We start from the raw sequence: 115343 nt of genomic DNA, 5'->3' as shown, positions 1-115343 counted from the left end.
TCACCCGCCCCCATGTCATGGCTGCCACATGATGGGTTTCATCGATGATCAGGTGGCTGCAGAGCTCAGCCAAGGCTTGGAGGGATTCTGTGTCGAATCGCTGCAATGCTTGCGGGGTAGCGACAATTACATTCGCCTCGGCAAGCTGTTGGACATCTTCAGCCGACATTCCTGAGCCGATCGCCCTAACCACAGGGTTAAGTGCTATGGCAGAAACAGCACCGATCTCCCGAAGTTTTTTCAGCCCGAGGCATTTTTCGACAAGCTGGGAACGCAAGGCATCTGATGGGACGAGCACCAATGTCCTTGCCAACCGCCCTGCGATAAGCAGACCAAGCATGGTATCGGTCTTGCCGGTACCCGTTGGCATCACGATCGTTGCCGTCGTGGCCGGAGACATCACCAGGTGGCCCAGTGAAGCGTATAGGGCGGCAAGCTGAGGCTTACGCAAGCCCGGCGTATTGGTATCCCGGACTGCCAGGTTGAAGTTGAAGAGGTGTTGCTGCCAGCTTTGATATACGTCTAAGTACTTCCCTGTAGCATCGACCATTGCGTTCACCAAATTGAATGTGAAAATCAGCGCTGATTATTCAATGGCCACATGCTATCAGTGAACATCATTTCAGGTGTACCACGAAAAGCAGTGCTCAAACGCGCCGCTCCCTCTGCCTTCACCAACCGATGATCGATGCCAAACAGTCCAATCTGAGATGAAGGTACACTGAAAGCCATCCGAATCCATCTTGGTCTATGTAAGAAATCGCCATTCGCCATCACTCGCAAAACTGATGCAATTGGGGGCAAAACTGGGGGCATATTTGATGTTTTTCTGCCTGAAAATATCGTTCTAGAGCCTAGTCAAAATGTTTTTTGGCGACCCTGAGAGTCTTTAGGCGTCGTCGGGCAGGCTGTTCGGCTGATCATTTCTGCCTTTCCAAAACCATGAAGTTCCATTCACTTCCAGTGGATCGCTACACTGGGGGCACATCTGAGGGCATGCTTTGGATGGTTTGAAAAGGATGCCCCCAGCCTGAGGTCCAACAGTTCCCTTCTCGACTCATCATTTGCACGACAAAATAAAATCCATGCTGGCGTGACCTCACTTCAATTCAGGGCCGCCAAGCACTGTCGCACTTGAACTTATTTCCACCCCTTAAAATCCCTTCGATTACCCCCGCACAAACCGACTAATTCTTTCGAGCTCCTAGCGCGTTGGGATTTTACTGCTAGCTTCAAACGACATGTCCTACAAGAAATAGCGAATAAGGACAGCCTGTCAACCTGCAAAAGCGCGCTATCAGGTCCATCACCAGGGAGTTGGGGGAGTTGTCATGTTCAGGTCATTCTGTATTCCTACATTCGCGCTAGTGTCATCCGTAGTGCCGATGTTTGTGGCCTACGCCGATAACGCCGAGAAGGCCAACAAGAGCAACAACCCTCTTAACCTCGCGCCGGGCGCGAATTTGCAGGGTTACTACACCCCCAAACTTTTCGACAGCAACGCCCACACCAATCACCTGCTGCTGCGAGGCACAAGGATGTTTTATGCACGCTCTGATTCGTAGTACCGGTTTCTGCCTATTCACTCTGGCCGCCGGCATACAGGCTCAGACTCTGGATACGCGCATCGGCCCGATCAGCATGGACGGTGAGCTGCCCGCCCATAGCGACATCGCCAAACTGTATGGCGAGCTGGATTTCCAGCAGGCCACCCAGAGTTTTCTCTGGGCCTTGCCGCTGGTGTCCTACGCCCAATGGCAGGATGAATTCAGCACCAAGCTTGGCGCGCGCAGCGGTGACCTGATGGTGCTGACCACCTACGAAGACAAGCTCGGTGTTATCACTGCCAACGCCACCACGCCTTACATTCTCGGCTTTGTTGACCTCAACGAGACCGGCCCGCTAGTGATCGAGCTACCGCCGGGCCCAACAGCCGGCGGCATTGGCGACTTCTGGCAACGGGCGATCATCGATATGGGCCAGACCGGCCCCGACCAGGGCAAAGGCGGCAAGTACCTGGTACTGCCTCCAGGCCAGCAGCCACCCGCCGATGCCGGCAAGTATTACGTAGCCAAGTCAGAAACCATGAATGTGTTGGTGGGCTTTCGCGTACTGGATCCGGACCCGGCCAAGGGCAAGGCATTGGTTGAGCAATTCAAGATGTACCCCTACGCCCAACGCGCTAACCCGGCCAAAACCCGCTTGCTCTCCCCTGGCGGCAAACCCTGGTACGGCACCCAGCCACAGGGCATGGCCTATTGGGAGCGTCTGCACGGAATTATCCAGAAGGAGCCGGTCAACGAACGTGACCGCTTCTATATGGCGATGCTCTCCAGCCTGGGTATCGAAAAGGACAAACCGTTCAACCCCAATGATCAACAGCGCCAGGCGCTGGAGCAAGGTGCGCAGATGGGCGAGTTGATCGCCAAGGCCAACGCATTCGCCAAGCGTTTCCCCCAGGCCCAGTACTGGAAAGACCGGCAATGGGACACAGTGCTAAACATTACTGAGCCTTCCCAGCGAGTGGCTTACTACGATCAGCTCTGGGAACGCAGCGCCTGGTTCTATGAGGCGGTGACCAACACCAAGGGCATGGTCTCCAAGACCCCGGGCCTGGGCCAGACTTATCTGGGCGCCTATACCGACAACAAGGGCCAATGGCTCGACGGCGGCCAGTCCTACACGCTGCACGTGCCAGCCAACCCACCGGCCAAACAGTTCTGGTCATTGACCGTGTATGACATTGCTAGCCGGTGCCTGATCGACAACCCGCAGCGTAAAGCGGACCTGTCGTCACGCCAGGACCTGAAGAAAAATGCCGACGGATCGGTAGATCTCTACTTTGGCCCTCACGCGCCAAAAGACTTCGAGAGCAACTGGGTGCAAACCCTGCCCGGCAAACACTGGTTCAGCTATTTCCGACTGTATGCCCCCACCGAGGCCTACTTCGATAAAAGCTGGAAACTCGATGACATCAGCCTGATTCAGTAAGGACGCAACAACATGATTCGAACACCGACGCGACTGCTGTTGGCGAGCCTCTCGATTCTCATGAGTACCTGCACCTGGGCCGACTTCACCGCAACCCCGAGTGAAGCCCGGGCCATCGCCAAGGAAGCCTACCTCTATGGCTTCCCGGTGGTAGAGATGTACAAGACCCTCTACACCCAGGCCGTCGACAAGACCGGACCGAACTTCAAGGCGCCGTTCAACCATATCGGCAATACCGCGCAGGTGTTCACGCCGAAAGACACTGCATTCGTCACGCCGAACTCCGACACGCCCTACTCCTTCGTCTGGCTGGACCTGCGCGCCGAGCCGGTGGTGCTGACTCTGCCGAAGATTGAGGATAACCGCTACTACTCGGTGCAGTTGATCGACCTCTACACGCAGAACTTCGGCTACCTGGGTACCCGCAGCACTGGCAACAACGGTGGCCACTACCTGATCGCCGGTCCCAACTGGACAGGTCAGCAGCCCAGCGAGATAGACCGTGTGGTGCACAGCGAAAGCAACATCGCCTACGCGCTGTACCGCACGCAATTGTTCGATGACAAGGACCTGGGCAAGGTCAAGCTGGTCCAAAGCGGCTACAAAGTCCAGACCCTCAGCCACTATGTGAACCAACCAAAACCCACTAAGCCGCCGAGGATTGCCTGGCCCAGGCCAACACCCAATATGAGCGACAGCATCCACTTGTTCCGCTACCTGAACTTCATGCTGGGTTACGCAGCCCCTCAGGACAGTGAGAAAGACGTGCTGGCGCGTTTTGCCAAGATCGGCGTCAAGGCGGGCAAACCGTTTGACCTCAAGGCCCTGACGGTTGAGCAACGCAAAGCCCTGGAAGATGGGATTGCCGACGGCAAGGCCGAGTTTGCCGCGTTCAAGAAAGACAAGGTCGACACCCATCAGGTGCCGAGCGGTGAATTGTTCGGCAGCCGCGATCACCTGCAGAACAATTACCTATACCGCTACGCTGGCGCCAACATGGGCATTTTCGGCAACTCCACCGATGAAGCTGCCTACCTCGGTTATTTCGTCGACAGTGAAGGCAAACCGGTCAACGGTGCACGTCACAGTTACACCCTGCACTTCGCCAAGGATCAGTTGCCACCCGCCGACGCGTTCTGGTCACTGACCATGTACGACGCCAAGACCAAGCTGCTGGTGCCCAACCTGAAGAAACGCTACCTGCTCAATTCGCGGATGTTACCCAACTTCAAGCTCGACGCGGATGGCGGCCTCACGCTGCTGGTCGCGCACCACGAGCCACCGAAAGCCGAACAAAGCAATTGGCTGCCAGCACCACCCGGTCCGTTCTACGCCATATTGCGCATTTACCTGCCTAAGCCTGAAGTAGGTAGCGGGCAATGGAAGCTACCACCGCTCACACCGATCAAATAGCGCCTGATCACATAGCACACCTGACATCAGGTATTTACAAGGAGTAGAGCCATGGTTTCACGTCGTCAACTGAGTGCGATTACCGCTGCCACGCTGGCACTGATGCCTGGGATAGGGTCTGCCGACAATGCCAGGGATTGGCAAAACACCCCGACGGATCTGAACATGGTCTTCGGCTACTACAACCGGCTGGATACCAACACACCGATCGACACCTCGCTGCCGATCACCGGCCTGTCGTTGAATGCCGATCTCTATCTGTTTCGTTACGCCCGTTCATTTGGCATTGACGGGCGAAACAGCGCGATCCAGTTCATCCAACCCTACGCCGATATTTCGGCGTCGTTCGACAACGCGCAATTCTTCAGCGGCACCAAGCACAACGGCGGTATGGGTGATACCCAGGTCGTGTTTGCCCACAACTTCTTCGGCGGTCCCGCCTTGACCGCCGCGGAATTTGCCAACTGGACGCCCGAGACATTCCTCACCGGCGCCGTCTGGCTGACGATGCCTACCGGCGATTACGACAAGGACCGCATCATCAACATCGGCTCCAATCGCTGGGTGTTCAAGCCAGAAATCGGCTTTGGTACTCCCATTGGCCCAACCTGGCTGGAAATCAACACCTACGTGTCGTTGTTCGGCGACAACAAGGATTACCACGGCGACAGCAAGCTGGAACAAAAGCCCCTGTATGCCATTGAAGGCCACTACAGCTACACCATCAACCGCGCACTCTGGGTCTCGCTGGACGCTACCTACAATCGTGGCGGCGAAAGCAGGATCGACGGCGACTGGCAGGACAACAAGCAGGAAAACGGCCTGCTGGGCACCAGCCTTGGCTTTATGCTGACGCCGCAGTTCGGGGGGCTGCTTGCCTACTCCGACACTGTTTCCGAGCGCACCGGCTCACCCGACGTGAACACCTGGACCTTCCGCCTGCAGTACGTCTGGTGAACACGCGCGTTTGTGCGTCCCTGTGCGCCGGCTTGCTCGGCAGCGTTGGCGTGAGCCTTAACAATATCCTCATGCTTTGAACGAGGTGCGCCATGCGCAGTTTTCATTGCACACGCGTTTTGTTGATCGGACTGATATTCGGTGCCCATACTGCGGCCTGGGCCGACGAACTTGAACCCAAGGCCGTGACAGCCCTGGAGCAGATGGGCGGCTACCTGCGCAGCCTGCAGCAGTTTCGCATCGACGCCCACAGCCATACCGACCAGGTGCTGGATAACGGTCAGACCATCGAATTCAGCCACCAGACCCGTCTCGCGGCGATGCAGCCGGACAAACTGCAAGTCTCGGTGGAAAGCGACGGTTCGCGCCGCAGTCTGTTCTACAACGGCAAGAGTTTCACGCTGTACGACAGCCGCAGCGGCTATTTCGCCAACCAGGCGGCCCCAGCAAACATCGGCGCGCTGCTTGATCAGTTGAGCGAACGCTACGGCATCGAGTTGCCCCTGTCGGACCTATTCCGCTGGAATCCCGGCACCGCCAAGGAGGTGGGCATCAGCAACGCCGTGCTGATCGGCAGCGAAACCATCGACGGCCAGGCCTGCACTCATTACGCCTACCGCCAGCCGGACATCGACTGGCAGTTGTGGATTCGCCAAGGCTCGCAGCCGCTGCCGTGCCGACTGGTGATCAGCCGCCGCGACACCGCCGAACATCCGCGGCACACCGTCAATTACCAGTGGCAGCTCAACAGGCCGGCCAAGCCTGCCGACTTTGAATTCACCCCACCGGCCGGCGCCCGTGCGGTCCCCCTGCAACAGTTGGAGCCTCAGGGAGAACAGCCATGAAAAGCACAGCGGCGGTGCTGACCGCGAGTTTGCTGCTGACGCTGTTCGACCCGTTGGCCGCCCAAGCGTGGCAACTGCGGGGCGGTGGCGGCGCGAGGACGTTTGTGGTGCCCCATGGCGGCGGCGGTTACCGGCCGCCGATGCCTGCACCGCACCCGATGCCCGCGCCCCGGCCGATGCCCCCACACCCGGAGCCGCATCCGCAGCCCCATCCTCAGCCAGGTCCGCACCCCGAGCCAAGTCCACATCCGTATCCAGGACCGGGACCACATCCAGAACCTGGCCCACATCCCTATCCGGGACCCGGGCCACAACCGGGGCCGCATCCTTACCCGATGCCGCCACCACCGCCACCACCTCCGCCACCCCACGGGGATGACTGGTACCACCCGTGGGCCACCGCCGCCGTGATCGGCGCGACCACGGCGACCATCCTCGCCATCGGCACCCGCGTTGCCACGGTTCCGGTGGATTGCGTCTCGGTGATCGCCAATGGCGTGGCTTACCAGCACTGCGGGTCCACGTGGTACCAGCCGCAATACGTCGGCAGCTCCGTGCAGTACATCGTGGTCGCCGCGCCCTGGTGACCCACCGTTTCAAGGATGATTGTGATGACAGCGCTCGAAGATTTAACCGCCCTGCAAGCCAGCATCGCTGAAAGCGTACTCGGCCAGGACCAAGTGATCCGGCAGATCCTGATCGGCCTGCTGGCCAACGGTCACTTGCTGCTGGAAAGCCTGCCAGGGCTGGCCAAGACCCGCACCGTCAAGGCCCTGGCCCGGCACCTGGATGCGAAGATGAGCCGTATCCAGTTCACCCCCGACCTGTTGCCCTCAGACATCACCGGCGCCGAGGTGCTGCACCAAGTGGACGGCCAGAACCAGATCCGCTTCCAGCCGGGCCCCTTGTTCGGCAACCTGATTCTTGCCGATGAAATCAACCGTGCCCCGGCCAAAGTCCAGGCCGCCCTGCTCGAAGCCATGGAGGAACGCCAGATCACTGTGGCCGGCGCCAGCCATCCGCTGCCCGAGCTGTTTATCGTGGTCGCCACCCAAAACCCCATCGAACAGGAAGGCACCTACCCACTGCCCGAAGCACAGATGGATCGGTTCCTGATGAAGGTCCTGCTGGATTACCCCAGCGCCGAAAACGAAAGCCAGGTGCTGCGCCTGCTGCGCGAAGAAGAACAACACGTCGCCACGGCGACGACCCAGGGCTTCACCCTCTCGCCCGAGGTGATCTTCGCTGCCCGCAAGGAGGTCAGCGCGATCCAGGTGTCCCCCGCCATCGACCGCTACCTGATCGACCTGATCAACGCCACTCGCCATCCCGCCGATTACGACGCCGATCTGGCGCGCTGGATCAGCCTCGGCGCCAGCCCCCGTGGCGGCATCGGCCTGGACCGCGCCGCCCGCGCCGATGCCTGGCTGCAAGGCCAGGCCTTCGTCACCCCGGACAACGTGCGCACAGTGGCGCATCCGGTGCTGCGCCATCGCCTGCAATTGAGCTACGACGCGGTGGCAGATGGCGTAACCGTCGATCAGGTGCTGGACCGCGTGCTGGACAAAGTGGCGATTCCGGCATGAACGCCGACGGCCTGGTCTACGTGTCCCTCGGCCAGTTGATGGCCTTGCAGTTCCAGACCCGTGGCCTGAGTTTTGTCGCGCGCCAGCCCCAAGGCAGCATCCTTGCCGGCAACCATGCCTCGAGGTTGCGTGGGCGCGGCTTGAACTTCGACGAACTGCGTCGCTACCAGCCCGGCGATGATCTACGTCATCTGGACTGGCGCGCCTCGCTGCGCACCGGAAAACCGGTGGTCCGAACCTTTACGGAGGAGCGCGACCGACCGGCGCTTATCGTGGTCGACCAGCGCATGTCGATGTTTTTTGGCTCGGTGCGCAGCTTCAAATCAACCGTCGCAGCTGAGTTGGGTGCGTTGGCGGCGTGGATGGTGTTCAACGCCGGTGACCGGGTCGGCGGCCTGGTATTCAACGATGAGCGCATCGACAGTGTGGCACCGTTGCGCAGCCGCAAACGGGTCGAAACGCTGTGCAGCCGGATCGTCGAGCAGAACACCGCGCTGAGTGCCAGTAACTCGGACCATGAGGCCGACGGCAAACTCAACAAGGTGCTGCAACAATGCCTGACTCTGGCCGGGCATGATCACCTGATCTGCATCGTCAGTGACTTCGCCGGCGCCGATGACCGCACCCTGCAATTGATGCGGCAACTGTCGGCCCACAACGATGTGATCGCCCTGCAAGTCTACGACCCATTGGCGCTGAACGTGCCCGACACCGGGCACCTGATGGTCACCCAAGGCCAATTGCAGGTCGAGTTGGCCGTACAGAAACGCCAGGTACGCCAGCCCTTGGGCGACTTTCTCGGTGGTCGGCTCAAGGACGTCGCCAGCCTGCTGCGCCGCAGCCAGGTGCCGCTGTTGATGATCAGCACCGCGCTGCTTGCCATTGACCAACTGCGCGATGAATTGGGCCGACGCAATGGAGCCCGGCGATGAACCCCAATGTGCCAAGTATCGAACAACTCAAGGAGATGGGTTTGCCTGCGCCAGTCAGTTACTGGCCGCATACCTGGGGCTGGTGGATGCTGCTAGGGTTGCTCGCGATTGCCCTGCTGGTGCTGGGCATCCGCGCCTGGCTGCGCTGGCGGCGCAATGCCTATCGCCGTGAAGCACTGGCGCGTCTTAAAGTGATTGAAGACCTGCGGGAATTGCCGGAACTGCTCAAACGCGTGGCCCTGTCGATGCCGCTTGCGCCTGAAGAGCATCAACGTGTCCCGACCTTGAGTGGTACCGACTGGCAGGCGTTCCTGCAGCGCCATGGTGGTGCGCCTGTGCAGGAGGATTTCAGCCGTCAACTGGCGAGCCTGGCGTATGGCTCCGCTGATGTGTCCAGTGCACAGCGTGAAGAGCTGTTGGCCCAGTGCAAAGCCTGGGTGGAGCATCACCATGTGGCAGCTTGATTACCCCTGGCTGTTGCTCCTGCTGCCGCTGCCGTGGCTCGCCTTCCGTTACCTGCCGGAATACCGCGAAGCCCGCAGCGCCGTGCGCGTCCCCTTTTTTGCTAGCCTCAGTCGGGCCGTGGGCCAGACGCCGTCAGCCAGCGGCATTCGCAGCAATCGCCTGCAATTGCTGCTCAACCTGCTGGTCTGGACCTTGCTGGTGCTGGCCACGGCCCGTCCGGTATGGATCGAAAAACCCATCGAACGCCGACAGCCGGTACGTGACTTGATGCTGGCCATCGACATCTCGCAGTCCATGGAAACCCAAGACTTTACCGACGCCAACGGTCAGAAAATCGACCGGCTGGCGGCGGTCAAGCAAGTGGTGCACGGCTTCATCCAGCGCCGCATCGATGACCGCATCGGCCTGATCCTGTTTGGCAGCGGCGCCTACCCCCAGGCACCGCTGACCCTGGACCACGCCAGCCTGTCGCTGCTGCTGGATGACAGCGGCATCGGCATGGCCGGGCCCAACACCGCGATTGGCGATGCAATCGGCCTGAGCCTGAAGCTGCTGGACCAGGCCCATGAGCAAGAGAAAGTGCTGATCCTGCTCACCGACGGCAATGACACCAGTAGCGCGATCCCGCCCGACCACGCGGCGTCGATGGCGGCGGCCAAGGGTGTGGAAATTCATACGATCGGCATTGGCGATCCGGGCGCTTCAGGTGAGTCCAAGGTCAACCTGAGCGCCCTGCAACAGATTGCCGAAGCCACCGGCGGGCGGTATTTCCGTGCCGAAAACCGCGACACCCTGGACCAGGTCTACGCCACCCTGGACAAGATCACCCCTCACCAGGTGAAAACCCTGAGTCACCAGCCCAAACGTGACCTGTTCTGGATGCCACTGGCGGCGGCCATCGGGCTACTCTCGCTGTATCACCTGATCGCCGCGTTGTGGCCACACCTGGGACTGCGCCATCGGGAGGTCCGCGATGGCGTTCAACCTCAGTGACTTCCACTTCCTGCGCCCGGCCTGGCTGCTGCTGGCGTTGCTTGGCCTGTTGCTGCCGCTGCTGTGGCGCCGCAGCAAGGACCTGCAACGACGCCTGCGGGGCAATATCGCACCGCACCTGTTACCGCATTTACTGCTGACACCCACAGACCCTCATCGTCTGCGCCCAGTCCATCTGGTCAGCTCACTGCTGATTCTCGGCGCACTGGCCAGTGCCGGGCCTACTTGGGAACAGGACCGTCCCGACTTCCTGGAAAATCGCGCGCCGCTGATCATCGCCCTCGACCTTTCAACGTCCATGGACACCGCCGACGTGCCGCCCACCCGGCTACAAGCCGCAAAGCACAAGTTGCAAGACCTGGTGCAGCGCCGTCAGGGTGCACGAACCGCGTTGATCGTATACGCCGGCAGCGCGCATCTGGTATTGCCGCCGACTGACGACCCGGCGCTGCTGGATAGCTTTATCCAGGCGCTCGCTACGGACCTGATCAGCAAGCCCGGGCGGGATGTCGCCGGAGTGATCGATCAGGCCAAGCGTTTGCTGGCGGCCGAAAAGGCCCCGGGTAGCCTGTTGCTGATCACCGACGGCGCTGACTTGGCGCAATTGCCGCAGCTCAAACAACACCTGGCGGACAGCCCATTGCAGGTACTGGTACTGGCGGTTGGCGTGACCTTCGATGCCGGCGCCTTGAAGCAACTGGCCTCCGCCACCGATGCGCCGTTGGGCAGCCTTACCCTCAACGATGACGACTTGGACTGGGTCGAACTGCACGCCCAACAGCATTTCCAGAACGCCGATGAACAACAGCGCAACCTGCAATGGAAAGACGCTGGTTACTGGCTGTGTTGGCCGCTATTGCTGTTGGCGTTTTTCAGTGTGCGCCGGGGCTGGAGCCTGAACTGGATGGCAGTGCTAGTGCTGGGGGTGTTCCTGCAGCCTGCGCCCGCCGAAGCCAATGCCTTGACCGACGCGTTCTTCACCCGCGACCAACAAGGCCGCTGGGCCTTTGAACACCATCACTATCCCGACGCTGCAGCGCTGTTTGTCGACCCGTACTGGAAAGGTATCGCCGCCTACAACGCTGCTGACTACGACCTGGCCATGGCGACTTTTGCCCAACTCGACACCGCGCAAGCTGCGTTTTACCGGGGCAATATCCACGTACGCCGCTTCAAGTTCGACGACGCCATCGCAGCCTATCAACAGGCGCTGCAACAACAGCCGCAGTTCCCCGAAGCGAGTGCCAACTTGGCCCTGGCGTTGGCGCTGAAAAAGGACACCGAAAACGCCTCGGACAATGCCCCGGAGGTCAAGCCCGATGCGGTCAAGTTCGACAAGGCCGCCGGCAAGGGCAAGAGCAAGGCGGTCCAAACTGAACAGGCAAGCAACGATGCCTTGTGGTTGCAGAACCTGACGACTTCGCCGGCGAACTTCTTGCGGCGCAAATTCAGCCTGCAAGATCAGGGAGACCAGCCATGAACAGGCTTTGCTGGCTGTTGCTCGTTATCGCAGGCCCGTTGTGGGCTGCCGAACCGCAACTTAGGGTGCAAGCGCAACTGGTGCCCGGCAATAACGTGGTGGTGGGCGAGCAAGTGCAATTGCAGGTCGATGTGTTGACCGACAGCTGGTTCACCGCCGCCGCCAGCCTACCGCCGCTGCAACTGGCCGGCGCAAGGGTGCAGGCACCGGACAGTGAGTCGGAGCACGTGAACCAGGTGATTGAGGGCAAGACCTTCAATGGCATGCGTTACCGCTACCGCATCACGCCCGCCGTGGCCCAGGCCTTTAACATTCCGGCCCTGACTGTACAGTCCCAGCCCGGTCAGGCAAGCGCACTTTTGAGTGCGCAAACTGCACCGCTGTCATTCCAGGCCACTCAGCCGCCGGGGTTCGAACCCGGAGAAACTGTGTTGGTGGCCGATGGTTTGCGCCTGACCCAGGCGGTCTCCACAACACCGCTCAAGATCGGCGACACCTTCACCCGTACGCTCACCCTGCAAGCTGACAATACACCCGGTCTTTCCTTGCCACCGCCTGACCAGGCACAGGTAATAGGCCTGCGTTGTTACCCACAGTCACCGGTTATCAGCAATCTGGATGACGGACGCGGCAACATCAGCGGAGGCCAACGCATCGACCGGCATGTGTATCGCGTCGAGCAAGCCGGTCATTTCCAACTGCCCGCCATCAGCGTGAAATGGTGGGACAGCCGCAACCATCGCCTGCAAATAACGCGAGTGCCAGAGATCAACATCGAGGCACGAGCAGCTAACGCCTACACCCCGACGTTTTCCATCGCCGAAGACCTCAAGCAACTCGGCCAGCACAGCCGCTGGCAGTTGTCGCGGCACGGGCTGGCCTGGAGCGCAGGCTTCGTATTATTGGTGCTGGCGGCATACCTCGTACATGGCATTTGGCCACGCATTCTGCCGCTGTGGCGACGTGGCTGCGAGGCATTGCGTTGGCTGTTTCGTCGACTACGCTTGCTACCACTGAACCCCCGTCGCGAAAAGGATTTCCCATGACGTCCCTCCGTTCTGTCTTGCCACTTCTCCTGCTGTTCAGCCTGCCTGCCTTGGCGGCCGATCCGCTGCCCTCGTGGAACGAAGGCCCAAGCAAAAAGCACATCATTGAATTCGTCCAAGCGGTGACTACCGAAGGCTCCAAGGACTACGTAAAACCCGCTGAGCGCATCGCTGTATTCGATAACGACGGCACGCTATGGACCGAACAGCCAGCCTACTTTGAGGTGCTGTTTGCCTTCGACGAAATCAAGCGCCTGGCCCCCCAGCATCCCGAGTGGAAAACCACCCAGCCGTTCAAGGCCGTGATCGAAAACGATCATCAGGCTCTGGCCCAAAGCGGCATGGAAGGCCTGCTGAAAATCATCGGCGCAACCCACACCGGCATCACCACCGACGCGTTTATCGACAACGCCAAAACCTGGCTCACCCAGGCCCGTCACCCGAAAACCGGCAAGCCCTACACCGAGATGATCTACCAGCCGATGCTGGAGACGCTCGACTACCTGCGCAGCCAGCAATTCAAGACCTACATCGTCTCCGGAGGCGACACCGCCTTCATGCGCGCCTTCGCCGAGGTGGTCTACGGCGTGCCGCCGGAGCAGGTGATCGGCTCCAACTTTGTCACCGCGTTCCAGCTCAAGGACGGTGCTCCGCAGGTGCTACGCACCGCCAAGCTCGCCCATAACGACGATGGGCCGGGCAAACCGGAAAGCATCGACTCGATCATTGGTCGCCGGCCGATCCTGGCCTTCGGCAACTCCGACGGCGACCTGCAAATGCTCCAGTGGACGGCCGCAGGCACGGGCAAACGCTTCATGGGCCTGGTGCACCACACCGACGCCAAGCGCGAGTGGGCCTATGACCGCAATTCTCAGGTCGGGCGCCTGGACAAGGCGCTGGATGAAGCAAAGACAAAAGGCTGGAACGTGGTGGACATGGCAACCGAGTGGAACCGTATCTACCCTTTCGAGCCTGCTGTGCAAAAGCAGGTGCAATAAGAAAAGACGTCGCGATGGACTGTAATAAACGTTGGTCGCAGGCAATGCGACTCAAGCCGAGAAAGGAGCAAGTCAGATGACTCGCATACGCAAGTGGCTGCCGAAACTCGCCCTGGTGGCGGTATCGGTGATGGGGGTCTCGGCATCAGCCTGGGCCGCCGATAAGCCGAATATCCTGGTGATATTCGGCGATGACATTGGGCAAACCAACATCAGCGCCTATTCCATGGGCGTGGTGGGTTACAAGACGCCCAACATCGACCGTATTGCCAAAGAAGGCATGATGTTTACCGATTATTACGCGGAAAACAGCTGCACAGCCGGGCGCTCGTCCTTCATTACAGGCCAGACGCCGTTGCGCACTGGTTTGTCGAAGGTGGGCGCGCCAGGTGCCTCCGTTGGCTTGCAAAAACGTGATATCACCATTGCTCAGGCACTCAAATCACTTGGGTATGCGACTGGCCAGTTCGGCAAGAACCACCTCGGTGACAAAGACGAATACCTGCCGACCAATCATGGTTTTGACGAGTTTTTCGGCAACCTCTATCACCTCAATGCTGAAGAAGAGCCCGAGCGTCCGTATTGGCCTAAGGACGACGCTGAGTTCGTCAAGGCCAACTCACCACGCGGCGTGATCCACAGCTTTGCCGACGGCAAGATCGAAGACACCGGCGCCCTGACCACCAAACGCATGGAGACCATCGACGACGAAACCACCGCCGCCGCTCAGGCATTCATCAAAAAACAGGCCGAAGCCAACAAACCGTTCTTTGTGTGGATGAACACCACGCGGATGCACTTGTTCACGCACGTGCGCGAGTCGATGAAGGGCCAGAGCGGTATGCCTGGCAATGAGTATGCCGATGGCATGCTTGAGCACGACGGCGACGTCGGCAAATTGCTACAAACCCTCGACGACTTGAAAATTGCCGATAACACCATTGTGGTTTACACCACCGATAACGGGCCGAACCAGTTCTCCTGGCCGGACGCGGCAACTACGCCGTTCCGGAATGAGAAAAACTCCAACTGGGAAGGCGCCTATCGCGTGCCAGCGATGATCCGCTGGCCGGGTAAAATCAAGCCTGCCGAGGTTTCCAACGAAATGTTTTCAGGTATGGACTGGTTCCCGACCTTGTTGGCGGCTGCGGGCGACACGGGGGTCAAAGACAAGTTGCTCAAAGGATGGGCACCGGTTGCGGGTGGCAACAACTTCAAGGTGCATCTGGATGGTTTCAACCAGCTCCCTTACCTGACCGGCCAGCAACCGAAAGGAGCGCGCGACGAGTTCTATTACTTCAACGACGACGGGGTGCTGGTGTCCGCGCGCTTCGGTAATTGGAAAGCCGTGTACTGCGAACAACGCGCGCCCGGAGGTTTCAAGGTATGGAGCGAGCCATTCGTGTGTCTACGGGTACCGAAAATTCTGAACTTGCGCATGGACCCGTATGAACGCGCAGACATAGTCTCCGATCAGTATTACGACTGGACCACCAAAAACGTCTATCTCGTAGCAGTGGCGGTGACCAAGTCGGCGAAGTTCCTCGAGACCTTTATCGAGTACCCGCCGAGCCAGAAACCGGCCAGCTTCAGCATCGATCAAATCCGCGCAGGCGTGGATGCGAAGATTGCCGAGAAGATGAAGGCTAACCCGGCGCAATAAAGTCGGGATCTGTTGGGAGGGAGTCAGCTCCCCCCAACACTTTTATCTGTATTTACTACAAGGCTCTACGCAATGTCGTCACGCACCGTCAGCAAACCTGCTGCACTGGCTCACACCTCCACCACCCTGATCCCCACTTTGCTGCTCTTCATCTCCGGCATGGCCGCGCTGGTGTACCAGGTGCTGTGGATCAAGCAACTGTCGCTGGTCGTGGGTGTGGAGGTGTACGCCATCACCACCGGCATCAGCGCATTTTTTGCCGGGCTGGCGTTGGGTGGCTTGCTGTTCGGACGCTGGGCGGATCGCCTGTCACGACCGTTGCTGCTGTACGCAATCCTCGAAATTCTTGTCGCCGTGCTCGGCGTGGGCGCCACTGTCGCCCTGAGCATGGCTGCCAGCCCGTTTGCCTGGCTGGAACAACAGATCGGCCTGCTGGCCTGGGTACTGCCGTTCGTACTGGTAGGCATACCGGCACTGCTGATGGGCGGCACCTTACCGGTGCTGGTGCGCTCGCTGGACATCGACCCAAAGGCTCTGGGCCAAGCCGGTGGCCGCTTGTATGCCGCCAACACCGCAGGTGCGATTGCCGGTACTTTGCTCACCGCCTTTGTGCTGATCGCCACGTTTGGCGTACGCGGCAGTGCCCTGGTGGCTGCGATGCTCAACCTACTGGCCGCCGTAGGTGCGCTGTTGTATGTGCGGCATCACACACCTGCGCCGCTGCCCCACACCCACACCGCCAAACCGGCGCGCCTGGCGCTGGTGCTGTATGCCATCGCCGGTGGCGTGGCCCTGGGGTACGAGGTGGTGTGGTCGCAATCCATCGTGCAATTCATGAGCACCCGAACCTATGCATTCGCCGTCGTACTAGCCACCTATCTGGCCGGGCTGTTTATCGGCAGCCAGTGGATGGCGCGCCGGGTAGCACGCATTCGTGACCCATGGGGCGTGTTCGGCCTGCTGATAGCCGGTGCCGGGCTGGTGGCCTTGCTGGAAATCGCCCTGCTGGGCCGCTGGCTGGTACTACTGCAAACCCAGGCCGAAGCCCTGGTGTTGAGCTTGGGCGGCGCCGAACTGCCGGGCATGAGCGCGCGTTTTGCGGTGGCCGCTCTGTGCATCGTGTTTGTGCCAACCCTGTTGCTTGGCGCGGCCTTTCCCCTGGCCCTGCGATTGAGCGTGGGCGGCGAGCATGTGGGCAGGGACGTCGGCGCTGTGGTGGCGTTCAACACCCTGGGCGGGATTATCGGGGTGATACTGTGTGGTTTTGTGCTGATTCCCTGGCTCGGGCTGGTACGTACCCTGGGCCTGCTCGCGGTGATCGCCGGTGTCGTGGGCTATATGGCCGTGCGCCGTGGTCACGGGGTCAAGAAAGGCAGGCGTCAGGCAGTGGTTGCCCTCGGCTTGCTGTCACTGGCGGTGGCACTGCTGACCCCGGTGGATCGCCTGGCCAAGCTGCTGCCCGGGGCACGTAATGCGAGCCTAGCGTTTTACCAGGAAGGTCGTGGCGCCACTGTCGCCGTGGTCACCCAGGGCGAGGGCGCCCGCAGCTTTCAGCGCCTGTACATTCAGGGCGTATCCAACACTGGCGACGCGATGCCGTCCCTACGCTACATGCGGATCCAGGCGCTGTTGCCGCTGCTGATCCATAACGGCGAGCCCCGTTCGGCGCTGGTGATCGGCTTTGGCACCGGGATTACCGCCGGGGCTTTGCTGCGTTATCCCGGGCTGGAACACCGTGTGGTCGCCGAGTTGCTGCCGTCGGTGATCCAGGCGGCGCCGCTGTTCAAGGGCAACTTCAATGCCGCCACTGATCCGGGCGTCGACGTGCGCCTGCGGGACGGTCGCCAGGAGCTGCTGCGCAACCCGCAGGCGTACGACCTGATCACCCTAGAACCGCCACCACCGTCGGCGGCTGGGGTGGTCAATTTGTATTCCCGCGACTTCTACCAGCTGGCCGCCCGGCGCCTGGAGAAAAACGGCCTGGTGGCCCAATGGCTGCCGCTTCCGACACAAAACATCGAGGACTCGCGGTCGCTGGTACGCAGTTTCCTCGACGTGTTCCCGTACGCGACGCTGTGGACCAGCGAGTTCCACGAGATGCTGCTGGTGGGCTCCAAGGAGCCCATCGAACTGGATGCCACACGGATTCGCCAGCGTTTTGAGCAACCGACCGTCAGCAGTGCGTTAGGTGACGTGGGCATTGATTCGGCAGCAACCCTGCTGGCCACTTGGGTCACCGATCGCCAAGGCCTGGAGCGCTTTGCCGGGAATGCACTGCCGGTTACCGACGACCAGCCGCGCATCGAATACGCACCATGGGTACGCAGCAAGGAGATCGCCCGGGTGCTCCCGGCATTGCTGGATTTACGGGTGCCGGCGCCGTTACTAAATGCCGCCCCGGCGTTTTCCCGCACCCTGGCCAGCGAACAACAACGCCTGATGCAGTTCTATCGCGCCAGTTTGCATGCCTATGACGGCGACCGCACTGCCTGGGGCCGGGACATTCAGGCGGTGTTGCAACAAGACAATGCCAACCCTTACTACCGTTGGTTTATTGGCCAATAACCAAGCAACGTCGCAGCAACTGGGTGACGACGACTCCCTGCCACCCACCGCTACGACGTGTTTGAGGCTTAGCGCTTTTTAAGCTTCAGATATGACTGATGCAGGTCCGATGCCCAGCCGTCGATGACGCTTTTCACGTCGTCCGCTTTCATTACCTGGGAGTCATTTGCCAACGGCTTGCCGGTGCCTTTACGCACGACCTGGGCGATCACCTTGCCACTGTCGCCATCTAGGAATTGGGCTTCGGTGCCCAGGGTGGTTTCCTGGTCACGAATCCCGGTACCGGTGCTCACCGCAGCGGCCACCAGCGCGACAGGAATGTACTCATACGGCTTGAGGCTCTCGGTCTTGCTGCTGACCGCCGTGATAGCCGCCCGCACCACGATCACGCCCGGGCCAGGCCCGCTGGCCAGAGGCAGTGATTTTTCCAGCTCGCGCTTGAGCGCCTGGTTGTAGTAGGTGTTAATGCCATGCAAGGTGCTTTCAGGAATTTTGGTGGTGGCTTGCGGCTTGGGGTAGAACTGGGTGGGTTCTATATACACCGAGGTATAGCGGCTCAGGTTCAGTTTAGGGTCCACCCAACGCATCACTTCCGCACCCGATGGAGACTGGGCTTCCTTCAGGTGGCTGTAGTCGGAGAGAAACCCGGAGTATTCGTCCGGCTGCGTAACCTTGCTGGAACAACCCACAACCCCGATTGAGGCGATGCACGCCGTGCCGATCATTAGTCCTAGCTTCATCGTGGAACTCCCTAGCTGTCATCGAAGGAACGCTGAGCTGTAGGTATAGCCAACTCTGGAAAAATAACCCGCTGGGCGTTGCAAGTTATTGGGAATTTCACAGCATGGATTTGACAGGCAAGCGCCCACCGTCAAAGCTGCAAGGAGCTTAAGCGCGCCATCAGAGCGTCAATGCATCGGACATCGGAAGTCGTAATGCCCAAGCCTGAAAATAAAGCCGTACCTCGCCGTGATTCATCCAGCCGTTACCTGTACCCCGTCGTGATCGCTCTTTTGCTGTTGGCTATGGCCGGGATCTGGTTTTTCCTGCAGGCCAGTACGCCCAGGCTGCCGGTCTCGGCGCCTGCGCCCGTGGTCAAGCCGGTGGCGGTGGTGCCGCCTGCAAAAATGGTCGATGAGCAGCAGTGCCAAGGCTGCCACCAGGCCCAGGTCAAGGACTGGCAAGGCTCGCACCACCAACTGGCAATGCAGGCTGCCGCACCGGAGACTGTACCGGCTGACTTCAACGATGTGTCCTTCAGCAGCGAAGGCGAGACCACCCGATTCTCGCGCCGGGGCGACGAGTTCTGGGTCAACACACCTGGCGCCGATGGCAAGGCCGGAGACTTCAAGGTCGCCTATACCTTCGGCATCGCACCATTGCAGCAGTACCTGATTGAGGTCGGTGACGGGCGCTTGCAGGCCCTGGGCGTGGCCTGGGACACGCAAAAAAACCGCTGGTTTCACCTCTACCCCGGCCAGGGCGTGAACTTCAAGAACCCGCTGCACTGGAGCAAACCCAGCCAAAACGCCAACTTCATGTGCGTGGAGTGCCATACCACCGGTTACAAGCGCAATTTCGATGCGGCCAAGAACAGCTTCAACAGCCAATGGAACAGCCTGGGCGTCGGCTGCCAGGCGTGCCATGGCCCGGCGTCGAACCATGTGGCGTGGGCGGCGAAAAAAGGTGACCTGCTGCACGCAGGTTTCGCCGTGGACCTGAAAGACAAGGACGCCACGGCCGAGATCGAAACCTGCGCCCGCTGCCACGCCCGCCGTGCGCCGTTGGGTGACGGCTATACCGTCGGCAAACGCCTGATGGACGACTACCTGCCCAGCGTGCTGACCCGCGAGCTGTATGCACTGGATGGCAAGATCAAGGATGAAGTGTTCGAACACGGTTCGTTCGCGCAAAGCAAAATGGCCGACAAGGGCGTGCGCTGCAGCGACTGCCACAACCCCCACAGCGCCGAACTCAAGGCACCGGGCAATGGCGTGTGCCTGCAATGCCACAACACCGCGGGCAAAACTGCTGTGGCCACAGTGGACGGTCGCGGGCTGCAGGCCAAGAATTACGACTCCCCCGAACACACTCGCCACGCTGTCGGTGAGCCGGGTTCGTTCTGCGTCGATTGCCATATGCCCGGCAAGTTCTACATGGGCAACGACTTTCGCCATGACCACAGCTTCAGCATCCCCCGGCCCGGCGATAAGGTCAGTGAACAGTTCAAGCTTTGGAACAGCACTGTAGCCGAGCATGCACCGCGTTACGAAGAGAGCATGGCCTTGATCCGCGGTGGCCAGCCTGGCGCGGCGCAGGCGCTGTATGACCAGTTGGCACGCAACAACCTGCCGGCGATCCAGCGCGCGACATTGCTGGCTGAACTGTCCAACTACCCAAGTGAGCAAGCCCTGAAACTGGCCACCAGGGACCTCGCCAACCCGGCGTCGCAAGTGCGTGAGAGCGCGGTACGGGCGATCAGTGCGTTCCTGCCCCCGGCTGAACGGGTTGCGCTGTATGGGCCGCTGCTCCAGGACCCGGTGCTGGCGGTTCGAATCATCGCCGCGCGAGACCTGTTGAGTGTCTCTGCACAAGGCCTGGGGCCGGCCTGGGACAAGGCGATCGTGGAATACGAAAATGTGCAGTTGAGTTTGCTTGAGCGGGCCGAAGCCAATCTCAATCTGGCAATGCTGTATCAGGCCAGTGATCGGGGCGACAAGGTTGAAGCACAGTTGCGTGCGGCGTTGCTGCGCGACCCGGATTTCTTCCCGGCGCTGGTGACCCTGGCGCAATGGCTGGAGGCCAATGGACGTGCCCAGGAGGCGCGCACGCTGATATCGGACAACCTCAAGCAGCACCCAGAAGCGGCACTGTTGCAGCACACTCAAGGGCTGATGCTGATTCGGGCCGGGGACACGGCCAAAGCCATGCCGCATCTGCGTGAAGCGGTACGCCTGGAGCCGGCGAATCCTCAGTACAGCTATGTGCTGGCAGTCGCGCTGCATGACAGTGGGCGGGTGGATCAGGCCTGTGAGCAACTGGAAAAGCTGCTCACGCTGCAACCGTATAACCGCAATGCGCGGCTGTCGTTGATTCAGTATTACCTGGAGAACGGCAAAGAGCCCAAGGCGCAGGTGGTGATGCAGGCCTGGAAGAAACTTAACCCCGCAGATCCGGCATTGAAATGAACTTGGCACCTTATGCACGTGAATTCCGTACTCTTGGAACTGATTTTATTATCTCCAGAGTTCTGCGTTAGGGTCGGACGAATACTGGGCGATCTTTGTTCTGAATGCGTGTTTTGGCTGTCATCTTTGCCACGGCGTGCATAGCCGCTGGCGGCAGGACAGCTCCGGCACTGCTGTCCGACAGGGTAACCAAGCAACCCGGTAACGCCCTGCTGCAATTTACTCAGGGGCTCGCCTTAGTGCGGGGCAATCAGCCGGATACCGCTCACTTCACTGAAATGCATCGATGGCCATACTGGAGCGCAGTCAGAGGCTCCCATCTCGATTATCAGCACATCACCTGCGAATGGGGGCAAAAGTGGGGGCAAACTAAAACTCTAACGGCGCAAAAATACCGCCCTAGAGCCTAGTCAAAATGTTCTTCGGAAGCTCTGAAAACAGGTGACGTGGCGAGCTGCAGCTTTCGGACGATTCTGTTGAAAACAGTCGGATTTTCCGCCCTCCTGAACTCACTCAACCTATCCAGGTTTTTTTCGGACCTTCATTGACCTTTATTACTCAGTTAGGGGCTTAGCGTGAGGTTTTTTGTTTATTGCAGGCGCACCTATCCTACGACCGGTGGCCCCTGAGGGGTAAACTTGGCCAGCCAGCGCCGTTACACCGAAGCGGCCAGCGTGAATTCATTGGTCGCACCGCTCATGCCACGTGGTCACTTCGGTTGAGTCCTTAACTCACCTCATTCAGCGCCTTGATCAGTTCTATCTTACGCATAGTCGAACGCCCGGCTATTCGGTGTTTACGAGCTCGCTCCATAAGCTCATTTTTGCTCATATCCTCTAATCGCTGATCAGTTCGCGGGGCACCCTGTCGTGTTGCTGCAGCTCGCCGGGCTGATGATTCTCGGGCTTTAGCCTTTTTTGCTTCGGTGGTTTTCTGCCCAGACCCACCCTTCAGTTCGCCGCCACCTGACTGTTTATTAACTGTTCCCCAAGCACGACGTGCTGCTTCATCTTCGGGAACCCCTTTAGCCTCGTAGCTATCTTCGATATGTTTCGCTTTGCGTTTTTGGTTATCGGTGTACTTGTCTTTATCCCCGCGCGGCATGATCGCATCCTCTTAGTGGCTGAGCACATTGCCTACATTTGTGGAGCATCCAACCCAACATTTTATTGTCGTCAAAGGGTTTTGGCCCAGCGGTTCATAACGGCCTGGGCCATCAATTATCGCTTACTGTCGTCCGACTTTCCTTCCTGCATCTGTACAGAGGACTTGGTACCGCTGGAGTTGTCTTTGGTTGCATTATCGGCGCTGTCAAAGCATCCATGAAGCATGAATACGCTGCAAAAGCCCAAGCACATACTCAACTTTTTCATGATCGTTTACCTACTAGCGAATTTGGCTGTTCATTTTATGCTGCTGGCTTGAGTACGACCTTCGTCCAGCCATCGTCACGTGCGTCGAAGTGCTTATAGGCATTTGGGCCCTCGGCGAGCTTGAGGCGATGAGAAATAATCTGAGAAGGTTTTGCGCGACCATGATGGATGAGCTCGGCCAAGCGACGGTTGTAGACTTTGACGTTAGCCTGCCCAGTTCGAATCTGCTGCCCCTTGAACCAGAAAGCGCCGAAATCGAAGGCCATCTTGCCTTCTTTGGCGAGTTCATTTTTAGCGCCGGGATCCTGAGGTACGAACACACCAACGACTCCGATACCCCCCGTCGCTTTTGTCGAGGCAACAAGGTTATTCATAGTGAGGTGATTGGCTTCATGACCGTGGCGGTCGCAGCATTGATAACCAACACACTCACATCCTCGATCGGTGCCTTTGCCGTGAGTCAGATTTAAGATTTGGGCCACTGCCTCTTTCTCAAGCGAGTTGATGGGCGTAGCACCCATCTGAGCGGCGAGCTTTAAACGGTCGGGATGATTGTCGACCACGAACACCTGAGAGGCGCCCTTGATCATTGCTGAGTGGGCGGCCATTAAACCCACCGGGCCGGCGCCATAGATGGCAATGCTCTCCCCAGGAAGGAGGCCCGCCAGCTCGGTTGCATGCCAGCCCGTTGGGAAGATATCCGACAGCATGACGTAATCTTCTTCACGCTCTTGCGCGTCGTCGGGCAGCACCAGGCAATTGAAGTCGGCATACGGCACCCGTAGCAGCTCTGCCTGCCCGCCCTGATATGGCCCCATATCAGCAAATCCGTAGGCCGCGCCCGCACTACCTGGGTTAGCGGTCAGGCAGAATCCGGTCAGGCCTTTTTCACAGTTTTCGCAAAAACCGCAGCCGATGTTAAATGGCAGACATACGCGGTCTCCTACCTTGACTCGATCTACGCCGGCGCCTACTTCAACGACCTCGCCCAGATTCTCATGGCCAAAGACTCTGCCGGTTTCGAAAGAGGTTCGGCCTTCATACATATGCAGATCAGATCCGCAGATATTGGTGGCCGTCACCCGCACCAGAACGTCCGTAGGTTTTTCTATTTTGGCATCCGGCACATTTTGCACACTGACGTCACGGGGGCCGTTGTAAACGATGGCTTTCATTGCGTTCTCCCAGAGGCAAGACGAAAGGGATTTTTCGTCAGCACATGTTTAATCTGTCCGAGAGAGCAAATCGTATGTTCAAGAAATTCGAGGCATGTCTGACGAGCGGTACATTCTCAAAATCGCTCAAAAAATCTGAATTATTCGCCCTCGTATCCCTCTCTTTTTTATCGATAGAGATTGAGAGGTTGGCTTGAGTTATCTGGATTGGGTTCAGTGGCCCGCCATGGCAGTGACAGTGATCGCCGCGTGGCTTATCGGGTCTCAACGCCCCGCGAGAAGAATGGCCGGGTTCTTCTGTTTTATTTTGAGTAATGTCCTATGGGTCATTTGGGGGGCTTATGCGGAGGCCTACGCACTGATCGTGCTGCAGATCTGTCTTTGCTCGATGAACCTACGTGGGTTTAAAAAGAACTTTCAGAATCAGTAGGCGCGATTCATTCGGAGGCCTGGCGACCGCGCTGATTTTTCCTGAACCCACGAACATTCATGCCAAGCAAAATGCACTCGAGCACAATCAATCCGAAAGCATTTGTGTGCCATCCCCAGATAACCCATAGCGCGTTGCCGAGGATAAACCCCCAAAAGGCAATCATGCGCCGGCGCGGTTGTTGAGAACCGATATACCAAGCTGAAATGACAGTCACTATCATGGCGGGCCATTGCACCCAATCAATCAGATCCACAAGGTCACGCCCCACCCGAGGCCAGCGTGTGAACTCATGGACGGCTCGACACCCATGTCGGTATTGGGAGGCTGGTGGCTGTCCAGACAATACGTGCTCCAATCCTCTCAAGGTCTGCAACCAGTTGAACATCCTCGTGCGCCATCAAATGCTTGAACCCACCAGCGTTCTGATAAGCCTCGGCACTCAAGCCGAGATTGGCCCCATGGATATGGCGATGGTTCTCGATGAACGGGTACAACGCCAGGTATTGAGTGCGAACCGCCTCGCCGTATTCTCTCCAGCTGTCGACCTCAACTGTTCCACACACCGCGTCAGCGTCAAACTCAATCTGACGCGCTAGCCAATCGGGCGGTACAACGGTATCGGCATCCGTGAAAGCAAGCCACCGTGCACCAGCTTTCAGTAACTGCTCAGCACCTACAGCTCTCGTCTTACCCACGTTTTGAAAGGAGACACCAATCGACTGTACGCCCATCGCCGCGACCATTGCCTCCGTGCGATCTGAGCAGTCATCCACGACGACAAGTATCTCGACCAACTGATCTTTTAGCGACGGGTGTTCAACCGCGAGGAGTACGGACTCAAGGCATTGGCTGATATAGCGTTCGTCGTTATGAGCAGGTATCACGATCCCTATCATCTTCTCTCCCTTACCTCGCGAAGTGTGCCCAGCAATCGACACCGCCCTGATAAGGAAGGTTTAAAGAATCTATCGTAGCGAGAGCAGCTCCATCTAAAGGAACGTTTCGGAGCGCCATTATCCTGCCAGTATTTACGCCGCGGCATTCTGAACTAGCCTTGTCGTGTTTAGGATTTTTAATCCGGAGAACTGATGGACACGCTAACCAAAGTGGAGGTCGAAGCAGCCCTTTCCGCTCGACTTCCTAACTGCGCAGTTAACTGTGCATTCAATCCCGACGGCAGCCTTGCGGTGACCGTGACGGCGCACGATGCTGATCAGTTCACCATCGCCAATATCAATCGCGCCCACTATCACGGGGAATCAGGAATCAATAGGCTCATACGGGAAATACTGGAAGAAATGGTCATATCGAGACAATCTTCCAGGCGTTCATCTGTAGGGTAATAAACAGGAATTCATATGCCGGACTCTACTGAAGCGACGATGCATTCAATCAAAATTGAATACCTAGTGGACACGCTGTTCGGAGTGAATCCACTCGCGAGCGAATGCAGGGCGCGCATAATGCGCAAAGCGTCTGGATTTCAGCTGCAACTCGCACGGCCGTGGCCTAGCCAGCTACAACATGCCCACACACTTACCTTCGAATGGGAGGGCGGCTCCTACCGTGGGCTGGTGCACCACACTGAAAAACTGCCCAGTGGAGAGCTGCTGCTGGACGTTGCCCCTCAACCTTAGTGGTGATGGCGAAGAAGTTGGAAATTGCGCCAGTTGTTGTTACGCCGAGGGATAGCGCTGCACGCCACTCGTCGAGGGATATGCACAGCGTTTAAACTTTATTTCCTGTTGCCCTCTCCCACTCTTTGTGGAGAAAAGTATTTGCTCCTGGATGAATCGATTCAATTGAATCCGACAGTGTGAACGCTGCGTGGAGATGACAATCATGAACCTGCGTCTACCCATGTTTTTGATGTTGTGCTTTACCTTTTCAAACGCCTTGGCTGCGGCGTGTGATGTCTACACGCACCCTCAGAGCGATCAGGTACCCGTGGTTGAACAGCACACCTGCTACACGTACGAAGGCGTGCCTTCCGACGCTATCGATTGGTCGTGCAGCAACGAAAACAAGGACATGATGAACACAAAAAAAACCAAGATCGCTCAATGCGCCGGCGACTATGCGGCCAGTTGCAAGGCAACACTCACACAGGAGGCACTTGCGAATCCTCATGCAACCGCCAAAGTTCCTGGCCACGCAGGCGCGATGCTTCCCAGCAACGCTGGGGTGGTGACTTATCACTATGCCGCACAGGACCTTAAGCAAGCCAAAATCGATTGTGAGAAAGACGGCGGGCAGTGGACGTGGCAATCAGCTCAATAACCAGATTTCAAATGGCGCATCCCATATGAACGGCTTTGAGAATGGTACAGCTGCGCCAATACCGCTTATGTTTAAGCGCGGTGATACGGTGCCCAATAACCCGGACCTGCCCGTACTTTTTTATTCAGAGGCACTGCCCAAGCCCTTCGACGACCCTGCGGCACTCTTTGAAGCAATGTTCGCCAGCCAAGGTTGGCCCCCTCAGTGGCGTGATGGGATCTACAGCTATCATCATTACCATACACAAGGGCACGAAGTGCTGGGTGTCGCAAGCGGCGATGCTCAGCTGATGCTGGGTGGCGAGCACGGTCAGGTTCTGAACGTGAGTACAGGCGATGTGTTGCTGTTGCCGGCAGGCACCGGGCATTGCAGCCTGAGCGCCAGTAAAGACTTTCTCGTAGTAGGCGCCTATCCGCCAGGCCAGCATGGGGATATTTGCCGCGAGGCGCCCACCCCGGCACAGTTGAGGAATATCGAACAGCTACCATTTCCTGATGAGGGGCCAGTAACGGGCGATCAAGGTGCCTTTCGCAGGCTGTGGGTCAGAGATCGCTAAGCGCCCTCACCCGCCATCGCTAGCTGGTGAAAATGCGGCAATGATTTCAGGGCATGGAGGGATGCCGCCAATTGGACCTCTTGGCGCGAGCCCATGAACCGTTCCTTTCGACTGAACACGCTCAGACTCCGCCCTATTCGATAGGCCCAGGCAAAACAAACAGTTCCAGGAGGTATCCCATCGATCACATCCGGACCCAGTATGCCCGTGGTCGCGATGGCTACATTTGCCGGACTGTCGTCCAGTGCCCCGAGAACCATCTCCCGAGCAACCTCACAACTCGTGAGATTAAAGGTATTTATGGTGTATGCGCGTACTTTTAATAGCCGCTGTTTCGCTTCTGGCGAATAGACGACATAACCACTCTCAATACATGACCCACCTCCGTCGACCTCCGAAAGCAAAGTGATAATTTTTCCCGCGGTACAAGATTCGGCCGTCGTAATAACCAGTCGATTGCCTTTGAGGTACTCCACGATAGAAGCGGCGACAAACATGATAAGTGCTCCTGCGCGCGAGCGATTGCGCTATTACCCTGTTCCAAAAAACGACCTTTCAAATCAATCAATGTTCAAGCGAAAGTGTTTTGAACGTGCACGGCGTCAGGTTTTCCAACGTCTACAGAGTTGAACCTGACTTTCCCAAATTTCGCTTGAGAGAAGGCAAGAGGATGGAACCTACGACAATGATTACCAAAACAGCCAGAATGGCCAAGTCATGCTCCTTGGCGGCAACCTTTACCCTGTTAAGCGCCTGCGCTGGCAATGATTCTCCCTCGAACGTGGGGGCACCCGGTAAACCCACTGCTCCATCTACCCGAACACTGGAAGCCGGGGCAGCCCTGCTCCAATCTCGTCTGCCTGTTGATGCATTGAACGCCTATCTGGACGGTTTTCACTTTTATAACGGCCATCCTGAGGTGCAGATGGAAGCGCATCACTACTGCGCGATTCTCAATGAAGAGGTGATTCAATGCGTGATCTACGACGGCAATCGCAAGGATGCAAAGTTGATGGGCGTGGAATACATCATCAGCGAGCAGTTATTCACCACACTGCCTACCCCTGAAAAGGCGCTTTGGCACAGCCATGTGCATGAAGTGAAATCAGGACAACTGGTCGCGCCGGGAATCCCCGAAGGGGCTGAGCACGCGTTGATGGAAAAACTGGTACATACCTACGGTAAGACTTGGCATACCTGGCATACCGATCTCAACAAACGCCTGCCGCTGGGCGCGCCGCAACTGATGATGGGGTTTACCACCGATGGCCAGGCCGACCCTCGGATGGTCGCCGAGCGAGATAAGCGGATGGGTATCGACAGCACCGAAAAGAAGAAGACACGCATCGATATAGTTGCGCCACCCATCGCACCGGGTGCGGACGCATGGCAACAGGGCACCGTTATTCAGATCACCGATCCGACTGTAACGGCCCATCAGCACTGAAGGCACCACTCAGTCATTTGGATTGAACGATCATTTGCTGGCCCTTCTCTATCGCAAGACCAGCGATAGGAGGATGTCATGATGATTGATTCAGCAACCGGAATGAATCCTGGCGAACGATACGCAGTGGAGAGCCTGGAGCGAACAAGGAGCTTTTGCGGTTTTTTCCTGGATGGAAAATATTACCTGGGTCCCGAACTCTTGACGGCTGTCGGGTGGCTTGAGGGCCAGACATTTATTTACGACGAGCTCGACGCCTTAGGCGACCCGGTATTCCCCGACCGTGTCGCTGGCACGATTGAAAACCTTACCCTCGTGCTGGCCGACGGTGCCCGTTTGAAACTCCATCCGATACCTGTTCATGTGCCCGAGGATTTGCCTGCACGCGCGCCTGTAATGGGAAAAAACAATGGCCAGTTACACGGCAAAACGGTGGTGATCACCGGCGCCTCAAGCGGCATAGGTCGTGCTGCTGCTCACGCATTTGCAGAACAAAGTACCCGGTTAGTCTTGGCGGCTCGTGATGAAAAGGCGCTGGCAGAAGTGGTCGAGGAATGTGCTGTACGCGGCGCGCAGGCGATCGCCGTTAAGACCGATGTGACACATGGCGACCAAATGCGCGCGCTGGCGGAAAAGGCTGCAGCCTTCGGAAATGGCCGCATCGATATCTGGATCAATAACGCCGGTGTAGGGGCCGTCGGAAGCTTCGAAAACACGCCTTTGGAAGCACACGAACAAGTACTGCAAACAGACCTGCTCGGTTACCTGCGTGGCGCCCACGTGGCGTGGCCCTATTTCAAAGCCCAGAAAAGCGGGATTCTGATCAATACACTCTCGCTGGGAAGCTGGGTCGCCCAGCCTTTTGCCGCCGCGTATTCAGCCAGTAAATACGGTCTGCGTGGCTTGACCGAAGCACTGCGCGGCGAATTGGTCGGCTACCCGAATATTCATGTGTGCGACATCTATCCCGCCGTGATGGATACACCGGGCTTTCGCGATGGCGCAAATTTTACCGGCCATGCATTGACGCCGCCGCCACCGGTCTATGATCCGCGTCAGGTGGCGCGGGCGATGGTCGCTTGCGCGCTGCAACCGAGGAACAGCACCACTGTCGGTACCGCCGCAGCCATCGCTCGAGTCGCGCATTTTTTGCTGCCCGCCTTTCCCCAGGTATCCGGCTGGCTCACCCGCACCGCCCTGCAACGGGCACCCCACTCAGCGACTTCGTCGGGCAACCTGTTTGGACCCGCCAGCGGTGAGCGCCGCATTGAAGGCGGGTGGCGGCAAACACGCCGTACACCGTATTGGTTGGTTGCAGCAAGCGCAGCGTTGTTACTCGGCGGTGTGGTCATTGCGCGCAAGCATTCAACAAACAACAAGCCGCATAACTGAAATCGGGGGCAGCCGCCCCGTTTAAATGAGGTAAATCAGCATGTCTTACAACTTCCAAGGTAACGCGAGCGTAATGACTGCCTCTCGTCATTTGGGCACACCCTCGGATGAATGTTTGAATGAGTCAGCAGAGATCCATTTGAGCAGCAGTGGAAAACCAACGATTGCGCGTTTGGACTTCGACAAGCCACTGGATTGGCCGGGTAATCCTAACTTTGTCGCAGTCCATTTACCCGATGGTTCCACCGTGAGTGGCGTCATCGTCGATATAGATCGGCCCACGGATGCGCCCGGCTGGGTCACGTTTACAGTAGATGATTGAGGTGTGATAAGCGCCGAGGCTCATCCATAGCATTGTCGGACAATTTTTTTGAATTTTCTTTGACGTCAAATATCTGTAATTCATGAGCATAGGGAGGTCTCATGAAAGATAACAATCTATTTACCATCGAGTATCAGCTTCACGGTGAACCGAAGTCCTTCATCGTGCGCGCGTCGCAAATGAACAATGCCGAGGCTTGGCATTGGGCCAGCTGCGATGCAGGTGTCGCCGTCATACCCAAATTTGGCCAACACACCCTCAAGCGCGTCTCTAAACCCATGGCGGAAAAATACGGCATTACCCATGTAAGCTGGAGCGCCGCGACGCAGGTACAGTGGGCGGAGGGTCTCGCATGATGAACAGCCAGACGCTTGGTTATACGATGAGACAAGCACGCGATGATGAGGTCGCGCGAAATAACGAGATGTTTTCCGAAGCCGATCGACTGGATGCGCAAGCGTACAAAATCATCGAGTCCTACAGCGGCGACGCGCAGACATGGGCGCGCTTCATCGAAGCGAAGAAAGCTGCAGATGCGCACCGCACCGCCGCTTACCAAGAGTGGATGCGCATTCACCGCGCCAAGCGAAGGTAGCTGACAGCCCTGTCGAAAACAGGGCTGACGCCCGGCCAGGTATCACGCCCCTGACTCAGGGTCTTTTGAAGGCCCGCCAGGGGCGACGCCGCCTTGATCGACGTCCGCCTCCCAGGGGCGGTTGACTGTCGGGTTCTCCGACTTGTCGTTACGCTTTGCCGTATCGGGACGCACCTTTTGCCCGGCATGCCCCGAGGTGTGGGGTTTGGATGGTTGGTTCATGACGCCTCCTCAATCACTGATATGCAGCACGACCTTGCCATGTACATGCTCATTGGCCAGATAATCCAGCGCCTGCACCGCGGCCTCCAACTCGAAAACCTTGGCGATGTAGACCTGCACATTACCGGCCTCGATCAATCCGGCGATCTCTGTCAGCTCCTCGCCACGTGGCGCCGCGGTAAACCGTGCGCCGGTCTTGCCGGCTGCCTGCGGATGGCTGGCGTCGGGCATCGTCAAGGTCGACACCAGTCGGCCCCCCTCCCCCAGCACTTGCCACGAACGCGCCTGGGTGTCGCCGCCGATCAAATCAATCACCAGGTCAAACTCCTTGCAAATGTCCTCAAAACGCTCGGTCTTGTAGTCGATCGCGCGGTCTGCCCCCAGCTCGCGCAAGAACGGCAGGCTGTCCGTGGACGCGGTGGCGTATACCTCGGCACCCTTGACCTTGGCAAACTGCACGGCCAAGTGGCCCACTCCGCCGGTCCCGCCATGGATCAGGACCTTCTGCCCCTGCTCGATCTGTCCGTGCTCCACCAGGGCCTGCCAAGCGGTATGGCCCGCCAACGGTACGCCAGCCGCGACCGGCCAATCCAACGCATGAGGAATACGCGCCAGATGCACCGCCGGTACCCGCGAATACTCGGCATAGCCACCGTCGGCGCCAATCATCGCAAACACCCGATCGCCCTTCTTGAAATCGCTGACGCCCTGCCCGACTTTTTCTACCAGGCCGGCGACTTCACGGCCGAGGGTCAGCGGGAGTTTGTCCTGCTTGACCTCCGGGTATTGGCCTTCACGAATCTTGTAGTCCACAGGGTTGATGCCCACGAAAAAATTCTTGACCAGCACCTCGCCTGCCAGAGGCTCCGGCACCTCGACGTCACAAAACCGCATGACCTCGGGGCCGCCAAACTGCTCAATCCTGATTGCTTTCATGTTACGCACCTCGTTGTCTGTTCAAAGCACACAGGGGTGTGGAGGACCGTCGATGTCCAGGGGTTCACTTGATGTCGAGCAACACTGACAAACGGCAGCTTCCACCCACGAATCCACTCGAACCTTTGCGTCTACCGGCCCGTCCCAACTGTATTCAGCCAAGACCCGGGAGTGCCTGATGCTTATCTACCCCAAAAGCCATTTCCAGCCTTATACCAATGCCTGCGGCGGTTGGGGTTCGGCCAAGTCGGTGATGCAGATCCTGTGGCGCGAACAAGCGCTGGCCAAGGCGCCCGCCGCGCTGTTCAAACAGAACAAGCCCGACGGGTTTGCCTGCGTCAGTTGCGCCTGGGCCAAGCCCGGCCATCCCCATGCGCTGGAGTTCTGTGAGAACGGCGCCAAGGCCACCGCCTGGGAACTGACGTCCCTCAAGACAGACCCGGCGTTCTTTGCCGAGCACAGCCTCAGCGACCTGCGTACCTGGCCCGACTATGCGCTGGAGCAGCATGGCCGCCTGACCCACCCGCTACGCTACGACCCCGACACTGATCATTACCGGGAAACCTCCTGGGAAGAGGCCTACCGTGAAATCGGCGCCCAACTCAAGGCCATGGACCCTGACAGCGTTGTGTTCTATGCCTCCGGGCGGGCGTCGCTGGAAAGCTCGTTTATGTACCAGTTGTTCGCGCGCGCCTACGGCACCAACAACCTGCCCGACAGCTCCAACATGTGCCACGAAAGTACCTCGGTAGGGTTGCAGGAAAGCATCGGCGTGCCGGTAGGCACCGTGACCCTGGCAGACTTCGAGCACACCGATTGCCTGTTTTTCTTTGGCCAGAACGTTGGCAGCAATAGCCCGCGCATGCTGCATCAACTGCAGGACGTGCGTCGACGCGATGTGCCCATCATCACCTTCAACCCCCTGCGCGAGCGCGGCCTGGAGCGTTTCGTCAACCCGCAGTCCCCCACGGAAATGCTTACGCCCGACTCGACCTTGATCAGCACCCAGTACCATCAGGTGGCAATCGGCGGTGATACGGCAGCGATCACCGGTATTGCCAAGGCGTTGCTGGAAATGGATGACCTCGCCACCGAACAAGGCAGCCCGGCCGTAATCGATCATGACTTCATCGCCAGCCACACCGACGGCTTCGAAACCTTCACCACCTATGTCCGTGGCTGTGCCTGGCCACAGTTGGAGCACCAGAGCGGGCTGACGCGCGGCGCACTGGAAGCCGCCGCGACCGTGTATGCCCACAGCCAACGCGTGATGTTCGTCTACGGCATGGGGTTGACCCAGCATCGACACGGCGTGGCCAACGTGCAGATGCTGATCAACCTGATGCTGCTGCGCGGCAATATCGGCAAGGCCGGTGCCGGGATCTGTCCGGTACGCGGCCACTCCAACGTGCAAGGGCAGCGCACGGTGGGCATTACCGAAGACCCGAAAAAAGTACCGGCGGAGTTGATCGAGCAGCACTTCGGCTTCAAGGTGCCAGAGAAAATGGGCGTCTGCACGGTGGATGCGTGCGAAGGGATTCTCAGCGGCCAGGTGCGCGGTTTTGTCGGCCTGGGGGGCAACTTTCTACGGGCAATTCCGGACACCTCGCGCATGGAGCCCGCCTGGCAAGGGTTGCACCTGAACGTACAGGTCGCCACCAAACTCAACCGCACGCACTTGCTGCCAGCGCGTCACCAGTGGCTGCTGCCATGCCTGGGTCGCATCGAAATAGACCGGCAAAATGGCGTGGCGCAAACCTACACCACAGAAGACAGCACCGGCTGCATCCACAGCTGGCGTGGCAGCAGCGAGCCGGTCGGCCCTCATGTGCGCGCCGAAGCCAGCATCGTCGCCGGCCTGGCCATGGCCACCCTCTCCCACCCCTGCAACATCGATTGGCAGGCCTGGAGCACCGACTACGCCAAGGTCCGCACGGCCATCGGGCAGATCTACCCGCAGATATTTCACGACATGGAAAGCCGTATGACCGAGCCTGGCGGCTTCCATCGCCCGATTGCCGCCGCGCAGCGCAAGTGGCTGACCCCGAGCGGCAAGGCGCAGTTCGTCAAGCCCGTGACCCTGGCCGAAGATGACGACGTGAACCTTGCACAACCGGCACGGGATGTCCTGCAACTGATGACGCTGCGCAGCAACGATCAGTTCAACACCACCATTTACGGTTATGACGATCGCTTTCGCGGGGTCAGCGGCACGCGCGAGGTGATTTTCATGCACTGCAACGACATCGTGCGCCTGGGCTTCACGCCCGGCGCGCAGGTAATGTTGACCACTGCCATCGAACCGGAGGTCAAGCGCCAGGTCGGGCCATTCGAAATCATCGCCTACGACATTCCCGAAGGCTGCGCCGCCGCGTATTACCCCGAATGCAACCCGCTGGTGCCACTCTGGCACCACGCTGAACGCAGCAAGGTGCCGGCCGCCAAATCGGTGCCGGTGCGGCTCAGCGCGTCGCCGACTCACCCAGGATGAACACCACCAGTACCAGCAACCACAGCAGGTACACCCATCCAAACAGGCGTACCCAGCCGCGGTGCCGGTAAAGCCCTGAATAGAACAGCAACAACAGCAGGAACTGGCCGGCGGCGGCGAGCATGATCACGCCGCCGAACCTGGGCTGATAGCGAACGCACAATATTTGCACGGCCAGCAACAGCAGCAGCGCCCCATAGACTTTCAACGCGCCCGCCTTGCTCATCTCAACGCCCCACCAGGTAGAGAGTGGGAAACAACAGGATCCAGATCCCGTCCACCAGGTGCCAATACAGGCTGATCATTTCCAGGCGCATCGCGCGCTGGTGAGGCGTCAACCGGTCGCGCTTCAACGCGCTGTACAGCCACAGGGCCAGGCCAACGGCGATCAACACATGCAACCCGTGCAGCGCCGTGGCGATGAAGTACAGGTTCATGAACAGCTGCGCCGACGGCGCCCGCCAGGTTGAGTGATCGGTAAAGCCGGGCAGCACGCCTTCGTGGATCTCCAGGCCGTATTCAACACCCTTGCAGCCCAGGAACAACACGCCCAATCCGGCCGCACCCAGCAGACACCAGCGCACCCGGCGTGGCTCGCTGACGGCCAGGGTCATCAACAAGCTGCTGGTCAACAACAGGACTGTATTGCCCGTGGCCAACAGGTAATGCAGGCTCGCCACGGCCTCCGCTACCCCGCCCGGATGACGCAGCCGAAAGAACCACGCCACCATGATCAGGCTGCCGAACATCATCGCTTCGCTGGCCAGGAACAGCCACATGCCCAGGCGGGCGGCCTCGCTTTGCTGGGCCCAGGCCACGAACGGTTCGGCGGGCCTCTCGTCAGAGCGGATCACGGCGGGCCCCAGGGGAATAATCGTAGGCCTCGAAATCCACCGTCACCGGCGCTTCGAAGTTGTGCAGCGGCGGCGGCGAAGCCACGCGCCACTCCAGCCCGGCCGCCTCCCAGGGATTGATCGGCGCCCGCTCGCCCCAGCGCAGGGAGCCGAGCAGGTAGAAAAACGGCAACACGTAGGCCAGCGCCAGGATCGATGCGCCGGCCGACGACATCACGTTGAGGAACTGAAAGTCCGGGTCGTAACTGTGGTAGCGGCGCGGCATGCCCAGGTAACCCAAAAGGAATTGCGGGAAAAACGTCAGGTTGAAGCCGCAGAAAATCAGGATCGCGGTGATCTTGCCCCACAGTTGCGAGTAAAGCCGGCCGGTCATTTTCGGCCACCAGAAATGCAAGGCCCCGAAATACCCGGCCACGGCGGCGCCGACCATGATGTAGTGGAAGTGCGCGACCACAAAATAGGTGTCATGGGCATGCAAGTCGGCGGCCAGCAGCGCGAGGAACAGCCCGGTGACGCCGCCGACGATAAATAATCCGATAAACGTCAACGCAAACAGAAACGGCGCATGCAGGGTCAAGTCGCTCTTGTACAGCGTGGCACTCCAGTTATAGGCCTTGATCGCCGACGGAATCGCCACCAGAAAACTCAACAATGAGAACACCAGGCTGGCATACATCGACTGCCCGGCGACAAACATATGATGGCCCCACACTAGAAAGCCGATCACCGCAATCGCCACGCTGGACCAGGCGACAAAGCGGTAGCCGAAAATGCGCTTGTGCCCTGCCGCCGTGATCAACTCGCTGACCATCCCCATGGCCGGCAGAATCATGATGTACACCGCCGGGTGGCTGTAGAACCAGAACAGATGCTGGAACAACAGCGGGTCGCCGCCCAGTTTCGGGTCGAACACACCGATGTTGAACAAGTGTTCGGCGGCCACCAGCACCAAAGTGATCGCCAGCACGGGCGTGGCCAGCACCAGAATGATCGAGGTGGCGTACATCGACCAGATGAACAGCGGCAAGCGCATCCACGTCATGCCCGGCGCGCGCAGGGTATGCACGGTGGCGATGATATTGACGCCGGTGAAGATCGACGAAAACCCGGCAATGAATACGCCGCAGATCACCGCCACCACATGGCCGTTGCTGAACATCGTCGACAACGGCGTGTAGAAGGTCCAGCCGGTGTCCACCCCGCCGAGCAGCAGCGCCAGCAAGGTGAACAGGCCGCCACCCAGCAGCAAGTACCAACTGAACAGGTTCAGGCGCGGAAAGGCCATGTCTTTGGCGCCGATCATGATCGGTACCAGGAAGTTGCCGAACACGCTCGGAATCGACGGAATCAGGAAAAACCACACCATGATCACCCCGTGCAGGGTAAACGCGCGGTTGTAGCCATCGGCGGTGAGCAAATCCCCTTCCGGCGTGACCAGTTCAATGCGGATCAGGCTCGCCGCCAGCCCGCCGGCAAAGAAAAAGAAGGTCACGGTGAGCATGTACAGCACCGCAATACGTTTGTGATCGCGGGTCAGCAACCATGACCGCAGGCCCTGTGCATGCAAATAGCTGGGTTGGCTCATTGGTGTTTCTCCGCAAGTTCGCGCAGGTAAGCGACAAGCCGCTGCACGGCCTCTTCATCCAACAGATTGCTGTAGGTCGGCATGATCGGCAGGTAGCCGGCTACCAACTGTTTTTGCGGCAACAGGATGCTGTCGCGCAGGTAGGCTTCATCCGCTTTTACCTGGCTGCCGTCGGCCAGTTGCACCGAACGGTTGAACACACCGGCCAGCGGCGGCGCGTTGCCTGAGTCGTGGCAACTGGCGCAACCGTATTGGCGATACAGGGTCTCGCCCTGACGGGCAAGGTCGGCGCTGCTGCCGTTGTCTGCCAGCCAGAGCTCGTAATCGGCGGGGTTGAGCACCACCAGGCGCGCCAGCATTGCCGCGTGGTCGGTGCCGCAGTATTCGGCGCAATACACCTCGTAGGTGCCGCTGTGTTCGGCCTGGAACCACAGCATGCTGTAGCGCCCCGGCAACACGTCTTGCTTGATACGCAGGCTGGGGAAAAACAGGCTGTGGATCACGTCTTCGGAAATCATGGTCAACTTCACCGGGCGCCGGGCCGGCACGTGCAGGGTGTTGATCTCCCGCTGACCGCCCTGGTGCTGGAATTTCCACATCCATTGGCGCGCGGTGACCTGCACTTCCAGGGCATCCTCCGGCGGCGTGCGGGCGATGAAAAACAGCCGCGCCGACAACAGGAAGACCACCAGCGAACCTATGAACGGCAAGATGATCCAGGCCAGCTCGATAGGCAGATTACTTTGCGGGCGATGGTCGCGGTCGGCCGGACGGCCGCGCCGATAGCGCCAGATAAACACCCACAGCGCGACGAACACCGGCACCACGAACAGCGCCATCATGGCGGTGAAGCCGATCACCAGCCAGTCGACCGATACCGCGTAATCCGAGGCTTGCGCCGGCCACAGGCGCAGAAAATGTTCGTTCATCGCGCCTCCTGACGTTCGCGCCGCACCGCCCGCAAAATCAGCAGGCCGAGCACCAGCACCGTCGACACGCCTGCCACTTGTAGCATCAGAATGATCCGGCTGCTGTAGGTGCCGCTCTGCGGGTCGTAGTGGTAGCACAGCAATAACAGTTGTTCCTTGATGGCCCCCAACTTGCCCTGCCCAGCCTCGGTCAATGTCAGGCGCAGGTCGCTGGGCTGATAGCCCAGGCCGTAGAGCCAGCGCGACAGGCGCCCGTCACCCGTTACCACCGCGACTGCCGAGCTGTGGGCGTATTGCTGCTGTTGCGGGTCGAAGCGATAGCCGAAGCCGATCGAGTCCGCCAATGCCTGGCTGGCCGACGCATCGCCAGTCAGCAGATGCACGCCAGGTTCGTCAGCCAGTGCTGGCCAGTGCTGGCTGAGCTTGGCCAACTCTTCCCGGGCGGCGCCCACGTCTTCGCGGGGGTCGAAACTGAAGGCGATTACCTGGAAGTCACGGCCCAGGCGATAAGGCTGGTTGGCCAGTTGGCTAAACAAAGTCGAAAGCGCCGCTCCGCAGACGTTCGGGCAACGGTAGTACAACGGCACCAGCAATGTAGGCTGGCCCTTGAGCAGATCGCCAAGACGCACGAGGCGGCCCTGTTGGTCAGTGAAGCGACTGTCGAACGCCAAGGGTCGGCCGACGTGGGCCGTATCGATTCCGGCGGCGGTAAAGGGGTCGAATGGCTGCGCGGCGCCCGCTTGCGGCAGCCAACAGCACACCAATACGACGACCAGCAGCACGCGCTCAATGCTCATCAGGCCAGCCTCGCTCCAGCAGCAATTGCCGGGCCTGTGCCAAGGGCAGGTGCACGATGTGATGCTCACGGTCGACCCAGCCATAACTGTCCAAGTGCAAACGCTGGCGCGCGATTTGCTGCTCACCTGCGTGCCTGGGATCGCCTTGCAGGCGTGGCTCAGGGGGTAGCAAACGCTGACGTTCCAGTGGGCTCATCGGCGGTTGTTGCACCTGTTGACGGTAGGCGCTCAACAACCAGGCCACGCCGCCCAGGCTCAGAACTATGGCCACACCCAGCAGCACCATTACCCGGGCGGCTTTTTTACCGTCAAAATCGTTGGGTTGGTATTCAGCGGTCATGACGCCTCCTTTGCCACTGCCGCCGCCAGATGGCGAACAAGCCTGTGGCATACACGCCCTGGCACAGCACCGCAGTGAGGAATACGCCGAGGGTAGCCTCGGGAAAAATAGACGGCAGGCTGATCCACATCGACTCAACAGCCCCCAACAACAGGATCGCGGCGCAGCCCCACGTCAACACATTCATTCGCCCGCCCCATGGCGACGCGAGTACCTCCAGGCACACCAGTTGCCCGGCGACCAACAGCGCCGTCAGTGCGCCCCACCCACCCGTCTCGCGCACGCGGTACCAGGCTGTTTCATGCGCCAGGTCCACCGACCAGATAATCAGGTACTGCATGAACTGCACGTAGATCCAGAACGCCAAGGCGCTTACCAGCAGACCGCGCAACAGCACACACTGGCGTGCGGGCAGCAGCACCACGTTCCAGCACAACACACACAGCCCGGCGAAGGCCAGGCCGTCGAGCAGTTGCCGGGCAATCAACAACAGGCCGAACACGCTGGAGACAAACCCCGCCTGCAACGACATCAGCCAGTCCACGGCGGCCAGGCTCGCCACCAGCGCGTACAGGATCAACCCCGCCGCACTGCGCTTACCCACCCAGCCGTGCAACACCCAGGCAAGCCCGCCGTACACCAGAGTGCGTAACACAAAAAACCACGGCGATAACCACAGGCCACGAAACCCCGGAGCCGCCTGATCGAACCAGGGGTACACCCAGGGCATCGTGACCAGCACCGGCAACAGCATCGGGATGATCAACAACACGGCGCTTGCCCCCAAGCGGCTGCCGGGATCCAGCAAAGGCTGCCAGCGACCGCTGACCAGTGGCGTCAGCAACGCAAGCAGCAGGCAACCCAGCGTGACATTGCTGCCATTGACCGCTGCCGCCAGGGCGCCCGCACCGACCCAGGCAGGCTGCCAGACGCCAAGCACGCCAAGGCCGATAGCGGCAGCCAGTAGCCACCACCGGCTCATTGGCCAGACTCCTCGAAGGCCTGGCGCACAGTCGGCGGCAGCGTTTGCAGGTTGGCGTGCTGGCTCAACTGCAGCACACGCAAGTGGGCGACAATCGCCCAGCGCTCATCGGGCTGAATGCGCGACGCGTAGCCGTACATCAAGCCTCGTCCGTCGGCAATCACCTGCATCAATTGGTCATCGGAGGCGTTCAGCAAGCGCGGTTCGATAAACGACGGCGGTGCCGGAAAACCACGGCCCACCACCAGCCCATCGCCGAGCCCGCTCAGGCCATGGCACGGCGTGCAGAATGTTTGATAGCCCGCCTCGCCACGTGCCAGCAAGTCCGCACTCAGGGCCGGCCGTTGGCGCGCCAGCGCTTCACGTTGCAGTTGCCCGCGCGCCACACTGCCGGCGGGAGGCTGGCGACTGCTGAGGCCATTGCCAAACAACGCGCCGGCGCGCTGTTCGAGTACCTTGGCTTGGCGCGACATGTCATCGCAACCGCTGCACAGCAGCACCAGACTCAATGCCCATGGCCAGGCATTCATGGCGCCACTTCCTGCACGCTCTGCGCGCGTTCGGCCAGCCAGGCATGGGTCTGGTGTGCGTCAAACAGCGGGTCGCGCGCATCGATAAACAAGAAGAACCCATCATCGCTGGCCGCTTCAAACCCCTCGACGCCGAACAACGGATGATGCAAGCGCGGCAGGCGACTGCACAGCAACAACGTCAACACGGCCGCCATAGCTGCAAACACCACGGCAAACAGAAACGTCACCACGGCGAATGAAGGCAACGCCACCAAGGGTCGTCCGCCGATGTTCAAGGGATAGGCCCACACCGAACCGATCTGCATCACCAGCGCCAGGACGATGCCCAGCCCGGCCCCCAGGCTGGCCATGCGCCCTACTCGCTTGGCGTCGACTGCCAGTACCGGCTCCAAGGCTTCCAGCGCAAACGGCGCGAAGGCATCCAGCCGCCGATAACCCAGGCCCCACGCGCACACGGCGGCATCCACCAGGGGCTGGGGCGCCGGGAACCGCGCGAGTAAACCCAGGCACTCAGCCATCGCCGCGCTCCTGATGCAGCGCCTGCTTGACCTCGAACGCGGAAACCATCGGCACATAGCGCAGGAACAGGCTATAGGGCACCAGAAACACCCCGAAACTGCCGATAAACAGCGTCCAGTCCCACAGGGACGGCGTGTAATCGCCCCAGCGGGAAACCAGCAGATCACGCATCTGCGGCGGGATCAGCAGCATGAAACGCTCGGCCCACATCCCCACCAGTACGGCCAGCGCCACCAGTGCCAATCGCGGCGGGCTTTGGCGCACGTTTCGCCACCAGAGCGCCTGGAGCACCCCGACATTGCAGACGATCGCCAACCAGAAACTCCAGGCATGCGCGCCGCTGATGCGCGCAAGCAACACCTCGGTTTCATGAGCGTCACCGCTGTAGAACGGCATGAACAGATCGGCCAGGTACCCATAGGTGGTCATCCAGCCGGTGGCCAGCAACAGGCGCCCGAGCATGTCCAGATGGCGTGGGGTGATCAGGCTTTCGATACACAACATCCAGCGCACGGCAATCGCCAGCAGCGCCACCAGGGCGAACCCGGAAAACACCGCACCGGCCACGAAATACGCGGGAAACAGGGTTGAATGCCAACCGCTCTGGGTGCCCATGGTCAGCAAAAACGAATAGCCACTCGACACCGCAAACACCAGCGGTATCGCGAGGATCGCCAACACCCGTGTGGTGCGCCGCCACAGCGCCCAATGCCGCTGCGACCCACGCCAGCCGAGCGCCAGCAAGCCATAAACCACCTGGCGCAGCGGCGTCCGGGCCCGATCACGGGCGGTGGCGAAATCCGGAACGGCACCCACCATTAGGAACAGCACCGACACCGTGAGGTACGACAGGATCGCAAACATGTCCCAGGCCGTCGGGCTTTTGAATTGCGGCCACAGCCCCATTTCATTCGGGTAGGGCATGGTCCAGTAGAACAGCCAGGGTCGACCCAAGTGCAGGATCGGGTACAGCGCGGCGCAGATCACTGCCATCAGCGTCATCAGCTCCGCCAGCCGGTTGAGGGTATGGCGCCAGGGCCGCTCGATCAGCAACAGCAAGGCCGAGATAAAGGTGCCCGCGTGGCCGATCCCCAGCCACCAGATGTAATTGAGGATGCCAAAGCCCCAATGCACCGGCTGATTATTGCCCCACATGCCCACGCCATTGCCCAGCAGCACAGCGACCGAGCCCAGGTACACCAGCAACAACACCAGGCCGACACCGAAGATCCAGCGCCAGGCAACGCGCCGGGGGAACTGCTGCAATGGCCCGAACACCTGCCGCGACACCTGCTGGTCGCTCAAGTCCTTTGGCAGGAAATGCCCGGTGGCGTGCAGCAGCGGCTCAGCCTTCATCGCCGGCGCCCTCCTCCTCGATGCGTGCCAGGTAACTGGTACGCGGCCGTGTGCCGAGGGCTTCCAGCAAGCGGTAATGGCGGGGATCGCGGCGCGCGAGGCTGACAGCGCTGGCGGGGGCGTTGATGTCGCCAAACTGGATGGCCTGGCTGGGGCAGGTTTGCTGGCAAGCGGTGACCACCGCAGAGGGGTCGAAATCGTCGCCGTGTTGCTTGTCGTTCGTGCGGGCGTTGCTGATGCGTTGGATGCAGTACGTGCATTTCTCCATCACGCCGCGCGAGCGTACCGTCACCTCGGGGTTGCGTTGGGCCTGAATCGACGGCGCGGCGTCGGCGCTCCAGTCCAGCCAATTGAAGCGTCGCACTTTGTACGGGCAGTAAGAGGCGCACGTGCGTGTGCCTATGCAGCGGTTGTAGACCATCTGGTTCAAGCCATCGCGGCTATGCACGGTGGCGTTGACCGGGCAGCCGGTTTCGCAGGGCGCCTGCTCGCAGTGCATGCAGGGCAATGGCTGGAAGCGCGAACGCGGGGCCTCCAACGGCCCTTGGTAATAATGGTCGATGCGCAGCCAGTGCATGCTGCGCCCCTGGGCGACCTGCTCGGCGCCGACCACAGCAATATTGTTCTCGGCCTGACAGGCCACCACACAGGCATTGCAGCCGGTGCACAGGTCCAGATCAATGACCATGCCCCACTGCGGGCCGCTGTCGGCCACCGGGCTGTAGAGCGACGCGGGAATGGCCTGGGTCGCGAGTTGTGGTTTGGCGCGTGAGACCACACGGATGGGCGGTTCCCGCGCTTCAGGCAACCGGTGATGTGACTGGGTGGCCGCCAAGGGAAAGCGCTCGCCGGTGCTTCGTAGGGAGGCGCTGACGGAGAGTTGTTCAGTTGGCTTCACCGTGTAACCCAGGCCATTACCGACGCGCCCGGCGTGGCTGCGACCGTAGCCGGTGTATAAGGCAATGACGTGGTCGGCCTGCCCGGGTTCAACCCAGGCGGGTCCGCGCACGGTCTGATCGGCCAGCGTCACCTCCACGCCGTCACCGTTGCTCACGCCCAACTGTTCGGCCAGGTGTGGCGAAAGCCCGATCACATTGCTCCAGGTCAGTGTGCTGATGGGCTTGGGCAATTCCTGCAGCCAGCCAGAGTTGGCGAAGCGCCCGTCCCACACGGTCGGGTCGGGACGTATTACGGCCTCTAATTCTTCGCCTACATCCGCCGCCGAGGGGGCAATTGGCGTCATTTCCTCCACCTTGACTGGCGCTGAGGCCGGTTCAATCCAGCCATTGGCCAATGCCTCGCGCCATTGTTGCTGCGCGATATGCGCCCAGGTTGCGCGCACCAGCGCCAAGGCATCGGCCTCGGTTGAGTGCAGCAGCAATTCGAGGACCTGATGCAAGGTGCGCGTCGAATACATCGGTTCGATCAGCGGCTGGACGATGCACGCACTGCCGTCCGCCGCGCGGCCATCGCTCCAACCGTCCAGGGCGTGATTGAGCGGCAGGTGCCAATGGCACTGCGCGGCGCTTTCGTCGTAGTAAAGCCCGACATGCAAGCGAAATGGCACCTGGGGCAGCACATCTTGCAGGTAGGCATTTAGCACCGGATTGCAGTCGAGTATCAGCAAATGAGTCACCGCTTCCTGACTCAGTTGCTCAAGCGAACCCCACGATTGATTGGGCTCGTAACCCAATAACCTCGGCACCTGCCAGTCCAACGCTTGGCCTGCGTGCCCCAAGCGCTGGTTAAGCTGCATGACCTGCGCCTGCAACGCCTCGGATGCCTGCTGGCTGATACCGATCAGGCCGCGCCCCGGGTGGGCCTTGAGCGCAGCTGCGGCGTCCTGCACCCACTGCCGTTGCGCCGGGTTCAGGCGCGGCGTTCCGGGCAGGTCCTGGCCCAGCGCCTGACTCAGCGCAAGCAGCAGGCTGGGCAACTGCGATGGCGCCGTAGGCAAGCGCGCGGTGGCGGCAGCGCCGGTGAGGCTCGGAACACTTTCAGCCACGAATACCAACGCGGCGCCCTCACCCTTCGCTGCCTGGCGGCGACGTTCAGCCCAGCCGCGCTGGAGCACCGTTTGATACGGACCGCTGCCCAACGGGTCATACTCCAGGCACACCAGTACCTCGGTCTGTTCCAAGTGAACCTGCGTGGCCAATGGCTGACCGAACGCGCGTTCGCTGGCTCGCAGGGCGGCCGTCTCGGCAAAGGCTTCGCCATGGTACAGGCGCACCTCAGGCCAGCGTTGTTGCAGCTGGTCGAGCTGGCGCTTGAGGGTCGGTGAACTGCTGGCCCCACAGACGATGTGCAAGCCCTTGCCGCGAGCGCTGTCCAACACCTGCTGCTCATGGGCCAGCGCCGCGCGCACGTCCGGCCAACTGGCTTCGCGGCCTTTGAAACGCGGCGCCTGGGAACGGTCCGGGTCATAGAGTTGCAGGATCGCCGCTTGAGTAAAGGCATCGCAGGCGCCGCCCGACACGGGATGGTCCGGATTGCCTTCAAGCTTGATCGGTCTGCCTGCAACGGTCTTGCCCAAAACGGGCTGGGCAACACCGCCAAACGGGATGGCGGTGGCGTACCAAGCCGGCACGCCTGGCGTCAGGTTGACCGGCTGACGGACCGCCGTCACCGCCTGTTCCGGGGTTTTGCCACAGGCGGCCAACCCCGCCATGGCGATGGACGCCGCCATCAACTGCAGGAAACGCCGTCGATCCATCAGAGGCGCCACACCTGCAAATTCCGCCTCTATCAGTGCTTGAGCGTCAGGGGACTCGGCAAGCGCCTCAAGCCCGCGCCAATAAGCCTGTCCCTCAAGTCCGGCCAGTTGTTCACGCAAAACGGAGAAGTCCAGCGGCTTACTCATCGGTGGCACGTCCCGCAGTCGGTAAGGCCCCGGGTATCGATGTGCCGCGCGGTCATCAGGCGCTCACCCAATTGGCGACGGTCCTCGGAAGGTTTCCACTGCATATTGGTGACCTGCTCCAGGGGACGCAGATGGGGCGCCGGGTCACGGTGACAGGCCAGGCACTGGCCCATGTTCAACGGTTGCGCCTTGAACATCAGTTGCATGCGGTCGACCTGACCATGGCATTCACTGCAGCCGACGCCGGCGTTCACATGGACGCCGTGATGGAAATACACGTAGTCGGGCAGCTTGGCGACGCGTTGCCAGTGCAAGGGCTCAAGTTCACGCAGGCTCTTGCGCAACGGCTCCAGTACATCGGCATGTGTCCATACCTGGGAATGACAACTCATGCAGGTTTCAGTGGGCGGCAGGCTGGCCATCGCGGAGGACTGCACCGCGCTGTGGCAATAACGGCAGTCGATCTTGAGTTCGCCCGCATGGTGGGCATGGCTGAAGGGCAACGGCTGCTCGACCACCCAGTTACGGCCGGTGCGGTAGTCGGTGCTGTCCAGAGTCAACGCCACAAGCAAACCTCCCGAGAGCCCGGCGATCAGCAGCAACAGTCCTACGCGCAGCCAAGTATCGGCCGAGCGCCTGAAGATCTGCGTCATTGCCGGATTCTCATGTCCATGTCCTTAACGCTTTGGCTGCGCGGGTGCGCAGGCGTTCGTTATTTTTTTGCGCCTCCTGGCAGAACGCTGGTCAGCACTTGCTTGGCGGTTTGCACAATCACCCCGGCTTCATCCGGGTCGCCTTTGAGCAACGTGGTGGCGAACTTCCTGGCCTGTTCCAGTTTGATATGCGGGGGAAGTGGCGCCACGTCGGGGTCGGTCTTGAACTCGATCAGCACCGGTACATCCGAGGCCAACGCCTGTTCCCAGGCCGCAGCCACATCCTCCTCGCGCTCGACGAAAATCCCCTTCAGCCCCAGCGAAATCGCAAACAGGTGATACGGCACATCAGGAATGGTTTGTGAAGCCTCAAACTTGGGGTCGCCTTCCATCACGCGCTGCTCCCAAGTGACCTGGTTCAGGTCTTCATTGTTGAACACCGCACAGATCCATTTAGGGCTCTGCCACTGCCGCCAGTATTTGGCCACGGTGATCAGTTCGGCCATGTTGTTCATCTGCATCGCGCCGTCGCCCACCAGCGCGATCACGGTGTTCTGCGGGTGCGCAAACTTGGCGGCGATAGCATACGGCACGGCAGCCCCCATGGACGCCAAGCCACCGGACAGAGAACATTGCATGCCACGGCGGATCTTCAAGTCGCGGGCATACCAGTTGGCACAGGAGCCGGAATCGCTGGTGATGATTGCGTGGTCGGGCAAGCGTGGAGACAGCTCGTACACCACGCGTTGCGGGTTGATCGGTTTGGCTTTTGCCAGGGCGCGTTTCTCCAGGGTTTTCTCCCAGCCAGCACGCCACCCCTCGACCTTTTTGCGCCATTTACGCTGAGTCTTGTGGGTGAGCAACGGCAACAACGCAGCCAGGGTCTCGGCGGCATCGCCCACCAGATTCACCTCCATGGGATAACGCAGGCTTAACATGTCGGGTTGCAGGTCAATCTGCACCCCACGGGCCTGGCCTTCCTTGGGCAGGAACTCTGAGTAAGGAAAACCCGAGCCGATCATCAGCAAGGTGTCGCATTCGGTCATCAGCCTGTAGCTGGGCTCGGTGCCCAACAGGCCGATGCTGCCGGTAACCCAGGGCAAATCGTCAGGGACTGCAGCCTTGCCGAGTAGCGCCTTGGCCACCCCGGCGCCAAGCGCTTCGGCGACGGCGATGACTTCATCGGTGGCCGCCAGCGCCCCTGCGCCGACGAGAATCGCAACTTTCTCACCGGCATTCAGCACGTCTGCGGCGCGCTGTAGATCCGCCTCATACGGCACCACTCGCGGTTTTGAATAACCTACCCCCGAGTGCACTGTGCCGTGGGCCCTGGCGGGCGGTTCGTAGGTCGCCTCCTGCAAATCGTTGGGCAGGATGATCGCCGTCACTCGGCGTTCACCGACTGCCGTACGTACGGCCCGTTCCACCAAGTGACGCACCTGGGATGGCACCGTAGCCTGCTGCACGAATGCCCCTGCCACATCCTTGAACATCGACACCAGATCCAGCTCCTGCTGGTAATGCCCCCCAAGCGCCGCCCGTGCCTGCTGCCCGACAATCGCCAGCACCGGCATATGGTCCATTCGCGCGTCATAGAGCCCGGTGATCAGGTGCGAGGCTCCTGGCCCTGAAGTCGCGATACAAACGCCCAGCTCTCCCGTGAATTTGGAGTGGGCCGACGCCATGAACGCGGCCATTTCCTCATGACGGGCCTGAATGAATTCGATCTTGCCCTGCGCCCGGCTTAACGCGCCGAATACACCATTGATACCGTCACCCGGGTAACCAAACATTCGGGTAACGCCCCATTGGCTGAGTCGCTCAACCAGAAAGTCGCCTACTGTCGTCGTCATCGAATGCCTCGCTTCATTCAAAGAATGGGTTTGCCACCTGTTACGCCGTAGCGTTCACCGGAGATATAACTGCCCTCATCCGACGCCAACAGCACATAGATGGGCGAGACTTCGACTGGCTGGCCGGGGCGCCCCAGCGGTGTATTGCCACCAAAGTTCTTGACGGAGTCCTCGGTCATCGTCGACACGATCAATGGCGTCCAGATTGGCCCGGGCGCCACACTGTTAACGCGAATACCGCGTTTGCCGAGCATCTGCGCCAGGCCTGCAGTGAAGTTGGCGATCGCGCCTTTGCTCGCCGCATAGGGCAACAGCGTGGGGTTGGGCGCATCGGAATTGACCGAGCTGGTGTTGATGATCGAACTGCCCTCGGCCATGTGCGGCAGCGCGGCCTTGCAGATGCGAAACATCGCGGTGACGTTAACGTTAAAGGTCTTAAGCCAATCCTCGTCGGGAATGTCTTCCAGGCTTTCGTAGGTCATCTGGAACGCCGCGTTATTGACCAGTACATCAATGCGTCCGAACTTCTCCACGGTGTCACTGACCGTCGCCGTACACTGATCCGCGTTGCCCAGGTCACCGGGTAGCAACAGGCATTGACGACCCGCCGCCTCGACCCACCGCGCGGTTTCCTTGGCGTCTTCATGCTCATCCAGATAGGAGACCGCCACGTCCGCGCCTTCGCGTGCAAAGGCGATGGCCACCGCACGGCCAATGCCGCTGTCGGCCCCGGTGATCAAGGCTATTTTGTTGGCGAGGCGGCCCGAGCCTTTATAGGTCTGCTCACCGCAATCAGGCATCGGATCCATCTTGCGCTGTTGACCGGGTACGGGCTGCTGTTGCGCCTTGAATGGTGGTTTTGGATAACTGTTCATCGGTCTCCCTCCTGGCTGTGATTACTTTTGCGAGGGTTGGCCGGGAGGGTAAGTTCAGATGGATTTTAATAAAATCAGATAACCGTTCAGGCGCAGCCATGCCATTTGTCAGTCTGAATAAACCTTCTGAAGGTTGCGCGCCTCAACCGGGAGGTAAAGGTTTGTAGGGTCAGCGACATTCGAGATTCGAGGCATTCTTCTGCACGCAGGTTTTCAGCTATATTTCACTTCCTGTTCAGCCCTCGCCCTCGCTTAAGATTTTCCCTCCACGCTCTTCGCGTGCGCAGTTAACCAAGGTTGGTATTTATGAAGTCTGCCCCCCCGCGGTCCCCTAACGTTCCGCAACGCAAGGATCTGATTCCCAGCAACCTGGACTTTCCGGTGGTGGGTATTGGCGCGTCTGCGGGCGGGCTGCAAGCAGTCAAGGCGTTTTTTGAGCACATGCCCAAAGACTGCGGCATGGCGTTCGTGGTGATTCTGCACCTGTCCCCCGATCATCAGAGTGTGGCGGACAAGATCATCCAGGAATCGACCCGTATGCCGGTGTCACAGGTGAGTGGCACGACACCCATCGAAAAGAATCAGGTGTATGTCATCTCGCCAGCACACCTTTTGAACATGAACGATGGCTATCTAACAGTATCGCCAACGGTTCGCGAAGGTGGTTCGCATATCGCTATCGACCTGTTTTTTCGCGATCTGGCCGACACGCATAAAGAGCGGGCGTTTTGCCTGATCCTGTCGGGGACCGGATCAGACGGCGCGGTCGGCCTGTCTCGAATCAAGGAGCAGGGCGGGATCACTCTGGTACAAAGCCCGGAGGATGCAGAGTTCGATGGCATGCCGTTGGCTGCCATCGAAACGCAAATGGCCGATCTAGTGCTTCCGGTGGTGGAAATGCCGCAGAAATTGCTGGAGCTGTGGTGTAATGCTCAATCGATCATCCTGCCCACCGCTGGCGATCCCGAAATCAATACCACCCCGCCCGCAACCGAACGCGATGCCGCCGTTGCGGAGCAGTTATTGCTGGACATCCTGATTCAGCTACGAGCCAGTACTGGGCACGACTTCAAACACTACAAGCGCGCCACAGTGTTGCGCCGTATCGAGCGCCGCTTGCAAGTGACCGCCCAGCCGGACCTGGCGGCCTATTACAACTTCCTCCAGGGACACCCAGACGAAACCAAGGCGTTGCTCGGCGACATGCTGATCGGCGTGACCAACTTCTTCCGCGACCGCGAAGCCTTTGAAGCGATTGAACGTGACGTGATACCCAACCTGGTGAAGTCACTGGAAGACAGCGTGCCGCACCGTGAGGAGGTGCGCATCTGGTCGGCCGGCTGCTCCACCGGCGAAGAAGCCTACAGCCTCGCGATGCTGGTGGCCGAGCAACTGGCGCTGGATGCCGGCGGTGCCAAGATGCAGGTGTTTGCCACTGATATTGACGAGCGTGCAATCACCCACGGCCGCAACGGCGTATACCCCGAGGCGATCATCACCGACGTACCGCCACCGCGGCTGCGCCAGTACTTCGCCAAAGAGAAAAACCAGCACTACCGGGTACGCAAGGAAATTCGCGAGAAGGTCTTGTTCGCCAAACACAGCCTGCTGGCTGATCCGCCGTTCTCCCAGATCGACCTGATCGTGTGCCGCAACCTGTTGATCTACCTGGACCGCGAAGTGCAACGCGACATCCTGCAGATGTTCCACTTTGCGCTGCGCCCCGGTGGCTATCTGTTCCTCGGTTCCTCGGAATCGGCCGACGGTTGCCTGGACCTGTTTGTACCGGTGGACAAACGAAACCGCATTTTTCGGGTGCGTGCCGGCTCCTCCGCTATGCGCCGCGCCCCAACCATGCCGCGAGGCGGCTACCTGCGCCCAAGCACCGCGTCGATTGCGACTGAAATCAAGGCGCCCAGCAAAGTTTCGTTCGCGGATATCCACCTGCGAGCCTTGGAAAAAGCCGCGCCACCCAGCGTAATCGTCGATATCCACGCCGACATCCTGCACATGAGCGAAGGTGCCGGGCGGTTCTTGCGCTATGTCGCCGGGGAAGTTACCCACAATCTGTTGGCCCTGGTTCATCCCGACCTGCGCCTCGACATCCGCACCACACTCTTCCAGGTCCAGCAATCGAATATGCCTGTGACCTCCCGCAAAGTCCGCGTCCAGCGCGAGCAGGGCTCCTTCATGGTGGACATTACCGCCTGCCCTTATCGCGATGACGCGACCGAAAGCGACTATGTGCTGGTGATCTTCCAAGAAAGCGAAATCGATCCACAACAGGCAGATACCACGATTGTCAGCCACGCAGAGAACGCCATCCTGCGCAACCTTGAGCGGGAGCTGCAACGCACCAAGCTGCACTTACAGGACACCATCGAACAGTCGGAAGTCTCAAGCGAGGAGCTAAAGGCCTCGAACGAAGAAATGCAGGCGGTCAATGAAGAGTTGCGTTCGGCCACCGAAGAACTGGAAACCAGCAAGGAAGAACTGCAGTCGATCAATGAAGAGCTGTTGACCGTCAACTATGAACTCAAAACCAAGGTAGAAGAGACCGACAAGGTCAATGACTACCTGACCAACCTGATCGCCTCCACCGATATCGCCACCGTATTCGTCGACCGCAATATGCGCATCCGGTGGTTCACGCCACGTGCCACCGATATCTTCAGCATGCTCCCGGTGGACACCGGACGCTCGTTGATGGACATCACGCACCGCCTGGATTACCCGGAAATCACTGAAGACGCTGCGACTGTGTTTGAGTCGCTGAGCATCATCGAGCGGGAAATCAGCAGTAAGGACGATCGCTGGTACATCGCACGATTGTTGCCCTACCGTTCCAGCGAGGATCATATCGACGGCACGGTGCTGACCTTCATCGATATCACCAAACGACGCCAGGCAGAGGAGGAACTGCGCCTAGGGGAAGAGCGCATGCGCCTGGTGGCCGAGAGTACCCACGATTTTGCAATTATCATCCTTGATGACCACGGTGCCATCACCGATTGGAACACCGGTGCAGAGCTGATCTTCGGCTACAGTAAGGGCGAAGTGCTGGGCGCCTATTACGACTTGATTTTTTCACCGGAGGATCGCACCGCCGGCGTACCTGAGAGCGAGCTACGCGCGGCGCGCGAACATGGTCGGGGTGAAGACGAGCGCTGGCATGTGCGCAAGGATGGCAGCCGGTTCTACTGCAGCGGTGAGGTCACACAGCTCAAGAGCGACAGCTTGCAGGGCTACGTCAAAATCGCCCGCGACCTCACCGGCCACAAACGCACCCAGGATGAGCAAAGCCAGCGCCTGATGGAAACTCAGACAAAGAGCCATCTCAAGGACGAGTTCTTTGCGGTTATGTCGCACGAACTCAAGCATCCACTGAACCTGATCCAACTGAACGCGGAGTTGCTGCGTCGCTTGCCCGCCACCAAGGCCGCAGGCCCGGCGATCAAAGCCGTGAATACCATCTGCGAGGCGGTGTCCAGCCAGGCGCGGATCATTGATGACCTGCTGGATGTCGCCCGGGTTCGCACGGGCAAGCTCAAGCTGAAAAAGCAACAAATTGATCTGATTCGCACGCTGCAGGACATTTATGGCGTGGTGCTCGCCGATGGGCATCGACGCCAGGTGACACTGCAGACGCCTTCGGATTATGGACCACTGATCGTCGACGTCGACCCGACGCGCATTGAGCAAGTGATCTGGAACCTGGTCAACAACGCCCTGAAATTCACCCCGGAGGGTGGCCGGGTGCAGTTGGTGCTCAGCCGCGCGGACGGGCGCGCCCAGTTGGACGTGATCGACAGTGGCATCGGCCTGGCCGACGACAGCATGGAGAAGATCTTCGACCTGTTCGGGCAGGCGGAAAACCAGCACCAGACGCATCAACGCGAGGGCCTCGGAATAGGCTTGTCCCTGGTACGTCAGTTAGTTGAGGCTCACGAAGGCTCGGTCAGTGTCCATTCCAGAGGGCTGGGATTTGGCTGCACCTTCTCGATATGGCTGCCATTGTGCGAACAACAGAATCATCTGCCACCTGCTGACGGTGCGCGGGGCGACGATGAACGCCTTCATGGCGTCAAGGTATTGCTGGTGGATGACTCTGCCGAAGTGCTCGAAGTGCTGAATTTGTTGTTGGAGATGGAAGGCGCTCAGGTTAGCGCCTTCAATGACCCACAGACTGCGCTGGAAACAGCCCGCGATGCACAGTACGACTTGATCATATCTGATATTGGCATGCCGAAAATGAACGGCCATGAGCTGATGCAGAAGTTGCGCACGATAGGCCACCTGCACCAAGTGCCCGCCATTGCCCTCACAGGTTACGGTGCCGGCAGTGACCAGAAAAAGGCGGCTGAGTCGGGCTTCAGCACCCATGTGAACAAGCCGGTCGCGCACGACTCCTTGATTGATCTCATCGAAAAACTCTGTCGCTTACGGCGTTAGGTTGGGTCTATTCAGAAGGAATGACGGAAATTTTTCCGTTGCGTTCAAGGATCGCGAATTTGATCTGATTGATCTCCACGATGCCTTGAGCGGATCGGGCGGCTTCAAGAATATCGCTTTCATCCAATCGCGCACGCTTGAGGCGCTCATGGAGCACATTGCCATGCTCGACGACTATCGTCGGGCCGCCATCAAGCAGGCGGGAAAACCAGCGTGAACGCTGTTTGACCAGTGAGAAACCAATGTCTATTGCAATCAGCGTTGCGATCACCAGCACCGCATTGGTCAGCGAAAAGTCGTCGCCCAGCAACGCCTGCTGGGTCGCCTCGCCAATGACCATCAACAGCACCAAATCGAAAGTGGTCAGCTCCGCAAGCGAACGCCGGCCAGCGATCTTGAACAGGATCATCAACACCAAGTAGATAGCCGCTGCCCGTAACACCGAATCCATGATGCCCCCTAGGGATAGATGAATTGTGAGAATCCCAATGAGGCGCCGGTTGGCAGCGAAACGCGCGTCGTAAAACTGCCCACACCGTCGCTGCGCACCGTCAGGTGCACGATCGCCTGCCCTGCGTCGTCGCTGAGCACCCACAGCCTTACGCCCTCGCCTGCGGCACTTGCCTTGAGCGGCTGCGGTTGCAGCATTTCAACTTCAAAGCCGCGCAGCAATTCGCCGCTGATTTCCACTTCCAAGGGCTCGCGGGGTTTGCCCTCTAGATGGACGATCAACTTATCGGAAGAACCATTGCGCAGGAACCGCTGGTACTCGACCCGCAGCTGCCCATCGGCACTGCGTGCCTCTGCGCTGCTCAGCGGCCCTTTGGAGAATACCCCTGCCAAGGTGAGCCCGATCAGCGCTACCAAGCCGTACCAGCCCAATCGCTCGAAGCACCAGACCTTGCGTTGCAAGACCATGTCCTCATCGACCGGGTAATTGCGGCTGTGCAGATCCCGATGAACACGCTCCTTCATACGGTCCCTTGATCAACCCTTACTGTGTTCTGGAGAGGACGGACCTTTGGTGATGCCGCGCGGACCCGCAATCGCCCAAATAGCCAACCCCACAAACGGTAATACTGCGACCAACGCCGTCCAACCCGCCTTGCTGCCCGTGCTGTTATCGCTACGCCAGACGCTATTGAGGACCCATAAGTCCAGCAACAGCAGAATGACCATCAGGCCAATCCAGAAATAGGTAACTTGCATGACGTACCTCCCGGTTACTGGTTATAAGTCGTTAGGTTTGAGGCGCGGCGATGAGGTTCAGTTTTTTTGAGATGGCGAAGCGTCGATCTAAAAAGGCGATAATTTAGGCGCAGCTGAATCGCTGAATTAATCGATATTTCAGAGAAAACCAATTTGATACAAGGGCCTCGCAAGCGTGTCACACCACCATAGAGAGACCTGCTGATGAAGGATTGAAGCCATGCAACACAATAACAGCCACACAAAAATGATGGCCTGCCGGCAGTTGGCCATGGAGCAAAATCAAAAGCTTTTCAACCAGGCCAATGCCCTTAGCAACAGCGCGTTCGACTTGCTGGAGCACCCTGATTTCGATAGCAAAATGTTTGATGAATATCTGCGCCTTCGCGGCAAAGCCGAAGCGCTTTTCCATGAAGCGATTGATCATCTCGGCGTGCTCAATAAATATTTCCCAGCGCCCACAATAAGCGCGGCGGCAAAGGACGGAAAAGTTGCCAAGCGCGAGAAGGAGGTGGCGTGATGAAAGACTCTCAGCGCGCGTGGGACCTGGCAATGGTGCTAATCGCAAATGGTAAGATCCCTTTCGATCCCGCCAATTTGGACGGTTCGGTGAAAATACTCTCGCGACATTTGGAAGCGCTGGAAACGGCACTTCATGAGAAGGCGATTCTGGCAGATAAACCGCTTGCCCGAACGATGCACCACGAACACTTGCCCATGCTCGGTGGTCGCAAACCTGCGTTGGTGAGTTCCTCCACGCCAACGAGTGACGCTCGCCATATAAAGGATGCCACACTCCCATGATCGCGTGTACCTACGACCAACCGCGCACACGCTAAATCGACATTACAAAGCTGTGCCGCTAGGAAGAGCAGATTCGAACAAACTTTGCCGGTGTGCGATGAAGAAATGCTGCAAACCGCCTGAACGGGATGATCGCAGCACAATCGACCTGGCTTAATGTGGCTCGTCTGCGCGTAGATCCCCCATTCATGCCAAGAAGGTTAAAGCAAGCACTTGAAGGAAATTGTCCGGCGCATGAACGCCTTTGATTTATCTTTCGTCCCGTCGCGTATCTCTGGAGCCGCCAATACCCAAACAGCGACTTGTTATCCAGGTATTCTCAAATCCACACTTATAAAGTGTCGTCTGATCTCGATTTTACTAGGTTTTCAAAAATAACGGTTCGTGACAGGTTCACCGCAACATCGCCGTGGCCCTCATCTTCCAAGCGAGCTATCAGTTCGGCGAGAAGCTGAAGGAATAGGCGTATGCCAGAGATGCGGCTTATGGCACCGTATCTGTGTGTGACGTGATAGCTCATGTTTACCTCACGTATTAGTGGTCTAACCGCCTTAGTCTGTTTTAACCCTTAGAATTGCTCGCTAGAAATTAGCCAAAATTTCAAATGAGCTACCACTGGCTTGAGCATCAAAGTAATCAGATCATTCTGCCATAACGCAAATATTAGAAGTAAAGTCTTTGGCCGATAGCTGGCCATTTCATCTGACTGCTTTCGACCCAGAGCTGCCGGTGGCGATAGGCAGTCATCGGACAGGAGCTGCCGTTCAACCTCGAGTTGCTAGCGGCTGCGCAGCAAACTTCCGAGGTTGACGACTACGCAACTGAGCCCTTCTTCCTTCAGCACCACCATTGCCCTTTCAAGTGAAAGTTCAGATGAACTCATTCTCTTTTCAGACAAAACCTAGAAACGGACGCGACTCAGCCACGACGATAGTCCTGGCCAGGTGCGGCGCGTCGGGGACGCCCGGAATTTTGATTGATCTGACGTTGGGTAACTCCGCGATACGCCCATGTAACTCATCGGTAAAATCGAAATGGGTGGTACCCGGATTGTCATAGACACATAGCGGGACTGAGACGTTGGCCGACACCATTTCGCACATCGAAAAAACATCGTCCTGAGTCAGTTTTTGATACGACACGGGTGGCAGCAATAAGGCTTTGACTCCCACGGCTTGCGCATCCTCGGCCAGCAGCAAAACGTCGCGTGTACGCAGCGCTCCGATGCTCACCATCACAGGCACACCCTCCGCCGCCTCTACCGCCAACTGCGCAACTCGAGAACGTTCGGCGCGAGAAAGATACGCATAACTTCCGGTGGATCCGAGAGCCCCGATGGAATCTACTTTCGCCGCCACCAGTTGCTGCACAAGACGGGTAAACGCATTTTCGTCCACCCCTCGCTCATTCATAGGTGTCAGAGGAAATGCACTAAGGCCGGTAAACATCGTCATCACTCCTTGCAGTGGCTTGTCGACTATTTGACCCCAAGACCAATCAGTGAGCTTTCGATCTGGACGCCTGGCATCATTTGCTGCAACCCTTCGATCAGCTTGTCCCCCGCTTCCGTCAAGGCTTCAAGCGGCATCGCCGGCAAGCTCTCCAAAATGAACCACATGCTCTTCGCGTCAGCACCAAGACGGGTTCTGACACCTTGCCGCCAATTCCAGCGACGGCAGGTCACGCCTTTGTCATCGCGCCAGACAACCTCGCCGGGGTCTGGATACTCGAAAGCAGGAGCGCCCTCTTTCATGGTGTCAAAAGGCTCGGTGCCATCGGCGACTACCAGCCGTGGGGAGCCCACATAGGCTTCAATGTTTTCCCCGCCAACAGGGATGGCGTACTCAATACTGATTGCGTTGTAGAGATCGACGATGGGATCCAGGCTCGGCAAGCTTCCGTCACGTAGAACCCGTTTACGCAGCGCCTCAGCTGAACAAGGCGTCCGCTGCGGCTTTGCGCCGAACTTTCGGAATGTCTCCGCCCATGCGGCCAGGTGCGCTTCTCCCCAGCTTGGCCCACCTTCCTGCACGGCCTTGCAAGCGCGATCCAGCGCAGACTGAGCAACCTCAGGATGAATCAGCGGCGCAGCTCCCACCACAATGCTCAGGGCCCTGAACTCCGGAGCCAATTCTGCAACGGCTTGATCGATCAACGGCAGTACGGACAGCATCAAAAACCTCCAGGAACCTAAATGTCATTTCATGCTAGTCAGCGACGACCAATAAAGTCAGTATAATGACCAATAACATCTAATATAACGGCTGAGCCGATTGACGCAGCTACTGATAAAGGTCGAAAATCCCAGCAACTTTTTCTAATGACCCTCATCAATGACCACGAATACCAGCCTGTCGACTACCTCTGGTGCTGACGCTCAAGCCGTCAGCCTGGCCGTCGCGCGCACGCTCAAACAGGCGCGCAAAGCAAAGAAGATCACGTTGGATGAGCTTTCCCGCCGCTCAGGGGTGAGCAAAGGAATGGTCGTCGAAATAGAGAAATGTACGGCGAACCCCAGTATCGGCATCCTTTGCAAAATCGCCGCCGCGCTTGGACTGTCTGTTGCAGACATCGTCAATGTGACCGAAGCCCCATCCGCCCATATCATCGACAGCCAAGACATCCCCACGCTCTGGACCGGTGACCTGGGAGGAACGGCGCGCCTCCTGGCGGGAACATCCGGCCCTGATATGATCGAGCTGTGGCGTTGGGAAATGCATCCAGGCGAATCTTTCGCTTCACAGGGGCATCCTCAGGGCACGCTTGAACTGTTTCATGTGGAGAAAGGCACGCTGAAATGCGTGGTAGGGGAAACAGAGTTGGTCATCCCTGCGGGGAGTTCGGCAGTGGCGAAAACCGATGTACCTCATTCCTATTCCAACGCTGGCAGATCCAAGTTGGTGTTCACCATGTCCGTGACGGAGATGCATCAGTAGATACCGGCAGACTGGCAGCCAGTGAACATATACAAGGCGGGCGAACCAGCCAATTTCAAAGGGGCTGTGCCACCGAAAGCCATCAAGCCTCACGTAGCATCACCGCCAGGGCGCGCACTCGCAATTGCGAGTTCATCGCATGCAACCGGGGGCAAAACTGGGGGCATATTTGAAATTTTTCTGCCTGAAAACATTGTTCTAGAGCCAAGTCAAAATGTTTTTTGGGGACCCCGAGAGTTTGTAAAAAAACTCTACCAGGCTCTATAAACGGATATAAAACATTATGAACCCGACAAGCACGCTGCGACGTGGTCAACCACATCGCCCCGCTCAAGGCCAAGACCGCCAACTTCGAGGCACAATTGCTCAATGAAGAGCGCACCTTCGAGTATGTCGCCAAGCAATGGCTAGCATTTAAGTCTGCCGAACGGGTGACCAAATCCATTACAGGGTCTAGTGGTGCGCTGAGTAACCTTATCTTGCCTGCTATCGGCAATAAACTGCATCGACACCTTGAACTCGACATTTAATACCTGGCGCAGCAGCCCAAAACCCCTCCGGCCTGCGACCACATACGCTTTGGGCCAAAACTCGTCGATAGGCCCCCTGCATCACGCGGCTAGGCCGGGAAACATCTGACTAGCCAGTGCCCACGCAGCTGCTCCGGATCTGTCGACGTGCGCCCTGACTGATAAATTGAATCCCACGCAAGGGAGCAAGTTGGAAATACCAGTCAACTCGCCAGGCGTGGCCATTTTGCAGCAATGCAAACTAAGGCCAAGTACGTGCCACGATCGCGGTCATTCCACATAACGCAGCCAAAGATGGGTCCGACCGGAGATCGCCTGGGCGACTGCGAGGTGGCGTGCTTGCAGGTATTCATCGCTAGTGTTGTAGAGCGCACAAATGTCTTTGGCAACCAGATTAGCCAGGGCCAGGTCAGGCGGCTCAGCACGAATGAAGCCGATGTAAGAGGCACCTACTCCCATCAGTTCATAACCATGCGCCAGTAAAAAATGATGCGCCACCGCAAAGTTCTTTGCAGGATCAAGATCTGAAGTGAAATAGCCGTTCGGAAAAGCCGCCAGTGCCTCGCACGACTGCTGAACGGGTACCAAGAGCGCTGAAAGGGGCTGATCTAGAAGAGAGACAGGGTCGTTCTGGTAAGCGATCCACTCCTGTAGGGCCTGCTCATCAAGCGTCAAGCCATGGGCGCAAGCATATTCGAAAGAGGTGAATGCAACCAGGTTCATGAAATTGCGAAAGCACATTGCAAATTCCGCTTTCGTTGTCGGATAGCCAATGTATTCACCATTCTCAAAGCATTCCGGCGGTAACGCCGCGATGTCCTGCTCCGATGCATCGTCCATTCCTGAATTGTTGCGCGCATGCCCCGAGGTGTAGCGGGCTTGGTGCAAGTCATCGAGCGAGAACAGAGGTTTAAAGCCTGGGTGCAACTCAGCAATCCTACGATGGGCTTCAGCCAGATCGTCAAAGCGGGTAATCCCGCTTACGCCGTACTCATCGCATGTACCTACAGACGGGTTCTCACGCATGCCATTACCGCGAAATTCGATATCCATAAACAGTGGTCTGCTCCGTCTTGTTACTGAAATAAGTGGGTAATCCCAAGGACCTCTCTGCCTGCCCAATACTTCTTTTACTATTGATGAGAGTCCGCCTCCTCAGCGGGATAAAACTCGCCAGCCTTCCCACTCTTTTTCAGCCGTTCGCGCACCATTATCTCAACCCGGGCCACTGCGGCTTGATCATCAGGATTGACCAACTGCACGCACAGGCGTCGGACATTCTGATCGTGGGTGCCCTCGCTCATCATCTCGTGAGTGAAGACCTGCTCGCCACGCCATAGGCACAGTTGGGCATGAGTTGCGCCGAGCCATATCTCGTTGATTGATCCAAGGTCGGTAGTATCCAATTGATCCACGGTGATGGTCTTATCCATGGCGCTATACCTTACCAAATGAGTAGGTATAGATAGACTGACAGGCATTGACGGTCGTTCCAAACATCGGCAGGTCAACGGCGCCAACGGTGGTTAAGCACGCGGCGGACCTAGCTCTCAATAGTTACGTATTGCGCAAGAAACGCTCAAGCACATTTTTTGTGATCATCACCGTGTAAATGTCCGCCTGCATGAGCCCATGCACCCATTCGCACGTGGCGGCGGTAAACACCTCGCCTCGACCTTTGTGGAAGTGCACCACCATGCCGGCCCCGCGGCTATGCAAATCGATGCTGGCGTCGCTGAGGTCGGGCGCCAGGATGGAAGCACGAAACCGTGCATCGCCATCGCCGAGCATGAATGAATAGGCATCCTCGGACCGACCATGCTCGGCATTGGTCGCCCAGCCCATGGCGAGAATTTGCAATCCGCAGGGCGCCCCGTCTGTGTAGAGCGGTTCCGGGAGGCCGTCGACGAAGGTGTATTCCAGGCCATCCACCTCATAGCCGAAGATGTTGGCTTCGTCCGCGAACATATCCGCGTAACCCAGGCCCGTCCCCAGGAACGCCCAGTGCTTGGGCCTGAAGACTGTGTAGCCGCGCGGGCTGCGCGGCGCCATGCCTCCAAAGCTGGCGTAAATCCCTCGCAGAGCATTCACCCCGAACGTCGTTGCCCCGGGGTGATTCACCCTCGGATCTTCCCATGCCCCCGTTAGCCGATGAGGCTCGGTAGCGGCCACAGGATCGAGCGCACCGGCGTCGTACTTGTAGGCCACCTGCCGCCGGCCTTCATCCTCCAGGCGAATCTGCCACATGAAATTGCCGGCGAAGCGCGCGACCTTGCCGCCCTCCTCGACAAAGGCGTCGACATGGTCGCGCATTTCCCGCGTCCAGTACTCGTCGTGCCCGATGAAGACGGCGCAGGCATAGCCCTCGAGCGCGTGGGGGTCGTGATGCAAATCGTCCTGGGTCACGATATGCACCGTATAACCTTGCTGCTCGGCCCAGAGCACAAAAGGTCTCTCGTAGGAAGCCCACCCCGCCAGCGCGTAGTACTTGGCGTAGCCGTTAAGGGAGGCCCATTCGATGAACTCATAGCGCGCCGGCCCTGGCGTGCGGGGCCGGCTCGCGTTGACGCAACGTGGCGCGTCGGCCGGCAGCCACACCTGCCCTCGCGCCCAGGGGCGCTGTGCCGACAGCAACGGTGAGCGGCCACGTGGCGTGCCGGGATGAACGCCAAAGTAATGATTGGCTCCGCCCCAGTCGTTATAAGCAGCCCACGTCGAGGTGGCCGCAACGAGCACCAAGGCATCGGCACGCTTGCGCAGCGCCTTGACGATAAACAGATGATGCCCGAGGACGCTGTCGTCGCCGTCCCGCACTTCCACTATGTAGCCACCCTGCTCGGCATCCGCCGGAATTGACCATTGCATGAAGACAGGCCATTGGCAGCCATGCTCATAGGCACGTTCGGGTATGGGGTGGAATCGAGCCTCAAGGCTGTCGGTGGTATGCAGCGTGCGGGCGATGGCGCCATCACGATAGATCCGCAGCCGCACGTGCGGGCGGTTCGACGACAGATACAGGCAAACCGAATCACCCGGGCTATAGGCGCGGCGGTCCGAATAGCACCAGGCGGCCGCCGGGCCCGACTCGCAAGGGACTTCGACCCAGGTCTCGCGTGCGGCCTGACGTGGGCCCGAAGTCTGGCTGACGGTCACGTTGGCGCCCGGGCGTTCGCCTCGCGCAGCGGCGTTTTTGAGGTCTGTGGAATTCATTGAGTCGTACTCCTTTGATCGGCTGATTCTGCAGCTCGACCAGCCAATGTATTTACGCTGACTCGAGCGCCAGGCGCCTTGATGTGCGCAAGGTCGATGCCCGCTGTTTCGTCGATAAGAAACCCTGCCAGGACGGTGACAACGCCCAACCCGATCACATAGCTGACGTACAGATAGCCAAGGTCGGCGCCGCTGAGATAGTTGTGTAGATAAGGGGCGGTGCCGCCAAAGATCGCAACTGAAACCGACGAGACCAAACCGACGCCCTGGGCCCGTGCCTGGGTCGGCACCTGCTCGGACAGCACAGCAGGGAAAATCGCCGCGATCAGCGACCAGGCGCCCAGCCCCAGCACCTGGGCCAGGAACAGCGTCCAGGGTTCAGTGGTCACCATTATCGAAAGGGGATAGGTCAGCACGATCACGCCCAGACCCCAGGCAATAACCATGGGCCGGCGCCCTACCCGATCGGACACCATCCCGCAGACCGGCAACCAGCACACACAGAGGAGCTGCGCGAGCAGACTGGCCACATAGGCACCCGTGGCGTCCATGCCCTGGGCAATCGCCGTCGAAGCGCCAAACGTGACCCACGCGTAGTAAGTGACATTGGCGGCCGCAGCAAGCATGACGATGTTGCGCGCCACCCGTAGCATCTCCCCCCTGGACAGCTTGCGCGGCGGCCGCGCTTGCCCTTGCTGCTCTACGAACACATGAGATTCCTGCGCACCACGGCGCAAAAACAGCGCGTAAATACCGAGCACTCCACCAATGGCGAAGCCGACCCGCCAGCCGTAGTCACCCATGGCCTGGGCACCCAGCAGCCAGGTCAGCGTCGCCGCCACGGCCGTTGCCGCCATCACCCCGAGCGTCACCCCCACGTAGACGGAACTTGACCATAGGCCACGGTGCTTGCTTGGGGCGATCTCGGCGACATAGGTGTAGGACACCCCTGTCTCGCCACCATGGGCGAGCCCCTGCATCAGCCGGAAAAACAGCAGCGCGCCCGACGCATACAGGCCAATGCTCTGGTAGTCAGGGATAAGCGCGATGCCCAGGCTGCTGATCGCAAGCAGCAGCATGGTGAGCACCATGATGGTCCGGCGCCCCAGTCGGTCGCTCAGCCGGCCAAACAACCAGCCGCCGACAGGGCGTGCGACAAAGCCAACCGCAAACACCGCAAGGGTCGCGAGCATCGCCGAGCGCGCATCGGTCTTGTCGAACAGGTTGCTTGCCAGGTACACCGAAAAGGTGGCGTACAGGGTCCAGTCGAACCATTCGAGCGCATTGCCGATACCGGCTGCGCGCAACGATTTGAGGCGTCCTTGGTGAGACGTCGTATTGTTCATGGGGTATCTCCTGGTGACGAACGGGATCGAAGCGGTTTGGCAAACCGGATCAAAGGTGCAACGCGGGCTTGGGCTGACGTACGCCCTGGGCAGAAGGGACGCGGACACGCAGCGCAATCAGCAGCGCGGCCAGCAGCATCAGTACGGCCGCCGCTACGAATACGCCTGCGCTGCCACCGACGCTGAACACTGCACCGCCAGCGGCAGCGCCCGTGGCGATGGCCGACTGCACAGAGGCCACTACCATCCCTCCGGCACTTTCCGCCTGGTCAGGTACCGCGCTGGCGACCCAGTTCGACCACGCCACCGGCACACCACCAAAGGCCAAGCCCCAGACCGCCAGCAGTAGCGCCTGCCCCGGCACCGAGGCCGGCAACAGCACCAACGCCAGGGCTGCAACGCCGACCAGCGCCGGCATCAACACCAGCGTGGCCAGCGGGTGGCGCTCCAGCAGCCTGCCGGCCAACAGCGTGCCGGCGAAGTTCGCCACGCCAAAACCCAGCAACATCAACGACAGCCCCTGCGGGCCGATGCCAGTCGTCCCTTCAAGGAATGGCCGAACATAAGTGAACATCGCAAAGTGGCCGCTGTGCACCAGCACACAACCGAACATCCCCATGGCGATGCCCGGGCGCTGCAACACCTCGAGCACAGTGCGCAGACGTGCCGGCCGGCGCGGCGCCAGGCGCGGCAGCGTGAACGACTGGAAAGCCAGGGTCACCATGCCTACCGCCGCTGCGGCAAAGAACGCGCTGCGCCAGCCGTACAGCCCGCCAAGATAGCTGCCCAGCGGTACTGCAACGACCGTCCCGACGGCAATGCCACTGAAAATGATCGACAGCGCCCGGGGCAACAACGCACTCGGCACCAAGCGCATCGCCACCGCCGCCGCCATGCTCCAGAACCCGCCAAGGGCAATGCCCAGCAAGATGCGCATCACCAACAGCACCGCGAAGCTGGAGGAAACGGCGACCAACAGATTGGAGGCGACCATCAACGTGGAAAAACCCAGCAGCACCCAGCGTCGGTCGATGCCGCGGGTCAGGCCTGGCACCAGCAAGCCAGCGAACAGCGCAACCACCGCTGTCACCGTCACCGCCTGGCCAGCCAACGCTTCGGACACCCCCAGATCGTTAGCCATCAGCGTCAACAAACTGGCCGGAAGGTACTCAGCGGTCAGTAATCCGAATACGCCCATTGCCAACGAAAATACTGCCATCCACGCGGGCGTCGCAGGCTCTACGTCCGCACCGACGCCGGAATGGCGGTCGGATACGGTGTTACATACACAGTCAGTCATTGCACGGATCTCCCAATCTTCATGGCGAGCCGAAGTCTAGGCGCGGGAAGCTGGATGATCTATGATCAAAAATCTCTCCTTTTTGACTAAAACACCTGAATAATGCCAGCAGATCAATTTGCTCTTTCCTCGGACCTCATCAACGAGCTGTTGCGCGGCATGCGCCTGCGTGGCGTCGAATACCGGCGTATCCAGGCAGGTCCAACCTTTGGTTTGAGCTTCGCGGAAAAACCTGGGCACGCCTGGTTCCACTTCATTGCCGTGGGCAACGCAGTGCTGCGAATGGAGGACGGCAGCACCTACGCTTTATCTGCCGGCAACGCCGTGTTCATTTCCCACGGCGCGGCCCACCAACTGTTTTCCGATCCGGACGCACCTGTTCAAGACATCGACCGCCTGGACGGCGCGCCCTTAGGTGACACCGTCAGCGCGGTGGATACCGGAACCGATGCCAGCCCCACGCCGAGCACTATTTTGTTCAGTGGTTGCATGGAGTTCGAACTAGGCAGTATCCATGGCCTTGGCCGGCTGATGCCGGGACTGATGCTGATTGATGCCGGCGGCCAGCGTTACCCCGGACTGGTGCCGATCCTGACCACCATGGAGCGCGAGGTCAGCGCCGCGCGTATCGGCTTCGCCGGTATCCTCGCGCGGTTGGCCGACGTGGTGGCCGCCATGGTCGTTCGCGGGTGGGTGGAGTGCGCCTGCGGGAATGCCTCTGGCCTGGTCGCCGCCTTGCGCGATCCACGCTTGGCCGGTGCCCTGCTGGCGCTCCATCAACAACCGGGCCGCGACTGGACCGTTGCGCAGCTGGCCGAGCACTGCAATACCTCGCGTTCGGCCTTCGCGGACCGCTTTCAAGTGACGATTGGCATGACCCCGCTGCGCTACGTCACCGAACTGCGAATGCGGCTGGCAAGCCAGTGGCTGACGCTCGAAAGGCTGCCGATTGAAGAGGTGGCGCAGCGCTTGGGCTATACCTCCCAGGCCGCTTTCAGCCGCGCATTCAAGCGCATTACGGGCAAGACACCGGGTTTGAGTCGCAAGGTGAGGCCGCACGCTGTTACGTGAGGCCGAGCGCAGGTAGCCGATGATCCGAGCCTTTGACTCATTTACCCCCCGTTACGTCGAGGAATGTACCGGTAACGAAGGATGCCTCCGCGCTCGCCAGCCATAGAATCGCGCGCGCCACTTCCTCCGGCTGACCGCCCCGCCCCATGGGGATCGAGTCCTTGACACGATCCACCCGCCCCGGCTCACCGCCGCTGGCGTGCATGTCGGTATAGATATGTCCGGGGCGAATACAGTTAACGCGTATGCCTTCCCGGGCCACCTCCTTGGCAAACCCGATGGTGAAAGTCTCCAGCGCGCCCTTTGACGCCGCATAGTCGACGTACTCATTGGGGCTGCCGAGGCGTGCCGACGCCGAAGAGACATTGATCACCACCCCGCCTGGGCCGTTGTAGCGGTAAGACATGCGCTTAACCGCCTGCTGGGCACAGAGTATCGGCCCGATGGCATTGACCGCAAAGATGCGCTGCATCCGCTCGAAGCCAAGGTCCTCAAGGCGTGACTGAGGTGCGAGCATCCCGGCGTTATTGACCAGTACGTCGATGCGACCGAACGTGCGGTCGATGGCCGCGAACATATCGGCCACCTGTTGCGGGTCCGCACTGTCGGCCCGCATCGCCAACGCCCGGCGCCCCAATGCTTCTACATCCGCCACCACCGCCAGCGCTGCGGACTGGTTGGCAACGTAGCTGATCGCGACGTCATAACCTCTTTCGGCGGCCAGCCGGGCGGTTGCCGCCCCCACTCCACGACTTCCACCCGTGATTAGAATCAGCGGTGCCTGCGAGACATTGACCATTAAACATTGCTCCTGAGCCGTTGGCTGTATCAGCCGATGATGAGGGTGCCGCTGGCGATCACTACGCATGCCAGTATCCGGCGTGCGGTAAGCGTCTCGCCGAGGAACACATAGCCGATCAACGCCGCAAACAGCACGCTGGTTTCGCGCAATGCGGATACCGCGCCCAGTGGCGCTTCGTTCATGGCGTAAATGACCATTCCATAGGCGAGCAAAGAGACCAGCCCGCCGACCAACGCGGTCACTGTTCCAGGCCGGACGCGGAACAAGCTGCGGGTGTCGCGCAGGCCGATGTAGACCACCGGCATCAGCACGCCCCACAGCGCGCACATCCATACCGTGTAGGCAAGCGGCGCACCGGAGAGCCTGGCGCCGATGCCGTCGACCACGCTGTAGGCCGCGATAAAGCCGCCCGTTCCCAGCGCATAGGGCAGGCTGGGAACCGACAGGCTGCGCCCTCTGAAGGCCAGCGAAATAATCCCGCCGGACACCAGCGCAATACCGAGCAACTCGCCAGGCGTGATGCTTTCCCCGGCAAACACGGCGGCACCCAAGGTGATCAGCACCGGCGACGATCCACGTGAAATCGGATAGATCTGCCCCAGGTCGCCGACGCGGTAGCTGCGCACCAGAAACAGGTTGTAGCCCACATGCAGCAACCCCGACAGCACCGCGTAGCCCCAGCTTTCAATCGCGGGGGGCACCATGAACGCTGCGGCGACGACACTGGCGATGGCGATGGCAATGCACATCACCGTCATGGACCACAGCCGGTCGGCGCCGCTACGCAGCAGCGCATTCCAGCTGGCATGCAGCAGCGCGGCGAAAAGCACGAGGAGGATGAGATGAGTAGGCATGCCCCACTGTAGGCAATCCGGCGCCGGGGCTAAAGCGAAGTCTCCTCAGCGCAGCATGAGCGGAAACTCATGACTCACTCATCCGGTCGCTGGACTTTCAGTGCCTCGCTGACCAGCCATTGGCGAAAGCTGGCGATGTGCGGCTGGGATTCGATGCCCTTGGGGCAGACGAAGTAGTAAGCAAGCGGCGATGGAAGCGGTACGTCGAACAGCCGCACCAAACGGCCATCGCTGATTTCGTTCTCCACATGCCCGCTGCGCACCAATGCAACGCCCTGGCCGAGCAAAGCCGCCTCGACCGTCATGTTGGTATCGCCAAACCTGACGCTTTCCTGGAGCGGCAAATAGGCCAACCCGACGGCTTGAAACCACACCTCCCACTTTGGCACCAACTCGGCGCCATCCCGAGTCAGGAGCGGGAAATGCAACAAGTCTGCCGGGCTTTGCGGTGTGCCAACGCGCCGCAGCAGTTCGGGACTGGCCACGGGAAATACCTGCTCCCCAAACAGGAACTCCGAATACAGGCCTGGGTAATTGCCCTTGCCGAGCCTGATCGCAACATCAGCCTGGCCGTGCGAGAAGTGGATGATTTTATCCGTGGTGTCCAGCGAGACCAGCAGCTCGGGGTGCTGGCGAGACAGACGCGGCAAGCGTGGCAGCAGCCATTTGAGCGCAAAGGAATAGGTGGTGCTGACGCTGAGCCGAACCCGGCCCTTTTGCTCGCGCAGGTCACCCAAAGTCGCCTCCAGGCTGATGAAAAACTCCCGCACGATGGGCGCCAGCGCAGCCCCCGCTGCCGTGAGGCGTAACGCCTTGCCACGTTCAAACAGCGGCAGCCCCCAAAGCGCCTCAAGGTGCTTGAGCTGGTGGCTGACCGCGCTTTGAGTCACATGCAGTTCCTGTGCGGCTGCAGTAAACGTCGGGTGGCGGGTGGCAACTTCAAAGGCGCGCAAGGTCGCGGTAGGCGGCAGGTCTCTCATCGGGGCAGGATCCAGGGAGTTATAGGAAAAGCGCATGCATGAACGTTAGCTCATGCAGCAGCTTACTTCACTGTAACCATTTGAATCCTCGTCCTTGTTCAGTCCGCGCCTACAGAAGCAGCAGCTTTGGCGAATTGACCGACGAGAGGACACCGGCGCCCTCCCCTCGAACACCCCTTGCTCAGGCAGGTCGCACTGCTTGAGCCTTGCTCGCGTTGCCTGGGCGGATTTTGAACCAGATGGCGTACATCGCCGGCAGGAACACCAACGTCATGATGGTGCCGACCAAAGTACCGCCGATCAGTGTGTAGGCCAGCGTGCCCCAAAAAACAGAATGGGTCAGCGGGATGAATGCCAGGATGGCCGCCATCGCCGTCAGCAGTACCGGGCGGGCCCTCTGTACCGTGGCTTCGATGACGGCGTGAAAGGGATCCAGGCCTTCCTGGGCGTTGTGATGGATCTGCCCGATCAGAATCAGCGTGTTGCGCATCAGGATGCCCGACAGCGCGATCAACCCAACCAGGGCGTTGATACCAAACGGCTGATGAAACATCAGCAGCGTCGGCACCACGCCAATAAGTCCCAGCGGTGCGGTGAAAAACACCATGATCATTGCCGAGATCGAACGCACCTGGACGATGATGATCAGCAGCGTCAGTGCAATCATGATCGGAACCAGCGGCACTATCGCCTGGCCTGCCTTGCCCGACTCCTCGATTGCACCCGCTTGCTCGATCCGATAGCCGGCGGGGAGCGTGTCGATAATCGGCTGCAGTTGCTTGATGATCACACCCGATACATCAGGTGGTTGAAGGCCTTCGTCAATATCGCCACGCACGGTGATCGTCGGTGTACGGTCACGGCGCCTGAGGATCGGATCCTCCATACGCACATCCACCTCTCCGACCTGGGACAGCGGGATCCGCTGGCCCGCGGCGCCCACCAATGTAAACCCTTCAATCCGCGCAGGGTCCAGACGTATATCGCCTGCGGCGCGCCCAACCACCTGCACTGAACGAATGTCTTCACGAACCGACGTGATCGGCACGCCCGTCAGCAGGAATTGCAACTGCTGGGCGACGGCGCTGGAGGTCAGTCCAACCGCCTGCAAGCGATCCTGATCCAGGCTGAAATGCAGAGTCGGCGCCAGAGGGCCCCAGTCGCTGTTGACGGTCCTCATCAACGGACTCGCTTGCATGACCGCTTGTACACGACCCGCAATCTCGCGCAGCTTCGTCGGGTCAGGCCCCATTACCCTGTAGGCGACGGGATAGGGTGAATACGGACCAAACACAATTTGAGTCGCCCTGACACGGGCCTCTGGGGCGAGCCCGGCAGCGACCGCCTCGCGAAAACGCAGCTTGAGGGTTTCACGTGCCTCCTGGCTGGACGTCAGCACCACGATCTTGGCGAATGACGGATCCGGCAGTTCTGGCGCCATCGCCAGGAAGAAACGCGGCGCGCCCTGCCCGATATAGGCCGTGACGATTTTTGCCTCTTCCTGCTTTTGCAGCCAGGCCTCGACCTTTTTCGCAGTGGCACTGGTCTGCTCGATGGAGGTTCCGTAGGGCATTTGCACCTCGACCATCACCTCGGGACGGTCTGACGTCGGGAAGAACTGCTTCTTCACCAGGCCCATGCCCAGGACGGCCACGACAAACAGCGTGATAACCGTGCCAGCCACCAGCCACTTGAGTTCGATGACCCGGGTCAGGACCCGGCGGAAGCGGTTGTAGCGCGGGGTATTGTAGATAGCCGCATGCCCACCCTCTATCTGCTTGATGTCTGGCAGCAACTTCACGCCCAGGTAAGGGGTGAAAGCCACTGCGACAACCCAGGAAGCGATCAGAGCAATGCCCACGATCCAGAACATGTTGCTGGTGTACTCGCCGGCAGTGGACTGGGCGAAACCGTTTGGCATGAAGCCAACCGCTGTTACCAGTGTGCCAGAGAGCATCGGCGCGGCCGTATGACTCCAGGCATACGCGGAGGCTTTGATGCGGTCGTAGCCCTCCTCCATTTTCACGACCATCATTTCGATCGCGATGATCGCGTCATCTACCAGCAACCCGAGCGCCAGGATCAATGAACCGAGGGTAATACGGTCAAAGTTCTTTCCGGTGGCCGCCATCACCACAAACACGATCGCCAGTGTCAATGGCACGGCAGCTGCGACCACGACGCCTACACGCCAGCCCATGCTGAGAAAGCACACAAGCATCACCACGAGCAGCGCGACAAAAAACTTGACCATGAACTCGCCAACGGCCGAGTCGATGTTGACGGCTTGATCGGTCACCTTGGTCAGCGTCATGCCCAGTGGCATGCCTTCATTGATCTTGGTCGTCTCGGCGTCCAGCGCCTTGCCCAGGTCCAGGCCGTTCCAGCCTTCGCGCATGATGACCCCCAGCAGCAGGGCCTCTTCTCCGTTACTGCGCACCAGAAAGGTTGCCGGGTCTTCATAGCCACGTTCGACAGTGGCCACGTCGGAGAGCTTGAGCGTGCGCCCCTGAACCACAATCGGCGTGTCACGAATCTTCTCCAGCTTGTCCAAGGCGCCGTCCAGGCGGAGGAAGACTTGCGGCCCATTTGTTTCAATCGAACCGGCGGGCGTGAGCACGTTCTGATTATTCAGCGCGGCAAAGATGTCCTGAGGCGCAATGCCCAGGGTGGCCAACCGATCATGGGAGAACGAAACAAATATTCGCTCGGCCTGCTCACCGATGATGTTGACCTTCTTCACGCCCGGCACATGCAACAGTTGCTGGCGCAACGACTCAGCATCACGCACCAGCAGCCGCTGCGGCTCGCCTTTGGCTTTGAGGGCGAACAGCGCAAACGTCACGTCCGAATATTCGTCGTTGACCAAGGGCCCGATTACACCCGCCGGTAGCTTGGTGGCTTCGTCGTCGAGCTTTTTGCGTGCCTGATAAAACTCTTCCTGCACCTGTGAGGGTGGCGTGCGGTCCAACAACGACACCATGGTGAAAGCGAGACCGGGCCGCGTATAGGTTTCCGAGCGGTCGTACCATTTCAATTCCTGCAGGCGTTTTTCAAGTGGCTCTGCGACCTGGTCCTGCATTTCCTGCGCGGTAGCCCCCGGCCAGGCAGTAATGACCGTCAACTGCTTGACCGTAAACGGTGGATCCTCCGCACGCCCCAGCTGGAAGAACGCCAGGGTGCCCGCAACCGCGATCAGAAAGATCAGGAATACCGTAATGGATCGCTCACGAACGGCGATCGCAGAAATATTAAAGCGGCCTTCGCTCATGGATGACTCCCGGCAACATGGGCTTCATCCTGCCGGGGCACTCTCACGTCTTCTCCATCGCGCAGCAGATGGGCGCCTAACGCGACGATCTGCTCACCGACCTTGAGATCGCCTGCCACGCGTGCGGCATCGTCGCTCAATCCCAGCACCTGAACAGGACGCCAGCTCACCTTTGCCGGCGAGCCTGCGATCACCCACACACCGGTGCCATTGCCTGGGTCATAAAGGGCTGCGATGGGGACTTGCAGCACCTGCCCGTGCGCGGCGCCCTCTGCGATCCGCAGCGTGACCGTCGAGCCTATCGGGGCATTGGCCAGCGCGCCCTCAAGCACATACCGCGCCTCGAACGTGCGCGTCACTGGGTCGGCAGAATCAGAAAGCAGCCTGAGCTTCGCTGTAACAGCCCCTGCGGTACTGCCGTAAAGCGTCGCTTGCGCGGTGGATCCGGCTGCAGGACGCAACGTCTCGGGCAGATGCACGATGGCTTCGCGCTGGCCTGCGCGGGCCAGTCGAACCACGGGCTGCCCCGGGCTGACGACTTGCCCGGGCTCTGCGAGTGTTTCCACCACGACACCGTCGGAATCCGCAAATAACACCGCGTAGCCGGAAGCGTTACGGGCGACATCGGCCTGGGCTTGTGCGGCGCTGAGCTGCGCCTTTGCGCTATCCGCTGCGGCCTTGACCTGGTCGTAGGCCGATGCAGAAACAGCCCCTGCGGCGACGAGGTCGCGATATCGCGCCTCGTCATCGGCGGTCTGCCTGGCGCGGGCCCTGGCGGCGGTGACCGACTCTTGCTGTGCTCGCGCCTGCAACCCCAGGTCGATAGGGTCAAGGCGCATAAGCGGCTGACCGCGTTTAACGCTCTGGCCGGTATCGACCAGCCGCTCGAGGATCTTGCCGGAGACCCGAAAGCCAAGATCACCCTGCACGCGGGCCGCCACTACCCCCGTGAATGAACGTGACGTCTCTGAGGAACCCTCAACCGTTCCGGGCCTTACCAGAGGAGCCTGCGTGCGCGGATCGTCAATGTTGGATGAGTCACCACACGCCGTCAGGACGAGAGGCAGCAAGCAGGCTGCAAGGGGGATGGGTCGGAGCCGGAGCATAGGTTCCCTTATTGAATAGAAAGAACAGGGATCGTATATTCATACCGGTGACCATTATTGTCAATGGTCACACTCGAGATCTCAAATAACGCAGAGGGATGCGCTCCCCCGCAACGCAATCGCTCATGCCCCCCCTTGAAACAAGACCCGACGAATGCAGGACTGCATATTCCAAAGGAGCACATGACGGAGATGAACGATATTTTTCAGTCATGCCTGAATTTAGCCCAGAGGCCTCAATTGACAGAGAGTGACCATACAGTACTATGGTCACCAACAATGTTCGATTCAAGGAATCTCAATGCACGCCCTCCGCCCCGCTGCTTTTTTGATCAGCGCCAGCTTGATGACAGGTTGTGCGGTCGGTCCGGACTATCGCCGTCCGGACACCCCGCTCCCGGACCGTTACCTGGGCCAGCCTTCTGTCGAGCAGAGACCAGGGGCGACGCCTGCCAGCCTCGTCATCTGGTGGGAGGGCTTCGGTGATCCACTGCTCGCCGACTTCGTCGCCAAGGCGCTTGAACAGAACCTTGATCTGGCACAGGCCCAGGCACGAGTCGCGCAGGCGCGGGCAGGACTAGGCGCCGCCAATGCCGCTTTATGGCCCTCGGGAAACATCAGCGGTCAGGCCGCCCGCGCCTACCAATCAGTCGAGACGCCACTCGGCCAGGTGCTGAACTCAACCCCCGGCTATGATCGCTATGGCAGTTCCTACGAGGCCGACCTCAATGCCAGCTGGGAAGTGGATGTCTTTGGCGGCCTGCGACGCGGACGCGAGGCGGCACTGGCCGAGTACCAAGCGTCCGAGGCTGGCGCCGCAGCCACGCGATTGGCCATCGCTGCACAGACTGCGGATATCTACATCACTGTCCGCGGACTGCAGGCTCGGCTGGACATCGCGAATCGACAAGTCAAAACCCAGCAGGGGCTGCTGGAGAAAGTCCAATTGCTCTACAGCAAGGGACTTGCCGCCAGCCATGAGGTTCGTCAGACCGAGGGGGCTTTAGCACAGGTCCAAGCCACCGTACCGGTCCTGCAGACCGGTCTGGATGCGGCCATGAATTCACTCGATGTCATGCTCGGCACGCCACCCGGTACTCATCGCACGCAACTTGCCATGGTCGCAAGCATTCCGGCAGCGCCGCAGTTAAAGGCCATGGGAACGCCAGCCGACTTACTGCGCCGCAGGCCTGACCTCATAGTGGCCGAGCGCCGCCTTGCCGCCTCAAACGCACGCATCGGAGAGGCGATTGCCGAGTACTACCCGAAGTTCTCTCTGAGCGCATTACTGGGGAGTGCAACGGCTGTATCGGCAGGCAATCTTTTTTCCGGCGGCGCCAGTCAATCGTCGGGCGTACTGGGACTGCGCTGGCGACTCTTCGACTTTGGCCGCATCAACGCCCAAATCGACCAAGCCAAGGGACAGGAAGCCGAATCCCTGGCCGCTTACCGTCAGTCTGTGCTGCGCGCCACCGAGGATGTCGAGAACGCGCTCTCCTCACTGGTGAATCGGGACGCCCAAGCGACCACCCTCGTTGGAGGCGAGACGTCTCTGACGCAAGCGCGCCAATCGTCGTTCACTGCTTATGAGAAAGGCACGGCCAGCTTGATTGACGTTCTGCACGCTGACGAGACCCTGCTTCAGGCTTCCGACGCTCGGGCGCAGGCACAAACCGAATCGGCACGCGCGGCAGTCGCCGCGTTCAAGGCGCTGGGCGGCGGCTGGCAGCCCTCGGATGGCCGACTGACGAGCCGATGACACGGGTGGTTTTCGAGACTCAAACAAGGGGTATGCAAGATGACAGTGAGAGAAAATTCATGGGTGCTCATTACTGGAGCCTCCAGCGGATTCGGCAAGGAATTTGCCCGACAGTACGCCGCAAAAGGGAAATCGCTGATTCTGGTAGCCCGCAGGCTGAACGAGCTTGAAGCACTCGCGGACGAATTGCGTAGTCGTTTCGACGTCGACGTGATGGTGCAGCAAGCAGATCTTTCATCGATAAATGTGATTATCGATCTGCATCGGCGCCTGCGTGACAGCAATACGGTGGTCGATGTCCTGATCAACAATGCGGGTTACGGCTTGCAGGGAGCATTCCTGGATGAGCCCCTGGAAAGCTCCCTGGCGATGATCGACCTGGACGTCGCCAGCCTGACCGCCATCACTCGTCTGTTTGCAGAGGATATGCGGGCCAGGCGCAAGGGGCATATCTTGATGACTGCCAGCCTGCTGTCCTACCAGGGCGTGAAGAATTTTGCGGTTTACTCTGCCGCCAAGGCTTACGTACTCAGATTCTCCGACGCCCTGCATCGTGAACTCAAACAAGACGGTGTGGTGGTCACAGCGCTTTGTCCAGGCATGTCGGATACCGGGTTTGCAGCAAGTGCCAAACAAAAGATAACACCGGTCTTGAAGAGGGTCATGATGCAACCCGAGCCTGTAGTGCGAGCGGGGATACAAGCGTTGCACGCAGGCCGCATGAGCGTCGTGCCGGGCTTTGGCAACAAGGCTATTGCGGTCTTGACCTGGGCCACACCCCGTCGACTTCATCAGGGCCTGATGTCACGCGTAATGGGTGTTTGAGCGGGCCAGGCAATACCCCCGACGACGGACACCTGATCCAGTAGGTATCCGCTCTCAGGCCCCGCAGTGAGTCAGAATCGATAGCTGACAGAAGTCCCCAAACCGCTCGCGCTATTTTTATACTTCGAGCTATAGGCGCCTCTTGAGGCGGATACGTCATTGACCTGTACGCTTTCCTCCCATAGGTAGGAATACGCCACATCGATCGTGACATTCTCTGCCGGCGTCCACCCTGCCCCGACACTGATGACTTTCCGGTCACCGGTAGGGATTCGCGGCCCACGGTTGACGTTGTTGGCGGGGGACTGGTCAACCGATAAGCCGGCGCGAAGAACCCACTGATTGTTCAGCTTATACGCCGTGCCGATAGCGTGCGCCCACGTGTCGTGCCAGTTCTGCTCCTCGGTGATGCGACTCAGTGTTCCGCTCAACGCCGCAGGCAAACCACTGTTTTCGAACACCAACTCCTTGAAGCGACTCCAGCGCGTCCACGTACTGCCCAGGTAGAGCGTCCAGTCACTGTTGAGTTGATGAGTCACGGAAAAATCGACTGATTCCGGGGTGTCCACATCCAAGGAAGCGTCATAGCTCGTACCGCTTACACCCAGCACACTGAAGATGCCGTCGGTGAGCTTGGTCTTGGCATCCAACTGGTAGCTGACCTTGGAGTGATAGGTCAGACCCAACCGAGTTCGATCTGTCGCTTGCACTAGAATACCCGCGTTAAACCCAAGCGCCGTGTCATCGCCGGTGCTTTTGAGTTTTCCGTCATTGCGGCCCGGGCTGAGTGGATTGAGCACCATCCCGGAAAGCTCACCACTGATACGGTTGATGGTCGGTCCGAAACCGATCGAGACCTTGTCGTTGAACGCATAGCTGATGGTGGGCTGAAACGTAAGGGTCGTGACCTCACTTTTGTTGGCGTAGTAGCGGCCGGCGAACCCACTGCCATAATCGGTCATTAGCCCAAACGGCACATAGAAACCCACACCGAACGCCCAGTGCTCATCGATGGGTTTGACGTAGTAACCCATGGGCACTGTGGTGGTCGGCACCATGTCCCCGTCCTCCTGCCCCCCGAATGTGCTGCGCGTCTGGCTTATATGGGCCTTTGCGAAAAGCGTTGCCGCCCCGACGCTGGCCTGCTCTTTTTTCAAGCGAGACATACCGGCCGGATTACCGAAGACGGTACTCGCGTCTTCTGCAGATGAAGAACGGCCGGCAAATCCGGAGCCCATCCCACTGATGCTTTGTTCATTGAGAGCGAAACCGCTCGCGAACAATTGAGTCGACGAGAGGGCAACAGCAAGGCCAAGCGGGGTCCTGCGCAGTATTTTTTTCATTATTAGGACTCGATAGATCATCGGGATAAAGCGGTAGAGAGCGTCACGCTGAGCGCGGGCTACCGGGAGGGGCCGCAGCGCAGATTTACGAAGATCGTGCACGCCACAGCGATTCCTCCAGGATAGGTACAGCATATTTATTCATGTGACCATTTATGTCAATCGTCACAAATTCAGCAAATGAACATGCATGGCTACGCGGCAAATGCTGCGCGGATAATCCACTCAGTTACGTAGTGAAGGTTGATACATGGCTGTGAATGTGGGGATCAGGCCCCGGATTGGAATTAATACCGCGCCCCGGAAAATGGTGTCCACCTGGATCGGTGTTCACCATCATCCAAGCGTTGATATCAGAGCAAAGTGATAGAGATGATTAACGCAGGCTCACGGCATCAAGCTACGCAGAATGAGATTGGAGGTGAGGACCGGAGCCAGCTCGACGAAGTCAAGGTTGTATTGCAAAAGCAACGGATTGACGAAAGGGCGCAGCGCAAGGTGGATCGAATCGACTGTTTCGTCCAAGGGTGTTTTGCGTTCAAATTCGCCGATCTCTCGGCCTTCACGCACAATCTGCAACACGAAGCCCCTGACCAAGGCATCATATTGCTGAGCGCAGGGCCAGTTCTCAGACGCTGCAAATGCGGCGATGTCATAGAGCTTTCGATCACTGAAGAACAAATTCACCCCGGTAGCGATCAGCGTTTTCACCAAACGTCGAAAACGTTCGGTCGGCGAGATGTCCTCTACATTAATGGCCTGTTCTACGGCCGCGATGATTTCCGCCAGGCAATTGCCACAGATAGCCTCACCAATCGCCTGCTTGGAATCAAAAAACTTGTAGATGTACGCCTTGGAAAACCCGATCGCTTTCGCCAGGTCGGAAACCGTAGTTTTGCTATAGCCGTATTGACTGAAGTGCTGATTGGCCGCCGCGACGATCTGATTCCGGATCTCATGATCGGCAGGGCCACGGATGCTGGGGGAAGCTATGGATGTCTTGTTCATACGAGCTAGCTTACGCATCCGAAAAGCGCTTGACAACGAGTGACCAAATTATACTTTTGTCACAAGCTCGCAATGATCAGGGTTGGTTTCAGGTCAATTGTCTCTACGCGGAGGGTCAAACACATCCCCCAATCAGTTTTTTCGACGTGTTGTGCAAACGCCGTACCCCGCCATCGAACTCTCTAGCTCACTAACGGCGGCCTCCAAGCCAAGGGGCTTCAATCTGACCGGCCAAAAACACCCCGCTCCACCGAGCGTGGGCGTCTCCCCTGTCAATCCCTGTCAGCTGTTGCCGGACGCGTTTTTCGATGCGGGTGCGCTTCCGTCGTTGCACGATCGCTACGGTATTTCCACCCAGGCTGTGTGCACGCAGATCAAGGGTTGGCCTTTGCATAGCAGGTGTTTGAGATGGGGCCGCTCAGGACGCTACAAACGAAAAGCCGCGACTGGCCGCACTGCGCTCATATTCCAGGAGACACTCATAGTCAGCCTCACTGGCGGGCAGGACTTCCTTGATCGCCAGGTCACGGGACACCTCAGGGAGCTGCCCCAAGGCATCGTTCATTGCGTTCCTGATTGAGGCGGCGTCCTGGCCAATCGAGGTGATGTAAGGCAGGCAGGGACTGCGCACACTTCGTGTCAGGATCCTGAGGCCTTCGATCTCGGCACTGTGATCTCTCGCAAGATAGTCGTAGGTGATGCTATCGATGGAAGCCAAATCACCCTCGCCTTCTCTAAGCCTTCGCAGGCTCTCCCTGTGGGATCCGGTGAAGGTGAGTTTCGAGAAGAAACCTCGGTCGCTGATCCCGGCCAGCGTGTGGCGAAATAAATTCATTCCAGAGTTGGAATCCGGGGCGTTGATCAGGCCATGGCGGCCCTGGAAACCCGCCAGGTCAGTCACGGCCGAATCAGCCCTGCAGAGCAGCACACTGCAATGGTCCCCTCCAGAGCCATGGGTAAGCTCATAGCTCGGGCGCCCTACCAGCTTTACCTTTCCCCGCAGCGACGTAACGAATGGATAGCCGCAGGTCTGGGATAACAACAGATCCGGGGAAAGCCAGTGCGCCGCAAGATCAACGATCTGTTTATGCCCACGGCGCTCGCCGAGAATCGCCAGGATGCGCTCAAGCCAGGCATCCTGTGCGTGTAGAACCCTGGCGGGAGCGAGGTACATGGATAGATCGCTGGTCATATGACATCCATTCAGAGGGTGCGATTGATACTGCTCACAGCAGGAAACGGTTGGCCGGCGTCTTCAAGCCCAAGCGATCCCTCAGTGTCCCGGGCTCATATTCCTGGCGGAACACCCCTCTGGCTTGGAGCAGAGGCACCACGCCACGGGTGAAGGTTTCGAAGTCAGTGGGCAAAAACGGAAACATGAGGTTGTAGCCATCGACGGCATTCGACTCGTATAACGCTGAAAGCTTGTCGGCAATATGCTCCGCCGTTCCGATCAACAGCCAGGTGCTGGAGCTCTTGACCAACCGGCGCCCTATCTCGCGCATGGACAGGGAAGTGTCGTACTGCTTGAGCAGGGCCAGCTCGGTTCGAATGCCATCAAACTCGGACTCATCCGGCAACGCTGGCAACGGACCGTCCGGCGATAGTCCTGTCAGGTCCAGGCGGGTGTAGCTGGAGACCAGGTCAATCGCCACCGCATCGATAATTAGGCTGTCCTCCAGGTGCCGACGTCGTTCCTCCTCAGTCTCATCCCCGAGCACCACCGGCAGCACGCCGGTGATGATTTTCAGATCACTGGAATGCCTGCCCTTCAACTCGAGTCGGCGATTCAAATCGGCCCTGTACGCCAGTCCCTCCTCGACCGAATTGATAAAGCAGAAGTGTACGTCCCCATGGGCGGCGGCCAGGTTCTTGCCGGCTTCAGAAGAACCCGCCTGGGCAAGGACCGGGTGGCCCTGGGGTGGACGCGGCACGTTAAGCGGCCCACGTACGCTGAAATGCGCGCCTTTGTGATTAATCGGGTGAATTTTCGAGGGGTCGGCAAAGGCGCCGGTGCCCTTGTCAAATTCAAGCGCCCCCTCCTCCCAGGAGTCCCAAAGCTGCTTGACGACCTGGATGAATTCCTCGGCCCGCTGATAACGATCACCGTGTTTCGTCACGCCTGACAATCCGAAATTCGAAGCTTCTTCTTCCAGCCAGGACGTCACGATATTCCAGCTGGCTCGCCCTGCGCTGAGGTAGTCCAGCGAAGCAAAATAGCGCGCGAGGTTGAAGGGCTCGTTATAGGAAGTCGAAGCCGTGCCCATCAGCCCGATGTGCTCGGTAACCGCAGCCAGTGCGGACAACAGCGTAATCGGTTCCAGGCGGGCGTTGGCATAGTGCCTCAGCCCGCTGGCCACGGAATCCCAGACCGCAACGTGATCCGCAACAAAAACCGCATCAAACTTCGCCGCCTCCGCCGCTTGCACCAGTTTTACGTAGTAACCCAGGGTCAATATCTCTTGGGTCGGTGCCAGCGGGTGGCGCCAGGAAAAACGATGATCGCCCTGGGGGTTAAAAAAGAACAAATTCAAAATCATACTTTTATTCGACATAACGCCTCCGCGACCTTACCCACGTCGCATTGATTTTCACCGGGCCGTCTTGACGGTATGTTCGGCGACCCACTGCGCCGCGACTTTCGCGGGGTCCTTGTGATCGATATCAACCAGGCGATTGAGTTGCTTGAGGTCGTCATCGGTCAGTTTTGCAGAGACCTCGTTGAGCACCTGGGTGACTTCCGGGGTCAGCAACGCCTTGCGACCCAGTGGCGTGATGTTTTGCAGGGGCTGTTGGTGCTTGTCGTCCTCGAGGACAACCCAAGGCTCTTTCGCCAGGATGCCTTGCGTGGAGACCACCGTGGCCACGTCAATAGCACCGGAGTTCAACGCCAGCCGCGACAAGGGCCCGCCCATGTCCAGCGACTTGATGCTCTTGAAGTTGATGCCGTAGACCGCCTTCAACCCGGGCAGGCCTAACGCAGCCGTGGCAACTTCGGGAGGCCCGCCCAGGGTGAAATCTCGCGAGACGGGCGCCAGGTCGGACAAGGTACGCAGGTTGTACTTTTCTGCGGTCTTTTGGGTGACGGCCCAAGCGGTAATGGAGCCCGCGGACGAAGGTTCAAGCAACTGGAGGTCCGCCGGCAACTTCTGTTGCAAAGCGCTGAGGATCTCCTTTTGGGTGGTCAGGGCGGTCTTGTCGTCATAGAAACTCAACAGTGACCCCAGGTATTCGGGGACGACGTCTATATCGCCGTTTTCCAGGGCCTGGGCGATGATCTGGCGGTTGCCCAGATTGAGTCGGGGCTTGACGTCTATCCCTTGATTTTTCAAGGCTGACGCATAGATGTTGGCGAGAATCGTCTGCTCGGAAAAATTGGCCCCTCCAATGGTGATGGACTGAGCGCTGGCAAACGCGCTGCCCACCAGCAAGCCTAACCCCAGCAACAATGAAACCGCGTGCGCTGAGCGAACCTTCGAACGTTGTTTGTTTTTCATGTGGGTTTGCACCTCTGCAGAGTTAATACACACTTTCAAATGCCTCAGGTCATGTAGCGCTTAGTTCGATTTTTCCCGCCCGCCATTTTCTAACCATGAATGTTTCTATCATTGAACAAACCCACTCACTGACAATCGCCAGTGCCGACACCATCAGTGCGCCGCCAATGATTTGCGGCGTATCATTTCGGCCCAGTCCATCAATCAGAAACCTGCCCAGCCCGCCGAAGCCTGCATACGCGGCGATGGTGGCCGTGGCGATAAGTTGCACCAGGGCTGATCGGAACCCTGCAAAGATCAACTGAAAAGCCAGCGGCAACTCGAGCTGAAAAAACATCTGCCCTCTGCGCATGCCCATCGATCTGGCAGCCTGCTTCAGGGATGTATCCACCTGATCGATGCCAACATAGGTATTGGTTAATATCGGCGGGATACTCATGGTCACCAACGCGATAATCACCGTGCTGGTTTCATAGCCAATAAGCATGATTGCAAGTATCACAATACCCAGGGACGGTAATGCTCGCCCAATATTGAACAGCCCTATCGCCACCTGCGCGCCTTTTCGGTAGTTAGCCAACAGTACGCCGAGCGGCAACGCTATTGCACAAGCGATAACCAGGCTCAAGGACACATAATAAATATGCTCTGCCAGCCGAGTCAGTATGCCGTTTTCACCCAACCAATTATCAGGTAGAGAAAACCAAAGGTAGACACTTGCGATCATGTTCATCAGCGCACCCAAGGTACCAGCCATTTATTGATTGAATAAAACAGAAAATCAAAACATAACGCCAACATCACGGTCAGGACCAGGCTGACCGCCACAGGTGTGGTGAAACTTTGAGCCAGCCCGGTAATGAACAGCTGGCCCAGTCCACCTTGACCAATCAAGGCAGTAACCGTCACCAGTCCCACCAAAGTAACCGAGGTTGTTCGTAAGCCCGCCAATAACGCAGGCAGCGCCAGTGGAAGTTCAACCCCGAGGAATCTCTGCATGCGCGTATACCCGAGCGCACGGGCTTCCTCCAATACGTCCGCAGGGTTACTCGCAAGTCCCGCCAAGGTGTTCTGCAACACAATAAGCAAGGCATACAGGCTCAAACCAATGACCGCCGTGGTCTTGGATAACCCGGTAAAAGGCATTATCAAAATAAACAGTGCCAGCGACGGAATGGTAAAAAGTAGGCCGCAGACATAAATCATCGGCCGCGCCAGTCCTGGCTGCCACAACGTCAAGAGCACCATTGCACCCGCTAACAGCATCCCTATACACAGGCCCAGGGTCACCAGTTGAATATGATCGACTAACAGCTGGCCGATCTGCTGCCAGTTTTCAACGATCCAGGACCAGTCAATCATTGCGCACTTCCGAAGCGGCGTTCATTGAGTGCGCTGTGAAGGCTGGCAATCGACAGGCAACCTTCGTAACTGCCGGCCTCGTCCACGCGAACAACCACACCCATAGGCGCCGTTAGCATCTTAACCAGTGCGTGATGCAACGAGTCGTGACTCGACACTGTTGTCAGCTCCGGAACAGGCATGTCCGAGTCACTGACCCACTTCAACGGGTTGGACTTGTCATCCAGTAGAAGTTTGAATTCACAACTGACCTCATCCACCGGAAGATCAGAAACCTTCATCAGCGAAAGTCTTTTTAACAGCGGATCTTTGCCGATAAAGTTCCTCACAAACTCGCTGGCAGGATGGGCAAGGATGTTGTGAGGGGTATCGAACTGAACAAGTTTCCCTTCGCCCTCGAAGATCGCAATCCGATCACCAATCTTGATGGCCTCCTCCATATCATGGGTCACCAGGATAATGGTTTTATGCAAACGTCTCTGAAGCGCAACCAGTTCATCCTGCAGTCGCTCGCGTATCACCGGATCAAGCGCGGCAAAGGGTTCGTCCATCAATACAACCGGTGGGTCCGAGGCCAATGCCCTTGCCAGGGCGACACGACTTTGCTGCCCGCCCGAGAGCTGATTAGGGTAGCGGTCCAGAAATTCCGGCTGAAGCCCAACCAGGGAAATGAGCTCGCTCACGCGCTGGCGGATTTTATGTTGGCTCCAGCCCAGCAGCCGTGGGACTGCGCCAATATTTTCGGCAACCGTCTGGTGAGGAAATAAGGCGGCGCTCTGCATCATGAAACCAATGCCGCGGCGTAGCGTAACGACGTCAAGTTCATCGGTCGCCACGCCGTTGACACAGATGCGGCCACTATCCTGGGTATCCAGCCTGTTGATCATGCGCAAAATGGTGGTTTTGCCGCAGCCACTCGGCCCGACAAATACACAGATCTCACCCTCGCGGACATGAAGCGTTAAATCGCTCACGGCCATTCGCGGGCTGCCTTTATGAGTTTTCCTGATGGCTTCAAAACGTATCATTTTCCGACGCCCATATTAGCTTGCCTAGTGTTAGTGCTCAGCAGGATGGCGAGGACAATCCACGGGACTGACCAGATGTTTCTGCAATAACTGGAAGTAGCCATGAATGACATAGCCATTGTTTCGCGCGATCCATTGTTCACGCCTGGCTCTATACACCCTGGGTAAGTAAAACCAGGGCAAACCGGGAAGATCGTGATGAACCAGGTGAAGATTGAGGTTGAGAAACAGCCAACTCAACAGCCCCGACGATTCATTGATAACCGTGCGGTGTTCCGGATACGTTGACGGACGATGTTCGTAAAACGACCTGATCATGGCAATCGACAAAGCCGGCAACAAAACCAGGAATAAGTACTGTATGGCACTGATGGCGCTGTATTCCTCAACCAAAGCCAGCACTACGCCAACACTGAGTAGATGCGCGGCCCACATCCGCCAAGCGATTCGACCGGTATGAAACAGCCCTCTGATTTCGCTACCCGCAAGGGCCGTCACCGCCAATGGCGCGCCCATAAGCAAACGACCGCCCACGGTCTTGTTTACCCATAACAACGTTCTGATATATCGAGGCGAGCGCAACCAAAAAGCACCGCTGACATAACGACTTTCCGGATCTTGCCCGGGTACCGTCAGCACTTCGTCGTTGTGATGTGCCAAATGGGTGTCCCTGTAAATGTCGTAGGGGTACCACACGGCAAATGGCAGAAATCCCAAGGCCTTGTTTATGGCGGGCCAACGGGTTGGATGACCATGGATAAGCTCATGCTGAATCGACATCCACAGCACCACCAGTGGCACCAGCAGGACAAGGCTGAATACTTCGCCAAGTACTTGCCCATAAAAAACAATAAACGCCCAGGCCAGATAGAACCCGACTAACAAAAGCCAGGTGGGCCATTCGGTTCTACTGGTCAGGGTAGTGCTCAGCTTGACGATTTCCGCTCGATGAGCGTCATCCAAATAGTTTGGCATTGTTGTCAGTCGCGATAGAACGTGCTCGGAACGGGCGCCCAATCACTCACACTTCAAGCTGCAACCCATAAACCGGGATTACCTGAAGATGATTGGCTGGACTAACGGTATGGAAGTGCCCAACAACAACGATTCACATGGCGTAGAGAAGAAACGCCAAGCCTTCGCTGATTGCACTGCAGGCTTCGCTGTTGGCCTGACAAGGGAGAGGTTTGCCGGTAACGGATGGAACGGCAATGGAGGAAAAAGGACGGGTGCTGATATTGTCGGCGTGAGAAATCGCGACATGGGCGCCATCATGTGACAGAGCCTCAAGGCTGATTTGGAAGATTCGGGCGCCGGACATAGTCGTACCATAACAATAGGATTGAACATATCCGGCGGTCCGGTGACAGCAAGGTAGCATGATGACTAATACGATCAAGGACTATATTTTATTATGCTTATTCCTAAAATGAATAAATGATCCAGGCAAATGATGCTAGCCAGCTGCATCGGAACAGACCTCGAATAAAAACAACGGAGGGTTGCCTACCGACTATGAACATTCTCTACGATGAACGCGTCGACGGCGTCCTGCCTGACGTCGACAAACAGGCACTCCTGCACGCCCTGCAGACTCGCTTGCCTGACCTGGAAATCCTGCACCAGCGCGAAGCGCTCAAGCCGTACGAATGCGACGGACTCTCGGCTTATCGCACCACGCCCATGCTGGTAGTGCTGCCGCGCCACATCGATCAGGTCCAGGGCGTGCTTCGAGTCTGCCATGAGCGGCGTGTACCGGTGGTGGCTCGCGGCGCGGGCACCGGGTTGTCCGGCGGTGCGCTGCCGCTGGAAAAAGGCGTGCTGCTGGTGATGGCGCGCTTCAACAACATTCTGCACATCGACCCCGCCGCCCGCACCGCCCGGGTTCAGCCGGGGGTACGCAACCTGGCGATTTCCCAGGCGGCTGCGCCGTTTGGCTTGTATTACGCGCCGGACCCTTCCTCGCAGATCGCCTGTTCCATCGGCGGTAACGTGGCGGAAAACGCCGGTGGCGTGCATTGCCTGAAGTACGGGCTGACCGTGCACAACCTGCTCAAGGTCGACATCCTGACCGTCGACGGCGAACACGTGAGCCTGGGTTCCCAGGCTCTCGACTCTCCGGGTTTCGATCTGCTGGCATTGTTCACCGGCTCCGAAGGCATGCTCGGGGTGATCACCGAGGTCACGGTCAAGCTGCTGCCCAAACCACAAACCGCCAAAGTGTTGCTGGCCGCCTTCGATTGCGTCGAAAAGGCTGGCCGTGCGGTGGGCGACATCATTGCCGCCGGCATCATCCCGGGCGGCCTGGAGATGATGGACAACCTGGCCATTCGCGCCGCCGAAGACTTCATTCACGCCGGCTACCCGGTGGACGCCGAAGCGATTCTGTTGTGTGAACTCGATGGCGTGGAAGCCGACGTCCACGACGACTGCCACCGCGTGCGCCAGGTGCTGGAACAGGCCGGCGCCACCGAAGTGCGCCAGGCTCGGGATGAGGCCGAACGCGTGGGTTTCTGGGCCGGGCGCAAGAATGCGTTTCCGGCGGTGGGCCGCCTCTCACCGGATTATTACTGCATGGACGGGACGATCCCGCGTCGCGAACAGCCTGGGGTGCTGCACGCTATCGCGGCGTTATCCAGCGAGTACGGCCTGCGGGTGGCGAATGTTTTCCACGCCGGCGACGGCAACATGCACCCGCTGATCCTGTTCGATGCCAATCAACCGGGCGAACTCGACCGCGCCGAAGCCCTGGGCGGCAAGATCCTCGAATTGTGTGTGAAGGTCGGCGGCAGCATTACCGGTGAACACGGTGTGGGCCGCGAGAAGATCAATCAGATGTGTGCCCAGTTCAATAGCGATGAGCTGACCGTGTTCCACGCCGTCAAAGCCGCCTTCGACCCGGGCGGATTGCTCAACCCCGGCAAGAACATCCCGACGTTGCATCGATGCGCCGAGTTTGGCGCCATGCACGTTCATCTGGGTCAGATGCCCTTCCCCGACCTGGAGCGTTTCTGATGCGCAGCGAACACCCTATCGACGCCAGCGCAGCGCTGCTGGAGCAGGTCAACCAGGCGCTGAACGACGCCACGCCGCTGCGTATCCAGGGCTCCAACAGCAAGGCGTTCCTCGGCCGCGCAGTCACCGGGGAAGTCCTCGACACCCGCGCCCACCGGGGCATCGTCAGCTACGACCCGACGGAACTGGTGATCACCGCCCGTTGCGGCACGCCATTGGCGGAGTTGGCAGAAGTGCTGGACGCCGCGCAACAGATGCTGCCTTGCGAACCACCCTCCTTCGGTGAGCACGCCACCGTCGGCGGCATGATTGCCTGCGGACTCTCGGGGCCGCGGCGTCCCTGGTCAGGATCGGTCCGCGACTTTGTCCTCGGGACGCGGGTCATCACCGGACAGGGTAAGCATTTGCGCTTCGGCGGCGAGGTGATGAAGAACGTCGCCGGCTACGATCTGTCGCGCTTGATGGCCGGCAGTTACGGCGCGCTTGGGGTGGTGACCGAAGTGTCCCTCAAGGTCCTGCCCAAACCACGGCAAACCTTGAGTATCAGCCTGGAAATGGACACCGACCGTGCCTTGCTGCGCCTGGCGGAATGGGGGCAGCAACCGCTGCCGATCAGCGCCGCGTGTCACGATGGCCAGCGCCTGCACCTACGGCTCGAAGGGGGTGAAGGCTCGGTGGCGGCGGCCCATGAGCGCTTGGGCGGCGAGTTGCTGGACGCGACCTACTGGCAAGACCTGAACGAACACCGGTTGGTTTTTTTCGATGAGGATCAGCCCCTTTGGCGCCTGTCCTTGCCGCACAACACACCCCGATTGTCGCTGCCAGGTACCCAATTGATCGACTGGGGTGGCGCCCAGCGCTGGCTCAAATCCGACGCCGACGCGAGCGTCATTCGCGCGGTGGTCGAAAAAGCCGGCGGGCATGGGACCTGCTACCACCCGGGCCTGATCGACAGTCCCTTCCAACCGCTGCCCGACACGTTGATGCGCTACCACCGGAACCTGAAGCAGCAACTCGATCCACGGGGCATCTTCAACCCCGGTCGCCTGTACGCGGAGCTTTGAACCATGCAGACCACCTTGAGCGAAGACGCCCGCCGACTGCCTCGCGCCGAAGAAGCCGAAAGCATCCTGCGTAGTTGCGTGCACCGCGGTTTTTGCAATGCCACCTGCCCGACCTATCAACTGCTGGGCGATGAACTGGATGGCCCGAGGGGGCGTATCTACCTGATCAAGCAGGTGCTCGAAGGCAATGAAGTCACGCGCAAGACCCAGGAGCATCTGGACCGTTGCCTGTCTTGCCGTAACTGCGAAACCACCTGCCCCTCCGGCGTCGACTATCACAACTTGCTCGACATCGGCCGGGCGGTGGTCGACGCGGCAGTGCAACGCCCGCTCAGTCAGCGTTTGCTGCGCGAAGGGTTGCGCAGCGTCGTTCCGAATCCCGCGCTGTTCAACCTGCTGATCGGCAGTGGCCAGCTATTTCGAGCTTTATTGCCCAACACCTTGCAGGCCAAGTTGCCTCGCCGCGTCTACCCGCCCAAACCGCGCCCGACCACGCGCCACTCCCGCCGGGTATTGATGCTTGAGGGCTGCGTGCAACCGCACCTGTCACCCAATACCAACGCCGCCACGGCGCGGGTGCTGGATCGCCTGGGGATCAGCGTCATATCCACCCCCGAGGCAGGCTGCTGCGGTGCCGTGGACTATCACCTTGACGCTCAGGCGATGGGCCTTGAGCGCGCCCGGAGCAACATCGATGCATGGTGGCCGAGCATTGAAAACGGGGTCGAGGCGATTGTGCAAACCGCCAGCGGCTGCGGTGCCTTTATCAAGGATTACGGCCACCTGCTCAGCACCGACCTGGCGTATGCCGACAAGGCGCAAAGGGTCAGTGCCCTGGCCAGGGACCTGGTTGAAGTGCTGCGTGGCGAGCCGCTGGATAAGCTCGGCGTACACAGCGACCAGCGCCTGGCGTTCCACTGCCCCTGCACCTTGCAGCACGCGCAAAAACTCGGCGGCGCCGTTGAAACCCTGCTGACAAGCCTGGGCTTCAACCTGACCGCGGTTCCCGACGGCCACCTGTGCTGCGGCTCGGCGGGCACCTATTCGCTGACCCAGCCCGAATTGTCGCGGCAACTGCGCGATAACAAGCTGAATGCGTTGGAAAGCGGCCACCCCGACGTCATCGTCACCGCCAATATTGGCTGCCAGTCCCACCTCGACGGCGCAGGACGCACCCCGGTCAGGCACTGGATCGAACTGGTCGAGGCCGCGTTGCCCTCACCAGGTACTGCAGAATCCTTGCGGCTGCACGCACCGAAGCCCACAGCAATCTAGCCGGGGCGCAATGCCTGGATTGAATCGGCCTCCTGTGGCGAGCGGACTTGCCCCGCGTTGGGGTGCGAAGCAGCCCCTGATGAAGACGAATGCGGTGTATCAGGCACGCCTCTGCGCCTGGTTTTGGGGCTGCTGCGCAGCCCAACGCGGGGCAAGCCCGCTCGCCACAACAAGCCCGCTCGCCACAGGGTTCTTTGCGCGCTCTCGAACGGGTTCGAACACGGCGGCCTTAAGCAAGCGTGAGGAACAGCGCCGAGGTCCAGACCCGGGACTGGTCGCGTTGACGCGCGCAGATGAACAATGGATGCTCGCGACCCGCTTGCAGATTGAGTGGTGCCAGCTCGATCTGCCCCTGCAGTTCACGGGGCAGCGCTTCGGCGGTGGTCCTTTCCAGGGAGACTTTCAGTTCAGCCCCGGGCAGCTCTTCGATCACCTGGGATTGCGCCAGCAGTTCTTCGCCGGACAGTTCCATCAGCACCGTCGGTGCATGCACGTAGGGCTGCGGTTCGGATGGATCGCCGACCTTGATGTAGTTGTCGATGCGGCTGCGGACCTGCAACCTCGCGCCGGCCAATTGCGACAGGTCGATTTCGATGCTGTCGGTGTCGCCGTTGGTGTCGGTGCGAAAGGCCAGGGTCGTGGCGTCCTTGCGCCATACGGTTTGCTCCGGATGATCGAGGCCCAGGGCGCGAAAACCATTGATGACCGCGCCCGTCACCCGGATTTCGCCGGTCCAGTACGCGCCGCGATAACGGTCCTTGATGCGTGCGCCGCCCAGGCGCAGCCGGATGCGTTGGGCGGAAAACCCCAGCTCCTGATGCAGGTTGCGCGACCAGATCAGTTTATCGCCGTCGAACAGGTCCACCTGCTCCCAGCCCGCCTCACCCAGCAATCGATAGTCCAGGGTGGCATTCGAATCGGCCGTGAAGACCTCGCCCATGAAATGCTGGCCCTGGCGCAGGCTGGCAAACGCACGCTCGCCCGTCGTGGCAAAGGTGCGACGGGCGCGAAGGGCCTTGCCGACACTCGAACGATCGAAAGACTCGGCAATCACACCGGTCAGCCCGCCGCGAGAGCCAAACACCGCCGTGGCCGGAACCCCGCCGCCGCAACGGCCTTGATGCTCATCACTGTTCGCCGCGGCGCCGACCCGATAGCCACGCTGAAGGGCTTCGGCGTAGACCCAATGGAACTGCCCCCAGGCAGAGCCGACTTCGATCAAGCGTTCCAGCTCCGGATGGTGCCAGTCGAGGTTGCAACGGCGCCCGCCGACATGGGGCATCATCAGGTGACCTTCCGGGTCTTTTGCATAGGCCGCGTACAATTCGTCCACCGGCCAGGCCCCCGGTTTGATGGTGCCCGCAGTGAACTCGTTCCACTCGAACGAGCGCACCAGGCGCCCCTGGTTATCGAACGGAAACTCGGGCTTGCGATCATGCAGGAACACCACGTTGCGGTCGCCGCCCGCGCAGGAGTTGCCGCACCACTCGGTGCCGGGGTAGCAGACGAAGCGGCCGGGCTCGTTGAGTTCGTGAATCAGCTTCACCGCCTGATCCCAGCGTTGCTCGGTGATATTGAAGTCGTTGGCGGTGTAGCCGAGCACATCGAGGCCGGCGACATCGCGGCCATAGCTGAGGTTGTAGAGCGTGTCGTTGGTGCCCACGGTGTCATCGGAGTGCACATGCAGGTCGGCGTACAGCGGGCGCAATGCGCTGCCGGCCGGGTCAACCGTGACAAACGCCTGGGCGCCACGCACGCCGGGCGCCTGCACCTCGGCGGACAAACGCCACTCGCCCACCGCCCCGAGGTCAAACCCCTCGAGCCGCACCGTCGACCACCCTTCATTGGCCAGGGTAAACGCTTGCTGGCGCTCGCCGCCTTCCGGATCAACCAGGGTCAGCACCCCGTTGAGCGGCAGGTTGCGGCACGTGTTGCCCCAGGCATCGTCGACCCGCAGCAGCACATCGAACGCCTCACCGGCGCTGATCAGGCGCGGCACAATCAGCTGCACACGCTGCGCCGGTCCCGGCACGATGTTCAGCAACGGATCGCCTGGCACCTCGGCAAATTTCGAGCTGCCCAAGGGGTCGATAAACAGCCGGAAACGGAAGTCTTTCTCGACGAAACTCTGCACCCGCGTGCCCGCCCCGCCCTGGCGACGGTCGCCCAGGCGAATAGTGATCTTGTCGCCGGGATTCAGGTAGCCGTCGATGATGTCGATGATGATCGCTTTCTGGAACGGCCGTTCGTGGCCCTTCTGGTCGAAGCGCACTTTCAGGTGCTGCACGGTGGCCTGGCTCTGCCCGGGGACCAACTCGCCCGCCTGGTACTCGGCGCTGACGTAGTTGGGACCGGCCGGGTTCGAGGTCTGGAACAGTGCCCAATCGGAGTAGAACTTGAACGCCAGTTTCAACCAGGCGCCATCCGCCAGGCCGCTGCCGCCGACCTCGTAGACCAGGGTGATTTCATCCCATTGCCCGGCAATCAGCGTGTCTCGGTCACAGTCGATGCTACCGAGGAACGGGCGTTTCTTGTTGCGCTCGTAGAGGCCTTGGGGGGCGATGTAATGCCCGGCTTCGCGGGGATCGAATACGTTACTCACATGACACCTCGTGCAGTGGTCCACTGAAGGTTTGAAAGGGTTCGAAAGCAAAGGACGATGCTTACTGCACGCGCCATTTCTGGTAGTGGCGCTCGATGCGCCGGAACACAAAACTCTCCATCAGCCAGGCAATCAGGCCGATCAGCACGATGCCCAGCAGCACCTGGCTGCTGTTGCCGATCTGCCCGCCGGTGGAGACCATCCAACCGATGCCCTGGGAGGCGCCGATCATTTCTGCGGCGACCAGTGCCCGCCAGCCCTGGCTGAAACCGATGCGCAAGGCCGCCGTCACGAAGGGCAATGAGGCCGGCAGGTAAACGTGGGCCAGCAATTGCCAGGGGTTGGCGCCCAAGGTGCGCGCCGCGCGGACTTCGCCACCGCGAATGCTCTGTACGCCTTCCTGGATGGTCACCGCCATGGGGAACATCGCGGCAATGAAAATCACCAGCACAATGGAGACATAACCCAGGCCGAAAATGATCATGATCAGCGGCGCCCAGGCTATCGGCGGGATCGCCATGAACAGGCTGTTGAGCGGCGAGATGAAATCGCGAAAGCGCGAAGACAAGCCGCCGACCGTGCCCAGCACGATCGCGACAAGCACCGCCGCACAGAAGCCGCCGACTTCCTCCAGGACGCTCGCCCTGAGGTGCTGCCACAGCGAACTGTCGCTGAGCCAACGCAGCGCTTCGCGCGCCACATCCCAGGGCTGCGGCAGGATGTAGGTGGGAAAGCGGCTGGCCAGGGCCATCCAGATCAACAGCAGGAATGGCAGCGAAGCCCATCCCCAATTCGGTTTTGGCAAGGACATGACAGGCTCAGACTCAGCGCGAGGCTTTTTCCAGGTAGGCGGTATCCACGATCTGCTCGGTCTTGAGCGTGGTGTCGATAAAGCCCAGGTCGTGGGAGTAATTCATCAGGCGCTGGATGAATTGGATATCCGCAGGCTGCAAGTCCGCCGACCAGCCCAATCGCGTGCGCGCCTGGGCGACGATGGCCTCCGGGGCAATGGTCTTGCCGTCAGGACCCTGAACCGCTTCAAGCTTGAACGCCTCGGCGATGATGCGATTCGACTCGTCGGGATGCTCGTTGAGGAACGCGATGGCCTTGCGGTGCGCACGCAGCAGCTTGACCACGTCGTCCGGTCGTTCCTGCAAGGTTTTGGGCAGCGCGATCACCACATACCACGGGTAGTTCGGCAGTGCCTGGTTGACGTCGAGCAGAATCCGGCTCGACCCGCGCAGCAACGATTGGCTGACAAAGGGTTCCCAGGAAAACGCCGCGTCGACGATGCCGCGCTCCAGCGCCGCGTTCATGTTGCCGGGTGGCATGTCGATGATGTCCAGGTCCTTGTCCGGGTTGAGCCCGGCTTTTTCTTTCAGCACATAGCCGCGCAACAGCACGTCCATGCCACTGCCCTTCTTGACCCCGGCGAGCTTTTTGCCCTTGAGCTGCTCCAGGCTGTTGATCGGGCTTTTTGCATCGACAATCACCGCCGCCTGGCCGTAATTGACCTTGGCCAGAATCCGGCTTTGCAAACCTCGGGAAAACCATTGGTACACCGGCGGCGTGCCCACATAGGCCACGTCCAGCTCATTGGCGGCCAGCGCCTGCTGGATCACCGGGCCATCGCCCAAGGCCTTGAGGTCAACATTCAAGCCTTCCTCGCGGTAGTAACCCTGCTTGTCGGCGATCAGCGCCGGGGCGTTGGCCATGGCGAACACATACCCCACACGCAGGGGTTTCTCTTCAGCGGCCACGGCACCTGTGCTGCTTGCCAAGGCGGCAACAGACAAGGAAAGAGCAAGCAGCGAACGTTTGATCATGGGGTTAACTCGGGTTGGCGGGTGGGGTTAGCGATGGCTTCGGCCGCGCCCATGACCTGGGAAATGCGCTCCATCAGCTCATTGCGGTAATCGAGAAAGGCCGGCAGGCGACGGGTTTTCAGGTTGGAACGCGGGCGCGGCAAATGAATATCCAGTTCGCTATGGATACCGCCGGGGGCGATGTTGAGCACGATGACCCGGTCGGCCAGGAACACCGCTTCGTCGATGTCGTGGGTAATGAACAGCACCGTCTGACCCAGCTCGGCCCAGATCCGCAGCGTCTCTTCATTCATGCTGTTGCGGCTGATGGCGTCCAGCGCGGCGAAGGGTTCGTCCATCAGCAATACGCTGGGCTCCAATGCCAAGGTCCTGGCCAGGGAGACGCGCTGCTGCATGCCGCCCGACAACTGATGGGGCAAGCGCTGTGCCGCGTTCTCCAGGCCGACCAGGCGCAAATACTGCAACGCCTGGGCACGCTGTTGCGCCTCGCTGAGCTGCGCCGTCATTCGCAGGCCGAAACGCACGTTTTCCAGCGCGCTCAACCAGGGGAACAGCTGCGGCGCCTGAAACACATACCCCAACTCCGAGCGCTCAGGGCGCACGGCGGTCTGGTTGATGCTGATCCGGCCGCTCTGGGGTTGCTGAAAGCCCGACAACAGATTCAGCAGCGTGGTTTTCCCGCAGCCGGACGGCCCGAGGATCGCGACGAATTCGCCCGGTTTGGCGTTCAGGCTGAACGCGTTGAACACCCGATGGCCGTTGGGGTAGCTGAAACTGATGTGATCGACCGTCAGGGCGTCGGCTTGCGTTGGTGCGTAAGGCAAGGAGTCGGGCATGGCAAGTATCGTCAGGTCGTTTACAATGGGAATGCCTGACATAATACGTATTAATACAAGTTGTCCCAATAACCTATTTTTATAACCTTAGAAGTGAAGGCGCAACGCCCCACTCCGAGGCCCCTGGAAGCCGACCGTGTCCACGTCCATTCTGCGCGACAGCACCACCTCGCTCTACGAACAGATCGCCCATCGTTTGCTGGAAGAGATTCAGCGCGGCGATTTCGAACCCACCGGCAAACTGCCGTCAGAAGCCGAACTGGGCGAACGCTTTGGCGTGAGTCGCGTCACGGTGCGCCTGGCAGTGGGCAAGCTCAGCGACGACGGCGTGGTGGAGCGCAAGCAAGGCAAGGGCACGTTCGTCGCCGCGAAGCAGGTTCGGCATGGCCTGGATGCGTTGCGCAGTTTCCATGAAGCCTTGTTATTGCAAGGGCTCAAACCGAGCATGCAGGTGATCAGCCACACGCTGCAGCCCGTTCCGGAAGCCTTGAAGGAGTTGTTTGAAGGCGCCCACGATTGCCTGCTGCTGGAGCGCCTGCATTTCGTGGATGACGAACCTATCGCCCTGGGCCGCAGCCATCTACCGGCCGAGTTGGCCGGCGTGGTCTGGACGGACGTCGAGCATCAACCGATCTACTCGATCCTGGAGTCGATCACCGGCCAGGCCGTCACCCGTGCCGACCTGGCCATCCGTGCGCAAGCAGCCGATGCAAGCCTGGCCAGTGCCCTGCACGTCAAACGCGGTGCCGCATTGCTGGTGATGGAACGCAGCTCTTACTTTGCCGACGGCCGTTGCTGCGACCGCACCACCTTCTTTATCCGTCCGGAACGCTATGCGTTTGTCCTCAGCGGCGTATTCAAATCCAGCCCTGCCAAATAGCGATCTGTACAGGTCATTTGGAGGGATCGGCAGATACGCGGCGGTGGGTCTTCTAGCGATAGCCCCGCGCCTGAACGTCGAACAGCTCGGCATAACGTCCACCCGCAGCCATCAGCTGGTTATGGCTGCCCTCCTCCAGAATCTGCCCGCGTTCCAACACAATAATGTGATCCGCACTGCGCACACTGGAAAAACGGTGGGAAATCAGCAGGGTCATGCGGCCCCTGGCATGCTCACGGAAGTGCTCGAACACCGCCGCTTCAGCCCCGGCATCCAGCGCGGCAGTGGGTTCATCGAGGATCAGCAGATCGGCATCCTGACGCATGTACGCCCGCGACAAGGCCACTTTCTGCCACTGCCCCCCGGACAGTTCCTGGCCTCCAAACCAGCGTCCCAGCTGGGTTGAATAGGTATGGCTCAAGCGCTCGATAAATTCCGCCGCCACGCCTTGAGTGGCAGCGCTGCGCCAGCGTGCCTGGTCGTCCAGGGCCTCGACGTCCCCCACGCCGAGGTTTTCGCCGACACTCATCTGGTAGCGAATGTAGTCCTGGAAAATAACGCCGATGCGCTGGCGCAGGGTGTGTTCGTCCCACTCCTGCAGGTCGCTGCCATCCAGCAGGATGCGGCCTTCATCCGGGGTATACAGACGGGTCAGCAGTTTGATCAGGCTGGTCTTGCCGGAACCATTTTCACCCACCAGGGCCAGGCTTTTCCCCGGTGCCAGGTGCAGGCTGATATTGCGCAGCGCGGCGGATCCGGCGCCTGGGTAGGTGAACCCCACCTGCTCGCAGCGCAGGCCATCGCCAGGGCGCGCACCCTGGGTGAGCCGGCCATGTGGCGTGATCACGGGGGTTTCAAGGTATTCATACAGGTCCGAGAGGAACAGGCTGTCGTCGTACAGCCCGGCAATGGCGCTGAGGCTGGCGGTGATTGCGGCCTGCCCCTGCTTGAACAGCACGATGTACATGGTCATCTGGCCCAGGCTCGTCTGGCCACGCACGGTGTCGAGTACCACCCAGGCGTAGGCCAGGTAAAACGCTGCGGTGCCCAGCAGGCCCAATGCGAAGCCCCAGGCATCGCGGCGCAACGTCAATTGGCGGTCCTCGGTATACAAACGCTGGGCGTTGTCGCGATAGCGCTGGAGGAACAGCGGTGCCAGGCCAAACAGCTTGACCTCCTTGGCATGGGACTCGTGGGAGAGCAACGATTCCAGGTAGTTCTGCCGGCGCGTCTCCGGTGCACGCCGGTGGAACAGGCGGAACGCATTGCCGGAGAAATGCGTCTCGGCGAAGAACACCGGCAACGCACCGACCACCAGAATCAACAGGGCCCACGGCGAAAAGTGCACCAGCAGGACTGCAAAGCTGACCAGCGAAATGAGGTTCTGCACCAACCCCAGTCCTTTGGTCACCAGGCTCAGCGGGCGCGTCGAAGCCCCCTGGCGCACGCGCACCAGCTTGTCGTAGAACTCGGCGTCTTCAAATTGCAGCAGCGAAAGGGTCTGGGCTTTCTCCAGGACCATCAGGTTGACCTTCACGCCCAGTTTCACCCGCAACAGCGACTGCTGCATCGACAGCGCCCGTTGCGCCGCCGCCAACAAAGCCAGCACCCCGGCCTCGGCCAGCACGTAGCGCATCACCGGCCACACGGGGGCCTGGCTGCCGGCCGCATGAACCTGCATGGCGTGGACCACGCCATCAACGATGCGCTGTCCAATCCAGGCGGCCAGTGCAGGCAGCAGTCCGGCGACAATCGTCGCCAGCAACAGCCCCGTGAACAGTGGCCGCGAGGTTTCCCACACCAGTCCCAGTGCCCTGCGCGCCTGGGTCGAAAACGCGCTCAATCGATTGAACAGCACCATGAATGGCACGGACTCCTTGAGGGGGGTGAAATCAGGCCGGACGGCCGAAAGCCATGGAGATGGGCAGTTCACTGCGCCACTCGCTCCCGGATCCAGGCGCGCCCCGGATTATGACAGGCCGTGACGCCAGAACCACGCGCATTCATCGATGTTCTTCCCAGGCGCGTCGTCGCCAGTGGTTGGCGTGACGTCTTTTGACTCGATGGCGGTTGGGCGCCCGACCTTACATCACGTCCTGACGCCCCGCGCGGCCCAGCGACCAGCCAAAATTCATGCCCGCCGCCGCCAGCAGGATCGCGCCTGCGCCCATCACCTGCAGGGTGCTGAGGGGATGGGCGAAGGCTACCCAGTCGACCAGGATGGCAACAATCGGATAGATGAACGACAGCGCCCCGACCAGCGCCGTGGGGATTTTCTGGATGGCGCTGTACAGCAGGGTCGACATCAGCCCGGTATGGACCACGCCGATAATGATCAGGTAAGTCCAGGCGCCCTTGAGCGTTTCGCCCCCAGTGAAGTCCACGAACGGTGCCAGCACCAGCACGCCGACCACCATCTGGATCAGCACGATCAGGTGCGCGGGCAAATCCTTGAGACGCTTGGTGATCGCCGCCGCCACGGCATAGAAGAAGGCTGAAGCCAGGGCCAGGCAGACGCCCAGCACGTAGTCGGCACCGGTGGCCTGCCCACGGCCCTTGGCGGACACGATCAGCATCAGCCCGGCGAAGGCCAACAGCAGCCAGCCGACCTTGGCGATGCTGAGGCGTTCGGCAAAAAACAGCACACCCAGGCCGACCAGCATGAACGGCTGAACGTGGTAGACCACCGTGGCAATGGCAATAGAGGAATGGGTGTAGGCACCGAACAGCAGCACCCAGTTGAGGACCAGCGCCACCCCGCCCAGGTACACCAGAAGGAATTGCCGGGCAGTGATCCGGGAGCGACGCAGCACCCCAAGCGCCAGGCACGCGACCAGCATCGCCAGGGCGCCGAACAGGCAACGCCAGAACACCACCGCCTCCGGGCTCTGCCCCGACATGACGACGAACCAGCCGACTGTGCCGGAGATGACCATGGCCGAGATCATTTCGAGCGTCCCACGGGTTTGCGACTTCATCACTCACGGCTTCCTTGCTATCGACATCGCCATGGCCCAAGCCACCGTTCGCGGGGAAATAGGCTGGCAAATACAACTTTATAATGAACGTATGGCCGATATACTGAACATGGTGCCCAAGAGCGTCAACCCATTTAAGGATGGTTTATAAAACAAATGACCGATATAACGAACAATCTGCCGGAAAATAATCTGAGTCGAATCGATCTGCTGGCGCTGTCAATCAAGCGCGAGCGCCTGGCCGCCGGGCTTTCCTTGACCGAGCTGGCGAAGCGCGCCGGGGTAGCGAAGTCGACCTTGTCTCAATTGGAGTCGGGTATCGGTAACCCCAGCATCGAAACCTTGTGGTCGCTGGCGATGGCCATGGGCTTGCAAGTCACCCGGTTCTTCGAACAACCCCGGCAGGCCCTGCGGGTGATTCGCGCCAACGAGGGCATGACCGCCTATGCCGAGACGGCCCATTACGCAGCGACCCTGCTTGCCGATTGCCCGGCCGGCGTACAGCGCGACATCTACCGACTCAAGGTGCAGCCCGGCGAAGTTCGTTTGTCTCAGCCTCACCCGCAGGGCACCGTAGAGCATGTGGTGCTGTGCAGTGGCAGTGCACGTATCGGCCCGGCGAGTGGCCCGGTGTTGCTCAACGCCGGCGACTACATCAGCTACCTGGCGAATGTGCCGCATGTGTTCGAGGCACTTGAGGCGGACACCACGGCGGTGATGGTGATCGAGCATTCCTGAGGTGGGAGCACCCTGACGCCTGTCAATCCGTAGCTGCCGAGCCCTGGCGAGGCGGCGTCGGCCGCGACTCGGGCTTGAATCGGCAGCGCGCCCGACGCAGCCTCGCTTGCGCTCGGCAGCTGCTACGGGGGGCCTTGATGGGGGTTGGATAAGACGGTATCTACGGGGGGCAAGTCCGTGAGGTGGGCAGGGGGATCGCTAGCAACTTAACCCTTTTATCTCGTCAATTTTATCGAGCAGGACGCTAATAACCCCCGCCTTTTTTTGGGGCCCCGTCAGTTGCGCGTCAAGAGCGTGTGCGGCGCAACCCCAAACGCCTTGCGAAAAGCATGACTGAAGTGGGAGAAATCGGAAAAACCGAAGTCCAGTGCGGCTTGGGAAACGCTGCGCACCTGGCCGCACTCGATAGCCGCGCGACTGGCATTCAGCCGTTCTTTCCAGATCTCCGCGACCGGGCTTTTCTGATGACGGGCGAATGCACGGGTCACCGTGCGGGTGGACACGTGGTGGGCTTGGGCGATCAGTTCGATCGACAGTTCTCGCTCGCTCAGGTGGTGCTGGATGTAGGTCATTATCCGCGCATAAAGATCCAGCTCCTGATGGGTCGTCTTCAGGTCCTGGAGTTCCAGGCTGATCACGAGCAGGTCGATTATCGTGTTGGAGTAACGATTGCAAATGCCTCCATCCTCCAGAAGCACGGGAGTGTTCGCCATCTGGCGCAGCATCTCGCGCAGCGGCACCACGCCAGGGCGGCGGTCATCCAGCACCATTGCGGTGCATTCCGCCACACGCGGCAACCGCTCAGTCAGCAACTGTCGAGGGATGCGCATCAAGTGGTTTTCGCTCCCCCCCAGGCTGAATCGGAACGGCCGGGTTGCGTCATAAAGGAACAAATTACCCGCACCCAGTGTGGCCTTGCGCCCCTCTTGCTCAAGTTCGCCATACCCATTGAGGGTGAAGCCCAGCCATAGGTCGTCTGCGGGGCCACTGCGTAAATGCCGCTCGGAACGGACCCAATGGTGCAGCGGGGACGACAGCCTGGAGACATCCAACGCCCCTACGCCGGAGACCTGGAGCGTTCCGTTGAAATCGCTCTGGGTCGAGGGTTTGCTGTCAGCCATAAGACAATGGCGACACACCACTTCTTTCCAGTAATCGAAGCGACGCGGTTGCGAAACGGCAAGGGTGGAATAGTGATTGTTCTGAGCCATGGCACTCACCTTAATGCAACGACTTGAAGCAGCGACACGCTGCCGGTCGATCTTGGAAAGCAAAATTCAGACCACGCCCAGCCCCCTTATATCGCTCCTGAGCCCTGGCATCGGGCATCTGTCTTTTCCAACCAAACGGTTGTCCTGGCGAACAAAGCGAGGCGGTTCGTACCTGCCTGACTATGACCTCACAGCCTGTCCAGCCCGCTACGCCTGAACCTGAAAAAAACAAGGAGCCGCCCATGGAATCTGCGATCGACAAACACCTTAGATGCCCACGGACGTTGTCCCGCCGGGTGCCCGAGGACTACCAGCCGCCCTTCCCTATGTGGGTCGGCCGCGCTGGCGAACAATTGAAGCAGGTAGCGATGGCTTACCTGGGCGTGCAGTTTCGCGGTGAGGCGCAGCGTGAGCGTGCCCTTAAGGCCATGCGCGACATCGTCGGCAGCTTCAGCCTGCCCGACGGCCCGCAGACCCACGACTTGACCCATCACACGGACAACAGTGGCTACGACAACCTGATGATCGTCGGCTACTGGAAGGATGCGGCGGCCTATTGCCGCTGGTTGCGATCACCGCCCGTCAATGACTGGTGGGCATCGCCGGATCGCCTGAACGACGGCCTGGGTTATTTTCGCGAAATCACCGCGCCGCGTGCCGAGCAGTTCGAAACCCTCTATGCGTTCCAGACGCAGTTGCCGGGGGTGGGCGCGATCATGGACACCACCAGCGGCGAGATCGAAGAGCACGGTTACTGGGGCTCGATGCGCGATCGTTTCCCGGCGTCCCAGACCGACTGGATGAGCCCCACGGGCGAACTGAAGGTGGTGCAGGGAGACCCGGCCAAAGGTGGCCGTGTCATCGTCATGGGCCATGACAACATCGCGCTGATTCGCTCCGGCCAGGATTGGGCTGACGCCGAGGCTGACGAGCGTTCACTGTACCTCGACGAAATCTTGCCGACATTGCAGGACGGCATGGATTTCCTGCGCGATAACGGAGCCCCCCTGGGCTGCTACAGCAATCGATTCGTGCGCAATATCGACCTCGACGGCAACTTCCTCGACATGAGCTACAACATCGGCCACTGGCGCTCGGTCGAGAAACTGGAACGCTGGGCGGAATCCCATCCCACCCACCTGCGCATCTTTGTCACCTTCTTCCGCGTGGCGGCCGGCCTGGTGAAGTTGCGGCTGTACCACGAAGTGTCGGTCTCGGACGCCAGGAGCCAGCTGTTCGAGTACATCAACTGCCACCCGCAGACCGGCATGTTGCGTGATGCAGGTGTCGCGCAAAGCTGACACCCGGCACCGCCCCATTCGGCCCGATTATTTTTTGGCCCTCATCTCTAGCGCATGGGGTCGGGGCCACTTTTTGACAGGCATCTGACCATGAAGTGGCACCGGGCTGAGCTGTCCTGTTCAGCCAAGCGAGTGTCCTGTTCAACCAAGCCGCAGTGGCAAAAGAGGCCTAATTTGTTCTCCATTACGACCCGGAACGATCCGACCCCGAAAGTGCTGGAAGTGTTTGAACAGCCTCAAGTCTTCCCGCCGATCATCGATGAAATCAAGGAAAATCATGGCCATTATTCGACCCACGCTTGATCAACTGCAGGACCTCGCCACCCAGTTGCACATGCAGCTGACACCTGAGCAGGCTGCGCAGTACCTGGACCTGATGCAACCGAGTTTCGATGCCTACGACCTGGTCGACGAGCTGCCTGATTTCGTTCCGCCCGTACGCTACGAACGCAGTTCGGGCTATCGGCCCTCGGACAAGGAAAACCCGTTGAACGCCTGGTACTACCGGGCTGAAGTGAACGGGGCCCGGGAGGGCCTGCTGGCCGGAAAAACCGTCGCGCTGAAAGACAACATCGCCCTGGCAGGCGTGCCGCTGATGAATGGCGCTGCGCCGCTGGCCGGTTTCGTACCGTCATTCGACGCCACCGTGGTCACGCGCCTGCTGGATGCCGGGGCAACGATCCTGGGCAAGGCCACCTGTGAGCATTACTGTTTGTCCGGCGGCAGTCACACCTCAGACCCTGCCCCCGTGCACAACCCCCATCGTCACGGTTACGCCGCCGGTGGATCTTCCTCGGGCAGTGCGGCGTTGGTCGCGGCCGGAGAGGTGGACATGGCCGTTGGCGGTGATCAAGGCGGGTCCATCCGAATCCCGTCGTCCTTCTGCGGCACCTACGGCATGAAGCCGACCCACGGCCTGGTGCCCTACTCCGGGGTCATGGCGATTGAAGCCACGATCGATCATGTCGGCCCCATTACCGCCAACGTGCGCGACAACGCGCTGATGCTGCAAGCCATGGCCGGCGCGGATGGGCTTGACCCGCGCCAGGCTGCGCCGCAAGTCGACGACTATCACAGCTACCTGTCGAGGGGCGTGCGCGGGCTCAAAATCGGTGTGTTGCAAGAGGGCTTCGCACTGGCCAACCAGGACCCTCGCGTCGCCGAGAAAGTGCGTGACGCCATCGCCCGTCTCGAGGCGTTGGGCGCACAGGTCGAGGCGGTGTCCGTTCCCGAGCACAACCTGGCGGGCTCGTTGTGGCACCCCATCGGCTGCGAAGGCTTGACCATGCAGATGATGCATGGCAACGGCGCGGGCTTTAACTGGAAAGGCCTCTACGATGTCGGCCTGCTGGACAAACAGGTCGGCTGGCGCGAGCAGGCCGACCAATTGTCCGCGTCGCTCAAGCTGTGCATGTTCGTCGGCCAATACGGGCTGAACCACTACAACGGACGTTATTACGCCAAGGCGCAAAACCTCGCGCGCTTCGCCCGGCAGGGCTATGACAAGGCGCTGCAGACCTACGACCTGCTGGTGATGCCGACCACGCCGATCATTGCCCAACCTCACCCACCGGCGGATTGCTCGATCACTGAGTACGTGGCGCGCGCGCTGGAAATGATCGGCAACACCGCGCCACAGGACATCACCGGGCATCCCGCCCTGTCGATTCCGTGCGGGCGGGTAGACGGCCTGCCCGTCGGGCTGATGCTGGTCGCCAAACACTATGCCGAAGGCACCCTTTACCAGGCTGCGGCGGCGTTTGAAGCATCCGTGGACTGGCGCACGCTCTGAGCCGTCTACGGGCGCCGCCGGCGCCCGTAGAACAATAAGAAATCCAATGACTTTACCACCGTGTTGACTGATAGGAGTGACCCCATGAATACAGCGACTTCAACGCCCGGCGAAAGAGCCTGGGCATTGTTTCAAGTCCTCAAGAGCAAGGAACTCATCCCGGAGGGCTATGTCGAGCAGCTCACGCAATTGATGGAGCACGGCTGGAGCCCCGAGAACGGCGCCCGTGTGGTGGCCAAGGCATGGGTCGATCCGCAGTTCCGGGCACTGTTGCTCAAGGACGGCACCGCGGCCTGCGCCCAGTTCGGCTACACCGGCCCCCAGGGCGAATACATCGTCGCCCTGGAGGATACGCCGACGCTGAAGAACGTGATCGTCTGCAGCCTGTGCTCCTGCACCAACTGGCCGGTCCTCGGCCTGCCGCCGGAGTGGTACAAGGGTTTCGAGTTCCGCGCACGCCTGGTCCGGGAGGGGCGCACGGTACTGCGCGAGCTGGGGACGGAGTTGCCCCGGGACATGGTGGTCAAGGTCTGGGATACCAGCGCCGAAAGCCGCTACCTGGTGCTGCCGGTCAGGCCGGAAGGCTCAGAACACATGAGCGAAGAGCAGCTTCAAGCGCTGGTGACCAAAGACGTGCTGATCGGCGTCGCCCTGCCCCGCGTGGGCTGAAAACAACACCTCATCATCGTTCACTCCCGGAGTTTTGATTATGGATGGCTTTCACGATCTCGGCGGTTTCCAAGGCTTTGGAAAAGTCCCTCACACCATCAACAGCCTGAGCTACAAACAGGTGTTCAAGCAGGACTGGGAGCATCTGGCCTACAGCTTGATGTTCATCGGTGCCGACCACTTGAAAAAGTTCAGCGTGGACGAAGTGCGTCACGCCGTCGAACGCCTGGATGTGCGCCAGCATGTCGGCACCCAGTACTACGAACGCTACGTCATCGCGACCGCCACCCTGCTGGTCGAAACCGGCGTGATCACCCAGGCGGAGCTTGATCAGGCCTTGGGCTCCCACTTCAAGCTGGCGAATCCCGCCCATGCCGAGGGCCGCCCGGCGATCACGGGGCGGCCGCCCTTCGAGGTGGGGGATCGGGTGGTGGTGCGAGACGAATATGTGGCTGGGCACATCCGCATGCCCGCCTACGTGCGCGGCAAGGAAGGCGTGGTCCTGCACCGCACGTCAGAGAAATGGCCGTTCCCCGACGCGATTGGGCATGGCGATGTAAGCGCCGCCCATCAACCCACCTACCACGTCGAGTTTTCCGTGAAAGACCTGTGGGGGGATGCGGCCGATGAGGGTTTTGTGGTGGTCGACCTGTTCGAAAGCTACCTGGACAAGGCCGCCGGCGCGCACGCGGTGAACCCATGACAGACGGCGCCCAGGCAAGCCGACTGCCGGTGACGGTCCTTTCGGGCTTCCTCGGCGCCGGCAAAACCACCCTGCTCAACCACATCCTGCGCAATCGCGAAGGCCTGCGCGTGGCCGTCATCGTCAATGACATGAGCGAAGTCAATATCGATGCCGAAGAGGTGCAGCGCGATGTCGCGCTGCACCGTGGTCGCGATGAGTTGATCGAGATGAGCAACGGTTGTATCTGCTGCACCCTGCGCGCCGATTTGCTCGAGCAGATCAGTATGCTCGCACGCCAACAGCGTTTCGATTACCTGCTGATTGAATCCACGGGGATCTCCGAGCCGATGCCGGTCGCGGAGACGTTCGCCTTCCTTGACGCTGATGGCTTCGGCCTCAGCGAACTGGCGCGCCTGGACACCTTGGTGACGGTGGTCGATGGCAGTCGCTTCCAGGAACTGCTCGAATCGCCGGACACCGTTGATCGCGACGACGCCACGCCAGACGCACCCAAGCGCCACCTGGCCGATCTGCTGATCGAACAGGTGGAGTACGCCAACGTCATTCTCGTCAACAAGCTGGACCTCATCGATGCCGCGCAGTACCAGGCCGTGCAGGCGATCCTCACAGGGCTTAACCCGACGGCGCGGATCATGCCGATGGCCCACGGTAACATCCCATCAGCCAGCCTCCTCGGCACCCATCTGTTTGATTTACCCAGCCTCGCGGCGTCGCCGGGCTGGATGCGGAAAATGGAAGCGACCGACGCGCCGTTGTCCGAATCGGACACCTATGGCGTGACGTCCTGGGTGTACCGTGAGCGCGCGCCTTTCCACCCGCAACGGTTGCTCGACTTTCTCCAGCAGCCCTGGTGCAACGGGCGGTTGCTGCGCAGCAAAGGTTACTTCTGGCTCGCCAGCCGCCACCTGGAAACCGGCCTGCTGGTGCAAAGCGGCAAGCGGTTCCAGTGGGACTATGTCGGGCGCTGGTGGAACTTCATCGAGCCGTCGCAATGGCCCCGGGACGAATACCGGCTGCGGGGCATCAGGGCCAAATGGGACAGCGTGGTCGGCGACTGCCGGCAGGAGTTGGTGTTTATCGGCCAGGGACTCGACACCGACGCGTTACAGCGCGAGCTCGACCACTGCCTGCTGAGCGCGCCGGAAATCGCCGCCGGCCCACTGGCCTGGCAAGCGCTGCCAGGGGCGACAGCCTTTGACCAACAGGCCCTTGTCCGCATACCCACACAGCCCATGGCGATTGACCCCATTTGATCCGAGATAGAGGTGCCCCATGCTCTTTTTCAGCCGAACCAGCCGCTGGGTATTGGCTCCGCTTGCCGACAGACTGGATGAGCCTGACCAGGCGAGTACACCGCTGTCGTCGAGCAACCCGTTATTGCGTCGCATCCTGGCGGGCGTAGAGACATTGCTGCAAGAGCGGCGAGCCCTAAAAGCACAGACACACGCGCTGGCATTGGAAGCCACCCAACTGGCCGAGCACCTGGCCCGCCGCGACGCGCTTTTACAGGAGCAGGAGGCGCGCTGGGCACTTATCGCTCAAGGCGCAGGTGACCTGTTTTGGGAACTGCAACCGGCAGGTGTTGCTGCACCCGCACCGGAGTGGGCCATGAGGTGGACAGGGTCCGCGTCGATCCCGACCCAAGGTATTGATCAACTTGGCCGCTGGAACGAGCACCTGCACGCGACGGACCGGCAACGCCTTCTCGACGCGCTGGCCCGGCACCTGAGTGATCGCAGCGGGCGAACGCCCTTTGCGCTGGACGTACGCATGGCCCTTGCATCAGACGGTGACTATCGTTGGCGCAGGATCAGCGGTGTGGCGCGCCGGGATGCGCAAGGCGTACCGGTCGCCATCGGCGGAAGCCTGCGTGACATTCATGAACAGCGCCTGCACGAAGAGTCACTCGAACTGGCGGCCACACGCTTCGAGATTTCCCGTGAAATGCTCCATGACGGGCTCTGGGACATAGAGGTGGTGGCGGGTGATCCGGCGAACCCGAACAACACCATCTGGTGGTCTTCGCAAATGCGGCGACTGCTGGGGTACACCACGGTTGAGGAATTTCCCAACACATTGGAAAGCTGGACCTCACGCTTGCATCCAGACGACAGCGCACGGGCAATCGCGGCGTTTGTCGCCCACGTCGAAGACCGCAGCGGAAAAACACCCTTTGATGTCGATTATCGGCTCAAGCACAGCAGTGGCAATTACCGCTGGTTTCGCGGCCGTGGGCAAACGCGACGCGCAGAGGACGGTTCCCCGCAAAGAGTGGTGGGCGCCATCACCGATATCCATGCCCACCATGAAGAAAACAGCATGCGTGAGGCTCAGGAACACCAGCACCGAGTAATGCAGGAGACCCTGCGCAAGCTGACGCACATTGTCGCCACCATCCAGGGCATCGCCAGCCAGACTAACCTGTTGGCCTTGAACGCCGCCATTGAAGCCGCCCGCGCTGGCGAAGCCGGACGCGGGTTCGCGGTGGTCGCCGATGAAGTTCGCAAGCTGGCGACCCGCACCAGCCAGGCGACCCAGCAAGCGGCCGACATGATGGACAGCTAGCGCCACGGGCCGAGTCGTGAGCAGCGCAACTATTGGCCGTACAAACCCAACAATAAGAACCAGGTGTCGTTATGCGTGATTATCAAGCTGTGGCCACATCCTTCAATTACCAGCAGACCGCCGAACTGGCTTTGCAAGGCGACCTGACTGCCCTGAACGCCTGCGTCGAATGCTGCGACCGGCACGCCCACGACGACGCCGTGGCGTTGTATTGCGAAGCGCAGGATGGCAGCGCCGCCCAATACACATTCAGCCAATTGCAGGCCAGCGCCGCCCGCTTCGGCCATTTTTTGCGCGAGCAAGGGGTAAAACCGGGCGACCGCGTTGCCGGCCTGATGCCGCGCACGGTTGAACTGCTGATTGCCATCTTGGGGACCTGGCGGGTGGGCGCGGTCTATCAACCGCTCTTCACCGCATTCGGTCCCAAGGCGATCGAGCAACGATTGGGCTGCTCCAACGCGCGCTGGATCGTGACGGATGCGCAGAACCGTCCCAAGCTGGATGAGATCGGCAACTGCCCAAGCGTGATCGTAACCGGCGAGGGCCCGCAGAACCCCGGCGACTACCCGTTCTGGAGCATCCTGGACGGCCAAGACGTCGAGTGCGAACCGGTACTGCTGGACGCCAGCGCGCCATTCCTGCTGATGTGCACATCGGGTACCACGGGGCCGGCCAAGCCTCTGGAAGTGCCGTTGCGCGCCATTCTCGCCTTCAAGGGTTATATGCGCGACTCCATTGGCCTGCAGCAGGACGACCGGTTCTGGAACCTGGCCGATCCCGGCTGGGCCTATGGCCTGTATTACGCGGTGACCGGCCCGCTGGCCTGTGGTCATGCCACGCTGTTCTACAACGGCCCTTTCACGGTGGAAAGTACCTGCCGAGTCATTGCCAAGTACGCCATCAGCAATCTGGCCGGCTCCCCAACGGCCTATCGCCTGCTGATCGCCGAGGGGGCAGCGTTCGCCGACGCCGTGCGCGGTCGCCTGCGTGCCGTCAGCAGTGCCGGCGAGCCGCTCAACCCACACGTGATCCGCTGGTTTGCCGAGCAGCTCGGCGTGACCATTCACGATCATTACGGTCAGACGGAAATCGGCATGGTGTTGTGCAATCACCATGGTTTGCGTCACCCGGTCCGTGAGGGCTCGGCGGGTTATGCGGTGCCCGGCTACCGCATCGTCGTGCTGGACGAGGCGCATCGGGAATTGCCAGCGGGTCAGCCGGGCGTCCTGGCGGTGGATCGCGAGCGCTCGCCCCTGTGCTGGTTCGATGGCTACCTGGGTATGCCCACCCGGGCCTTTGTGGGGCGCTATTACCTGAGCGGCGACAGTGTGGAGCTGAATGACGACGGCAGTATCAGCTTCGTCGGCCGCAATGATGATGTGATCACGACGTCCGGCTACCGCGTCGGGCCGTTCGACGTCGAGAGCGCGCTGATCGAACACCCCGCGGTGATCGAAGCGGCGGTGATCGGCAAACCTGACCCGCAACGCACCGAGCTGATCAAAGCCTTTGTCGTGCTCGACAGCCAGTACCAGCCCAGCGCCGAGCTGGCCGAAGTACTGCGCCTGCATGTACGGCAGCGCCTGGCTGCCCATGCCTATCCCCGGGAAGTGGAGTTCGTCGAGCAACTCCCCAAGACCCCCAGCGGCAAGTTGCAGCGCTTTATCCTGCGCAATCAGGAAATTGCCCGGCAGCAGGCGCCCGGGACATGAACGCGTGGCCGGTGTGCCGGAGCGCCAGGCGTGTGCGCAATCCGAGGCACGGCGTGTGCTGAACCGATCAGACTTCCAGCGCAAAGCCTCGGAGTTATTCAAGGAGCGCAGTTTCAACCAGGTCAGCATGCGTGAACTCGCCGCGCATGTCGGTATAAGCCCGGGGGCGATCTATCACCATGTGGAAAGCAAAGAGGCGCTGCTTTACGAACTGCTGATGGAGCTGTATCAAACCCTGTTGTCCCAGGTGCACGGCATCAAGAATCGCGGATTGGCACCCGATCAACGCCTGGCCCAACTGATCGACTGTCACCTTCAATTGCATGAACACATGACCGGACACTTCAAGCTGGCGGTCATGGACGCCAATTGCCTGGGCGACTCGATGCAGGCAAGCGTCCAGCAACTGCGGCGTGCCTATGAGTCGGAAATAATGGATCTGATCGGCCAGGCAGGCCATCCACCGGGCGGGCCGTTGCGCGAGGGTGCGCTCACGGCCATTTTGCCCATGCTGAACAGTCTACCCACCTGGTTAAGCCCGATGCTCGATAACGCTTAACGTCGAACCATTACGAAGACCATTGCCTGTGCGGTGTTACAGGCTATTGATTCCCTGCCCTGAGCCCACCATGCCCCATACTGAAACGCCAGCCGGGCCCGGAACGGATTGCCGGAACGCCTCATCAATCAGCACAGAACCCCGAACCGTCAGCGGCGCTGATGCATGGAGTGCAGAATCGCCGCCGATATCTGCTCAAGGGGCAACTCACGCTCCACGGCCCCCAGTTTGAACGCCTCCTTGGGCATGCCATACACCACGCAGGACTCTTCGTCCTGGCCCAGGGTGCGGGCGCCGTTGTCGTGCATTTCCTTCAGGCCCCGGGCGCCGTCGTCGCCCATCCCCGTCATGATGATCCCCAGCGCGTTACTCCCGGCACTGCGGGCCACCGAACGAAACAGTACATCAACGGAAGGTCGATGCCGGCTGACCGGAGGTCCGTCGACAATTTCCACCTGGTATTGGGCACCGCTGCGCTTGAGCACCATGTGCCGACCACCAGGGGCAATCAGCGCACAACCGGGGATAACCCGATCACCATTCTTCGCCTCCCTGACCTCGATCTCGCACAATCGATTGAGGCGCTCGGCAAACGCGGCGGTGAAGTGTTCGGGCATGTGCTGCACGATGACGATGCCCGGGCAGACCCTGGGCAAGGCGGTCAATACCAATTCCAGGGCTTGGGTGCCGCCCGTGGACGTACCAATGGCGACAATGTTCTCGGTGGTGCGCGCCATTGCCTGGGCGCCCGCCGGCAATATGACGTCAGCCGTCAGCCTGGCGGGAGCGCGCTCGCTGGAAGGCACCATGCGTTTCATATTGGCCCGCGCGGCGGCCTTGACGGCCCCCGCCAATTCATCGGCACTGTCGGTCAGAAACTGGCGCAGGTTGAGTTGTGGCTTGGTCACAATGCTGACCGCGCCGGCCGCCAGCGCCTGCATGGTGGTGGCCGCACCCTTTTCGGTCAGCGTGGAGCAGATGACCACGGGCGTGGGATGTTCGGCCATCAACTTCTTGAGGAACGTGATGCCATCCATCCGTGGCATCTCCACGTCCAACACAATCACATCCGGCCATTGCTTGTTCATTTTGTCCATGGCGAACACCGGGTCTGCCGCCGCGCCGATAACCTCGATAGCGGGGTCTTGCCCCAGGGTCGCCGTCAGCACCTGACGCACCACGGCGGAATCATCAATGATCAGCACTTTGATAAGGCTCATGTCGCACGCTCTCCATGAGGGCTGCTGGGGGTTCACTTCAAGGCCAGGTAGTTGAGTTCGATTTCGCCGTTGGCCAGATCGAACACAATTGTCCGATAACCCACGCCTTCCACATGGAAGTGTTGACACCGCAACTGATGCAGGTCGAGCAGGCGCATGGCCTGTTCGACATTGCGCTGGCCGACGTAATCATTGTCCGAGCGCACAAGCCCGGGAAACATGTTCCCACCGCCGAATACGCTGATCCTGAACTCCGTCGGCAGGGCCTTGATCGACTGTATTCGAGCGAGCAACAGTTCAAAGGCTTCGTTGCCGTAGCGACCATCCAGGACGCCCTGTTTGGTCACGGCGCGCTGTGGCAGCAGGTAGTGACACATGCCCCCCAGCAAGCGCCGGGGATGCCAGAACACTAATGCAACACACGATCCCAGCACCGTACGCAGGCGAATCGCACCCGAGCCGAAAAACCAATCGCCGGGATTCAGAAACACCTCGTTGGGCGGTCGACTGTCAGGCATGCGGCCTCCGGTAGATGGAAGGCTTGACCAGCCGCAGCTGATCGGTGATGCCGTTGAGGCTCTCCGAATGGCTGACCAGAAAGTACCCGCCCGGCTTGAGGTGGCTGACCAGGCGCTTGACCACCTGCACTTTGGTGTCGTTGTCAAAATAGATCATCACATTGCGCAGGAAGATCACATCGAACATCCCCAGTTTCGGCAGCGGGTTATTCAGATTGATCGACTGGAAATCGATCTTCGCCGCCAGCGCCGGGTCGACCATGAAACAACCGTGGTTGGCGCCCACGCCCTTGAGGCAATACTTGTTCAACAGCGCCTCGGGGATGCCGCGTATGCCGTCGAGGGGATAACGCCCAAGGCGGGCTTTTTCCAATACCCGGCTGCTGATGTCCGACGCGACAATCTCCCAGGGCCGGCCGGCGAGGTTGTCTGCCAACACCATTGCCAGGGTGTAGGGTTCTTCGCCGGTCGAGCAGGCGCCACTCCATATGCGCAACGGCCCGCTGCCGCGCAGCTCGGGCAACGCGACATCGCGCAGGAAGTCAAAATGCTTGGGCTCACGAAAAAAGTAGGTTTCGTTGGTGGTCAGCATGTCCACCGCGACCTGCAACTCCACGCTGTCCTTCATCAACACCTTGTAGTACGCACCGTAGGTATTGAGCTTGAACACTTGCAGCCGCTTGGCCAGGCGAGCGCTCACCAACTGTTTCTTGGCGTCGGACAGGCTGATGCCGGCGATTTGATAAATGAGGTCACGAAACTGCACGAACTCGGCGTCAGAGAGGATCACGTTCATCAGGACATTCCCCAGCCTGTTCAGGCGATCGAAGGTAGCGAAGACTCAAGGTTGGCCAGCGCATCGACCTGTTCCAGGGACAACACGCGACCGATGTCCAGCAACAGCACGAAACCGCTCTCCAGTTTGCCGATGCCCAGTAAAAAGTCGGCCCTGACATCGGTGCCGAAATTCAACGAGGGTTCGATGTCCTGGTCGGCGATTTCCAGGACCTCGCTGACCGCATCGACAATGATGCCCACCGGCTTGCGCTGGGCATTGGCCTGTACCTCAAGGATCACAAAGCAGGTCCTTGGAGTCTGCACCGTGCGTTCGCCACGGAAGCGCACCCCCAGGTCGAGCACGGGCACCGCCGCGCCGCGCAGGTTAATCACCCCGCGTATGCTGGGAGGCAGCAACGGCACGCTGGTGATCGGCCCGTATTCGATGATTTCCCGAACGTTGAGCGTGCCCACGGCGAACATCTCCTCCCCCAGCACAAAGGTAAGGTACTGGCTCGGGCTCGAGACGCTGGCATTGCCTGGACTGTCGATGGGTGGGGCCATGATTCACCTCGGTTCAAATACGTTTTCGTCTTCATCAGGGGCGCTTCGCACCCCGGCGCGGGACAAGCCCGCTCACCACAACAGCCCTATCCGCCGGGGGTTCAGCGTTGAGATACCTATACAGAGATCAGGCCGGCTATCTCATCGACACACAGCACATGCTCGATCTGCAGGAGCGTGACGAACTCGCCTCGCACCTTGGTCATCCCCCCGATGAAGTCGGTGCGAATGTGATTGCCGAACGCCGGAGCGGGCTTGATATCGATCTCGAGTATCTCGATCACTTCGCTGACCGAGTCCACCACCACCCCCAAGACCTGGGATTCGCCCTCCTTCGCCGCCTCAAGGATGACGATGCAGGTGCGACTGCCCAGTACCGTCGTGCCCTTGCCGAAACGCGCCTTGAGGTCCACGACCGGCACTACCGAGCCGCGCAGGTTGATAACCCCCCGCAGGAATTCCGGCATCATCGGTACGCTGGTCACCTGGTTGTATTCGATGATTTCACGAACGCTCAGGGTATTGACCGCGTACATCTCCTCGGCCGCCAGGAAGGTCAGGTACTGCAAGGGTTCATCCACTGGCGACACAGGTTCGACAGCGCCCTGCATGACCGCTGAGGTGCCCATGGGTCAACTCCCGAAGCGGACGAAACCGCCGTCCGAGGAGCGACTGTCCAGGTCCTGGGTGGACATGGCTCGGCTGATCTGGGGCATCGAGACATTGCGCCCGGCACGTTTGCTTTGCACGGTGAAAAACCCCATGAGTTCCTGCAACTGCTCGGCCTGGCCACTCATTTCCTCGGCCGTCGCCGCCAGTTCCTCGGAGGCCGACGCGTTTTGCTGGGTCAGTTGGCTCATCTGCGACATCGCGCTGTTGATTTGTTCGGAACCGATGGATTGTTCTTCCGAGGCAGCCGCAATTTCCTGCACCAGGTCGGAGGTCTTGGCAATCGACGGCACAATCTCGTCCAGCAGGTTGCCCGCCCGTTCGGCCAGGGCCACGCTGTTCTTGGCCACTTCACTGATTTCCTGTGCGGCAATCTGGCTGCGTTCCGCCAGTTTGCGCACTTCGGCCGCGACCACCGCAAAGCCTTTGCCGTGCTCGCCGGCCCGTGCCGCTTCGATCGCCGCGTTGAGCGCCAGCAAGTTGGTCTGGTAGGCAATGGAATCGACGATGCCGATTTTTTCGGCGATGGTTTTCATCGCCGCCACGGTGTCCTTCACGGCTCGACCGCCTTCCGACGCTTCCTTGTTGGCTTTGCCCGCCATGCCGTCGGTGACCTTGGCATTTTCGGTGTTCTGGGAAATGGACGCTGACATTTGCTCCATCGACGCCGAGGTCTGTTCGACCGATGCCGCCTGCTCGGAAGCCGACTGGGCCATGCTTTGGGCGGTGGCGGAGATCTCTTCCGAAGCGCTCGACAGCGAGTCCGCCGAGCCGCGCACTTCGCCGATGATTTCCGAGAGTTTTTCCACGGTGCCATTGACCGAGTGCTTCAGCTCCAGGAACTTGCCCTGGTAGTCGCCGGTAATGCTGCGGGTCAGGTCGCCGGCGGCCATCGCCGACAGCACCTCCATGGCCTCGGTGATCGGTACGATGATCGCGTCCAGAGAACCGTTGATACCGAGGATGATGCGGCGGAAATCGCCCTGGTGCCGGGCGGCGTCAGGGCGGGTGTCCAGCTTGCCGATCAGCGCACTGTCGCTGATCTCGCTGGTATCTTCCACAAGGGCCAGGATATTGGCGCGCAGTTGCTCGACGTTTTCATTGATGAAGGCTTTCTTGCCGGGGAAACGCTCCAGAGGCGCGGACAAATCCCCTTCGCCGAACGCGCGAATACAGGCCATGGCCTTTTTCTTCACGTTGATATGGCCGTTGACCATGTCATTGATGCCCTGGCCGATATCCCGGTACGAACCCGAGAAGCCCTGGACGTCAATCATCACGTCAATGTCACCTTTTTCATGCTCGCTGGACATGTGCTGCATTTGATTGATCAGCGCCAGGATGTTGGTGCGCAACAGCTCAATGTTGTCGTTGATAAAGGCTTTTTTGCCGGGGAATTGTTCCAGGGGCGCAGACAGATCACCGTTACCGAAGGCGCGTATGCAGGCCATGGCTTTTTTCTTCACCGCGATGTGGCCGTTGACCATATCGTTGATGCCCTGGGCCATGGAGCGGTAACTGCCATGAAAACGGCCGGCATCGATCTGTGCATCGATCTCGCCCTTGTCGTGTTCACTGGACATACGGTCCATCTCCACGATCAATTCATGCAGGTTCGCGCCCAACTGCTGCATGCTCGCCATCAGGCTGGTGGTGTCTCCCGCCTTGAGCGTTGCCTTGGCATTCAACTCGCCAGCCGATAGACGTGCCGCATAGGCTTGCACCACGGTAGGTTCCGCCCCGAGCCGGCGCATCAGATTGCGCCCCAGCAAGACACCGATCAGCAGGGTAGCCACCAGGGTCAGGCCGCTCACCAGCAGGATGAGGGTGCGTGCGTTCTTCTCGGTGGTGGTGGCAAGCACCTGGCCCTTGCGCCCCAGTTCCAGGTTGTATTCACGCAGCTCGCCGATCGCCGTGAGCACGGCGGTCTGCAGGGGCTGGCTCGTCTCGATCAATGCACGGGCCGAGGCCTGGTCACCGTCATCGATGAGCTTGTCGAAGTGCGTCTGCAACGCCGCAAACTCAGCCAAGTGGCCGCGCAGTTGTTTCAACAACGCCGTATCGTGCTCGTCGGAGGTCAACTCGGCCTGATAGCGATCCAGGGCTTTGCCTACGGCACTGAAATCCTGCGCCACGCTGGCCGCGTAAGCCGGCACGCTGGTTTTGTCGGTCTCGTTCAAGCGTTGCCATTGCAAGGCGTGCAGGTCGGTGAAGGCCGCGGCGGCGCGGTCGATCTCCAGCAGGCTGGGCACCGTGTTGACGTTGGCATAGCTGGCGCTCGTATTGATTTCACCGGCCAGGTACAGGCTGGTGCCACCCAACACGCAGACACCCAGCATGGCTGTGAAAACCAGCAACATGATATTTCTAATAACAGTCATGGCGAGGCACTCCTGATGACGCTTCAATGAGTCGATAAAGGGCTTGGGATCGAACGATGTGGGGTTTCCTTGGCAACCTGTCCTAGCAAATTCGGGATATCCAGGATCAGCGCAACGGCTCCACTTCCGAGGATGGTGAACCCGCCCAGCCCATGGGCATCACCAAACACTTTGCCCAGTGGCTTGATCACGGTTTGGAACTCCCCCTGCAGGCGATCGACCACCAGGCCGGCACGCAAGCCTGCGTATTGCACGACGACCACGTTTTCCCGGTTGCCTCCAGGCTCTTGCACATCAAACATGTCGCGT

Annotated in this window: 105 protein-coding genes and 5 pseudogenes (2 of these 110 only partly in view); 48 read left to right on the top strand and 62 right to left on the bottom strand. The window is 59.8% G+C overall.

Features of this window, described 5'->3' with window-relative positions; all coding sequences use genetic code 11:
- Window positions 1-550 carry the beginning of a DEAD/DEAH box helicase gene (locus BLW22_RS13350; protein WP_074846749.1) on the bottom strand. Its footprint begins 2381 nt before the window's first position, so 550 of the gene's 2931 nt are visible here — the first part of the coding sequence; the start codon lies at window positions 548-550; its stop codon lies off the left edge, out of view.
- A gap of 995 nt (window positions 551-1545) precedes the next feature.
- On the opposite strand from BLW22_RS13350, the gene BLW22_RS13340 reads away from it, so the two are divergent.
- From BLW22_RS13340 to BLW22_RS13275, 14 genes are all read left to right on the top strand, one after another.
- Window positions 1546-2991, top strand: coding sequence for a DUF1254 domain-containing protein (locus BLW22_RS13340; RefSeq protein ID WP_074846745.1), 1446 nt, complete (start codon window positions 1546-1548; stop codon window positions 2989-2991).
- Between the two features lie 12 nt (window positions 2992-3003).
- Complete coding sequence (locus BLW22_RS13335; RefSeq protein ID WP_065946763.1) at window positions 3004-4404, top strand: DUF1254 domain-containing protein; 1401 nt, start codon at window positions 3004-3006, stop codon at window positions 4402-4404.
- Window positions 4405-4455: 51 nt separating this feature from the next.
- Window positions 4456-5361 (top strand): transporter, encoded by a 906-nt coding sequence (locus tag BLW22_RS13330; protein WP_065946764.1) that lies wholly within the window; start codon window positions 4456-4458, stop codon window positions 5359-5361.
- A 92-nt stretch (window positions 5362-5453) separates the two neighbouring features.
- A complete protein-coding gene (locus BLW22_RS13325) occupies window positions 5454-6206 on the top strand; it encodes a DUF2092 domain-containing protein (RefSeq protein ID WP_065946765.1) in 753 nt (250 codons plus the stop codon).
- The gene (locus tag BLW22_RS13320; protein WP_074846743.1) at window positions 6203-6793 is read left to right on the top strand and encodes a hypothetical protein; all 591 of its coding nucleotides are present in this window, start codon (window positions 6203-6205) and stop codon (window positions 6791-6793) included. Before BLW22_RS13325 ends, BLW22_RS13320 begins: the two co-directional genes overlap by 4 nt.
- A 24-nt stretch (window positions 6794-6817) precedes the next feature.
- The gene (locus BLW22_RS13315) at window positions 6818-7792 is read left to right on the top strand and encodes an AAA family ATPase (protein WP_074846741.1); all 975 of its coding nucleotides are present in this window, start codon (window positions 6818-6820) and stop codon (window positions 7790-7792) included.
- Window positions 7789-8724, top strand: a complete 936-nt coding sequence (locus BLW22_RS13310; RefSeq protein ID WP_074846739.1) for a DUF58 domain-containing protein — start codon at window positions 7789-7791, stop codon at window positions 8722-8724. Before BLW22_RS13315 ends, BLW22_RS13310 begins: the two co-directional genes overlap by 4 nt.
- Entirely contained in the window at window positions 8721-9188 is a 468-nt protein-coding gene (locus BLW22_RS13305) for a DUF4381 domain-containing protein (protein ID WP_074846736.1), read from the top strand. The genes BLW22_RS13310 and BLW22_RS13305 overlap by 4 nt, the downstream gene beginning before the upstream one ends.
- A complete protein-coding gene (locus BLW22_RS13300; RefSeq protein ID WP_074846734.1) occupies window positions 9175-10182 on the top strand; it encodes a vWA domain-containing protein in 1008 nt (335 codons plus the stop codon). Before BLW22_RS13305 ends, BLW22_RS13300 begins: the two co-directional genes overlap by 14 nt.
- Window positions 10163-11662 (top strand): vWA domain-containing protein, encoded by a 1500-nt coding sequence (locus BLW22_RS13295; protein WP_074846732.1) that lies wholly within the window; start codon window positions 10163-10165, stop codon window positions 11660-11662. The genes BLW22_RS13300 and BLW22_RS13295 overlap by 20 nt, the downstream gene beginning before the upstream one ends.
- Window positions 11659-12708, top strand: coding sequence for a BatD family protein (locus BLW22_RS13290; RefSeq protein WP_074846729.1), 1050 nt, complete (start codon window positions 11659-11661; stop codon window positions 12706-12708). The genes BLW22_RS13295 and BLW22_RS13290 overlap by 4 nt, the downstream gene beginning before the upstream one ends.
- On the top strand, window positions 12705-13706 hold the full coding sequence (locus BLW22_RS13285; RefSeq protein WP_074846727.1) for an HAD family hydrolase: 1002 nt from the start codon (window positions 12705-12707) through the stop codon (window positions 13704-13706). Before BLW22_RS13290 ends, BLW22_RS13285 begins: the two co-directional genes overlap by 4 nt.
- Window positions 13707-13782: 76 nt before the next feature.
- On the top strand, window positions 13783-15369 hold the full coding sequence (locus BLW22_RS13280) for an arylsulfatase (RefSeq protein ID WP_065946774.1): 1587 nt from the start codon (window positions 13783-13785) through the stop codon (window positions 15367-15369).
- A gap of 72 nt (window positions 15370-15441) precedes the next feature.
- Complete coding sequence (locus BLW22_RS13275) at window positions 15442-17934, top strand: fused MFS/spermidine synthase (protein WP_065946775.1); 2493 nt, start codon at window positions 15442-15444, stop codon at window positions 17932-17934.
- Window positions 17935-18002: 68 nt separating this feature from the next.
- Here the strand turns inward: BLW22_RS13275 and BLW22_RS13270 are convergent, their stop codons facing one another.
- A complete protein-coding gene (locus tag BLW22_RS13270) occupies window positions 18003-18674 on the bottom strand; it encodes a DUF3313 domain-containing protein (protein ID WP_074846725.1) in 672 nt (223 codons plus the stop codon).
- A gap of 195 nt (window positions 18675-18869) precedes the next feature.
- On the opposite strand from BLW22_RS13270, the gene BLW22_RS13265 reads away from it, so the two are divergent.
- Window positions 18870-21122, top strand: coding sequence for a tetratricopeptide repeat protein (locus tag BLW22_RS13265; RefSeq protein ID WP_074846723.1), 2253 nt, complete (start codon window positions 18870-18872; stop codon window positions 21120-21122).
- 726 nt (window positions 21123-21848) lie between these two features.
- On the opposite strand, the gene BLW22_RS13260 is transcribed toward BLW22_RS13265, so the two are convergent.
- Together BLW22_RS13260 and BLW22_RS13255 are read right to left on the bottom strand one after the other, a co-directional pair.
- Window positions 21849-22226: a termination factor Rho gene (locus BLW22_RS13260; protein WP_074846721.1), complete on the bottom strand. Its 378-nt coding sequence runs from the start codon at window positions 22224-22226 to the stop codon at window positions 21849-21851.
- 304 nt (window positions 22227-22530) lie between these two features.
- A complete protein-coding gene (locus BLW22_RS13255) occupies window positions 22531-23670 on the bottom strand; it encodes a glutathione-independent formaldehyde dehydrogenase (RefSeq protein WP_065946778.1) in 1140 nt (379 codons plus the stop codon).
- A 226-nt stretch (window positions 23671-23896) separates the two neighbouring features.
- Here BLW22_RS13255 and BLW22_RS35345 point away from each other — a divergent pair, with 226 nt between their 5' ends.
- Entirely contained in the window at window positions 23897-24100 is a 204-nt protein-coding gene (locus BLW22_RS35345; RefSeq protein ID WP_045792439.1) for a hypothetical protein, read from the top strand.
- Between the two features lie 7 nt (window positions 24101-24107).
- Here BLW22_RS35345 and BLW22_RS13245 read toward each other — a convergent pair whose 3' ends face one another.
- Both BLW22_RS13245 and BLW22_RS13240 read right to left on the bottom strand, forming a co-directional pair.
- Entirely contained in the window at window positions 24108-24356 is a 249-nt protein-coding gene (locus BLW22_RS13245; RefSeq protein ID WP_074848154.1) for a hypothetical protein, read from the bottom strand.
- A 34-nt stretch (window positions 24357-24390) separates the two neighbouring features.
- On the bottom strand, window positions 24391-24999 hold the full coding sequence (locus tag BLW22_RS13240; protein WP_074846719.1) for a glycosyltransferase family 2 protein: 609 nt from the start codon (window positions 24997-24999) through the stop codon (window positions 24391-24393).
- A 192-nt stretch (window positions 25000-25191) separates the two neighbouring features.
- On the opposite strand from BLW22_RS13240, the gene BLW22_RS13235 reads away from it, so the two are divergent.
- The 3 genes from BLW22_RS13235 (at window position 25192) to BLW22_RS13220 (ending at window position 26939) form a co-directional block, all read left to right on the top strand.
- Window positions 25192-25446: a hypothetical protein gene (locus BLW22_RS13235; RefSeq protein WP_074846717.1), complete on the top strand. Its 255-nt coding sequence runs from the start codon at window positions 25192-25194 to the stop codon at window positions 25444-25446.
- 499 nt (window positions 25447-25945) lie between these two features.
- Window positions 25946-26383, top strand: coding sequence for a hypothetical protein (locus BLW22_RS13225; protein WP_065946820.1), 438 nt, complete (start codon window positions 25946-25948; stop codon window positions 26381-26383).
- Window positions 26384-26408: 25 nt separating this feature from the next.
- Window positions 26409-26939 carry a cupin gene (locus BLW22_RS13220; protein WP_065946781.1) on the top strand — a complete coding sequence of 177 codons (531 nt, stop codon included), beginning with the start codon at window positions 26409-26411 and terminating at the stop codon, window positions 26937-26939.
- On the opposite strand, the gene BLW22_RS13215 is transcribed toward BLW22_RS13220, so the two are convergent.
- The gene (locus BLW22_RS13215; protein ID WP_074846715.1) at window positions 26936-27436 is read right to left on the bottom strand and encodes a CinA family protein; all 501 of its coding nucleotides are present in this window, start codon (window positions 27434-27436) and stop codon (window positions 26936-26938) included. The two genes, BLW22_RS13220 and BLW22_RS13215, sit on opposite strands and share 4 nt — an antisense overlap.
- Window positions 27437-27624: 188 nt before the next feature.
- Between BLW22_RS13215 and BLW22_RS13210 the strand changes: the two genes are divergently transcribed.
- The 5 genes from BLW22_RS13210 to BLW22_RS13190 all read left to right on the top strand — a co-directional run bounded on the left by BLW22_RS13210 (window position 27625) and on the right by BLW22_RS13190 (window position 30695).
- Window positions 27625-28386: an OBAP family protein gene (locus tag BLW22_RS13210; protein ID WP_074846713.1), complete on the top strand. Its 762-nt coding sequence runs from the start codon at window positions 27625-27627 to the stop codon at window positions 28384-28386.
- Window positions 28387-28467: 81 nt separating this feature from the next.
- Window positions 28468-29778 carry an SDR family oxidoreductase gene (locus tag BLW22_RS13205; protein ID WP_074848152.1) on the top strand — a complete coding sequence of 437 codons (1311 nt, stop codon included), beginning with the start codon at window positions 28468-28470 and terminating at the stop codon, window positions 29776-29778.
- Window positions 29779-29818: 40 nt separating this feature from the next.
- Window positions 29819-30100, top strand: a complete 282-nt coding sequence (locus BLW22_RS13200; protein WP_074846711.1) for a hypothetical protein — start codon at window positions 29819-29821, stop codon at window positions 30098-30100.
- A gap of 101 nt (window positions 30101-30201) precedes the next feature.
- Window positions 30202-30456 carry a DUF6555 family protein gene (locus BLW22_RS13195; protein ID WP_065946784.1) on the top strand — a complete coding sequence of 85 codons (255 nt, stop codon included), beginning with the start codon at window positions 30202-30204 and terminating at the stop codon, window positions 30454-30456.
- A complete protein-coding gene (locus BLW22_RS13190) occupies window positions 30456-30695 on the top strand; it encodes a hypothetical protein (protein ID WP_074848150.1) in 240 nt (79 codons plus the stop codon). Before BLW22_RS13195 ends, BLW22_RS13190 begins: the two co-directional genes overlap by 1 nt.
- Before the next feature lie 42 nt (window positions 30696-30737).
- Here BLW22_RS13190 and BLW22_RS34445 read toward each other — a convergent pair whose 3' ends face one another.
- Both BLW22_RS34445 and BLW22_RS13185 read right to left on the bottom strand, forming a co-directional pair.
- Window positions 30738-30917 (bottom strand): hypothetical protein, encoded by a 180-nt coding sequence (locus BLW22_RS34445; protein ID WP_141690753.1) that lies wholly within the window; start codon window positions 30915-30917, stop codon window positions 30738-30740.
- Between the two features lie 9 nt (window positions 30918-30926).
- Window positions 30927-31853, bottom strand: coding sequence for an NADP-dependent oxidoreductase (locus BLW22_RS13185; protein ID WP_065946785.1), 927 nt, complete (start codon window positions 31851-31853; stop codon window positions 30927-30929).
- 178 nt (window positions 31854-32031) lie between these two features.
- Here BLW22_RS13185 and BLW22_RS13180 point away from each other — a divergent pair, with 178 nt between their 5' ends.
- Window positions 32032-34344, top strand: coding sequence for an FdhF/YdeP family oxidoreductase (locus BLW22_RS13180; RefSeq protein ID WP_074846709.1), 2313 nt, complete (start codon window positions 32032-32034; stop codon window positions 34342-34344).
- Here BLW22_RS13180 and BLW22_RS13175 read toward each other — a convergent pair.
- The 14 genes from BLW22_RS13175 to BLW22_RS13110 are packed head-to-tail and all read right to left on the bottom strand — an operon-like array spanning window position 34316 to window position 48483.
- Complete coding sequence (locus BLW22_RS13175; RefSeq protein WP_074846707.1) at window positions 34316-34570, bottom strand: hypothetical protein; 255 nt, start codon at window positions 34568-34570, stop codon at window positions 34316-34318. The genes BLW22_RS13180 and BLW22_RS13175 overlap by 29 nt on opposite strands.
- A gap of 1 nt (window position 34571) precedes the next feature.
- Window positions 34572-35198 (bottom strand): cytochrome c oxidase subunit 3, encoded by a 627-nt coding sequence (locus BLW22_RS13170; RefSeq protein WP_074846705.1) that lies wholly within the window; start codon window positions 35196-35198, stop codon window positions 34572-34574.
- The gene (locus BLW22_RS13165; protein ID WP_074846704.1) at window positions 35185-36783 is read right to left on the bottom strand and encodes a cytochrome c oxidase subunit I; all 1599 of its coding nucleotides are present in this window, start codon (window positions 36781-36783) and stop codon (window positions 35185-35187) included. Before BLW22_RS13165 ends, BLW22_RS13170 begins: the two co-directional genes overlap by 14 nt.
- A complete protein-coding gene (coxB, locus tag BLW22_RS13160; RefSeq protein WP_074846702.1) occupies window positions 36780-37712 on the bottom strand; it encodes a cytochrome c oxidase subunit II in 933 nt (310 codons plus the stop codon). The genes BLW22_RS13165 and coxB overlap by 4 nt, the downstream gene beginning before the upstream one ends.
- The gene (locus BLW22_RS13155) at window positions 37709-38509 is read right to left on the bottom strand and encodes an SCO family protein (RefSeq protein WP_074846700.1); all 801 of its coding nucleotides are present in this window, start codon (window positions 38507-38509) and stop codon (window positions 37709-37711) included. Before BLW22_RS13155 ends, coxB begins: the two co-directional genes overlap by 4 nt.
- The gene (locus tag BLW22_RS13150; RefSeq protein ID WP_065946792.1) at window positions 38499-38849 is read right to left on the bottom strand and encodes a hypothetical protein; all 351 of its coding nucleotides are present in this window, start codon (window positions 38847-38849) and stop codon (window positions 38499-38501) included. Before BLW22_RS13150 ends, BLW22_RS13155 begins: the two co-directional genes overlap by 11 nt.
- Entirely contained in the window at window positions 38839-39831 is a 993-nt protein-coding gene (locus BLW22_RS13145; RefSeq protein ID WP_074846698.1) for a hypothetical protein, read from the bottom strand. The genes BLW22_RS13150 and BLW22_RS13145 overlap by 11 nt, the downstream gene beginning before the upstream one ends.
- Window positions 39828-40361, bottom strand: a complete 534-nt coding sequence (locus BLW22_RS13140) for a c-type cytochrome (RefSeq protein ID WP_074846696.1) — start codon at window positions 40359-40361, stop codon at window positions 39828-39830. The genes BLW22_RS13145 and BLW22_RS13140 overlap by 4 nt, the downstream gene beginning before the upstream one ends.
- Entirely contained in the window at window positions 40358-40882 is a 525-nt protein-coding gene (locus BLW22_RS13135; protein ID WP_074846694.1) for a DUF3341 domain-containing protein, read from the bottom strand. Before BLW22_RS13135 ends, BLW22_RS13140 begins: the two co-directional genes overlap by 4 nt.
- Window positions 40875-42239: an NrfD/PsrC family molybdoenzyme membrane anchor subunit gene (gene nrfD, locus BLW22_RS13130; protein WP_074846692.1), complete on the bottom strand. Its 1365-nt coding sequence runs from the start codon at window positions 42237-42239 to the stop codon at window positions 40875-40877. Before nrfD ends, BLW22_RS13135 begins: the two co-directional genes overlap by 8 nt.
- Complete coding sequence (locus BLW22_RS13125; RefSeq protein WP_074846690.1) at window positions 42229-45102, bottom strand: TAT-variant-translocated molybdopterin oxidoreductase; 2874 nt, start codon at window positions 45100-45102, stop codon at window positions 42229-42231. The genes nrfD and BLW22_RS13125 overlap by 11 nt, the downstream gene beginning before the upstream one ends.
- Entirely contained in the window at window positions 45099-45755 is a 657-nt protein-coding gene (locus tag BLW22_RS13120) for a cytochrome c3 family protein (protein ID WP_065946798.1), read from the bottom strand. The genes BLW22_RS13125 and BLW22_RS13120 overlap by 4 nt, the downstream gene beginning before the upstream one ends.
- A gap of 59 nt (window positions 45756-45814) precedes the next feature.
- Window positions 45815-47608 (bottom strand): thiamine pyrophosphate-requiring protein, encoded by a 1794-nt coding sequence (locus BLW22_RS13115; protein ID WP_074846688.1) that lies wholly within the window; start codon window positions 47606-47608, stop codon window positions 45815-45817.
- Between the two features lie 17 nt (window positions 47609-47625).
- Entirely contained in the window at window positions 47626-48483 is an 858-nt protein-coding gene (locus BLW22_RS13110) for an SDR family oxidoreductase (RefSeq protein ID WP_065946800.1), read from the bottom strand.
- 306 nt (window positions 48484-48789) lie between these two features.
- Here BLW22_RS13110 and BLW22_RS13105 point away from each other — a divergent pair, with 306 nt between their 5' ends.
- A complete protein-coding gene (locus tag BLW22_RS13105; RefSeq protein WP_074846686.1) occupies window positions 48790-52935 on the top strand; it encodes a CheR family methyltransferase in 4146 nt (1381 codons plus the stop codon).
- A gap of 7 nt (window positions 52936-52942) precedes the next feature.
- Here the strand turns inward: BLW22_RS13105 and BLW22_RS13100 are convergent, their stop codons facing one another.
- From BLW22_RS13100 to BLW22_RS13090, 3 genes are read right to left on the bottom strand one after another with little or no spacing between them, the layout of a single operon-like run.
- Window positions 52943-53386 carry a DUF421 domain-containing protein gene (locus BLW22_RS13100; protein WP_065946802.1) on the bottom strand — a complete coding sequence of 148 codons (444 nt, stop codon included), beginning with the start codon at window positions 53384-53386 and terminating at the stop codon, window positions 52943-52945.
- A gap of 8 nt (window positions 53387-53394) precedes the next feature.
- The gene (locus BLW22_RS13095; protein WP_065946803.1) at window positions 53395-53910 is read right to left on the bottom strand and encodes a hypothetical protein; all 516 of its coding nucleotides are present in this window, start codon (window positions 53908-53910) and stop codon (window positions 53395-53397) included.
- Between the two features lie 12 nt (window positions 53911-53922).
- On the bottom strand, window positions 53923-54144 hold the full coding sequence (locus BLW22_RS13090; protein ID WP_065946804.1) for a PLDc N-terminal domain-containing protein: 222 nt from the start codon (window positions 54142-54144) through the stop codon (window positions 53923-53925).
- 220 nt (window positions 54145-54364) lie between these two features.
- Here BLW22_RS13090 and BLW22_RS13085 point away from each other — a divergent pair, with 220 nt between their 5' ends.
- Window positions 54365-54664: a hypothetical protein gene (locus tag BLW22_RS13085; protein WP_065946805.1), complete on the top strand. Its 300-nt coding sequence runs from the start codon at window positions 54365-54367 to the stop codon at window positions 54662-54664.
- On the top strand, window positions 54664-54948 hold the full coding sequence (locus tag BLW22_RS13080; protein ID WP_065946806.1) for a hypothetical protein: 285 nt from the start codon (window positions 54664-54666) through the stop codon (window positions 54946-54948). The genes BLW22_RS13085 and BLW22_RS13080 overlap by 1 nt, the downstream gene beginning before the upstream one ends.
- A gap of 890 nt (window positions 54949-55838) precedes the next feature.
- Here the strand turns inward: BLW22_RS13080 and BLW22_RS13075 are convergent.
- Together BLW22_RS13075 and BLW22_RS13070 are read right to left on the bottom strand one after the other, a co-directional pair.
- Complete coding sequence (locus tag BLW22_RS13075; protein ID WP_235865586.1) at window positions 55839-56396, bottom strand: dihydrodipicolinate synthase family protein; 558 nt, start codon at window positions 56394-56396, stop codon at window positions 55839-55841.
- 29 nt (window positions 56397-56425) lie between these two features.
- Entirely contained in the window at window positions 56426-57121 is a 696-nt protein-coding gene (locus tag BLW22_RS13070; RefSeq protein ID WP_065946807.1) for a B3/B4 domain-containing protein, read from the bottom strand.
- Window positions 57122-57281: 160 nt separating this feature from the next.
- Between BLW22_RS13070 and BLW22_RS13065 the strand changes: the two genes are divergently transcribed.
- A complete protein-coding gene (locus tag BLW22_RS13065) occupies window positions 57282-57884 on the top strand; it encodes a helix-turn-helix domain-containing protein (RefSeq protein ID WP_065946808.1) in 603 nt (200 codons plus the stop codon).
- 308 nt (window positions 57885-58192) lie between these two features.
- Window positions 58193-58414 (top strand): hypothetical protein, encoded by a 222-nt coding sequence (locus tag BLW22_RS13060; protein WP_235865585.1) that lies wholly within the window; start codon window positions 58193-58195, stop codon window positions 58412-58414.
- A 270-nt stretch (window positions 58415-58684) separates the two neighbouring features.
- Here BLW22_RS13060 and BLW22_RS13055 read toward each other — a convergent pair whose 3' ends face one another.
- From BLW22_RS13055 to BLW22_RS13035, 5 genes are all read right to left on the bottom strand, one after another.
- Window positions 58685-59467, bottom strand: a complete 783-nt coding sequence (locus tag BLW22_RS13055) for a hypothetical protein (RefSeq protein ID WP_074846684.1) — start codon at window positions 59465-59467, stop codon at window positions 58685-58687.
- A gap of 80 nt (window positions 59468-59547) precedes the next feature.
- Window positions 59548-59847: a hypothetical protein gene (locus BLW22_RS13050; RefSeq protein WP_065927670.1), complete on the bottom strand. Its 300-nt coding sequence runs from the start codon at window positions 59845-59847 to the stop codon at window positions 59548-59550.
- A 124-nt stretch (window positions 59848-59971) separates the two neighbouring features.
- Entirely contained in the window at window positions 59972-61624 is a 1653-nt protein-coding gene (locus BLW22_RS13045) for a N,N-dimethylformamidase beta subunit family domain-containing protein (protein WP_074846682.1), read from the bottom strand.
- Entirely contained in the window at window positions 61621-62970 is a 1350-nt protein-coding gene (locus BLW22_RS13040; RefSeq protein ID WP_065927671.1) for an MFS transporter, read from the bottom strand. The genes BLW22_RS13045 and BLW22_RS13040 overlap by 4 nt, the downstream gene beginning before the upstream one ends.
- A 49-nt stretch (window positions 62971-63019) precedes the next feature.
- Entirely contained in the window at window positions 63020-64270 is a 1251-nt protein-coding gene (locus tag BLW22_RS13035) for an MFS transporter (protein WP_065927672.1), read from the bottom strand.
- 102 nt (window positions 64271-64372) lie between these two features.
- Here BLW22_RS13035 and BLW22_RS13030 point away from each other — a divergent pair, with 102 nt between their 5' ends.
- Complete coding sequence (locus BLW22_RS13030) at window positions 64373-65341, top strand: AraC family transcriptional regulator (protein WP_065927673.1); 969 nt, start codon at window positions 64373-64375, stop codon at window positions 65339-65341.
- 37 nt (window positions 65342-65378) lie between these two features.
- Here the strand turns inward: BLW22_RS13030 and BLW22_RS13025 are convergent, their stop codons facing one another.
- The 5 genes from BLW22_RS13025 to BLW22_RS13005 form a co-directional block, all read right to left on the bottom strand.
- Complete coding sequence (locus tag BLW22_RS13025) at window positions 65379-66140, bottom strand: SDR family oxidoreductase (protein ID WP_065927674.1); 762 nt, start codon at window positions 66138-66140, stop codon at window positions 65379-65381.
- Between the two features lie 29 nt (window positions 66141-66169).
- A complete protein-coding gene (locus BLW22_RS13020) occupies window positions 66170-66997 on the bottom strand; it encodes a DMT family transporter (protein ID WP_065927675.1) in 828 nt (275 codons plus the stop codon).
- 74 nt (window positions 66998-67071) lie between these two features.
- Window positions 67072-67977 (bottom strand): transcriptional regulator GcvA, encoded by a 906-nt coding sequence (gene gcvA, locus BLW22_RS13015; protein WP_065927676.1) that lies wholly within the window; start codon window positions 67975-67977, stop codon window positions 67072-67074.
- 181 nt (window positions 67978-68158) lie between these two features.
- Window positions 68159-71248, bottom strand: a complete 3090-nt coding sequence (locus BLW22_RS13010; RefSeq protein ID WP_074846681.1) for an efflux RND transporter permease subunit — start codon at window positions 71246-71248, stop codon at window positions 68159-68161.
- The gene (locus BLW22_RS13005) at window positions 71245-72354 is read right to left on the bottom strand and encodes an efflux RND transporter periplasmic adaptor subunit (protein WP_065927678.1); all 1110 of its coding nucleotides are present in this window, start codon (window positions 72352-72354) and stop codon (window positions 71245-71247) included. Before BLW22_RS13005 ends, BLW22_RS13010 begins: the two co-directional genes overlap by 4 nt.
- A gap of 301 nt (window positions 72355-72655) precedes the next feature.
- On the opposite strand from BLW22_RS13005, the gene BLW22_RS13000 reads away from it, so the two are divergent.
- A complete protein-coding gene (locus tag BLW22_RS13000) occupies window positions 72656-74113 on the top strand; it encodes an efflux transporter outer membrane subunit (protein ID WP_065948720.1) in 1458 nt (485 codons plus the stop codon).
- A 39-nt stretch (window positions 74114-74152) separates the two neighbouring features.
- Window positions 74153-74938 carry an SDR family NAD(P)-dependent oxidoreductase gene (locus BLW22_RS12995; RefSeq protein WP_074846679.1) on the top strand — a complete coding sequence of 262 codons (786 nt, stop codon included), beginning with the start codon at window positions 74153-74155 and terminating at the stop codon, window positions 74936-74938.
- A gap of 71 nt (window positions 74939-75009) precedes the next feature.
- Here BLW22_RS12995 and BLW22_RS12990 read toward each other — a convergent pair whose 3' ends face one another.
- From BLW22_RS12990 to BLW22_RS12950, 9 genes are all read right to left on the bottom strand, one after another.
- On the bottom strand, window positions 75010-76281 hold the full coding sequence (locus tag BLW22_RS12990; RefSeq protein WP_065927796.1) for an OmpP1/FadL family transporter: 1272 nt from the start codon (window positions 76279-76281) through the stop codon (window positions 75010-75012).
- Between the two features lie 387 nt (window positions 76282-76668).
- Complete coding sequence (locus tag BLW22_RS12985; protein ID WP_074846677.1) at window positions 76669-77289, bottom strand: TetR/AcrR family transcriptional regulator; 621 nt, start codon at window positions 77287-77289, stop codon at window positions 76669-76671.
- A 418-nt stretch (window positions 77290-77707) separates the two neighbouring features.
- Window positions 77708-78481: a phosphate/phosphite/phosphonate ABC transporter substrate-binding protein gene (locus BLW22_RS12980; protein WP_074846675.1), complete on the bottom strand. Its 774-nt coding sequence runs from the start codon at window positions 78479-78481 to the stop codon at window positions 77708-77710.
- 34 nt (window positions 78482-78515) lie between these two features.
- A complete protein-coding gene (locus tag BLW22_RS12975) occupies window positions 78516-79844 on the bottom strand; it encodes an LLM class flavin-dependent oxidoreductase (RefSeq protein WP_074846673.1) in 1329 nt (442 codons plus the stop codon).
- A gap of 36 nt (window positions 79845-79880) precedes the next feature.
- Window positions 79881-80786: an ABC transporter substrate-binding protein gene (locus BLW22_RS12970; protein WP_074846671.1), complete on the bottom strand. Its 906-nt coding sequence runs from the start codon at window positions 80784-80786 to the stop codon at window positions 79881-79883.
- A gap of 49 nt (window positions 80787-80835) precedes the next feature.
- Entirely contained in the window at window positions 80836-81519 is a 684-nt protein-coding gene (locus BLW22_RS12965; RefSeq protein WP_074846669.1) for an ABC transporter permease, read from the bottom strand.
- Window positions 81519-82148, bottom strand: a complete 630-nt coding sequence (locus BLW22_RS12960; protein WP_074846667.1) for an ABC transporter permease — start codon at window positions 82146-82148, stop codon at window positions 81519-81521. The genes BLW22_RS12965 and BLW22_RS12960 overlap by 1 nt, the downstream gene beginning before the upstream one ends.
- On the bottom strand, window positions 82145-83176 hold the full coding sequence (locus tag BLW22_RS12955) for an ABC transporter ATP-binding protein (RefSeq protein ID WP_074846665.1): 1032 nt from the start codon (window positions 83174-83176) through the stop codon (window positions 82145-82147). Before BLW22_RS12955 ends, BLW22_RS12960 begins: the two co-directional genes overlap by 4 nt.
- A gap of 30 nt (window positions 83177-83206) precedes the next feature.
- Complete coding sequence (locus tag BLW22_RS12950) at window positions 83207-84151, bottom strand: fatty acid desaturase (RefSeq protein ID WP_074846663.1); 945 nt, start codon at window positions 84149-84151, stop codon at window positions 83207-83209.
- Window positions 84152-84260: 109 nt separating this feature from the next.
- Here BLW22_RS12950 and BLW22_RS12945 point away from each other — a divergent pair, with 109 nt between their 5' ends.
- From BLW22_RS12945 to glcF, 4 genes are all read left to right on the top strand, one after another.
- Window positions 84261-84455, top strand: coding sequence for a hypothetical protein (locus BLW22_RS12945; protein ID WP_143045128.1), 195 nt, complete (start codon window positions 84261-84263; stop codon window positions 84453-84455).
- A gap of 236 nt (window positions 84456-84691) precedes the next feature.
- Window positions 84692-86191 (top strand): glycolate oxidase subunit GlcD, encoded by a 1500-nt coding sequence (gene glcD / locus BLW22_RS12940; RefSeq protein ID WP_074846659.1) that lies wholly within the window; start codon window positions 84692-84694, stop codon window positions 86189-86191.
- Window positions 86191-87255: a glycolate oxidase subunit GlcE gene (gene glcE, locus BLW22_RS12935; protein ID WP_065927689.1), complete on the top strand. Its 1065-nt coding sequence runs from the start codon at window positions 86191-86193 to the stop codon at window positions 87253-87255. Before glcD ends, glcE begins: the two co-directional genes overlap by 1 nt.
- Window positions 87256-87258: 3 nt before the next feature.
- On the top strand, window positions 87259-88530 hold the full coding sequence (gene glcF, locus BLW22_RS12930; RefSeq protein ID WP_074846657.1) for a glycolate oxidase subunit GlcF: 1272 nt from the start codon (window positions 87259-87261) through the stop codon (window positions 88528-88530).
- Window positions 88531-88759: 229 nt separating this feature from the next.
- Here glcF and BLW22_RS12925 read toward each other — a convergent pair whose 3' ends face one another.
- The 4 genes from BLW22_RS12925 to BLW22_RS12910 all read right to left on the bottom strand — a co-directional run bounded on the left by BLW22_RS12925 (window position 88760) and on the right by BLW22_RS12910 (window position 93794).
- Window positions 88760-91132, bottom strand: a complete 2373-nt coding sequence (locus tag BLW22_RS12925) for a CehA/McbA family metallohydrolase domain-containing protein (RefSeq protein WP_074846655.1) — start codon at window positions 91130-91132, stop codon at window positions 88760-88762.
- 61 nt (window positions 91133-91193) lie between these two features.
- A complete protein-coding gene (locus tag BLW22_RS12920; RefSeq protein WP_065948709.1) occupies window positions 91194-91943 on the bottom strand; it encodes an ABC transporter permease in 750 nt (249 codons plus the stop codon).
- Between the two features lie 13 nt (window positions 91944-91956).
- Window positions 91957-92958 (bottom strand): ABC transporter substrate-binding protein, encoded by a 1002-nt coding sequence (locus BLW22_RS12915; protein WP_065927693.1) that lies wholly within the window; start codon window positions 92956-92958, stop codon window positions 91957-91959.
- Window positions 92955-93794: an ABC transporter ATP-binding protein gene (locus BLW22_RS12910; protein ID WP_065927694.1), complete on the bottom strand. Its 840-nt coding sequence runs from the start codon at window positions 93792-93794 to the stop codon at window positions 92955-92957. Before BLW22_RS12910 ends, BLW22_RS12915 begins: the two co-directional genes overlap by 4 nt.
- A 136-nt stretch (window positions 93795-93930) precedes the next feature.
- On the opposite strand from BLW22_RS12910, the gene BLW22_RS12905 reads away from it, so the two are divergent.
- A complete protein-coding gene (locus BLW22_RS12905; protein ID WP_065927695.1) occupies window positions 93931-94674 on the top strand; it encodes a GntR family transcriptional regulator in 744 nt (247 codons plus the stop codon).
- Between the two features lie 52 nt (window positions 94675-94726).
- Here BLW22_RS12905 and BLW22_RS12900 read toward each other — a convergent pair whose 3' ends face one another.
- Together BLW22_RS12900 and BLW22_RS12895 are read right to left on the bottom strand one after the other, a co-directional pair.
- Entirely contained in the window at window positions 94727-96535 is a 1809-nt protein-coding gene (locus BLW22_RS12900; RefSeq protein WP_065948708.1) for an ABC transporter ATP-binding protein, read from the bottom strand.
- 223 nt (window positions 96536-96758) lie between these two features.
- On the bottom strand, window positions 96759-97652 hold the full coding sequence (locus tag BLW22_RS12895; RefSeq protein WP_074846653.1) for a DMT family transporter: 894 nt from the start codon (window positions 97650-97652) through the stop codon (window positions 96759-96761).
- 156 nt (window positions 97653-97808) lie between these two features.
- Here BLW22_RS12895 and BLW22_RS12890 point away from each other — a divergent pair, with 156 nt between their 5' ends.
- Window positions 97809-98390 carry a helix-turn-helix domain-containing protein gene (locus BLW22_RS12890; RefSeq protein WP_074846652.1) on the top strand — a complete coding sequence of 194 codons (582 nt, stop codon included), beginning with the start codon at window positions 97809-97811 and terminating at the stop codon, window positions 98388-98390.
- Window positions 98391-98665: 275 nt separating this feature from the next.
- On the opposite strand, the gene BLW22_RS12885 is transcribed toward BLW22_RS12890, so the two are convergent.
- Window positions 98666-99601 carry an AraC-like ligand-binding domain-containing protein gene (locus tag BLW22_RS12885; protein ID WP_065927700.1) on the bottom strand — a complete coding sequence of 312 codons (936 nt, stop codon included), beginning with the start codon at window positions 99599-99601 and terminating at the stop codon, window positions 98666-98668.
- Window positions 99602-99843: 242 nt separating this feature from the next.
- Between BLW22_RS12885 and oxdA the strand changes: the two genes are divergently transcribed.
- The 9 genes and pseudogenes from oxdA to BLW22_RS12845 all read left to right on the top strand — a co-directional run bounded on the left by oxdA (window position 99844) and on the right by BLW22_RS12845 (window position 108968).
- A complete protein-coding gene (oxdA, locus tag BLW22_RS12880) occupies window positions 99844-100902 on the top strand; it encodes an aliphatic aldoxime dehydratase (protein WP_074846650.1) in 1059 nt (352 codons plus the stop codon).
- Window positions 100903-101179: 277 nt separating this feature from the next.
- Entirely contained in the window at window positions 101180-102694 is a 1515-nt protein-coding gene (locus BLW22_RS12875) for an amidase (protein ID WP_074846648.1), read from the top strand.
- Between the two features lie 84 nt (window positions 102695-102778).
- Window positions 102779-103363 carry a nitrile hydratase subunit alpha gene (gene nthA, locus BLW22_RS12870; RefSeq protein WP_074846646.1) on the top strand — a complete coding sequence of 195 codons (585 nt, stop codon included), beginning with the start codon at window positions 102779-102781 and terminating at the stop codon, window positions 103361-103363.
- A gap of 40 nt (window positions 103364-103403) precedes the next feature.
- Window positions 103404-104066: a nitrile hydratase subunit beta gene (gene nthB, locus BLW22_RS12865; protein ID WP_074846644.1), complete on the top strand. Its 663-nt coding sequence runs from the start codon at window positions 103404-103406 to the stop codon at window positions 104064-104066.
- Window positions 104063-105322 (top strand): GTP-binding protein, encoded by a 1260-nt coding sequence (locus BLW22_RS12860; RefSeq protein WP_074846642.1) that lies wholly within the window; start codon window positions 104063-104065, stop codon window positions 105320-105322. Before nthB ends, BLW22_RS12860 begins: the two co-directional genes overlap by 4 nt.
- Window positions 105323-105341: 19 nt before the next feature.
- Window positions 105342-106340: pseudogene (locus BLW22_RS35695) on the top strand (PAS domain-containing protein); the annotation flags it as partial.
- A pseudogene (locus tag BLW22_RS35960) lies at window positions 106341-106610 on the top strand (methyl-accepting chemotaxis protein); the annotation flags it as partial. It abuts the pseudogene before it with no gap.
- A gap of 95 nt (window positions 106611-106705) precedes the next feature.
- Window positions 106706-108346: an AMP-binding protein gene (locus BLW22_RS12850; protein WP_065927707.1), complete on the top strand. Its 1641-nt coding sequence runs from the start codon at window positions 106706-106708 to the stop codon at window positions 108344-108346.
- A 58-nt stretch (window positions 108347-108404) separates the two neighbouring features.
- Window positions 108405-108968: pseudogene (locus BLW22_RS12845) on the top strand (TetR/AcrR family transcriptional regulator).
- 86 nt (window positions 108969-109054) lie between these two features.
- Here BLW22_RS12845 and BLW22_RS12840 read toward each other — a convergent pair.
- From BLW22_RS12840 to BLW22_RS12810, 8 genes and pseudogenes are all read right to left on the bottom strand, one after another.
- Window positions 109055-110125 (bottom strand): protein-glutamate methylesterase/protein-glutamine glutaminase, encoded by a 1071-nt coding sequence (locus tag BLW22_RS12840; RefSeq protein ID WP_065948701.1) that lies wholly within the window; start codon window positions 110123-110125, stop codon window positions 109055-109057.
- Window positions 110126-110157: 32 nt separating this feature from the next.
- A complete protein-coding gene (locus BLW22_RS12835; RefSeq protein ID WP_065948700.1) occupies window positions 110158-110643 on the bottom strand; it encodes a chemotaxis protein CheD in 486 nt (161 codons plus the stop codon).
- On the bottom strand, window positions 110636-111439 hold the full coding sequence (locus BLW22_RS12830) for a CheR family methyltransferase (RefSeq protein WP_027605691.1): 804 nt from the start codon (window positions 111437-111439) through the stop codon (window positions 110636-110638). The genes BLW22_RS12835 and BLW22_RS12830 overlap by 8 nt, the downstream gene beginning before the upstream one ends.
- Window positions 111440-111459: 20 nt before the next feature.
- Complete coding sequence (locus BLW22_RS12825) at window positions 111460-111984, bottom strand: chemotaxis protein CheW (protein ID WP_065927710.1); 525 nt, start codon at window positions 111982-111984, stop codon at window positions 111460-111462.
- A gap of 116 nt (window positions 111985-112100) precedes the next feature.
- Window positions 112101-112613 carry a chemotaxis protein CheW gene (locus BLW22_RS12820; RefSeq protein WP_162844263.1) on the bottom strand — a complete coding sequence of 171 codons (513 nt, stop codon included), beginning with the start codon at window positions 112611-112613 and terminating at the stop codon, window positions 112101-112103.
- Window positions 112614-112736: 123 nt separating this feature from the next.
- A pseudogene (locus tag BLW22_RS35330) lies at window positions 112737-113453 on the bottom strand (methyl-accepting chemotaxis protein); the annotation flags it as partial.
- A 63-nt stretch (window positions 113454-113516) separates the two neighbouring features.
- A pseudogene (locus tag BLW22_RS35325) lies at window positions 113517-115034 on the bottom strand (MCP four helix bundle domain-containing protein); the annotation flags it as partial.
- 23 nt (window positions 115035-115057) lie between these two features.
- Window positions 115058-115343 carry the final stretch of a chemotaxis protein CheA gene (locus tag BLW22_RS12810; protein ID WP_074846638.1) on the bottom strand. It continues 1847 nt past the right edge of the window, so only the last 286 of its 2133 coding nucleotides appear in the window; its start codon lies beyond the right edge, outside the window; the stop codon is at window positions 115058-115060.

The sequence above is a fragment of the Pseudomonas marginalis genome (assembly GCF_900105325.1).
Taxonomy (GTDB): Bacteria; Pseudomonadota; Gammaproteobacteria; order Pseudomonadales; family Pseudomonadaceae; genus Aquipseudomonas; species Aquipseudomonas marginalis.
This window is presented reverse-complemented; position numbering and strand designations above follow the sequence as displayed.

Excerpts from the sequence above, each read along its gene's own strand:
- BLW22_RS13340 (WP_074846745.1), top strand. The coding sequence starts at position 1,546 with ATGCACGCTCTGATTCGTAGTACCGGTTTCTGCCTATTCACTCTGGCC.
- BLW22_RS13335 (WP_065946763.1), top strand. The coding sequence starts at position 3,004 with ATGATTCGAACACCGACGCGACTGCTGTTGGCGAGCCTCTCGATTCTC.
- BLW22_RS13330 (WP_065946764.1), top strand. The coding sequence starts at position 4,456 with ATGGTTTCACGTCGTCAACTGAGTGCGATTACCGCTGCCACGCTGGCA.
- BLW22_RS13325 (WP_065946765.1), top strand. The coding sequence starts at position 5,454 with ATGCGCAGTTTTCATTGCACACGCGTTTTGTTGATCGGACTGATATTC.
- BLW22_RS13320 (WP_074846743.1), top strand. The coding sequence starts at position 6,203 with ATGAAAAGCACAGCGGCGGTGCTGACCGCGAGTTTGCTGCTGACGCTG.
- BLW22_RS13315 (WP_074846741.1), top strand. The coding sequence starts at position 6,818 with ATGACAGCGCTCGAAGATTTAACCGCCCTGCAAGCCAGCATCGCTGAA.
- BLW22_RS13310 (WP_074846739.1), top strand. The coding sequence starts at position 7,789 with ATGAACGCCGACGGCCTGGTCTACGTGTCCCTCGGCCAGTTGATGGCC.
- BLW22_RS13305 (WP_074846736.1), top strand. The coding sequence starts at position 8,721 with ATGAACCCCAATGTGCCAAGTATCGAACAACTCAAGGAGATGGGTTTG.
- BLW22_RS13300 (WP_074846734.1), top strand. The coding sequence starts at position 9,175 with ATGTGGCAGCTTGATTACCCCTGGCTGTTGCTCCTGCTGCCGCTGCCG.
- BLW22_RS13295 (WP_074846732.1), top strand. The coding sequence starts at position 10,163 with ATGGCGTTCAACCTCAGTGACTTCCACTTCCTGCGCCCGGCCTGGCTG.
- BLW22_RS13290 (WP_074846729.1), top strand. The coding sequence starts at position 11,659 with ATGAACAGGCTTTGCTGGCTGTTGCTCGTTATCGCAGGCCCGTTGTGG.
- BLW22_RS13285 (WP_074846727.1), top strand. The coding sequence starts at position 12,705 with ATGACGTCCCTCCGTTCTGTCTTGCCACTTCTCCTGCTGTTCAGCCTG.
- BLW22_RS13280 (WP_065946774.1), top strand. The coding sequence starts at position 13,783 with ATGACTCGCATACGCAAGTGGCTGCCGAAACTCGCCCTGGTGGCGGTA.
- BLW22_RS13275 (WP_065946775.1), top strand. The coding sequence starts at position 15,442 with ATGTCGTCACGCACCGTCAGCAAACCTGCTGCACTGGCTCACACCTCC.
- BLW22_RS13270 (WP_074846725.1), bottom strand. The coding sequence starts at position 18,674 with ATGAAGCTAGGACTAATGATCGGCACGGCGTGCATCGCCTCAATCGGG.
- BLW22_RS13265 (WP_074846723.1), top strand. The coding sequence starts at position 18,870 with ATGCCCAAGCCTGAAAATAAAGCCGTACCTCGCCGTGATTCATCCAGC.
- BLW22_RS13260 (WP_074846721.1), bottom strand. The coding sequence starts at position 22,226 with ATGCCGCGCGGGGATAAAGACAAGTACACCGATAACCAAAAACGCAAA.
- BLW22_RS13255 (WP_065946778.1), bottom strand. The coding sequence starts at position 23,670 with ATGAAAGCCATCGTTTACAACGGCCCCCGTGACGTCAGTGTGCAAAAT.
- BLW22_RS35345 (WP_045792439.1), top strand. The coding sequence starts at position 23,897 with ATGGCAGTGACAGTGATCGCCGCGTGGCTTATCGGGTCTCAACGCCCC.
- BLW22_RS13240 (WP_074846719.1), bottom strand. The coding sequence starts at position 24,999 with ATGATAGGGATCGTGATACCTGCTCATAACGACGAACGCTATATCAGC.
- BLW22_RS13235 (WP_074846717.1), top strand. The coding sequence starts at position 25,192 with ATGGACACGCTAACCAAAGTGGAGGTCGAAGCAGCCCTTTCCGCTCGA.
- BLW22_RS13225 (WP_065946820.1), top strand. The coding sequence starts at position 25,946 with ATGAACCTGCGTCTACCCATGTTTTTGATGTTGTGCTTTACCTTTTCA.
- BLW22_RS13220 (WP_065946781.1), top strand. The coding sequence starts at position 26,409 with ATGAACGGCTTTGAGAATGGTACAGCTGCGCCAATACCGCTTATGTTT.
- BLW22_RS13215 (WP_074846715.1), bottom strand. The coding sequence starts at position 27,436 with ATGTTTGTCGCCGCTTCTATCGTGGAGTACCTCAAAGGCAATCGACTG.
- BLW22_RS13210 (WP_074846713.1), top strand. The coding sequence starts at position 27,625 with ATGATTACCAAAACAGCCAGAATGGCCAAGTCATGCTCCTTGGCGGCA.
- BLW22_RS13205 (WP_074848152.1), top strand. The coding sequence starts at position 28,468 with ATGATTGATTCAGCAACCGGAATGAATCCTGGCGAACGATACGCAGTG.
- BLW22_RS13200 (WP_074846711.1), top strand. The coding sequence starts at position 29,819 with ATGTCTTACAACTTCCAAGGTAACGCGAGCGTAATGACTGCCTCTCGT.
- BLW22_RS13195 (WP_065946784.1), top strand. The coding sequence starts at position 30,202 with ATGAAAGATAACAATCTATTTACCATCGAGTATCAGCTTCACGGTGAA.
- BLW22_RS13190 (WP_074848150.1), top strand. The coding sequence starts at position 30,456 with ATGAACAGCCAGACGCTTGGTTATACGATGAGACAAGCACGCGATGAT.
- BLW22_RS34445 (WP_141690753.1), bottom strand. The coding sequence starts at position 30,917 with ATGAACCAACCATCCAAACCCCACACCTCGGGGCATGCCGGGCAAAAG.
- BLW22_RS13185 (WP_065946785.1), bottom strand. The coding sequence starts at position 31,853 with ATGAAAGCAATCAGGATTGAGCAGTTTGGCGGCCCCGAGGTCATGCGG.
- BLW22_RS13180 (WP_074846709.1), top strand. The coding sequence starts at position 32,032 with ATGCTTATCTACCCCAAAAGCCATTTCCAGCCTTATACCAATGCCTGC.
- BLW22_RS13175 (WP_074846707.1), bottom strand. The coding sequence starts at position 34,570 with ATGAGCAAGGCGGGCGCGTTGAAAGTCTATGGGGCGCTGCTGCTGTTG.
- BLW22_RS13165 (WP_074846704.1), bottom strand. The coding sequence starts at position 36,783 with ATGAGCCAACCCAGCTATTTGCATGCACAGGGCCTGCGGTCATGGTTG.
- coxB (WP_074846702.1), bottom strand. The coding sequence starts at position 37,712 with ATGAACGAACATTTTCTGCGCCTGTGGCCGGCGCAAGCCTCGGATTAC.
- BLW22_RS13155 (WP_074846700.1), bottom strand. The coding sequence starts at position 38,509 with ATGAGCATTGAGCGCGTGCTGCTGGTCGTCGTATTGGTGTGCTGTTGG.
- BLW22_RS13150 (WP_065946792.1), bottom strand. The coding sequence starts at position 38,849 with ATGACCGCTGAATACCAACCCAACGATTTTGACGGTAAAAAAGCCGCC.
- BLW22_RS13145 (WP_074846698.1), bottom strand. The coding sequence starts at position 39,831 with ATGAGCCGGTGGTGGCTACTGGCTGCCGCTATCGGCCTTGGCGTGCTT.
- BLW22_RS13140 (WP_074846696.1), bottom strand. The coding sequence starts at position 40,361 with ATGAATGCCTGGCCATGGGCATTGAGTCTGGTGCTGCTGTGCAGCGGT.
- BLW22_RS13135 (WP_074846694.1), bottom strand. The coding sequence starts at position 40,882 with ATGGCTGAGTGCCTGGGTTTACTCGCGCGGTTCCCGGCGCCCCAGCCC.
- nrfD (WP_074846692.1), bottom strand. The coding sequence starts at position 42,239 with ATGAAGGCTGAGCCGCTGCTGCACGCCACCGGGCATTTCCTGCCAAAG.
- BLW22_RS13125 (WP_074846690.1), bottom strand. The coding sequence starts at position 45,102 with ATGAGTAAGCCGCTGGACTTCTCCGTTTTGCGTGAACAACTGGCCGGA.
- BLW22_RS13120 (WP_065946798.1), bottom strand. The coding sequence starts at position 45,755 with ATGACGCAGATCTTCAGGCGCTCGGCCGATACTTGGCTGCGCGTAGGA.
- BLW22_RS13115 (WP_074846688.1), bottom strand. The coding sequence starts at position 47,608 with ATGACGACGACAGTAGGCGACTTTCTGGTTGAGCGACTCAGCCAATGG.
- BLW22_RS13110 (WP_065946800.1), bottom strand. The coding sequence starts at position 48,483 with ATGAACAGTTATCCAAAACCACCATTCAAGGCGCAACAGCAGCCCGTA.
- BLW22_RS13105 (WP_074846686.1), top strand. The coding sequence starts at position 48,790 with ATGAAGTCTGCCCCCCCGCGGTCCCCTAACGTTCCGCAACGCAAGGAT.
- BLW22_RS13100 (WP_065946802.1), bottom strand. The coding sequence starts at position 53,386 with ATGGATTCGGTGTTACGGGCAGCGGCTATCTACTTGGTGTTGATGATC.
- BLW22_RS13095 (WP_065946803.1), bottom strand. The coding sequence starts at position 53,910 with ATGAAGGAGCGTGTTCATCGGGATCTGCACAGCCGCAATTACCCGGTC.
- BLW22_RS13090 (WP_065946804.1), bottom strand. The coding sequence starts at position 54,144 with ATGCAAGTTACCTATTTCTGGATTGGCCTGATGGTCATTCTGCTGTTG.
- BLW22_RS13085 (WP_065946805.1), top strand. The coding sequence starts at position 54,365 with ATGCAACACAATAACAGCCACACAAAAATGATGGCCTGCCGGCAGTTG.
- BLW22_RS13080 (WP_065946806.1), top strand. The coding sequence starts at position 54,664 with ATGAAAGACTCTCAGCGCGCGTGGGACCTGGCAATGGTGCTAATCGCA.
- BLW22_RS13075 (WP_235865586.1), bottom strand. The coding sequence starts at position 56,396 with ATGTTTACCGGCCTTAGTGCATTTCCTCTGACACCTATGAATGAGCGA.
- BLW22_RS13070 (WP_065946807.1), bottom strand. The coding sequence starts at position 57,121 with ATGCTGTCCGTACTGCCGTTGATCGATCAAGCCGTTGCAGAATTGGCT.
- BLW22_RS13065 (WP_065946808.1), top strand. The coding sequence starts at position 57,282 with ATGACCACGAATACCAGCCTGTCGACTACCTCTGGTGCTGACGCTCAA.
- BLW22_RS13055 (WP_074846684.1), bottom strand. The coding sequence starts at position 59,467 with ATGGATATCGAATTTCGCGGTAATGGCATGCGTGAGAACCCGTCTGTA.
- BLW22_RS13050 (WP_065927670.1), bottom strand. The coding sequence starts at position 59,847 with ATGGATAAGACCATCACCGTGGATCAATTGGATACTACCGACCTTGGA.
- BLW22_RS13045 (WP_074846682.1), bottom strand. The coding sequence starts at position 61,624 with ATGAATTCCACAGACCTCAAAAACGCCGCTGCGCGAGGCGAACGCCCG.
- BLW22_RS13040 (WP_065927671.1), bottom strand. The coding sequence starts at position 62,970 with ATGAACAATACGACGTCTCACCAAGGACGCCTCAAATCGTTGCGCGCA.
- BLW22_RS13035 (WP_065927672.1), bottom strand. The coding sequence starts at position 64,270 with ATGACTGACTGTGTATGTAACACCGTATCCGACCGCCATTCCGGCGTC.
- BLW22_RS13030 (WP_065927673.1), top strand. The coding sequence starts at position 64,373 with ATGCCAGCAGATCAATTTGCTCTTTCCTCGGACCTCATCAACGAGCTG.
- BLW22_RS13025 (WP_065927674.1), bottom strand. The coding sequence starts at position 66,140 with ATGGTCAATGTCTCGCAGGCACCGCTGATTCTAATCACGGGTGGAAGT.
- BLW22_RS13020 (WP_065927675.1), bottom strand. The coding sequence starts at position 66,997 with ATGCCTACTCATCTCATCCTCCTCGTGCTTTTCGCCGCGCTGCTGCAT.
- gcvA (WP_065927676.1), bottom strand. The coding sequence starts at position 67,977 with ATGAGAGACCTGCCGCCTACCGCGACCTTGCGCGCCTTTGAAGTTGCC.
- BLW22_RS13010 (WP_074846681.1), bottom strand. The coding sequence starts at position 71,248 with ATGAGCGAAGGCCGCTTTAATATTTCTGCGATCGCCGTTCGTGAGCGA.
- BLW22_RS13005 (WP_065927678.1), bottom strand. The coding sequence starts at position 72,354 with ATGCTCCGGCTCCGACCCATCCCCCTTGCAGCCTGCTTGCTGCCTCTC.
- BLW22_RS13000 (WP_065948720.1), top strand. The coding sequence starts at position 72,656 with ATGCACGCCCTCCGCCCCGCTGCTTTTTTGATCAGCGCCAGCTTGATG.
- BLW22_RS12995 (WP_074846679.1), top strand. The coding sequence starts at position 74,153 with ATGACAGTGAGAGAAAATTCATGGGTGCTCATTACTGGAGCCTCCAGC.
- BLW22_RS12990 (WP_065927796.1), bottom strand. The coding sequence starts at position 76,281 with ATGAAAAAAATACTGCGCAGGACCCCGCTTGGCCTTGCTGTTGCCCTC.
- BLW22_RS12985 (WP_074846677.1), bottom strand. The coding sequence starts at position 77,289 with ATGAACAAGACATCCATAGCTTCCCCCAGCATCCGTGGCCCTGCCGAT.
- BLW22_RS12980 (WP_074846675.1), bottom strand. The coding sequence starts at position 78,481 with ATGACCAGCGATCTATCCATGTACCTCGCTCCCGCCAGGGTTCTACAC.
- BLW22_RS12975 (WP_074846673.1), bottom strand. The coding sequence starts at position 79,844 with ATGTCGAATAAAAGTATGATTTTGAATTTGTTCTTTTTTAACCCCCAG.
- BLW22_RS12970 (WP_074846671.1), bottom strand. The coding sequence starts at position 80,786 with ATGAAAAACAAACAACGTTCGAAGGTTCGCTCAGCGCACGCGGTTTCA.
- BLW22_RS12965 (WP_074846669.1), bottom strand. The coding sequence starts at position 81,519 with ATGAACATGATCGCAAGTGTCTACCTTTGGTTTTCTCTACCTGATAAT.
- BLW22_RS12960 (WP_074846667.1), bottom strand. The coding sequence starts at position 82,148 with ATGATTGACTGGTCCTGGATCGTTGAAAACTGGCAGCAGATCGGCCAG.
- BLW22_RS12955 (WP_074846665.1), bottom strand. The coding sequence starts at position 83,176 with ATGATACGTTTTGAAGCCATCAGGAAAACTCATAAAGGCAGCCCGCGA.
- BLW22_RS12950 (WP_074846663.1), bottom strand. The coding sequence starts at position 84,151 with ATGCCAAACTATTTGGATGACGCTCATCGAGCGGAAATCGTCAAGCTG.
- BLW22_RS12945 (WP_143045128.1), top strand. The coding sequence starts at position 84,261 with ATGGAAGTGCCCAACAACAACGATTCACATGGCGTAGAGAAGAAACGC.
- glcD (WP_074846659.1), top strand. The coding sequence starts at position 84,692 with ATGAACATTCTCTACGATGAACGCGTCGACGGCGTCCTGCCTGACGTC.
- glcE (WP_065927689.1), top strand. The coding sequence starts at position 86,191 with ATGCGCAGCGAACACCCTATCGACGCCAGCGCAGCGCTGCTGGAGCAG.
- glcF (WP_074846657.1), top strand. The coding sequence starts at position 87,259 with ATGCAGACCACCTTGAGCGAAGACGCCCGCCGACTGCCTCGCGCCGAA.
- BLW22_RS12920 (WP_065948709.1), bottom strand. The coding sequence starts at position 91,943 with ATGTCCTTGCCAAAACCGAATTGGGGATGGGCTTCGCTGCCATTCCTG.
- BLW22_RS12915 (WP_065927693.1), bottom strand. The coding sequence starts at position 92,958 with ATGATCAAACGTTCGCTGCTTGCTCTTTCCTTGTCTGTTGCCGCCTTG.
- BLW22_RS12910 (WP_065927694.1), bottom strand. The coding sequence starts at position 93,794 with ATGCCCGACTCCTTGCCTTACGCACCAACGCAAGCCGACGCCCTGACG.
- BLW22_RS12900 (WP_065948708.1), bottom strand. The coding sequence starts at position 96,535 with ATGGTGCTGTTCAATCGATTGAGCGCGTTTTCGACCCAGGCGCGCAGG.
- BLW22_RS12895 (WP_074846653.1), bottom strand. The coding sequence starts at position 97,652 with ATGAAGTCGCAAACCCGTGGGACGCTCGAAATGATCTCGGCCATGGTC.
- BLW22_RS12890 (WP_074846652.1), top strand. The coding sequence starts at position 97,809 with ATGACCGATATAACGAACAATCTGCCGGAAAATAATCTGAGTCGAATC.
- BLW22_RS12885 (WP_065927700.1), bottom strand. The coding sequence starts at position 99,601 with ATGGCTCAGAACAATCACTATTCCACCCTTGCCGTTTCGCAACCGCGT.
- oxdA (WP_074846650.1), top strand. The coding sequence starts at position 99,844 with ATGGAATCTGCGATCGACAAACACCTTAGATGCCCACGGACGTTGTCC.
- BLW22_RS12875 (WP_074846648.1), top strand. The coding sequence starts at position 101,180 with ATGGCCATTATTCGACCCACGCTTGATCAACTGCAGGACCTCGCCACC.
- nthA (WP_074846646.1), top strand. The coding sequence starts at position 102,779 with ATGAATACAGCGACTTCAACGCCCGGCGAAAGAGCCTGGGCATTGTTT.
- nthB (WP_074846644.1), top strand. The coding sequence starts at position 103,404 with ATGGATGGCTTTCACGATCTCGGCGGTTTCCAAGGCTTTGGAAAAGTC.
- BLW22_RS12860 (WP_074846642.1), top strand. The coding sequence starts at position 104,063 with ATGACAGACGGCGCCCAGGCAAGCCGACTGCCGGTGACGGTCCTTTCG.
- BLW22_RS12850 (WP_065927707.1), top strand. The coding sequence starts at position 106,706 with ATGCGTGATTATCAAGCTGTGGCCACATCCTTCAATTACCAGCAGACC.
- BLW22_RS12840 (WP_065948701.1), bottom strand. The coding sequence starts at position 110,125 with ATGAGCCTTATCAAAGTGCTGATCATTGATGATTCCGCCGTGGTGCGT.
- BLW22_RS12835 (WP_065948700.1), bottom strand. The coding sequence starts at position 110,643 with ATGCCTGACAGTCGACCGCCCAACGAGGTGTTTCTGAATCCCGGCGAT.
- BLW22_RS12830 (WP_027605691.1), bottom strand. The coding sequence starts at position 111,439 with ATGAACGTGATCCTCTCTGACGCCGAGTTCGTGCAGTTTCGTGACCTC.
- BLW22_RS12825 (WP_065927710.1), bottom strand. The coding sequence starts at position 111,984 with ATGGCCCCACCCATCGACAGTCCAGGCAATGCCAGCGTCTCGAGCCCG.
- BLW22_RS12820 (WP_162844263.1), bottom strand. The coding sequence starts at position 112,613 with ATGGGCACCTCAGCGGTCATGCAGGGCGCTGTCGAACCTGTGTCGCCA.